General features: G+C 68.8%; 101 protein-coding genes, 1 tRNA gene and 1 pseudogene (2 of these 103 cut by a window edge). 60 read left to right on the top strand and 43 right to left on the bottom strand.

Translation table 11 applies throughout. The features are described from left to right. The 3 genes from ACZ6IE_RS10080 to ACZ6IE_RS10070 all read right to left on the bottom strand — a co-directional run. On the bottom strand, positions 1-1,013 hold the 5' portion of the coding sequence (locus tag ACZ6IE_RS10080; protein WP_464607834.1) for an O-antigen ligase family protein. Its footprint begins 358 nt before the window's first position; only the first 1,013 of its 1,371 coding nucleotides appear in the window; the start codon lies at positions 1,011-1,013; its stop codon lies beyond the left edge, outside the window. Positions 1,014-1,128: 115 nt separating this feature from the next. Further along, on the bottom strand, positions 1,129-2,313 hold the full coding sequence (locus ACZ6IE_RS10075; RefSeq protein WP_464608624.1) for an acyl-CoA dehydrogenase family protein: 1,185 nt from the start codon (positions 2,311-2,313) through the stop codon (positions 1,129-1,131). A 228-nt stretch (positions 2,314-2,541) separates the two neighbouring features. Continuing rightward, complete coding sequence (locus tag ACZ6IE_RS10070) at positions 2,542-3,534, bottom strand: GlxA family transcriptional regulator (RefSeq protein WP_464607833.1); 993 nt, start codon at positions 3,532-3,534, stop codon at positions 2,542-2,544. 91 nt (positions 3,535-3,625) lie between these two features. On the opposite strand from ACZ6IE_RS10070, the gene ACZ6IE_RS10065 reads away from it, so the two are divergent. From ACZ6IE_RS10065 to ACZ6IE_RS10045, 5 genes are all read left to right on the top strand, one after another. Continuing rightward, the gene (locus ACZ6IE_RS10065) at positions 3,626-3,973 is read left to right on the top strand and encodes a hypothetical protein (RefSeq protein ID WP_464607832.1); all 348 of its coding nucleotides are present in this window, start codon (positions 3,626-3,628) and stop codon (positions 3,971-3,973) included. Then, positions 3,970-4,941: a UDP-glucose 4-epimerase GalE gene (gene galE, locus ACZ6IE_RS10060; RefSeq protein WP_464607831.1), complete on the top strand. Its 972-nt coding sequence runs from the start codon at positions 3,970-3,972 to the stop codon at positions 4,939-4,941. Before ACZ6IE_RS10065 ends, galE begins: the two co-directional genes overlap by 4 nt. Positions 4,942-5,125: 184 nt before the next feature. After that, on the top strand, positions 5,126-5,440 hold the full coding sequence (locus tag ACZ6IE_RS10055) for a WhiB family transcriptional regulator (RefSeq protein ID WP_077055305.1): 315 nt from the start codon (positions 5,126-5,128) through the stop codon (positions 5,438-5,440). 86 nt (positions 5,441-5,526) lie between these two features. Beyond that, positions 5,527-8,598 (top strand): glycosyltransferase, encoded by a 3,072-nt coding sequence (locus ACZ6IE_RS10050; protein ID WP_464607830.1) that lies wholly within the window; start codon positions 5,527-5,529, stop codon positions 8,596-8,598. Beyond that, entirely contained in the window at positions 8,591-10,015 is a 1,425-nt protein-coding gene (locus ACZ6IE_RS10045) for a DUF5719 family protein (RefSeq protein ID WP_464607829.1), read from the top strand. The genes ACZ6IE_RS10050 and ACZ6IE_RS10045 overlap by 8 nt, the downstream gene beginning before the upstream one ends. 29 nt (positions 10,016-10,044) lie before the next feature. On the opposite strand, the gene ACZ6IE_RS10040 is transcribed toward ACZ6IE_RS10045, so the two are convergent. Then, positions 10,045-10,500, bottom strand: coding sequence for a metallopeptidase family protein (locus ACZ6IE_RS10040; RefSeq protein ID WP_464607828.1), 456 nt, complete (start codon positions 10,498-10,500; stop codon positions 10,045-10,047). Between the two features lie 60 nt (positions 10,501-10,560). Here ACZ6IE_RS10040 and ACZ6IE_RS10035 point away from each other — a divergent pair, with 60 nt between their 5' ends. After that, the gene (locus tag ACZ6IE_RS10035) at positions 10,561-10,767 is read left to right on the top strand and encodes a DUF3499 family protein (protein WP_077055309.1); all 207 of its coding nucleotides are present in this window, start codon (positions 10,561-10,563) and stop codon (positions 10,765-10,767) included. Positions 10,768-10,771: 4 nt separating this feature from the next. After that, entirely contained in the window at positions 10,772-12,259 is a 1,488-nt protein-coding gene (gene ahcY / locus ACZ6IE_RS10030; RefSeq protein ID WP_077055310.1) for an adenosylhomocysteinase, read from the top strand. Between the two features lie 160 nt (positions 12,260-12,419). On the opposite strand, the gene ACZ6IE_RS10025 is transcribed toward ahcY, so the two are convergent. Further along, the gene (locus ACZ6IE_RS10025) at positions 12,420-13,283 is read right to left on the bottom strand and encodes an RDD family protein (RefSeq protein WP_464607827.1); all 864 of its coding nucleotides are present in this window, start codon (positions 13,281-13,283) and stop codon (positions 12,420-12,422) included. Between the two features lie 17 nt (positions 13,284-13,300). Between ACZ6IE_RS10025 and ACZ6IE_RS10020 the strand changes: the two genes are divergently transcribed. Next, complete coding sequence (locus tag ACZ6IE_RS10020; RefSeq protein WP_464607826.1) at positions 13,301-14,296, top strand: stage II sporulation protein M; 996 nt, start codon at positions 13,301-13,303, stop codon at positions 14,294-14,296. Positions 14,297-14,384: 88 nt separating this feature from the next. Here ACZ6IE_RS10020 and ACZ6IE_RS10015 read toward each other — a convergent pair whose 3' ends face one another. The 5 genes from ACZ6IE_RS10015 to ACZ6IE_RS09995 are packed head-to-tail and all read right to left on the bottom strand — an operon-like array spanning position 14,385 to position 20,132. Then, positions 14,385-15,692, bottom strand: a complete 1,308-nt coding sequence (locus tag ACZ6IE_RS10015) for a DUF58 domain-containing protein (protein ID WP_464607825.1) — start codon at positions 15,690-15,692, stop codon at positions 14,385-14,387. Continuing rightward, on the bottom strand, positions 15,693-16,676 hold the full coding sequence (locus ACZ6IE_RS10010; protein ID WP_464607824.1) for an AAA family ATPase: 984 nt from the start codon (positions 16,674-16,676) through the stop codon (positions 15,693-15,695). It lies immediately after the preceding gene. Then, the gene (locus ACZ6IE_RS10005) at positions 16,673-17,920 is read right to left on the bottom strand and encodes a DUF4350 domain-containing protein (protein ID WP_464607823.1); all 1,248 of its coding nucleotides are present in this window, start codon (positions 17,918-17,920) and stop codon (positions 16,673-16,675) included. Before ACZ6IE_RS10005 ends, ACZ6IE_RS10010 begins: the two co-directional genes overlap by 4 nt. After that, positions 17,917-18,663 (bottom strand): DUF4129 domain-containing protein, encoded by a 747-nt coding sequence (locus ACZ6IE_RS10000; protein WP_464607822.1) that lies wholly within the window; start codon positions 18,661-18,663, stop codon positions 17,917-17,919. Before ACZ6IE_RS10000 ends, ACZ6IE_RS10005 begins: the two co-directional genes overlap by 4 nt. Beyond that, a complete protein-coding gene (locus ACZ6IE_RS09995) occupies positions 18,660-20,132 on the bottom strand; it encodes a hypothetical protein (protein WP_464607821.1) in 1,473 nt (490 codons plus the stop codon). Before ACZ6IE_RS09995 ends, ACZ6IE_RS10000 begins: the two co-directional genes overlap by 4 nt. 192 nt (positions 20,133-20,324) lie before the next feature. On the opposite strand from ACZ6IE_RS09995, the gene mtrA reads away from it, so the two are divergent. The 6 genes from mtrA (at position 20,325) to secA (ending at position 29,269) form a co-directional block, all read left to right on the top strand. After that, on the top strand, positions 20,325-21,005 hold the full coding sequence (mtrA, locus tag ACZ6IE_RS09990; protein ID WP_077055317.1) for an MtrAB system response regulator MtrA: 681 nt from the start codon (positions 20,325-20,327) through the stop codon (positions 21,003-21,005). A gap of 10 nt (positions 21,006-21,015) precedes the next feature. Then, the gene (gene mtrB, locus ACZ6IE_RS09985) at positions 21,016-22,857 is read left to right on the top strand and encodes an MtrAB system histidine kinase MtrB (protein WP_464607820.1); all 1,842 of its coding nucleotides are present in this window, start codon (positions 21,016-21,018) and stop codon (positions 22,855-22,857) included. Next, a complete protein-coding gene (locus tag ACZ6IE_RS09980) occupies positions 22,854-24,563 on the top strand; it encodes a GerMN domain-containing protein (RefSeq protein ID WP_464607819.1) in 1,710 nt (569 codons plus the stop codon). The genes mtrB and ACZ6IE_RS09980 overlap by 4 nt, the downstream gene beginning before the upstream one ends. Before the next feature lie 92 nt (positions 24,564-24,655). Further along, positions 24,656-25,519, top strand: coding sequence for a ComF family protein (locus ACZ6IE_RS09975; RefSeq protein WP_464607818.1), 864 nt, complete (start codon positions 24,656-24,658; stop codon positions 25,517-25,519). Then, positions 25,509-26,174 (top strand): ribosome hibernation-promoting factor, HPF/YfiA family, encoded by a 666-nt coding sequence (gene hpf, locus ACZ6IE_RS09970; protein ID WP_464607817.1) that lies wholly within the window; start codon positions 25,509-25,511, stop codon positions 26,172-26,174. Before ACZ6IE_RS09975 ends, hpf begins: the two co-directional genes overlap by 11 nt. A gap of 251 nt (positions 26,175-26,425) precedes the next feature. Then, positions 26,426-29,269: a preprotein translocase subunit SecA gene (gene secA, locus ACZ6IE_RS09965; protein WP_464607816.1), complete on the top strand. Its 2,844-nt coding sequence runs from the start codon at positions 26,426-26,428 to the stop codon at positions 29,267-29,269. A gap of 127 nt (positions 29,270-29,396) precedes the next feature. Here secA and ACZ6IE_RS09960 read toward each other — a convergent pair whose 3' ends face one another. Further along, positions 29,397-29,987, bottom strand: coding sequence for an Rv3235 family protein (locus ACZ6IE_RS09960; RefSeq protein ID WP_464607815.1), 591 nt, complete (start codon positions 29,985-29,987; stop codon positions 29,397-29,399). A gap of 220 nt (positions 29,988-30,207) precedes the next feature. Here ACZ6IE_RS09960 and ACZ6IE_RS09955 point away from each other — a divergent pair, with 220 nt between their 5' ends. Next, the gene (locus ACZ6IE_RS09955) at positions 30,208-31,701 is read left to right on the top strand and encodes a sensor histidine kinase (protein WP_464607814.1); all 1,494 of its coding nucleotides are present in this window, start codon (positions 30,208-30,210) and stop codon (positions 31,699-31,701) included. 123 nt (positions 31,702-31,824) lie between these two features. Here the strand turns inward: ACZ6IE_RS09955 and ACZ6IE_RS09950 are convergent, their stop codons facing one another. Beyond that, the gene (locus ACZ6IE_RS09950) at positions 31,825-32,073 is read right to left on the bottom strand and encodes a WhiB family transcriptional regulator (protein WP_077055322.1); all 249 of its coding nucleotides are present in this window, start codon (positions 32,071-32,073) and stop codon (positions 31,825-31,827) included. 361 nt (positions 32,074-32,434) lie between these two features. On the opposite strand from ACZ6IE_RS09950, the gene ACZ6IE_RS09945 reads away from it, so the two are divergent. Beyond that, positions 32,435-32,872: a hypothetical protein gene (locus tag ACZ6IE_RS09945; RefSeq protein ID WP_464607813.1), complete on the top strand. Its 438-nt coding sequence runs from the start codon at positions 32,435-32,437 to the stop codon at positions 32,870-32,872. A 148-nt stretch (positions 32,873-33,020) separates the two neighbouring features. Here ACZ6IE_RS09945 and bcp read toward each other — a convergent pair whose 3' ends face one another. The 3 genes from bcp to aroA all read right to left on the bottom strand — a co-directional run bounded on the left by bcp (position 33,021) and on the right by aroA (position 36,057). Beyond that, positions 33,021-33,500, bottom strand: coding sequence for a thioredoxin-dependent thiol peroxidase (bcp, locus tag ACZ6IE_RS09940; RefSeq protein WP_464607812.1), 480 nt, complete (start codon positions 33,498-33,500; stop codon positions 33,021-33,023). Between the two features lie 89 nt (positions 33,501-33,589). Next, positions 33,590-34,621: a ribosome small subunit-dependent GTPase A gene (gene rsgA, locus ACZ6IE_RS09935; RefSeq protein ID WP_464607811.1), complete on the bottom strand. Its 1,032-nt coding sequence runs from the start codon at positions 34,619-34,621 to the stop codon at positions 33,590-33,592. Next, positions 34,621-36,057, bottom strand: a complete 1,437-nt coding sequence (aroA, locus tag ACZ6IE_RS09930; protein WP_464607810.1) for a 3-phosphoshikimate 1-carboxyvinyltransferase — start codon at positions 36,055-36,057, stop codon at positions 34,621-34,623. Before aroA ends, rsgA begins: the two co-directional genes overlap by 1 nt. A gap of 118 nt (positions 36,058-36,175) precedes the next feature. Between aroA and ACZ6IE_RS09925 the strand changes: the two genes are divergently transcribed. Both ACZ6IE_RS09925 and ACZ6IE_RS09920 read left to right on the top strand, forming a co-directional pair. Next, positions 36,176-36,796: a sigma-70 family RNA polymerase sigma factor gene (locus ACZ6IE_RS09925; RefSeq protein ID WP_179100282.1), complete on the top strand. Its 621-nt coding sequence runs from the start codon at positions 36,176-36,178 to the stop codon at positions 36,794-36,796. Further along, positions 36,793-37,035, top strand: a complete 243-nt coding sequence (locus ACZ6IE_RS09920) for a zf-HC2 domain-containing protein (protein WP_077055326.1) — start codon at positions 36,793-36,795, stop codon at positions 37,033-37,035. The genes ACZ6IE_RS09925 and ACZ6IE_RS09920 overlap by 4 nt, the downstream gene beginning before the upstream one ends. A gap of 334 nt (positions 37,036-37,369) precedes the next feature. On the opposite strand, the gene ACZ6IE_RS09915 is transcribed toward ACZ6IE_RS09920, so the two are convergent. The 3 genes from ACZ6IE_RS09915 to ACZ6IE_RS09905 form a co-directional block, all read right to left on the bottom strand. Beyond that, the gene (locus ACZ6IE_RS09915) at positions 37,370-37,750 is read right to left on the bottom strand and encodes a hypothetical protein (protein ID WP_464607809.1); all 381 of its coding nucleotides are present in this window, start codon (positions 37,748-37,750) and stop codon (positions 37,370-37,372) included. 193 nt (positions 37,751-37,943) lie between these two features. After that, complete coding sequence (locus tag ACZ6IE_RS09910) at positions 37,944-39,656, bottom strand: cation:proton antiporter (protein ID WP_464607808.1); 1,713 nt, start codon at positions 39,654-39,656, stop codon at positions 37,944-37,946. Positions 39,657-39,745: 89 nt separating this feature from the next. Beyond that, the gene (locus tag ACZ6IE_RS09905) at positions 39,746-43,564 is read right to left on the bottom strand and encodes a multifunctional oxoglutarate decarboxylase/oxoglutarate dehydrogenase thiamine pyrophosphate-binding subunit/dihydrolipoyllysine-residue succinyltransferase subunit (protein ID WP_464607807.1); all 3,819 of its coding nucleotides are present in this window, start codon (positions 43,562-43,564) and stop codon (positions 39,746-39,748) included. Between the two features lie 135 nt (positions 43,565-43,699). Between ACZ6IE_RS09905 and guaB1 the strand changes: the two genes are divergently transcribed. From guaB1 to ACZ6IE_RS09890, 3 genes and pseudogenes are all read left to right on the top strand, one after another. Then, positions 43,700-45,139 carry a GMP reductase gene (guaB1, locus tag ACZ6IE_RS09900; protein WP_464607806.1) on the top strand — a complete coding sequence of 480 codons (1,440 nt, stop codon included), beginning with the start codon at positions 43,700-43,702 and terminating at the stop codon, positions 45,137-45,139. Between the two features lie 191 nt (positions 45,140-45,330). After that, positions 45,331-46,653, top strand: a pseudogene (locus ACZ6IE_RS09895) (hemolysin family protein); the annotation flags it as partial. Positions 46,654-46,958: 305 nt separating this feature from the next. Continuing rightward, a complete protein-coding gene (locus tag ACZ6IE_RS09890; RefSeq protein WP_464607805.1) occupies positions 46,959-48,023 on the top strand; it encodes a hemolysin family protein in 1,065 nt (354 codons plus the stop codon). Positions 48,024-48,211: 188 nt separating this feature from the next. On the opposite strand, the gene ACZ6IE_RS09885 is transcribed toward ACZ6IE_RS09890, so the two are convergent. Beyond that, entirely contained in the window at positions 48,212-49,291 is a 1,080-nt protein-coding gene (locus ACZ6IE_RS09885; RefSeq protein WP_464607804.1) for an NADH:flavin oxidoreductase/NADH oxidase, read from the bottom strand. Between the two features lie 143 nt (positions 49,292-49,434). On the opposite strand from ACZ6IE_RS09885, the gene ACZ6IE_RS09880 reads away from it, so the two are divergent. The 7 genes from ACZ6IE_RS09880 to ACZ6IE_RS09850 all read left to right on the top strand — a co-directional run bounded on the left by ACZ6IE_RS09880 (position 49,435) and on the right by ACZ6IE_RS09850 (position 56,597). After that, positions 49,435-50,307, top strand: a complete 873-nt coding sequence (locus tag ACZ6IE_RS09880) for an ADP-dependent NAD(P)H-hydrate dehydratase (RefSeq protein WP_464607803.1) — start codon at positions 49,435-49,437, stop codon at positions 50,305-50,307. A gap of 165 nt (positions 50,308-50,472) precedes the next feature. Next, positions 50,473-50,973: an FMN-binding protein gene (locus ACZ6IE_RS09875; protein ID WP_464607802.1), complete on the top strand. Its 501-nt coding sequence runs from the start codon at positions 50,473-50,475 to the stop codon at positions 50,971-50,973. A 14-nt stretch (positions 50,974-50,987) separates the two neighbouring features. Continuing rightward, positions 50,988-51,929 carry an FAD:protein FMN transferase gene (locus tag ACZ6IE_RS09870; RefSeq protein ID WP_464607801.1) on the top strand — a complete coding sequence of 314 codons (942 nt, stop codon included), beginning with the start codon at positions 50,988-50,990 and terminating at the stop codon, positions 51,927-51,929. After that, complete coding sequence (locus ACZ6IE_RS09865; RefSeq protein WP_464607800.1) at positions 51,926-53,461, top strand: FAD-dependent oxidoreductase; 1,536 nt, start codon at positions 51,926-51,928, stop codon at positions 53,459-53,461. The genes ACZ6IE_RS09870 and ACZ6IE_RS09865 overlap by 4 nt, the downstream gene beginning before the upstream one ends. Before the next feature lie 38 nt (positions 53,462-53,499). Next, complete coding sequence (locus tag ACZ6IE_RS09860; protein ID WP_464607799.1) at positions 53,500-54,858, top strand: glycosyltransferase 87 family protein; 1,359 nt, start codon at positions 53,500-53,502, stop codon at positions 54,856-54,858. A gap of 17 nt (positions 54,859-54,875) precedes the next feature. Further along, complete coding sequence (locus tag ACZ6IE_RS09855; protein ID WP_464607798.1) at positions 54,876-55,187, top strand: thiamine-binding protein; 312 nt, start codon at positions 54,876-54,878, stop codon at positions 55,185-55,187. A gap of 105 nt (positions 55,188-55,292) precedes the next feature. Further along, positions 55,293-56,597: an MFS transporter gene (locus tag ACZ6IE_RS09850; RefSeq protein ID WP_464607797.1), complete on the top strand. Its 1,305-nt coding sequence runs from the start codon at positions 55,293-55,295 to the stop codon at positions 56,595-56,597. A 27-nt stretch (positions 56,598-56,624) separates the two neighbouring features. Here ACZ6IE_RS09850 and ACZ6IE_RS09845 read toward each other — a convergent pair whose 3' ends face one another. The 5 genes from ACZ6IE_RS09845 to ACZ6IE_RS09825 all read right to left on the bottom strand — a co-directional run bounded on the left by ACZ6IE_RS09845 (position 56,625) and on the right by ACZ6IE_RS09825 (position 62,428). Beyond that, complete coding sequence (locus ACZ6IE_RS09845; RefSeq protein WP_464607796.1) at positions 56,625-57,272, bottom strand: response regulator; 648 nt, start codon at positions 57,270-57,272, stop codon at positions 56,625-56,627. A gap of 11 nt (positions 57,273-57,283) precedes the next feature. Then, positions 57,284-58,483 carry a hypothetical protein gene (locus tag ACZ6IE_RS09840; protein ID WP_464607795.1) on the bottom strand — a complete coding sequence of 400 codons (1,200 nt, stop codon included), beginning with the start codon at positions 58,481-58,483 and terminating at the stop codon, positions 57,284-57,286. After that, positions 58,480-59,748: a sensor histidine kinase gene (locus ACZ6IE_RS09835; RefSeq protein WP_464607794.1), complete on the bottom strand. Its 1,269-nt coding sequence runs from the start codon at positions 59,746-59,748 to the stop codon at positions 58,480-58,482. The genes ACZ6IE_RS09840 and ACZ6IE_RS09835 overlap by 4 nt, the downstream gene beginning before the upstream one ends. A gap of 47 nt (positions 59,749-59,795) precedes the next feature. After that, on the bottom strand, positions 59,796-60,998 hold the full coding sequence (metX, locus tag ACZ6IE_RS09830; protein WP_464607793.1) for a homoserine O-acetyltransferase MetX: 1,203 nt from the start codon (positions 60,996-60,998) through the stop codon (positions 59,796-59,798). A gap of 101 nt (positions 60,999-61,099) precedes the next feature. Continuing rightward, positions 61,100-62,428 (bottom strand): bifunctional o-acetylhomoserine/o-acetylserine sulfhydrylase, encoded by a 1,329-nt coding sequence (locus ACZ6IE_RS09825; RefSeq protein WP_464607792.1) that lies wholly within the window; start codon positions 62,426-62,428, stop codon positions 61,100-61,102. 242 nt (positions 62,429-62,670) lie between these two features. Here ACZ6IE_RS09825 and ACZ6IE_RS09820 point away from each other — a divergent pair, with 242 nt between their 5' ends. Next, positions 62,671-63,462 (top strand): SDR family oxidoreductase, encoded by a 792-nt coding sequence (locus tag ACZ6IE_RS09820; RefSeq protein WP_464607791.1) that lies wholly within the window; start codon positions 62,671-62,673, stop codon positions 63,460-63,462. Between the two features lie 9 nt (positions 63,463-63,471). Here ACZ6IE_RS09820 and ACZ6IE_RS09815 read toward each other — a convergent pair whose 3' ends face one another. After that, entirely contained in the window at positions 63,472-64,959 is a 1,488-nt protein-coding gene (locus ACZ6IE_RS09815; protein ID WP_464607790.1) for an MFS transporter, read from the bottom strand. Between the two features lie 46 nt (positions 64,960-65,005). On the opposite strand from ACZ6IE_RS09815, the gene ACZ6IE_RS09810 reads away from it, so the two are divergent. The 4 genes from ACZ6IE_RS09810 to ACZ6IE_RS09795 are packed head-to-tail and all read left to right on the top strand — an operon-like array spanning position 65,006 to position 67,551. Then, positions 65,006-65,530: a phosphoribosyltransferase gene (locus ACZ6IE_RS09810; protein WP_464607789.1), complete on the top strand. Its 525-nt coding sequence runs from the start codon at positions 65,006-65,008 to the stop codon at positions 65,528-65,530. Between the two features lie 9 nt (positions 65,531-65,539). Continuing rightward, a complete protein-coding gene (locus ACZ6IE_RS09805) occupies positions 65,540-66,262 on the top strand; it encodes a type 1 glutamine amidotransferase family protein (RefSeq protein ID WP_464607788.1) in 723 nt (240 codons plus the stop codon). A gap of 14 nt (positions 66,263-66,276) precedes the next feature. After that, on the top strand, positions 66,277-66,969 hold the full coding sequence (locus ACZ6IE_RS09800) for a uracil-DNA glycosylase (RefSeq protein ID WP_464607787.1): 693 nt from the start codon (positions 66,277-66,279) through the stop codon (positions 66,967-66,969). A 3-nt stretch (positions 66,970-66,972) separates the two neighbouring features. Then, entirely contained in the window at positions 66,973-67,551 is a 579-nt protein-coding gene (locus ACZ6IE_RS09795; protein WP_464607786.1) for an N-acetyltransferase family protein, read from the top strand. A 63-nt stretch (positions 67,552-67,614) separates the two neighbouring features. Here ACZ6IE_RS09795 and ACZ6IE_RS09790 read toward each other — a convergent pair whose 3' ends face one another. Next, positions 67,615-68,424 (bottom strand): SDR family NAD(P)-dependent oxidoreductase, encoded by an 810-nt coding sequence (locus ACZ6IE_RS09790; RefSeq protein ID WP_464607785.1) that lies wholly within the window; start codon positions 68,422-68,424, stop codon positions 67,615-67,617. A 52-nt stretch (positions 68,425-68,476) separates the two neighbouring features. Here ACZ6IE_RS09790 and ACZ6IE_RS09785 point away from each other — a divergent pair, with 52 nt between their 5' ends. Further along, the gene (locus ACZ6IE_RS09785) at positions 68,477-69,913 is read left to right on the top strand and encodes an amidase (protein WP_464607784.1); all 1,437 of its coding nucleotides are present in this window, start codon (positions 68,477-68,479) and stop codon (positions 69,911-69,913) included. Between the two features lie 41 nt (positions 69,914-69,954). Here the strand turns inward: ACZ6IE_RS09785 and ACZ6IE_RS09780 are convergent, their stop codons facing one another. From ACZ6IE_RS09780 to ACZ6IE_RS09755, 6 genes are all read right to left on the bottom strand, one after another. Further along, positions 69,955-70,749, bottom strand: a complete 795-nt coding sequence (locus ACZ6IE_RS09780) for an ATP-binding cassette domain-containing protein (RefSeq protein WP_464608623.1) — start codon at positions 70,747-70,749, stop codon at positions 69,955-69,957. 56 nt (positions 70,750-70,805) lie between these two features. Continuing rightward, the gene (locus ACZ6IE_RS09775; protein WP_464607783.1) at positions 70,806-71,678 is read right to left on the bottom strand and encodes an ABC transporter ATP-binding protein; all 873 of its coding nucleotides are present in this window, start codon (positions 71,676-71,678) and stop codon (positions 70,806-70,808) included. After that, on the bottom strand, positions 71,675-72,610 hold the full coding sequence (locus ACZ6IE_RS09770) for an ABC transporter permease (RefSeq protein ID WP_464607782.1): 936 nt from the start codon (positions 72,608-72,610) through the stop codon (positions 71,675-71,677). The genes ACZ6IE_RS09775 and ACZ6IE_RS09770 overlap by 4 nt, the downstream gene beginning before the upstream one ends. After that, a complete protein-coding gene (locus tag ACZ6IE_RS09765) occupies positions 72,607-73,557 on the bottom strand; it encodes an ABC transporter permease (protein ID WP_464607781.1) in 951 nt (316 codons plus the stop codon). The genes ACZ6IE_RS09770 and ACZ6IE_RS09765 overlap by 4 nt, the downstream gene beginning before the upstream one ends. Then, positions 73,554-75,059: an ABC transporter substrate-binding protein gene (locus ACZ6IE_RS09760; RefSeq protein WP_464607780.1), complete on the bottom strand. Its 1,506-nt coding sequence runs from the start codon at positions 75,057-75,059 to the stop codon at positions 73,554-73,556. Before ACZ6IE_RS09760 ends, ACZ6IE_RS09765 begins: the two co-directional genes overlap by 4 nt. Before the next feature lie 398 nt (positions 75,060-75,457). Beyond that, positions 75,458-76,342 (bottom strand): alpha/beta fold hydrolase, encoded by an 885-nt coding sequence (locus ACZ6IE_RS09755; RefSeq protein ID WP_464607779.1) that lies wholly within the window; start codon positions 76,340-76,342, stop codon positions 75,458-75,460. 97 nt (positions 76,343-76,439) lie between these two features. Between ACZ6IE_RS09755 and ACZ6IE_RS09750 the strand changes: the two genes are divergently transcribed. After that, positions 76,440-77,183, top strand: a complete 744-nt coding sequence (locus ACZ6IE_RS09750) for a tyrosine-protein phosphatase (protein ID WP_464607778.1) — start codon at positions 76,440-76,442, stop codon at positions 77,181-77,183. A gap of 56 nt (positions 77,184-77,239) precedes the next feature. Continuing rightward, positions 77,240-77,722 (top strand): SIP domain-containing protein, encoded by a 483-nt coding sequence (locus ACZ6IE_RS09745; RefSeq protein ID WP_464607777.1) that lies wholly within the window; start codon positions 77,240-77,242, stop codon positions 77,720-77,722. A gap of 148 nt (positions 77,723-77,870) precedes the next feature. Here ACZ6IE_RS09745 and ACZ6IE_RS09740 read toward each other — a convergent pair whose 3' ends face one another. Next, positions 77,871-78,917, bottom strand: a complete 1,047-nt coding sequence (locus tag ACZ6IE_RS09740; RefSeq protein ID WP_079728332.1) for an LLM class flavin-dependent oxidoreductase — start codon at positions 78,915-78,917, stop codon at positions 77,871-77,873. Between the two features lie 101 nt (positions 78,918-79,018). On the opposite strand from ACZ6IE_RS09740, the gene ACZ6IE_RS09735 reads away from it, so the two are divergent. The 5 genes from ACZ6IE_RS09735 (at position 79,019) to ACZ6IE_RS09715 (ending at position 84,473) form a co-directional block, all read left to right on the top strand. Then, a complete protein-coding gene (locus tag ACZ6IE_RS09735) occupies positions 79,019-80,077 on the top strand; it encodes a siderophore-interacting protein (protein WP_464607776.1) in 1,059 nt (352 codons plus the stop codon). A 104-nt stretch (positions 80,078-80,181) separates the two neighbouring features. Then, complete coding sequence (locus ACZ6IE_RS09730; RefSeq protein ID WP_464607775.1) at positions 80,182-81,219, top strand: iron-siderophore ABC transporter substrate-binding protein; 1,038 nt, start codon at positions 80,182-80,184, stop codon at positions 81,217-81,219. Positions 81,220-81,285: 66 nt separating this feature from the next. After that, positions 81,286-82,335, top strand: coding sequence for an iron-siderophore ABC transporter substrate-binding protein (locus tag ACZ6IE_RS09725; protein ID WP_464607774.1), 1,050 nt, complete (start codon positions 81,286-81,288; stop codon positions 82,333-82,335). A gap of 9 nt (positions 82,336-82,344) precedes the next feature. Then, on the top strand, positions 82,345-83,400 hold the full coding sequence (locus tag ACZ6IE_RS09720) for a FecCD family ABC transporter permease (RefSeq protein WP_464607773.1): 1,056 nt from the start codon (positions 82,345-82,347) through the stop codon (positions 83,398-83,400). Further along, on the top strand, positions 83,397-84,473 hold the full coding sequence (locus tag ACZ6IE_RS09715; protein ID WP_464607772.1) for a FecCD family ABC transporter permease: 1,077 nt from the start codon (positions 83,397-83,399) through the stop codon (positions 84,471-84,473). The genes ACZ6IE_RS09720 and ACZ6IE_RS09715 overlap by 4 nt, the downstream gene beginning before the upstream one ends. Before the next feature lie 15 nt (positions 84,474-84,488). Here ACZ6IE_RS09715 and ACZ6IE_RS09710 read toward each other — a convergent pair whose 3' ends face one another. The 5 genes from ACZ6IE_RS09710 to ACZ6IE_RS09690 are packed head-to-tail and all read right to left on the bottom strand — an operon-like array spanning position 84,489 to position 88,871. After that, positions 84,489-84,860 (bottom strand): Fe-S oxidoreductase, encoded by a 372-nt coding sequence (locus ACZ6IE_RS09710; RefSeq protein WP_077055359.1) that lies wholly within the window; start codon positions 84,858-84,860, stop codon positions 84,489-84,491. After that, complete coding sequence (locus tag ACZ6IE_RS09705; RefSeq protein WP_464607771.1) at positions 84,857-86,269, bottom strand: dihydrolipoyl dehydrogenase family protein; 1,413 nt, start codon at positions 86,267-86,269, stop codon at positions 84,857-84,859. Before ACZ6IE_RS09705 ends, ACZ6IE_RS09710 begins: the two co-directional genes overlap by 4 nt. A 2-nt stretch (positions 86,270-86,271) precedes the next feature. Then, a complete protein-coding gene (locus ACZ6IE_RS09700; RefSeq protein WP_464607770.1) occupies positions 86,272-87,186 on the bottom strand; it encodes a crotonase/enoyl-CoA hydratase family protein in 915 nt (304 codons plus the stop codon). Positions 87,187-87,217: 31 nt separating this feature from the next. Then, on the bottom strand, positions 87,218-88,075 hold the full coding sequence (locus ACZ6IE_RS09695) for an arginase family protein (protein WP_464607769.1): 858 nt from the start codon (positions 88,073-88,075) through the stop codon (positions 87,218-87,220). Between the two features lie 25 nt (positions 88,076-88,100). Then, the gene (locus ACZ6IE_RS09690; RefSeq protein WP_077055362.1) at positions 88,101-88,871 is read right to left on the bottom strand and encodes a PspA/IM30 family protein; all 771 of its coding nucleotides are present in this window, start codon (positions 88,869-88,871) and stop codon (positions 88,101-88,103) included. Positions 88,872-89,079: 208 nt separating this feature from the next. Here ACZ6IE_RS09690 and ACZ6IE_RS09685 point away from each other — a divergent pair, with 208 nt between their 5' ends. After that, on the top strand, positions 89,080-89,838 hold the full coding sequence (locus ACZ6IE_RS09685) for a gamma-glutamyl-gamma-aminobutyrate hydrolase family protein (RefSeq protein ID WP_464607768.1): 759 nt from the start codon (positions 89,080-89,082) through the stop codon (positions 89,836-89,838). An 87-nt stretch (positions 89,839-89,925) separates the two neighbouring features. Then, on the top strand, positions 89,926-90,768 hold the full coding sequence (locus tag ACZ6IE_RS09680; protein WP_464607767.1) for a DUF3097 domain-containing protein: 843 nt from the start codon (positions 89,926-89,928) through the stop codon (positions 90,766-90,768). 54 nt (positions 90,769-90,822) lie between these two features. Here ACZ6IE_RS09680 and ACZ6IE_RS09675 read toward each other — a convergent pair. Further along, positions 90,823-90,895, bottom strand: a tRNA-Arg gene (locus ACZ6IE_RS09675). A 94-nt stretch (positions 90,896-90,989) separates the two neighbouring features. Here ACZ6IE_RS09675 and ACZ6IE_RS09670 point away from each other — a divergent pair. Further along, positions 90,990-91,784, top strand: coding sequence for a transglutaminase-like domain-containing protein (locus ACZ6IE_RS09670; RefSeq protein WP_464607766.1), 795 nt, complete (start codon positions 90,990-90,992; stop codon positions 91,782-91,784). Positions 91,785-91,970: 186 nt separating this feature from the next. Here ACZ6IE_RS09670 and ACZ6IE_RS09665 read toward each other — a convergent pair whose 3' ends face one another. Further along, complete coding sequence (locus tag ACZ6IE_RS09665; RefSeq protein ID WP_464607765.1) at positions 91,971-92,609, bottom strand: hypothetical protein; 639 nt, start codon at positions 92,607-92,609, stop codon at positions 91,971-91,973. Between the two features lie 130 nt (positions 92,610-92,739). Here ACZ6IE_RS09665 and argS point away from each other — a divergent pair, with 130 nt between their 5' ends. The 8 genes from argS (at position 92,740) to prfA (ending at position 104,073) form a co-directional block, all read left to right on the top strand. Beyond that, positions 92,740-94,407, top strand: coding sequence for an arginine--tRNA ligase (gene argS / locus ACZ6IE_RS09660; RefSeq protein WP_464607764.1), 1,668 nt, complete (start codon positions 92,740-92,742; stop codon positions 94,405-94,407). A 41-nt stretch (positions 94,408-94,448) separates the two neighbouring features. Then, positions 94,449-95,240, top strand: a complete 792-nt coding sequence (locus ACZ6IE_RS09655; protein WP_464607763.1) for an LmeA family phospholipid-binding protein — start codon at positions 94,449-94,451, stop codon at positions 95,238-95,240. A gap of 255 nt (positions 95,241-95,495) precedes the next feature. Beyond that, positions 95,496-96,965 (top strand): diaminopimelate decarboxylase, encoded by a 1,470-nt coding sequence (gene lysA, locus ACZ6IE_RS09650; RefSeq protein ID WP_464607762.1) that lies wholly within the window; start codon positions 95,496-95,498, stop codon positions 96,963-96,965. Then, positions 96,962-98,284 (top strand): homoserine dehydrogenase, encoded by a 1,323-nt coding sequence (locus ACZ6IE_RS09645; RefSeq protein ID WP_464607761.1) that lies wholly within the window; start codon positions 96,962-96,964, stop codon positions 98,282-98,284. The genes lysA and ACZ6IE_RS09645 overlap by 4 nt, the downstream gene beginning before the upstream one ends. Further along, positions 98,284-99,369 carry a threonine synthase gene (gene thrC, locus ACZ6IE_RS09640; RefSeq protein WP_464607760.1) on the top strand — a complete coding sequence of 362 codons (1,086 nt, stop codon included), beginning with the start codon at positions 98,284-98,286 and terminating at the stop codon, positions 99,367-99,369. Before ACZ6IE_RS09645 ends, thrC begins: the two co-directional genes overlap by 1 nt. After that, the gene (thrB, locus tag ACZ6IE_RS09635) at positions 99,366-100,307 is read left to right on the top strand and encodes a homoserine kinase (RefSeq protein WP_464607759.1); all 942 of its coding nucleotides are present in this window, start codon (positions 99,366-99,368) and stop codon (positions 100,305-100,307) included. Before thrC ends, thrB begins: the two co-directional genes overlap by 4 nt. Before the next feature lie 293 nt (positions 100,308-100,600). Then, a complete protein-coding gene (gene rho / locus ACZ6IE_RS09630) occupies positions 100,601-102,892 on the top strand; it encodes a transcription termination factor Rho (protein WP_464607758.1) in 2,292 nt (763 codons plus the stop codon). A gap of 101 nt (positions 102,893-102,993) precedes the next feature. Further along, on the top strand, positions 102,994-104,073 hold the full coding sequence (prfA, locus tag ACZ6IE_RS09625) for a peptide chain release factor 1 (RefSeq protein WP_464607757.1): 1,080 nt from the start codon (positions 102,994-102,996) through the stop codon (positions 104,071-104,073). Between the two features lie 142 nt (positions 104,074-104,215). Here prfA and epsC read toward each other — a convergent pair whose 3' ends face one another. Together epsC and cysK are read right to left on the bottom strand one after the other, a co-directional pair. Next, positions 104,216-104,800 (bottom strand): serine O-acetyltransferase EpsC, encoded by a 585-nt coding sequence (epsC, locus tag ACZ6IE_RS09620; RefSeq protein WP_464607756.1) that lies wholly within the window; start codon positions 104,798-104,800, stop codon positions 104,216-104,218. Positions 104,801-104,812: 12 nt separating this feature from the next. Next, positions 104,813-105,751: a cysteine synthase A gene (cysK, locus tag ACZ6IE_RS09615; protein WP_464607755.1), complete on the bottom strand. Its 939-nt coding sequence runs from the start codon at positions 105,749-105,751 to the stop codon at positions 104,813-104,815. 205 nt (positions 105,752-105,956) lie between these two features. Between cysK and prmC the strand changes: the two genes are divergently transcribed. Continuing rightward, entirely contained in the window at positions 105,957-106,868 is a 912-nt protein-coding gene (gene prmC, locus ACZ6IE_RS09610) for a peptide chain release factor N(5)-glutamine methyltransferase (protein ID WP_464607754.1), read from the top strand. An 82-nt stretch (positions 106,869-106,950) separates the two neighbouring features. Here prmC and ACZ6IE_RS09605 read toward each other — a convergent pair whose 3' ends face one another. Continuing rightward, complete coding sequence (locus ACZ6IE_RS09605) at positions 106,951-107,586, bottom strand: HAD-IA family hydrolase (RefSeq protein WP_464607753.1); 636 nt, start codon at positions 107,584-107,586, stop codon at positions 106,951-106,953. Between the two features lie 75 nt (positions 107,587-107,661). Between ACZ6IE_RS09605 and ACZ6IE_RS09600 the strand changes: the two genes are divergently transcribed. From ACZ6IE_RS09600 to ACZ6IE_RS09570, 7 genes are all read left to right on the top strand, one after another. Then, positions 107,662-108,477, top strand: a complete 816-nt coding sequence (locus ACZ6IE_RS09600; protein ID WP_464607752.1) for an L-threonylcarbamoyladenylate synthase — start codon at positions 107,662-107,664, stop codon at positions 108,475-108,477. Further along, positions 108,474-109,793, top strand: coding sequence for an MraY family glycosyltransferase (locus ACZ6IE_RS09595; protein ID WP_464607751.1), 1,320 nt, complete (start codon positions 108,474-108,476; stop codon positions 109,791-109,793). Before ACZ6IE_RS09600 ends, ACZ6IE_RS09595 begins: the two co-directional genes overlap by 4 nt. After that, a complete protein-coding gene (locus ACZ6IE_RS09590) occupies positions 109,790-110,236 on the top strand; it encodes a hypothetical protein (RefSeq protein WP_464607750.1) in 447 nt (148 codons plus the stop codon). The genes ACZ6IE_RS09595 and ACZ6IE_RS09590 overlap by 4 nt, the downstream gene beginning before the upstream one ends. A 231-nt stretch (positions 110,237-110,467) precedes the next feature. Further along, positions 110,468-111,271 (top strand): F0F1 ATP synthase subunit A, encoded by an 804-nt coding sequence (gene atpB, locus ACZ6IE_RS09585; RefSeq protein ID WP_464607749.1) that lies wholly within the window; start codon positions 110,468-110,470, stop codon positions 111,269-111,271. Between the two features lie 47 nt (positions 111,272-111,318). Beyond that, positions 111,319-111,552, top strand: coding sequence for an ATP synthase F0 subunit C (atpE, locus tag ACZ6IE_RS09580; protein WP_035837596.1), 234 nt, complete (start codon positions 111,319-111,321; stop codon positions 111,550-111,552). Between the two features lie 30 nt (positions 111,553-111,582). Further along, complete coding sequence (locus tag ACZ6IE_RS09575) at positions 111,583-112,149, top strand: F0F1 ATP synthase subunit B (RefSeq protein WP_077055381.1); 567 nt, start codon at positions 111,583-111,585, stop codon at positions 112,147-112,149. 6 nt (positions 112,150-112,155) lie between these two features. Continuing rightward, positions 112,156-112,631, top strand: partial view of a F0F1 ATP synthase subunit delta gene (locus ACZ6IE_RS09570; protein WP_464607748.1) — the 5' portion only. 340 nt of this gene lie beyond the right edge of the window; the window shows 476 of its 816 coding nt (coding positions 1-476); it begins with the start codon at positions 112,156-112,158; its stop codon lies off the right edge, out of view.

Below are 112,631 nucleotides of genomic sequence, written 5' to 3'. Positions count from 1 at the left end.
TGCCGCACCACGAGCGAGTCGAACGGTTTGACCCACGGCACCCACGGGCTCGAGAAGCCGAGACCGAAGACCGGGGTCTGCGCCGCGAGCGACTGCACCGTGTCCCAGATCTCGAGCCGGCCGGTGAGGTCGGAACTCTTGCCGAGCAGACCGAGCAGGGGGCGCGAGAACACCGTGGCGCCGAGCACGAGGCCCGCGCCCACGACGACCACGCCGAGGCTGAGGGCGCGCCGGGCGGCGGCCGACGCTGCATGCCGGAAGCCGAGGGCCGCGGCCAGGGCCACGGCGGCGATGGCGGCCGCGACGATCATGGTGCTCGACCGCGTGAGCAGGAACTCGAGCACAGCGAGGCCCAGCCAGAACCAGCCGCGGAAACCCCGCGCGGTCTTGCCGGCCAGCTGCAGCGAGAAGACGATGATGCCGATGAGGGCGATGACGCCCAGCAGGTTGGCGTTGCCCACGATGCCCTGGATGCGATCGCCCGTGAAGAGTTCGTTGCGCGACCAATACGACAGCGCCGGATGCTTGCCCTCGGTGCCGATCAGGGTGACGGGCAGCAGCGGATGCCGCAACACCACGCTCACGAGCAACTCGAACAGGATCGACAGCCCGAGCACCCACTTGACCGCGGCGCCCAGCGCCCGCAAGACCTCTGGCCAGCTCAGCATGGTCGCGACGAACAGCCCGGCGAACGTGCACACGACGACGCCCAGCAGTGTGAAGGCGCTGGCGCCGGGATAGGCCGACCAGGCCAGTGACGCGAACGCCAGCAGCAGATAGGCGATGAGCGATTTGGGGAGGCGCGTCGAATCGATGCGCGGGCGTTCTTTCACGAACAGGACGACGAGCCACCCCGTGACGGCCACGGCGATGATGGAGAAGCCCCACATGGTGAAGGCGTTGCGCAGGGCGTCGCCGGCGAAAGCGACGAAGAGCGCGGACGCGGCGGCGGCCCGAACCTGGAGTCGCCAGGTGCTCTCCGACGCTGGCGGGAGAACGCGCGTGCGGGTCATGTGTTCTACGGTAGCGCGTCGAAGCCGTGAGGAGACGGGGGAGGGCATGGGAATCCGCCGCCCCTCCACCCGGGCGTCATGAACATCCGGTGATCACCGCGCGGCCGTCCGGTGATCAGACGAACGCGGCCTCACCCGTGATGGCCCGGCCGACGATGAGCGCGTTCATCTCGCGCGTGCCCTCATAGGAGTACAGCGCCTCGGCATCCGCGAAGAACCGGGCCACGTCGTAGTCGAGCACGATGCCGTTGCCCCCGAAGATCTCGCGCGCCCACGCGACCGTCTCGCGCATGCGGGCCGTGCAGTAGGCCTTGGCCAGAGCCGAATGTTCATCTCGCTGCGTGCCCGCATCGTGCATCTCGGAGACGCGCACGCACATGGCGAGCGACGCCGTGATGTTGCCGAGGCACTTCGAGAGCAGGTCTTGGATGAGCTGGTGCGCGGCGATGGGCTTGCCGAATTGGATGCGCTCCTTCGAGTAGCGCACGGCCGCCTCGTAGGCACCGATGGCTACGCCGACGCTCGACCAGGCCACCCCGGCGCGGGTCAGCCGCAACACGGCCGCCGTGTCGCGGAACGAGTTGGCGTTCTGCAGGCGCAGGCGCTCGGGCACGCGCACGTTCTCGAGCGTGATGTCGGCGTTCTGCACGGCGCGCAGGCTGATCTTGCCCGCGATCTTGGTGGCCGTGTAGCCGGGGGTGTCGGTCGGCACGATGAAGCCCAGCACCTTGCCCGTCTCGGAGTCTTTGGCCCAGATGATCGTGATGTCGCTGAAGGTGGCGTTGCCGATCCAGCGCTTCTGGCCGTTCAACAGCCAGTCGCCCGTGTCGGCGTCGCGCGTCGCGGTCGTGCGGAGGCCCTGCGCGCTGTCGCTGCCCGACAGCGGCTCCGTCAGGCCGAAGGCGCCGATGACCTCGCCCGATGCCAGTTTGGGCAGCCATTCGGCGCGCTGTTCCTCCGAGCCGCACACGCCGATCGAACCCATGGTCAGGCCGTCCTGCACACCCAGGAACGTGGCGACCGAGGCATCCACGCGCGAGAGCTCGAGGGCCAGCATGCCGCGGAACACGGCCGAGTTCGTGAACGGCGCGGTCTCGGGCCACGAGTAGCGGGCCGCATCGGTGGCGAAGAGCCCCGGCAGGATGTCGTGCGGGAATTCGGCCTTCTCCCACGCCTCGTTGACGACGGGTTTCACCTCGCGTTCGAGGTGCTCGCGCAGGCGGCCGAGCGCCTCCCGCTCATCGTCGGTGAGGGTGGACGCGAAATCGTAGAAATCGCTGGCGAGGGTGTCGAACGGCATGTCGTGCTCCAGTGCTCGAGAGGCGTGATCGGATGCCCGTCGAGGCGACAGCGCGTCGACGAGCGTCGGGCTCAGCCTAGGCACGCGAGAGCGCGGCGCCTCAATCGCTTGGGCGTTTGGACGAAACCGGGTGCGAGCCCGCCGGGGCGCTTTGTAGGGTGCCGCCAACAGGGGCGGGTCGGTTGACCGCGCGGGCCGTGCTCACCGCGCTCGGCCGCGCCCGTCCGGTCAGCCGGCCAGCTCCCGCATGCGCTCCTCGGCGCTCGGCAGGCTGCGCCCGAAGGTGCGCCGATAGTCGTTCGGCGTCGTGTGCAGTACCTTCACGAAGTGGTGGCGCATGACGGATGCCGAGCCGAAGCCCGACTCCTGCGCGACGCGCTCGAGCCCCTCGTCGCCGTGCTCGAGCAGCTGCTGGGCGCGCAGCAATCGCTGGCGGTTGAGCCACGCGGCCGGTGTCGCCCCGAGCTCGGCGCGGAACCGGCGCGCGAAGGTGCGCTCCGACATGTGGGCCTTCTGCGCGAGCAGCTCGACGGGCAACTCCTCGGCCAGATTCTCGAGCATCCAGTCGGTCACACCGGCCAACGAGTCGCTCGCCCGGGTCGGCACGGGGGAAGGGATGTACTGAGCCTGACCCCCGTCGCGGTGCGGCGGCACGACCATGCGACGCGCGATGACGTTGGCGGCGGCCTGGCCGTGTTCGCGGCGCACGAGGTGCAGGCAGGCGTCGATTCCGGCCGCGGTGCCGGCGCCCGTGATGACGCCGCGGTCCTCGATGTAGAGCACGTTGGGGTCGACATCCGTGAGTGGGAATTCGGCGGCCAGACGCGCGCTGTGCTGCCAGTGGGTGGTGCTGCGGCGGCCGTCGAGCAGCCCGGCCTCGGCCAGCACGAAAGCGCCCGTGCACACGCTCAGCACCCACGCGCCCCGCGCTTCGGCACGGCGCAGCAGGTCGAGGGATGCCTCATCGATCGAGTCGGTCACCGAGTGCATATTCGCAACCACGGCGATGAGGTCGGCATCCTCGGCGGCATCGAGCCCGTGCTCGACCGTGATGTCGAACCCGAGGCTCGTGCGAATGAGCCCCGGATGCGCGGTCACGATGGTGAAGTCGAAGGGGGGAGCGCCCTCGTCGGTGCGGTCGATGCCGAAGACCTCGCACACGACGCCGAACTCGAACGGGGCGACGCCGGGGGCCACGAGGAGGGCGACTTTTCTCAACATGGGCGGTCCGTTCGTCGAATGGCAGGAATGAGGCGAAGTGTGGCAACTCTGCCACTCGTGGCAGAAAAGCGCAAGGAGAAGCATTACTGCCATGACCTCTTTTCTCCTCCTCGGACTCGGTGTCCTTGCCATCACCGCCTCGGCGTACACGATCGTCGACCTCCTGCGCGACGGATACCGCCGCCGCGCCACCCTCGACGGGCCGAGCCCCGACCGTACGATCGACCGCACGCTGCAGCGGCCGTCGGAGCCGTCGTCGCAGCGCTCGCCGGAACGCGGCCCGGAAGCTGAGGCGGAGCATCGGCCGCACGCCGGTGTCGGCCGATCGCGGCTCGGCGCCCGCGATAAGGTAGCCAGGAAAACGTCGACGTCCTCCGCGGCGAAAGCGGCCGCGCGCCGCACCGCTCGGGCGTCGCATCACGCGATGGAGGGCGAATGACCTGGTTGGTCACCGGCGGTGCCGGATATATCGGAGCACATGTGGTTCGAGCATTCCAACGGGAGGGCATCGGGGTCGTTGTCCTCGACGACCTGTCGTCGGGCCATGAGCGCTTCGTGCCGGCCGATGTGCCGTTCGTGCGTGGCAGCATCCTCGACGGTGCCCTCGTGCTCGACACACTGAAGAAGCACGAGGTCACGGGCGTCGTGCACGTCGCGGGCTTCAAGTACGCGGGCGTCTCGGTGCAGCGCCCCCTGCACACCTATGAGCAGAACGTCACGGGCACGCAGGTCTTGCTCGCCGCCATGGACGAAGCGGATGTCTCGAGCATCGTCTTCTCGTCGAGCGCCGCCGTCTATGGCACGCCCGACACCGACCTCGTCACCGAGGACACCCCCAAGAACCCGCAGTCGCCCTATGGCGAGTCGAAGCTCATCGGCGAGTGGCTGCTGCGCGACCAGGGCGTCGCCCGCGGCCTCGCCCACACGAGCCTGCGCTACTTCAACGTCGTCGGCTCGGGCTACCCCGACGTCTACGACACGAGCCCCCACAACCTGTTCCCACTCGTGTTCGAGGCGCTCATCGAGGGCCGCACGCCGAAGATCAACGGCAACGACTACCCGACCGCCGATGGCACCTGCGAGCGTGACTACATCCATGTGGCCGATCTCGCGGCCTCGCACGTTGCCGCCGCGAAGCGCCTCGACGCCGGCCAGAGCATCGAACCCGTCTACAACCTGGGTTCGGGCGACGGCGCCTCGGTCGGTCAGATCATGTCGACGGTGGCCCAGGTGACGGGCATCGACTTCGAGCCCGAGATCACGCCGCGCCGCCCCGGCGACCCCGCCCGCATCGTGGCCTCCGGCGAGAAGGCTTCGCGCGACCTCGACTGGACCATGCGCCACACGCTGGCCGAGATGGTCGAATCGGCCTGGTCGGCGCGCAAGGCATCCGCCGCCGCCGAGTAACGAGTCGTGCTCGGATGTCTCGCGGGAGGCATCCGGGCCGCGACACGCCGAGAAACCCTCAACAACTCTCCATCCGAACTTGAGGGTTTACTATCCGCGACTTGACGGCAGGGTAATGACAACGGTGTAATTATGTCGAGGCACCGGTCGGTGCATAGGGGATTTTCACCAGAAAGGGGCAGCCATGGCACCCGAGTATCGCGCTGGCGTCCCCGACGACTGGTTCGTCGATCCCGTTCAGCTCGGCGTTCCCGGGGTGCGCAAGCCCGTCGAGGACGACGCCCTCGCCTGGCAGACGGACTCGCTCTGCGCCCAGACCGACCCCGAAGCCTTCTTCCCCGAAAAGGGCGGCTCCACACGCGATGCCAAGCGCATCTGCTCGAGCTGCGAAGTGCGCTCGCAGTGCCTCGAATACGCTCTCGAAAACGATGAGCGCTTCGGCATCTGGGGCGGCCTCTCGGAGCGCGAGCGCCGCAAACTCAAGAAGCGCGCGGGCTAATACCCCGACGTCGGCCCGTGGCCGAATGTGAGCCACGCCACCGCGCCTGACGGGCGCAGGAGGAACGCGAGCTTAGGGTTGAGCCGATGTCTCCCCGAGTAACAGCGATCATCGTCGTCCACGACGGAACAGGTCCCACCGCGTCCCCCCGTGCACACGACCCCGCTGACGACCAGCGGCACCTTCGGCGTACCCTCGATGCCCTCGCGGCGCAGACGCGCCGGCCCGACACCGTCATCGTCGTCGCGTGCGCCACCCCCGAGGCCGAACTCGAGCTCGTGCGCCGCGCCGTGCCCGACCGCATCGTCACGTCGAACGACCGTCTGTCGTTCGGCCAGGCGGTCGCCGCGGGTCTCCGCGTCGCCGAGCCGCCCGCCTCCGACGACGACTTCCTCTGGTTGCTCGCGCAAGACACGGCCCCGGAGCCCGACGCCCTGGCGCGCCTGGTCGGATCGCTCGAGGTGTCGCCCTCGGTCGCCGTCGCCGCCCCCAAGAACGTGGATTGGCCCGACGGCTCGACGCTCGTCTCCTTCGGCCAGTCGATGACCCCCTTCGGCACGACGGTCGAACTGGTCGAGAACGAACTCGACCAGGGTCAGCACGACACCGCGAGCGATGTGCTCGGTGCCGCGCCCGCCGGTCTCCTCGTCCGCCACCGCGTGTGGGACGAGGTCGGCGGCTTCGACCCCGGCCTCCCCACGACCGACGACGGCCTCGACTTCTCCACGCGCGTGCGCCTCGCCGGGCACCGCGTTGCGCTCGTGCCCGACGCCGTCATCCTCACGGCCGGCGACGGTGTCGCGGGCCCCAACCGCTCGAAGCGCGCGCACGCCCGCCGTCGCCGCGCCCGGGCCGCCCGCACCGCTCAGCTGCACCGGCGCCTCGTCTACGCGCCCGCCGCCGTCGTGTGGCTGCACTGGCTGAGCCTCGTTCCGCTCGCCGTGTTGCGCGCCATCTGGCGCCTCCTCTCGAAGACCCCCGAGTTCGTCGGCGGCGAGCTCGCGGCCGCGTTCGTCACGGCTTTCGGCGGCACGAAGGTGCTTGCGGGCCGCAAACGCCTGAAGAACGCCAAGACCGTCGGATGGTCGTCGGTGCAACCGCTCCGCTTGCCCTTCGCCGAGGTGCGCCGCCGTCGCCGCCTCAGCCGCGAGGCTGGCCAGGTCGTCTACACGGTCGAACGCAGCGAGCTGCGCTTCTTCTCCGGGGGAGCGGCGTGGGTCGTGCTCGCCTCCGCTCTCGCCGGTGTCATCGCCTTCTTCTCCTTGTTGCCCGCGACTGCCCTGCAGGGTGGCGGCCTCCTGCCGCTGTCCGAGCAGGTGCCGCAGCTGTGGCAGCACATCGGCTATGGCTGGCGCGACATCGGCCTCGGCTTCGTCGGTGCGGCCGACCCGTTCTCGGCCGTGCTAGCGGTGCTCGGATCGATCACGTTTTGGGAGCCCTCCTACGCGCTCGTGCTGCTCTGGCTGCTGGCCCTCCCGCTCGCCACGCTCGGCGCATGGTTCGCGGCGACGCGTCTGACCGAACGCAGCGGCTACCGCATCTTCGCCGCGATCGTCTGGACGCTCGCGCCCACCTTCCTCTCCTCGCTCGCCGACGGCCGGCCGGCCGCCGTACTCGTGCACCTGCTGTTGCCGTGGCTGTTCTATGTCGGAGCCGTCGTGGCGCGCTCGTGGGCCTCCGCCGGCACGGCCTCGCTGCTGCTCGCGGCCACCGTCGCCGCGGCTCCCTCGCTCGCGCCCGCCATGGCCGTCTTGTGGGTTCTCGCGCTCGTGCTGTCGCGCAAGGCCATTGTGCGCGTCGTGTGGACCATCATCCCGACCGCCGCCCTGTTCGCGCCGCTCGTGTGGCAGCAGGGCATCGTGGGCGGCAACTGGCTGCGTCTATTGGCCGACCCGGGCCTGCCCATCCTCGGCCCGCAGCCGACCGGATGGCAGCTCGCGCTCGGTTTCCCGGCCGGTGACGAGGGCGGATGGCTCGCGTTCGGCCAGTCGCTCGGACTCCCCGCCGAGGTGCTGCACATCCTCGTGCCCGTACTGCTCGCGCCTCTCGCGCTCCTCGCCCTGGCGGCGCTCTTCCTGCCCGGCAGCGTGCGCGCCGCCGTGCTCCTCTTCGTCGGTCTGCTCGGCCTGGCCACGGCGGTCGGCGCCTCGCACCTCATGCTCACGTTCGTCGGGTCGTTCAACACCTCGGTGTGGGCCGGTCCCGCGCTCAGCCTCTACTGGATCGGCCTCGTCGGAGCAGCCGTCGTCGGCCTCGACAGCCTGCGTCGCGCGGGTCGCGCGCCCGCCGTCGTCTCGGCGCTCATGCTCGCCGCCGTGGCCGTGCCCCTCGTCGCCGCCGGCGCCCTCGGCACATCGGTCGTGCAGCGCACCGACGGCCGCACTCTGCCCGCCTACGTGGCCGCCGCCGCGGCGCAGGAGCCGCGCGCCGGAACGCTCATCCTCACGCCGCAGCCCGACGGCGGGCTCGCCGCCCAGCTCGTGCGCGGTGCGGGCGAGACCCTCGACCGACAGTCCACCATCGTCAGCACCGACCCCGTGGTCGAGGACGACGACCTGCGCCTGGCCACCCTCGCGGGCAACCTGGTGTCGCAGTCGGGCTACGACCTGCAGGCCGGTCTCGAGGAGAACGGCATCCGCTTCATCCTGGTGGCACCGCCCGCCACCAACCGCGGCGAATCGGCGACCACCCGTTCCGAGGAGCTGCGCGTGCGCGCGATCTCGGCCCTCGACGGCAACGCCCAGCTGGCCCACGTCGGCGAGACTGGCCGCGGCATGCTGTGGCGCAACGACGGCGAGGCCTCGACGGGTCCGGCGCCCGAGACGACACCGCTCTGGTCGAACGTCGTGCTCATCGGCACGGGCGTCGTGTTCCTCATCGCCCTGCTGCTCTCCATCCCGACCGCCGCCTCGCGTCGCGCCACCGAGTCGACGCCCCGCACGGTCGGTCGCCGCGACCGCATCCGGCCCGAGCGCCGCCGCCGCACGGTGAAGAAACCGGCCGTGGATGCGACGGAGGTGGGCGTAACGGCCGCGGGAACGCAGCATCCGGAACCCATCGAGGTCGCCGCGGAAGATCTTCCGGACACCGACGAGAAGGCGACGCAACACTCCGACGAAGACCGAACCGCCGAGCGAGAGGAGCACACCCGTGGCTAACACACGTCGCGCGGCAGCCGTTGGCGGCCGCATCGTCTCGGGCGTCGTCGGCCTCGCTCTGGCCGGAACCGCCATCTTCGCCGCCGGCACGGTGCAGCTGCCGGACCTCGGCCGCGAGGCCCCGCGCACATCGATCACGCCCGAGGGAGCCAGCCAGCTGCGCGCCTGCGCCGGGCCTCTGCTGCAGCTCGCCTCGACCGACACGGCCCTCGCCGCCGTGCAGTCGATCGGGGCCGCCAACACCACGCTCTCGGGCCGCGACGCCGCTCAGGAGCCCCTGGCCTCGCCCGACAACACGTCCGGTGACGCGTCAGGTCTGCCGCTGCGGCTCACGGCGCCCACCGACGACAGCTCCGATGCCGCGGCTCTCCTCGCCGGCGCGCAGTCTCAGTTCGCCGACCAGGAGAACGTCTTCGGGGCCGCGGCCGCCGATTGCGCCGAACCGTCCGCCAACAGCTGGGTCGTCGCCGGCTCGACCGAGGTCGGGCGCACGAGCCTGCTCGTGCTCACGAACCCGACCGCCCAGGATGCCGTCGTCGACCTCGAGTTCTCGGGGGAGGACGGTCCCATCCAGGCGCCCGGCTCGCAGGGCATCATCGTGCAGACCGGCCAGCAGAAGGTCTTCTCGCTCGCAGCCTTCGCGCCCAACGTCGTCATGCCCGTCGTGCACGTGACGACGCGCGGTGGACAGGTGAGTGCCGTCATCCAGCAGTCGGTCGTCCGCGGCCTCACGCCGACGGGTGTCGACTGGGCGGGCGCAACGGTCGCCCCGCGCACCGAAGTGACCATTCCGGGCTTCGTGGTTCCGGGCGATATCCCCGCCTCGGCGAACGATGACGCCTACGACGATCAGGCTCCCGTCATCCGCGTCTTCGTGCCGGGAGAGGACGACGCCGACGTGGCGCTCAACTTCATCGGCGAGGGTGACGATCAGAACGCGCCGGCGCCGCTCAGCGTCACGGTGCCGCACCAGTCTGCGGGCGAGATCAACCTCGCGAGCCTCGACCCCGGCAACTACACCATCGTGCTCACGTCGACGCAGCCGCTCGTGGCCGCCGGGCGTTCGACCGCCGTCGCGGGCGACAAGAGCGACTTCTCGTGGTCGCCGGCATCGGATGCCCTGGGCGCAGCCGCCTCGTTCGCCGTTCCCGCCGGACAGAACCCCGTGCTGCACCTCTCGAACCCCGGTTCGACGGCGCTCGACGCGACGTTGGATGGCGGGGGCGAGAACCGCTCGCTGACCGTCATGCCCGGCACCGCCGTGACCGTGCCGCTGACGGAGAACTCGGGCTACACGCTGACGGGAGCCGTCGGAGCATTCGGGCGCGTCGTCTATTCGGGTGACCGCGGAATCGCGGGCTTCTCGATCGCGCCGACCAACCCGGCCGCCGACACCGTCACGGTGTACGTGCGCTGAATTCGAGCTCACCTCGAGCGGATGCCTCTTTAGAGGAAGCGGAACCGCTCGGGCCCGAGATCCCACGGGTCGCGGCCGAGCAACTCGGCCGTTGCGCGGAACACGCAGCTCTCGATCATCATGCGCTGGTGCAACTCGTCATCGCGGTGCAGGCGGCTGAGGCGTTGGATGGGCAGCCGGTAGAGCACGATGCGTCGGGCCGCCGGGAACGTGGCCCAGCGGGGGACTCCGCCGCCCTCGGGCGCCTCGGCGGGCATGGGCGCCACCTCGTAACGCACGTTCGAGAGTTCTTCGGGCCACGAGCCGCGCAGGAACTCGGCCGTCGACGCGACCGTCGAATCGAACAGGTCGAGGCGGTTCTGCAGCATGGGCAGGTGCGGCCCCGTGACGGCACTGCGGCCCGATCGCCCGTGCCGGTCGTGTCGCACCGCTCGCTGTGAGGCGTTGCGCTCGGGGTAGGAGCTTCCCCGGGTTCGTCTGGCCATGCATCCAGTGTAGGCCGCTGTCAGGCGCAGCCCGGCCGCCAACTTGTACGCTGTCTGACTGTGACCGAACGACTCTGCACCAAGGTGGGATGCCGCCGCCCGGCCGTCGCCACGCTCACCTACGACTATTCCGATTCCCTGGTCGTCGTCGGTCCGCTCGGCCTCACGCCAGACCCGCACAGCTACGACCTGTGTGCGCTGCACGCCGACCGCCTGAGTGTTCCCCAGGGGTGGTCCGTCATACGCCATGCGTCGATGCGAGAATAAGACAATGAGCATCGCAACCCCCGACGTGGCCACGAGCCCCGCATTCAAAGTCGCCGACATCTCGCTGGCCGAGTCCGGCCGCCACCAGATCCGCCTCGCCGAAAACGAGATGCCGGGCCTGATGTCCCTGCGCGAGGAGTTCGGCCCCTCGCAGCCCCTCGCCGGCGCCCGCATCGCCGGTTCGCTGCACATGACCGTGCAGACCGCCGTGCTGATCGAAACCCTCGTCGCGCTCGGCGCCCAGGTGCGCTGGGCCAGCTGCAACATCTTCTCGACGCAAGACGAGGCGGCCGCGGCCATCGCCGTCGGCCCGACGGGAACGCCCGCCGAACCCGCCGGCGTTCCGGTCTTCGCGTGGAAGGGCGAGACGCTCGACGAGTACTGGTGGTGCACCGACCGCATCTTCGACTGGAGCGCCGAGGCCTCCGCCCAGGGCGCCGACTTCACGGGCCCCAACCTCATCCTCGACGACGGTGGAGACGCCACGTTGCTCGTGCACAAGGGTCGCGAATTCGAGCTCGCGGGCGCCGTGCCCGAGACGACGGATGCCGACAGCCACGAGTACTCGGTCATCCTGGGTCTCCTGCGCCGCTCGCTCGCCACGTCGACCGACCGCTGGACCACGGTCGCGGCCGAGCTGCAGGGCGTCACCGAAGAGACCACCACGGGTGTGCACCGCCTCTACGAGCTCGCGCGGAACGGCGAGCTGCTCTTCCCCGCTATCAACGTCAACGACTCGGTGACGAAGTCGAAGTTCGACAACAAGTACGGCATCCGCCACTCGCTTCCCGACGGCCTCAACCGCGCCACCGACGTGCTCATCGGCGGCAAGGTCGCGTTCGTCGTGGGCTACGGCGACGTGGGCAAGGGGGCCGCCGAGGCGCTGCGCGGCCAGGGTGCGCGCGTCATCGTCTCTGAGGTCGACCCCATCTGCGCGCTGCAGGCGGCCATGGACGGCTACCAGGTCGCACGTCTCGAATCGGTCGTGTCCGAGGTCGACATCTTCGTGACCGGCACGGGCAACCTGGGTGTCATCCGCCCCGAGCACATGCTCGAGATGAAGCACCTCGCCATCGTCGCCAACGTCGGCCACTTCGACAACGAGATCGATATGACGGGCCTCGAGAAGATCGAGGGCGTCGAGAAGGTCGAGATCAAGCCGCAGGTGCACGAGTGGCGCCTGCCGACCGGCCGCAGCATCCTGGTGCTGTCAGAGGGTCGCCTGATGAACCTCGGCAACGCCACGGGCCACCCGTCGTTCGTCATGAGCAACTCGTTCACCAACCAGGTGCTCGCGCAGATCGAGCTGTGGGTGTCGAACGACAACTACCCGATCGGCGTCTATGTGCTGCCGAAGCACCTCGACGAGAAGGTCGCGCGTCTGCACCTCGACGCGCTGGGCGTCGAGCTCACCGAGCTGAGCCCCGAGCAGGCCGCCTACATCGGCGTGTCGGTCGAGGGCCCGTACAAGGTCGATCACTACCGCTACTAAGCCATTGTGAGGGGAGCGGGCGTCTGGCTGTGAGCCGGGCGCCCGTTCGTCGTTAACAGATGAAGGTTCTCGTCCATCGTTCGCACGAGGGTTCCGGCCGGGAGGCGCCCGCGCGTTGGCGAGGCGGTGCCAGTGCGCGGGGCTGGCTCAGCAGGCTGGCCTAGCGGTCGGGAAAGTCGTGCGGCAGCCCGCGGAGGGCGGGTTCGAGGCGCGCGAGCCGCTGCTTTTCGAGCTGCAGGGCGGCGAACTCGCGGTCACGGCGCAGCGCCGAGACGCCTGCGAGGAAGATCTCCGGGGCCACGGGAGGCACAGGGGAGACATAGGCCGAGGTCTCGGCCGCCAGCTCGTAGCCGCGGCGGGCGCGCGACTCGGGCGTGAGCTTATGGGCCTCGCGCAGGTATTGCGCCACGCGGCGGGCGAGGGGATCGGGCAGGCGGCCCACGTCGGCAAGCGGAGCCCAGCTCGCCAGTTGGGGCGGCAGGCCGAGGGCCGGGTCGGGGATGCGCGGCACACGTTCGTGCTGCGAGTAGGTGCCGGCGAGCAGATCGCCGAGGCGTTTCGAACGTTCCGAGAGCAGACCGGTGATCGCGGCGACACCGCCGAACGTGAGGTAGATCTCGAAGAACCCGACAAGGGCTCGGATGAGCGCGTGGCGGAACGAGGCGGCGCCCCCGTCATCCCGCACGATGCGTGCGCCGACGATGAGGCGCCCGAGCGAGCGCCCGTGTGTGACCGTCTCGACGACGCACGGCACGATGACCGTCGACGTGACGAGGATGACCGAGGACAGTGCGGCTACGGCGGCCTGGTCGAGCTCGACGGCCATGCCCGCCGCGCCGAGCAGCAGGAACCCGCCGAGCAGCAGCAGACCGCTCACGAGAACGTCGACGATATCGCCGACGGCCCGCAGCATGAAGCCGGTCGGCCGCACCTCGAGAGCGACGGCCTCGCCCGTGATGAGCTCGGAACCGGGATCGACGCGCGAGCGGGACCCGCCCCCGGGGGTGTAACTCGACGCCGACATGCATAGTATCTAAGCAGATGGATCTGGATGCCTACACCGCCGCCCACCGCCAGGAGTGGGACCGACTCGACGCCCTCGGCGCGAAGCGGTCCTTCAGCGGTGCCGAAGCCGACGAGCTGATCGAGCACTACCAGGCCGGGGCCACGCAGCTGTCGCAGATCGCCAGCGTCGCCGGCTCGAGCGTGCAAGGGGCCCGGTTGAGCGTCTCGCTGTCGCGGGCGCGCATGCGGTTCACCGCGGCATCCAGCAACGTGCTCAGCCAGCTGCCGCGTTTCTTCGTCGTGCAGTTGCCCGCCGCGCTCTACCAACTGCGCTGGCTCACGCTCATCGTCGCGCTCGTCACGGTGGTCGTCGCCGCCCTGTGGTCGTTCTGGGTGCTGAACGACCCGCAGGTGCTCGCCAACTTCGGCACCGACGCGCAGTTGCAGAAGATCGCGAACGACGAGTTCATCAACTACTACTCCGAGAACCCGGCCGCCTCGTTCGCGGGCCAGGTCTGGACGAACAACGCCTGGATCGCCGCGCAGTGCATCGCCTTCGGCGTGACGGGCATCTGGGTGCCCTACATCATCCTGCAGAACGCCCAGGGCCTCGGCACGACATCCGCCGTGCTGTTCAGCCAGGGCGAGGCCGACACGTTCTTCCTCTACATCGCGCCCCACGGGCTGCTCGAGCTCACGAGCGTCTTCGTGGCCGCGGCTGCCGGCTTGCGCATCTTCTGGGCCTGGGTGGCGCCGGGCGGCCTGCCGCGCGCCGTGTCGCTCGCGCGCCAGGCCCGTTCGATGTTCACGGTCGTGATCGGGCTCGTGCTGTCGCTGTTCGTCTCGGGCATCATCGAGGGGTTCGTCACGCCGCAGCCGTGGCCGTGGCCCGTGAAGATCGGCATCGGTGCGCTCGCTCTGGCGGCGTTCCTGGCCTACATGCTCATTCTTGGCCGCCGCGCGGTTCGGGCGGGCGAGACGGGTGACCTGTCGGCCTTCGAGGCGGGCGCCGAGCGCATCTACGCAGCCTGAAGAGCCGGGACGCACGACAGCTTCGCGCGCCGCTGTGCAGCCTCGAGCAGAAGAGCGCAACGGCTCGAGACGGCGCTGCAGCTGGGCGTTATAGCTGGCCCGTGGCTTTCAGCTGCAGGTACAGGTCGGACAGCGCGGGCGGCAGATCCTCGGGCGATCCCGTGACGACCTGGGCGCCCACCTGGGTGAGCGCGGTGCGCACGCGTTCGATGTCGAGCAACTGGCGTTCGGCTGCAGCGGCACGATAGACGTCTTCGAGCGTGGCGCGGGAGGCGGCGGCATCCAGCGCTTCGGGGTCGGTGACCGAGGCGACGATCACGCGGTGCCGGCGGGTCAGCTGAGGCAACATCGACAACAGCCCTCGGGATGCGGCGGGCGCATCGATCGTCGTCAGCAGCACGACGAGCGCCCGCTGGTTGGTGATCTGCCGGATCTCGCCGGGAACGGACGCCCAGTCGGTCTCGATCAGCTCGGGGTCGACGGGAGCCAGGGCATCGACCATGCGCGAGAGCAGGGCCGCGCCCGTCGCCCCCTGGATGCGCGCCCGCACCCGGCGGTCGAAGGCCAGCACGTCGACGCGGTCGCCCGCCTTCGAGGCCAGGGCCGCGAGCAGCAGGGAGGATTCGAAGGCCGTGTCGATGCGCGGTTCGTCGGCGATGCGCGCGGCCGAGGTGCGGCCTGAGTCGATGACGATCACGATGCGGCGGTCGCGTTCGGGCCGCCACGTGCGCACGACGACATCCTGCCGGCGGGCGGTCGCGCGCCAGTCGATCGAGCGCACATCGTCACCGCGCACGTACTCGCGCAGGGAGTCGAACTCGGTTCCGGCGCCGCGCACCATGACGCTCGTCGACCCGTCGAGTTCGCGCAGGCGGGCCAGCCGCGAGGGCAGGTGTTTGCGCGCGTTGAAGGGCGGCAGCACGCGCAGGGTGCCGGGGGCGCGCAGGGTCACCTGGCGCGCGGCCAGGCCGAGAGGACCGTAGCTGCGCAGCGTCACGGTTTCGACTCGTCGTTCGCCGCGGCGCGTGGGCGTCAGGCGGCTGAGGATCTGTCGCCGTTCGCCGGCCGGGATGCTGAGGCGCGGCCGGGTGCCGGGCGCACCCGCCGAGGGCTGCCATCCGTCCCGCACGCGTGCGCGCAGCGTGCGGCCGCCCGTGTTGGTCACGAGTAGCTCGGTGTCGACGGCTTCGCCCAGTCGCACGCGCTCGGGTAGGCGCCGCTCGAGCGCGGTCTTCCGCGGGGATGCCGCGGCGGCCAGGTCGATGCCCAGCAGCACGAGCACGAGCAGGAGCCACGCGCCGAGCAGCAGGCCCGGTTCGCCCGTGGCCTGTCCGAGAACGACGACGGGCACGAGCCCGAGCGCCGTCAGCCAGACGAGGCGGCCGGTGATAGCCATTTAGATCGGAACCTGAACCTGCTGCAGCACCTGGCGCAGGATGGTGTCGGTGCCGACGCCCTCGAGTTCGGCCTCGGGGCGCAACTGCAGACGGTGTCGCCACACGGGCAGCACCATGGCCTGCACGTGGTCGGGCGTGAGCGACGGGTAGCCCGTGAGCCAGGCCCAGGCCTTGGCGGCGGCCAGCAGGGCCGTGGTGCCGCGGGGGCTGACGCCGAGGCGCACCGAGGGGCTGCGCCGCGTGGCGCGCGCGAGGTCGACGACGTAGCCGAGCACATCGGTCGAGACACCCGTGGCCGCGGCGGCCGACTGGGCGGCCACCAGGTCGGCGGGCGACAGCACGGCGCGCAGGCCGGCACCGGCGAGGTCGCGCGGGTTGAAGCCCGCGGCGTGGCGGCGCAGCACCTCGATCTCGGTGTCGCGTTCGGGCAGGTCGAGCACGAGCTTCAGCAGGAAGCGGTCGAGCTGCGCCTCGGGCAACGTATAGGTGCCCTCGTATTCGATGGGGTTCTGGGTGGCGGCGACCAGGAACGGCGTCGGCACGGGTTTGGCGAGACCGTCGACCGACACCTGTCGCTCCTCCATGGCCTCGAGCAGCGCCGATTGCGTCTTCGGGGGCGTGCGGTTGATCTCGTCCGCGAGCAGGATGTTGGTGAACACCGGGCCCTCGCGAAACTCGAACTCGCCCGTCTTGGCGTCATAGACGAGCGAACCCGTCACATCGCCCGGCATGAGGTCGGGCGTGAACTGCACGCGCTTCGTGTCGAGCTGCAGCGCCGTCGACAGGGAGCGCACGAGTAGCGTCTTGGCCACGCCCGGAACACCCTCGAGCAGCACGTGCCCCCGGGCGAGGAGAGCGATGATGAGGCCCGTCACGGCGGCATCCTGGCCCACGACGGCCTTTCCGACCTCGAGGCGGACGCCCTGCAGGCGTTGGCGCAGGTCGTCGTCGGTGGGGCGGGACGGCGAGGTGGCGTCGGTCATGAGTTCCTCCCAAGAGGGTCGGTGGCGTGGCGGATGTCGCGTTCGAGGTCGTTCAGGCGGTCGGACAACGCGACGACGTCGCGGTCCGAGGTGGGTGGCGCGTCGATCAGGATGGCCCGGATCTCGGCCGGATGCCGTCCGAGCGTTGCGGCCGCCGTGTCGGCAACCTCGATGGCCGACGACGAACGGGGCAGTTTGAGGCGGGCGGCGATGCGACCGGTCGTGCCGATGCGGAGGGCGTCGATGGCGCGCCCACGCGCCGAGCTGCGCTGGTAGAGCCGGGCACGACCTTCGCGGGTCTCCCCGGCGGGCACGGTCACGGGCAGGTCTTCGACGACGAGGGGGCCGAAGCGGCGGCCGCGCCAGAACACGGCCACGAGGGCTGTGATCGCGAGAAGTGAGGTGGCTGGCACCAACCAGTCGGGGGTCAGGGCCTGCAGCGTGGGCGGGCCGTTCGCCTCGAGATCGGCGGGGGTCGGCAGATACCAGACCAGGTCGTCGGCCTCGCCCAGCAGGTTGAGCGCCAGGGCGGCATTTCCGCGCTGCACGATGTGCTCGTTGTCGAAGACGGCGCGGGGGCCCACGATGCTGATGCCGTCGCTCGTCACGACGAGGGGGTAGCTTTCGGCGCCGGCCGGACCGCTGCCGAAGCATCCGATGCTCGTCTCGTCGTCGATGCCGAACGAGAGGCCGGATGCGATGCTGCCGGCTCGCTCGGCCGCGGGCACTGTGCACGAGGCGTCGGGTGTGTCGGCCGCCTCGTCGTCCGCATCCGGGGAACCGGCCAGCCGCACGCTCGGCGCGACAGCCTGCAACATGCCGAAGTCGGGCGCGATCAGCACGGTGCGTCCGGCCTCTGCGACGATCTCGGCAAGCCGATCGTCGTCGAGGTAGCCCGAGCCGTCGAACAGGGCGAGCGTGGCCCCCGGGTTCTCGGAGAGGGCGGCGTCGGCCTCGGATGCGGTATCGGCCACGTGCACGGTCACGCCCTGGTTTTTCAGCACCTCGATCACGGCCTTGGCGCCGTCGGGCGCGGGGGAGTCGGACGCGAGCGGGATGCTGGTGCCCGTCGCGCCGCCCCGCAGGACGGCGGACAGCAGGACGACGCCGAGCGCCACGATGCCGAGCAGGATCCAGAAGGTGTTGCGGCGGAAGAACTGACGGACCGTGGGGGTTTGGGCCGGTGAATCGGCGCCGGAGCCCTGCGCCGCCACGGATGAGGAAGAGCTGGTCGGCATCGTCATCGCAGGCCCCCCGCCACGGGGGTTCCATCGACGGGCGCCGCGTCGAACCCGGCCGGCGCCTGGCCCGCCAGATCGTCATCGAGTCGGGCGATGTCCGCATAGCGCTCGGCCGTGCCCGGTTCGCCGAGGTAACGCACCTCGTCGAAGGAGCGCGCGGTGTGGGCCAGCCGGTCCGAGAACGCCGGGAAAGATGTCGCGGCCCGCGCGGCGACCTCGTGCGCCGTGGTGCCGGGCGTGACGGTGACGATGGTGCGCTCCGACAGGCTCCGGGCCAGCCCGCGGAATCGTTCGGCGATCGCGAGGCCCCAGTCGCCGGCCTGGGCGGCGCGTTCGGCGTCGGCTCGGATCTGCCTAGCATCCCGGGCATCCTCGGCAGTGAAAACGCCGGACTCGGCCGAACTGCGGCGGTTCAGGCGGGGCACACCCCAGATGAGCAGCGCCACCACGATGGCCACGACCACGATTGTGACGACGATGGCGGGCAACAAGCCGTCCGGGGTTCCGCCGCCGCCGGTGAAGAGGGACATGAGCCACTCCCAGATGCCCTGCGAGATGCGGTCGAAGAGGCTCGGCTGGGCCTCGGCATAGCCCGGCTTCGAGAGCTCCTCGAGCAGCAGGCGTTTGGCTTCGGGCGCGTCGGGGTCGACCGGAACCTCGAGCGCGACATCCCGAGCCCAGGTCGAAACCCGGGTCAGAGCTGCCGTCGCATCGCTGCCGGCCCCCACGACGATGCCCCCGATCACGCCCCGTTACCGCCCCAGGTGCCAAGGCCTGCGTTGCCACCGGGGCCGCCACTGGGGTAGCCCTGCTGTTGGCCCGCCTGCTGATGCTGGCGCGCGGTGCCCTCGAAGTCGTAGGGGTTCTCGGCATCGGATGCCTGGCCGCGCTCCCGTCGCTCGACGAACCGCATGAGCTGCAGGTCGAGTCCCTCTTTGCGCATGCGCAGGTCGATGTAGATGAGTGCGGTCGTGGCGCTCTGGGCCACCGCGGTCACCGACGACGTGATGATCGACAGCAGCGCCAGCACGATGTAGAGCACGACGATCGTGGTGATGTTGTTGTCGGTGATCGCGGAACCGGTCGGGTCGAGCGACCCCGCCACGACCGAGAAGATGACCGAGACGGGCGTGGTGACGACCTGGCTGACGGTGCCCACGATGAAGGCGACGAGCAGCTGGATGCCGAGCGTCTTCCAGAAGTAGCCGGTGGTCAGCGACCACGAGCGTCGGATGGCGGCGGCGAAGCCGAGGCGTTCGAGCACGATGCCGCTCGGCACCAGCGCCAGCTTCGTCGACAGCCAGAAGACGGCCGCGATGAGAACGAGGAAACCGAGGATGCCGACCGCGACGGAGGCCCCGACGAAACCGCCGCCGAGCGACACGAGCAGAACGATGAGGCCGATCAGCAGGCCGATCGCGAGCATCATGGCGAGCGAGGCGACGAGCGTCCAGGCGACCAGCGGCCAGAACCTCGGCCAGGTCGCCTTCCAGGCCTCGCCCAGATGCAGCTTCTCGCCGAGCGTGGCGCGGGCCACCTCGGTCACGATGACGCCCTGCAGGAACACGGCGCCCGCGATCGTGAGCAGCAGAGGGATCAGACTCGCGAGCACGACCTGCAGCAGCGCGCCCGCCGCGATGGTGTCACGGTCCTCATAGCTCGCCTGAGAAATGCGCGCGAAGGCGAAGTAGCTGACCAGGCCGACGACGAGCAGCGTGACGATGGTGGTGACACCCGTGATGAGCAGGGCGCTGCCGAAGGTCGTCTTCGGGTTGCGGCGCAGCGTCTGGAACGGCGCGCCGATGAGGGTGCCGAACGACAGGGGCCGCAGCGGGATCAGGCCGGGCTTGGGCGGGGGAGCCCAGCCCTGGTTCTGCTGACCGAACGGTTGCTGCCCGTAGGGATTGTTCGGGTCGAAGGGCGCCTGCTGGCCGAACGGCTGCTGGCCGTACGGCTGTCCGTAGGGCTGCTGCTGTCCGTATTGGGGCTGGCCGAACGGCTGCTGCTGCCCGTAAGGCCCGGGCTGCCCGTATTGGGGCTGCTGGCCGGCCGGCTGCTGCTGGCCATAAGGCGGCTGCTGCCCGTACGGCTGCGGAGCCTGCCCCTCCGGCAGACGCTCCCCATAGCGCGGGGGAGCATCGTCGCCCCGCCCCCCGGCGGAACCGTTGGCGTTCGCATCGGCGCCGGGTGAGCGCCATCCATCGTCGTTGGTCATCCAGCGAATCCTCACCGCTCACGGACAGGGTCTTTCCACCATGCTGTCATAGTGTCGGCCCGGTTTACCATCGATCGGACTGCGCCCCCTCAGCGTCCGCCGTTAGGATGACTCGACGACCACTCGCCTTATCGGGGCGAGTCACCCAACTGCGGCGCGTACACGCGTGCAGGCGAAACGAGAACGAGGCGAATGAGCGCACGAATCTTGGTGGTTGACGACGACACCGCGTTGGCCGAGATGATCGGCATCGTGTTGCGGACCGAGGGTTTCGACCCCGAGTTCTGTGCCGACGGCGACGAAGCCGTCGAGGCCTTCCACCGCACCAAACCCGATCTGGTGCTGCTCGACCTCATGCTGCCCGGAATCGACGGCATCGAGGTGTGCAACCGCATCCGCAGCGAGTCGGGCGTGCCCATCATCATGCTGACGGCCAAATCCGACACGGCGGATGTCGTGAAGGGTCTCGAATCCGGCGCGGACGACTACATCGTCAAACCGTTCAACCCCAAAGAGCTGGTCGCCCGCATCCGCACGCGTCTGCGCCCGGCACCGACCGAGACCAACGAGTCGATCACGGTGGGGGATGTCACGGTCGACGTCTCGGGCCACGAGGTGCGCCGCGGCGACCAGACCATCGGTCTGACCCCTCTCGAATTCGATCTGCTGCTCGCGCTCGCGTCGAAACCGCAGCAGGTGTTCACGCGCGAGATGCTGCTCGAACAGGTCTGGGGCTACCACTACAAGGCCGATACGCGCCTCGTCAACGTGCATGTGCAGCGCCTGCGCGCCAAGGTCGAGCTCGATCCGGACAACCCCAAGATCGTCATGACGGTGCGCGGTGTCGGCTATCGCGCCGGCTCCGTGGCCTGACCGAACCCTCATGTCTCAGACCGGACGGGCGCACACCGGACAGGCGCGAACCGGCCCAGCCGGGACCGGCCCAGGGCAGACCGGCCCAGCCCAGACGGGCACGGAGCGGGCGGCGACGTTCTTCCGCGCGTGGCGCACGTGGCCAACCTCGATCGTCGCGACCTGGCGCCGGTCGTTGCAGTTCCGCACCGTGGCGATCACGTTCGTGCTCGCCTTCCTGGCCGTCCTGATCACGAGCATGTACATGTCGTTCTCGATCGGCAACGACCTGTTCCAGTCGCGCCTGAACCAGGTGTTGGCCGAGTCGAACCGGGCCGTGGCGTCGGCCCAGCGCATCCTCGACTCGTCGAACGCCGAAGATAAAGCGGCCGTGCAAGACCTCATGATCTCGGCGCGCACCGAGATTGCCCAGGCATCCTCGTCGCAGCTCATCGCCGGCTATCGCGCGCCCGGCCAGGAGTCGACGCCGCTGGCGCCGCAGGACTTCGAGGCCGCGCGGCTCGGCGGCGACGTCATCAGCGAGGAGCTGCGCGAGAGCGTGCGGTCGAGCGCCACCGACCAGTGGTGGCAGTCGACCACGCTCACGGGTGACGACGGTTCGCAGAGCGCTGGCATCATCGTGGGTTCCGAGGTGACCGTGCCGGGGGCCGGTCGCTATGAGATCTACATCGGCTACGACCTGGCCGACTCCGAGCAGACCCTGTTGTTCGTGCAGCGCACGCTCGTCCTCGGCGGGCTCGCCCTCATGCTGCTCGTCGGCGCCGTGGCCTGGGTGGTCGTGCGACTCGTCGTGACACCCATCCGCGTCGCCGCCGACACGAGCGAGCGGCTGGCATCCGGCGATCTGGCCGTGCGCATCCCCGAACGCGGCGAAGACGAGCTCGCCACCCTCGCCCGGTCGTTCAACGGCATGGCCGACAGCCTGCAGGCGCAGATCAAGAAGCTCGCCGACCTGTCCATGGTGCAGCAGAGATTCGTCTCGGATGTCTCACACGAACTGCGCACGCCGCTCACCACCATCCGGCTCGCGGGTGACGTGCTGTTCGATCAGCGCGACGACTTCCCGCCCGCCACGGCCCGCACGGCCGAGTTGCTGCACACGCAGACGCAGCGCTTCGAGCTGCTCTTGAGCGATCTGCTCGAGATCAGCCGCTACGACGCCGGGTCGGTCGAGCTCGAAACGGAGTCGGTCAGCCTCGTGCACCTGGCCGAGGACTCCGTCGAGGAGATGCGCAGCCTGGCCGAGTCGAAGGGAAGCGATCTGCGCCTCGTCGCCCCCGGCGGCTATTCCGAGGTCGAGGTCGACCCGCGCCGCATCCGCCGCATCGTTCGCAACCTGGTGGGCAACGCCGTCGAACACGGCGAGGGTCGCCCCATCGTGGTGACGGTCGACAGCAACGAACGCGCCGTGGCCCTGTCGGTGCGCGACTACGGTCTCGGCATGACGCAAGCCGACGCGCTCCGCGTCTTCGACCGTTTCTGGCGCGCCGACCCCTCGCGCAAACGCACCATCGGCGGCACGGGTCTCGGCCTCGCCATCTCGCTCGAGGATGCGCAATCGCACGGCGGTGCGCTCGAACTGTGGTCGGAGGAGGGCCGCGGAACGTGCTTCCGCCTCACCCTGCCGCGTCGATTCGGGCACGCCTACTCGGTGTCGCCGCTGCCGCTGCCGCCTGAGGATGCCGAGGGCACGGCGCCCACGTTCGCCGACGCTCCGGATGCCGGGGTTTCGTCTGATGCGGCAGCCGGTTCCGCGGCCGCCTCCTTGTTCAACTCGGGCGCGGCGGCACGCACATCGCCCGGGCACGACCTGCCCTCGGAAGCCGACTACCGGCGGGAGAACACGCTATGACCGCCTCGCACTCGCCGCACTCGCCGCACTCGTCGCGCCCCACCATCCTCGCCCTCCTCGTCGCGGGTCTCCTCGTGCTCACGGGGTGCGCGGTCATCCCGCGGGAGGGCCCCGTCGAACAGGGCGAGAGCGTGCAAGAGGACACCGACCCCGGGTTCCTCTTCGTGCCGAAGGGCCCCGAACAGGATGCCGAGCAACAGGCCATTCTCGAGGGCTTCGTCGAGGCGGCATCCAGCCCGTTGAACAACTACGAGATCGCGCGCGAGTTCCTGGCCCCGGGCGCCAAGGTCGACTGGAACCCCGACGCCAGTGTCACGGTGGACGAGCAGTCGAAGCGCCTCTACTCGGCGGTCGACGAGCGCACGATCGCGCTGACCACGACGGCGACGGCGGATGTCAGCGCGGCCGGCGAATATCGCGAGGCATCCTCGTCGGAACCCGTCAGTCGCAGCTATCACTTCACCGAGGTCAACGGTCAGTGGCGCCTCAGCGAGGTGCCCGACGGCATCGTGCTCGAACGCAGCAAGTTCGACAGCGTCTTCAGCGCCCACGCGCTCAGCTTCTTCGACCCGAGCTGGACCTACCTCGTGCCCGATCTGCGCTGGTTCCCGTCGCGCGCATCCACCGGCACGCGCATCGTCACCGCGCTACTCGACGGCCCGAGCGAATGGCTGCAGCAGGCCGTCGTCACGGCGTTCCCCGAGGGCACGGCGCTCAGCAAGGATTCGGTGCCGCTGCGGGGCACGACGGCCGAGATCGACCTCAATCGCGAGGCCCTGCAGGCCGAGACCATCGCGTTGCAACGCATGCAGGCGCAGGTCACGGCCAGCCTCACGGGCGTCTCGTCGATCACGGCCGTGCAGATCTCGATCGCGGGCACGGTCGAGGAGATCCCGACGCTCACGGTGGCCACGCCGCGCGTCGACTCGCGGGCGCTCGTGTTCGACGGCAAGACGTTCGGTTTCCAGAACGCGTCGGCCATCCAGCGCATCGAAGGTTTGTCGACACAGATCGAGGGGGTGAACCCGAAGGCCGCCACGGTCAATGCGGCGCAGACGCAGGCCGCGGTGCTCACAGCCGGGGGAGTGGCATCCGTTCGCTCGGGCGCATCGTCACCGACCATGGTGGATGAACGAGCCAACCTCATCGCGCCGGCCCTCGACAATTTCGGCTACGTCTGGACCGTCCCGTCCGACCGACCGGGAGACGTGCACGCCATCGCCGCAGACGGCACGCAAACCCCCGTCGTGACGAGCTGGCCCGAAGCTTCGCAGATCGTGTCGCTGCAGGTGTCGCGGGACGGTACGCGTGTGCTGGCTCTTCTGCGGAGCGGCGGGCAGAACCGCCTGCTCGTGGCGGGCATCGAGCGCAACAACGCGAACCTGCCGCTCACGCTGGGAGAACCCGTCGAGCTGACGATCGGTTCGGGAACGGCCATCGGCGCCACCTGGGTCGACAGCGTCTCCGTCGCATCGGTGACGACGGGCGAGGGCGACGAGCGCACGGTCGTGCAGCAGGCGGTGCGCGGCCAGTCCGAGCAGCTTCCCTCGAGCGAAGGCGCCGTCGCGGTGGCGGGTGGAAACACGGCCAGGCAGCTGCGCACGCTCGACGCCGACGGCCGATTGTCGATCTTCCAGGGGTCGTCGTGGCAGCAGGTGGCCGACGGCATCCGCTTCGTGGCGACGCAGATGGGCTCGCCCGACTAGCGTTTCGTTCTCCCCAGCCGCGATCGGGCATTCTTCTCCACAGATCGCCCCGTGTCGGTCGGGCGGATGCTCCCACGCGGAATGCTCGGCACATGACCGATCTCATTTCCACCCCCGCCCCCGAGTGGCACTCACCGTTCGCGGCCGCCCTCGGGTGGGCCCTGCCGCTCAGCTGCGTGGGCTGCCAGAGACCCGACCATCCCCTCTGCGAGTCCTGCCTGCGCCGGGCCGCGTTGTCGGCGCCTCCGCCGCGAACGCTCGCCGACGGCACGATCGTGTTCGCGGGCAGCTCCTACGCCGACGAGGCCAGGCGTGCCATCGTCGCCTTCAAGACCGAGGGGTTCACGGTCATCGACAAGCGCCTCGCGGTTCTGCTGGGCGCCTCGGTGACGGCGGCCTGTCTCGACGTCACCGACGCCCTCCCCGCTGAAGCGAGTTGGCTCGCCGCGGTGCGCGAACGCGACGGACTCGCCACGCGACGACGGCCGGTGCTGTTCGTGCCCGTGCCCTCGTCGCGACGCGGCTACCGTGCCCGCGGTTATCGCCCCGTCGACCGTGTGCTCGGTCGCACCGGCCACCTCTCGACGCCCGCGCTCGCCTATGTGCGCCAACCCTCCGACCAGATCGGTCTCGACGCCGACGAACGAGCGGCCAACATGCGGGGGAGCATGCGCACGACACGCCGTGTGGGTGGTCGCACCGTGATCCTGATCGACGATGTCTGCACGACCGGAGCAACCCTCACAGAAGCCGCTGCGGTGCTGCGCGCGGCAGGCGCTCGCCGTGTGTGCGCGGCCGTGATCGCCGCCACGCCGCTTCGTTCGCTGTTGGCACAACCCGCCCAGACTGTCAGTGACTTCTCCGTGGAGGGGGACTACGGTGGGGCCAAAGGCGTGGAAGAACCGCCCGAACTATCCGGCGGCACGCCCTATCGAGGAGGTCGCTGTGGAAACTAACATCGTCGGACTAGGTCTCGGACTCACCGATCGATTTCGCGATTACGTCGAAGAGAAATCCGAGAAGGTCGAGCACCTCAACGAGAAGGCTCTCGCCTTCGAGGTAAAGGTCTCGCGTCACAACGACAAATCGGGTCACGCGGGTGACGACCGCGTCGAGCTCACGCTCATCGGCCCCGGCCCGCTCGTGCGTGCCGAAAGCTCGGGGTCCGACAAATACGTCGCCTTCGACCTGGCCATCGCCAAACTCATCGAACAGGTGCGCCGCGCGAAAGACCGCCGCAAGGTGCACCGCGGCAAGCACCGCACGTCGCTGCACGCCGCGGCCGCCGAGGGGTTCAGCGGCATCGACATCCAGCCGGCCGACGGCGAGATCATCGAGGCCGTCGCGACGGGCACCGTGCCCACACAGCAGGTCGTCGACGACGAGCAGCCCGAGGACTACAGCCCCGTCGTCATCCGCCAGAAGGTCTTCCCGGCCGAATGGATGACCGTCGACGACGCCGTCGATCGAATGGAACTCGTCGGCCACGACTTCTTCCTGTTCATCGACGCCAAGACCGACCGCCCGAGCGTCGTCTACCGACGCAAGGGCTGGGACTACGGCGTCATCGGCCTCGACGAAGAGGCGGGCGCCTCGCAGAAACGAGCCTGAGCACACGCCGTCACGCGCATAATCGCGCGGGCTTTCCCGAACGCCGCGTGCAGCCATCCGAGCTGCACGCGGCGTTCACTCATTTACAGCGTGTGCACACCGGTCGCCCCGCTAACATAGAGTGCGGTCCGGGCAGAATTGCCCGACGTCAGTCGTGCACACGGCACGACGCGCACACACGATCGGCGCCTTCGGGCATCGAACATCGCGCGGCGCATATGACGCGCACCGAGACAACTGGAGTTCAATTCGTGGCCTCAATTCTGGAGAAGGTTCTTCGAGTCGGCGAAGGACGCACGCTGAGGAAGCTAGAGAACCTCGCGAAAGCGGTCAACGCGCTCGAAGACGACTTCGCCGACCTCACCGACGAAGAACTGAAGAACGAAACCGCCGAGCTGCGCGGCCGACACGAGAAGGGCGAGTCGCTCGACGACCTGCTGCCCGAGGCGTTCGCCGCCGTTCGCGAAGCCTCCAAGCGCACCCTGGGCCTGCGTCACTTCGACGTGCAGCTCATGGGTGGTGCCGCGCTCCATCTCGGCAACATCGCCGAGATGAAGACCGGTGAGGGCAAGACGCTGGTCGCCACGCTCCCGGCCTACCTCAACGCCATCGCGGGCAAGGGCGTCCACGTCATCACGGTGAACGACTACCTCGCCACCTACCAGTCCGAGCTCATGGGGCGCGTGTTCCGCGCGCTCGGCATGACGACGGGCGTCATCCTCTCGGGCCAGACACCCGTCGAGCGCCGCGAGCAGTACGCAGCCGACATCACCTACGGCACCAACAACGAGTTCGGCTTCGACTACTTGCGCGACAACATGGCCTGGCAGTCGGCCGACCTCGTGCAGCGCGGTCACTTCTTCGCCGTGGTCGACGAGGTCGACTCCATCCTCATCGACGAGGCTCGCACGCCGCTCATCATCTCGGGTCCGTCGTCAGGCGAGGCCAACCGCTGGTTCACCGAGTTCGCGCGCATCGCCAAGACGCTCACGCCCGGCGAAGACTACGAGGTCGACGAGAAGAAGCGCACCGTCGGTGTGCTCGAGCCCGGCATCGAGAAGATCGAGGACTACCTCGGCATCGACAACCTCTACGAGTCGGCCAACACGCCGCTCATCTCGTTCCTCAACAACAGCATCAAGGCCGTCGCCCTGTTCAAGAAAGACAAGGACTACGTCGTGATGAACGGCGAGGTCATGATCGTCGACGAGCACACCGGCCGCATCCTGATGGGTCGCCGCTACAACGAGGGCATCCACCAGGCCATCGAGGCCAAGGAGGGCGTGGCCGTCAAGGCCGAGAACCAGACGCTCGCCACCGTCACGCTGCAGAACTACTTCCGCCTCTACGAGAAGCTGTCCGGCATGACCGGAACGGCCGAGACCGAGGCCGCAGAGTTCATGTCCACCTACAAGCTCGGTGTGGTGGCCATCCCCACCAACCGCAGCATGCAGCGCATCGACCAGTCAGACCTCGTCTACAAGAACGAAGAGACGAAGTTCCAGCAGGTCGTCGAAGACATCGCCGAGCGCCACGAAAAGGGTCAGCCCGTCCTCGTCGGCACGACGAGCGTCGAGAAGAGCGAATACCTGTCGCGTCTGCTCGCCAAGAAGGGCATCCGGCACGAGGTCCTCAACGCCAAGAACCACGCGCGTGAGGCCGCCATCGTAGCCCAGGCCGGTCGGCTCGGCTCGGTCACGGTCGCCACCAACATGGCCGGCCGTGGAACCGACATCATGCTGGGCGGCAACGCCGAATTCCTCGCCGTCCAGGAGATGAACCAGAAGGGCCTGAGCCCCGTCGAGACCCCCGACGAATACGAAGCCCAGTGGGACGACGTGTTCAAGGCCGTCAAGGCCGAGGTCGGCGAAGAGGCCGAGAAGGTCATCGCCGCCGGAGGCCTCTACGTCCTCGGCACCGAGCGCCACGAGTCGCGACGCATCGACAACCAGCTGCGCGGTCGTTCCGGCCGTCAGGGCGACCCGGGCGAGAGCCGCTTCTACCTGTCGCTCACCGACGACCTCATGCGCCTGTTCAACTCGGGCGCCGCAGAAGCCCTCATGGGCCGCAACGGTGTGCCCGACGACATCGCCATCGAGTCGAAGGTCGTCAGCCGTGCCATCCGCAGCGCCCAGTCGCAGGTCGAATCGCGCAACGCCGAGATCCGCAAGAACGTGCTCAAGTACGACGACGTCCTCAACCGCCAGCGCGAGGCCATCTACTCCGACCGCCGCCACATCCTCGAGGGTGACGATCTGCACGAACGTACGCAGAAGTTCCTCGAGAGCGTCATCGACGAGGTGCTCGACGTGCATGTGGCCGACGGCAACGGCGACGACTGGGACTTCGACGCCCTGTGGGTCGAACTGAAGACGCTCTACCCGATCGGCCTCACGGTCGACGAGGTCGTGGCCGAGGCCGGCCGCAAGGGCAAACTCGACCGCGACTTCCTGCGGCGCGAGATCCTGTCCGACGCGAAGCTCGCCTACAAGCGCCGCGAAGAGCAGCTCGGCTCCGAGGCCATGCGCGAGCTCGAGCGACGCGTCGTGCTGCAGGTCATCGACCGCCGCTGGCGCGACCACCTCTACGAGATGGACTACCTGAAGGACGGCATCGGACTGCGCGCCATGGCGCAGCGCGATCCGCTGGTCGAGTACCAGCGCGAGGGCTACGCCATGTTCCAGCAGATGATGGGTCAGATCCGCGAAGAATCCGTCGGCTACCTCTTCAACCTCGAGGTCGAAGTCAACCGCCCGTCCGCCGACGACATCGCGGCCACCGTCTCGGCCAAGGGACTCGAGCGACCCGCCGGCGAAGAGGAGAAGCTCAGCTTCACCGCCGCCAACGACGCGGGTGAGGTCGAGGTGCGCAACCAGAAGGGTCAGATCGAGAAGGCGGCCACCAACCGCGCGCAGCGTCAGGCCGAGAGCCAGAAGGCCGCAGCAGCTGCCGACGGGGACGAGCCTGCCGAGGCTCCGAGCCGCCCGCAAGACGCCCCTAAGGGTGGAGCACGGGGCGCTTTCGGGCAGTCCTCCGGCTCAGCACCCGCGGCTGCCAACCGCGCCGAACGTCGCGGCCAGGCCAAGAAGAAGTAAACGCTCGCCATCCGCGCCCCGTCCTCCGACGCGCGCACGGCAGGCGGGCTCAGCGAAGGGCGCCACTCCTCACGGGGTGGCGCCCTTCGCGCTGCCCGGGGCGCCGGCGGGCGGACGCGCCGGGCCGTTACAACACGTGGATGGCACTCGCGCGCCACCGGCCCTCCTCCCACTCGATACGGATGGCGACCGCGCGCGTGCGGTCGCGCATCGTGACCGTCACCACGCCGTCGACGATGGTCTCCCCGGTGCGGAAGGCGCTGACCCGCGTCCCCAGGATCACGGGTCGTTTGCCGACGGCTCCGCGCACGCGGCGAGCTCTGCTGGCGATGGTGACGCGGATGCTGAGGTGCTCGTAGACCTCGCGCGTCACCCAGCGGCCCAACTGCTCCAGATCGCGGGCGCCCGCGATCGCCTCGATGGCCGACAGGGCCAGGTTCTCGAGCACGGGCTCGGGTGTACGGATGTCACGTGCCGCCGCGTCCGACGCGGGCCGCCCGGCGGGTCCCGGAGCGGGGGCCCGACCGGCAGCCCGACCGGCGGACTGCTCGGTGACCGTCGAGCTCGAACGTCGCGGAACGCCGGTGGATCGAGCGCTCGTCGGAGCCCGGTCCGCCGGGCCCGGCACCGGCGCGGGCACGGTGCGGGGGTCGTCGTATTCGGGTGTGTTGACTGTCGTGGGGGAGTCGGACGGCGTGTTCGGAAAAGGCGGTGTCATTCGGCTCCTTGATCTCTCGGCACGCGGCGAGAGGACCACTGCCCTCCCGGCGCGCGCCGAGTGACCGTCAGAAGATCTGACGGTCGGTTCGGATACGGTGCCGCCGGGTGGGGGAGGAGCGACGAAGGGCAACTCAATCAGGTGCGCCACCGGTCGGTCTAGAGCATTGCTGCTCTGTGGAAAACCCAGTCCGGTCGCCGCGCCCCCATAGACTGGTCGGGTGTCAACGCTCAGTGATTTGGTTCATGCCCAGGGTCTCTCCACCGATGCCGAGGTCGACTGGTTGCACATGCTCGTGGGCGATGCGCAGCTGCTCGCCGACCTCGCCTTCGCCGACATCGTGCTGTGGATTCCGACCCCCGACGAGGGGTTCATCGCCGTGGCGCACTACCGGCCATCGAGCGCGGCCACGCTGTTCTACCGCGACTTCGTCGGCCAGGCGATCAAACCCCAGTGGCGTAAGCAGGTCACCGACGCCTTCGAGTCCGGCAAGATCATCGACTCGTCGGCACCCGACTGGTACGAAGAAACCCCGACGCGCGTGCGTGCGGTGCCCGTCATCCGCCGTCTGACCTCCTCGGGCTCCGAGAACGCGCCGACGCCCATCGCGGTGCTCACGCGCCACACAAACCTCGGTGAGGCGCGCACGCCGAGCCGCCAAGAGCTCACATTCAACGACTGCGCCAACGACCTGTTCCAGATGATCGCGACGGGTGACTTCCCCGACCTGTCGGCGCCGACGGGGCCCCGACGTGGCGCCCCGCGCGCCTCGGACGGCCTCATCCGCCTCGACGTCGAGGGCATCACCACCTTCGCCAGCCCCAACGCCCTCTCGGCCTTCAACCGCATGGGTTTCGCCGAAGAGCTCGAGGGCGAATCGCTCGCCGAGGTCACCACGCAGATCCTGCCCTCGAAGCAGGACATCGACGAGTCGCTGCCGCTCGTCGTCACGGGCCGGGCTCCGTGGCGCACCGACATCGAGGCCCGCGGCGTGACCGTGTCGTTGCGCGCCATCCCCCTGCGCCACAACGGTGAGCGGGTGGGTGCCATCGTGCTCTGCCGCGACGTCTCTGAGCTGCGGCACCAGGAGCGCGAGCTCATCACCAAAGACGCGACGATCCGCGAGATCCACCACCGCGTCAAGAACAACCTGCAGACGGTCGCGTCGCTGCTCCGCATCCAGGCCCGCCGCACCCACTCCGACGGCGCGCGCGAAGCCCTGACACAGGCCATGCGTCGCGTCGCGGCGATCGCGGTCGTGCACGACACGCTGTCCGAAGGCCTCAACCAGCAGGTCGACTTCGACGATGTCTTCGATCGCGTGCTCATGCTCATCGCCGAGGTGGCGTCGTCGCACAACACCACGGTGCACCCCAAGAAGACCGGAAAGTTCGGCGTTCTGCCGAGCGAATACGCCACGCCGCTCGCCCTGGCGCTCACCGAACTGGTGACCAACGCCGTCGAGCACGGCCTGGCGGGCCGCGAGGGCGAGGTCGAGATCGTCGCCGAGCGCACAGATGAGGGTCTGTCGGTGCTCGTGCGTGACAACGGCTACGGCCTCCCCGAGGGCAAGGTCGGCTCGGGGCTCGGCACGCAGATCGTTCGCACGCTCATCCAGGGCGAGCTCGGCGGCACGATCGACTGGCACACCGTCACGGGCAGCGGCACCGAGGTCACCATCGAGATGCCGTTCCGCTACATCGAGACCTCTTAGCCCCCCGCGCACAGAAACGTCCCGGTGCGAATCTGGTGAGGATTCGCACCGGGACGTCGGTGCTGTGTGCGGAATGCGGCGGTGCTAGGTGGCCGCGTATGAGTCTGTGGTGAGGTGCTCCGACTAGGAGGCGCGTCGCGCGCGGGCCGCGCGGCGCTTGAGGGCGCGTCGTTCGTCTTCGCTGAGGCCGCCCCAGACGCCCGAGTCCTGTCCGGTCTCGAGCGCGTACTGCAGGCACACTTCGGTGACCGAGCAGCGTGCGCAGACGGCCTTGGCCTTGTCGATCTGGTCGACAGCCGGACCCGTGTTCCCGACGGGGAAGAAGAGTTCGGGGTCCGCCGTGAGGCAAGCAGCCTTATCGCGCCAATCCATGGGGGTGCTCCTTTTGTGATTCTCGGGGATGTCGACCGATCGGTCGAGAGTTCGTCGAGGCCGAGTTGCAGAGTGGTTTCCGTCTGGATGTCTTGTGCCGCGTTCGCATCCCCGAAGTCGTGTTTTCATAAGCACGCCACAAAACGCGTCGATCTGACGCGAATTGTCGTGTGAAATGAACCCAGTAGACTTCGGTATCATCGCCCGCTCGCAGCGGTTCGATAAGAGGATGCTCTTCGTGCACCGATCACCGATCGGAATGTGCTCACCACCCTGTGAGCGTCAACTCAGCCTCAAATATGGTCGCATACTGGATGTGGCAAATCAATAGTTTTGTATGGGATTCGTGGTGACTTCGCACATGTCTGATTCTGAGAGTTCAACTCCCGTTCACGGGCGACACGCCGGTGGGCCGCTGTTTACGGCACTCATCATCCTGTTGTTCATCGAAGCCGCGGGCATGATCGCGGTCACCGCCTGGCTGGTGGTGGACCTCTTCACGCTCACGCCCGACTCCTACACGAGCGCCATTGCGATACTCGTTCTCGCGATTCTGGCGTCGATCTGGATCAGCGCCGTCGCGGTGTCGTCCATCCGCCGGGCGCCGTGGATCCGTGCCGGAGCCGTCATCTGGCAGATTTTGCAGTTGTCGGTCGCGGTGGGCGCGCTGCAGGGCACGTTCGCGCGCGCCGACATCGGCTTGGCGCTGCTGATCCCGTCGCTGCTCGGCCTCGTCCTGCTGTTCATGCCGCCCGTCGTGGCCGCCGTGAAGCGCCGCGACGAGTACCCCGCCGAATAGCCGTCAGTGCCGCCGATTCGCTTCAATGCCGGGCAGTAGCGCCCTGGCCGGGCAGTAGCTCTCAGACCGGGACGAACTCGCCCGCCGGGCAGCAACCGGCTGGCAGGCCGGACGGCGGCCATCAACCGGCGGACGCCTTCAGGCCGGCTCAGGCGTCGACGCCGAGCTTCTTGCGCAGCGACGCAACGTGTCCCGCGGCCTTGACGTTGTAGAGCGCCAGCTCGATGAGCCCGTCTGTGCCGATGACGAAGGTGGAGCGCAACACGCCCGTCACGACCTTGCCGTAGAGGTTCTTCTCGCCATAGGCACCGTAGGCCTGATGTACGGCGAGGTCGGCGTCGCTCAGCAGCGGGAACGTGAGCTCGTCGCGCGCGGCGAACTCGGCCAGCTTGGCGGGGGAGTCTTTCGAGACCCCGAGGACCGTGTAACCCGCACCGGCGAGCGACGCGATGTTGTCGCGAAAATCACACGCCTGGGTGGTGCAGCCCGGCGTCATCGCGGCGGGGTAGAAGTAGAGGATGACCTTCTGGCCGGCGTAGTCGGCGTTGCTGACCATCTCGCCGTCTTGGTTCTGCAGCGAGAAGACGGGGGCCGGGTCGCCGGCGGACAAACGGATGCTTTCGGTCATGCATCCATTCTAGGTTCGCGGTCTGACAACGCCCGCCGCGCGGGGTGCACGTTCGCTGCGCAGATCGGCGGCCCACAGAGCACGCCCGCTCAGGCGAAGGTCGTGAGCAGGCGCTGCAACGAGTCGAGCCGCGCCGGCCCGTTGTCGCCCAGCTCGCCCGATTCTGCCGCCTCGATGATGGCGCAATCGGGCGCGTCGGGCAGGTGCGTGCAGCCGCGCGGGCAGCGCTCGGCCACGACGGCGAGATCGCTGAAAGCCTTGAGGATGTTGTCGGTGTTGATGTGCCCGAGACCGAACGACCGCACGCCGGGCGTATCGATGACCCATCCGGCCCCCTCGGGGCGCTGGAAGCGATAGGAGATCGTGGACGAGGACGTGTGCCGCCCGCGACCCGTCACGAGGTTCACGTGGCCCGTGGCGCGCTCGGCCGTGGGCACGAGCGCATTGACGAGCGTCGACTTGCCGACACCCGAGTGCCCGACGAAAACCGTGCTGTGGCCGACGAGGGCCGCGCCGATCTCGTCGACGGGCATCGCCCCCTGGCGTGAGGTGTAGACGGGAAAATCGAGACCCGTGAAGTTCTTGAGAAACTCGCTCGGGTCGGCGAGGTCGGTCTTGGTGATGCACAGAATGGGCTCGATGCCGGCATCGTAGGCGGCGATGAGGTAGCGGTCGACGAGTCGGGCCCGCGGTTCGGGGTTGGCGGCCGCCACGACGAGCAGCATCTGGTCGGCGTTCGCCACGATCACGCGCTCGACCTCGTCGGTGTCGTCGGCGCTGCGGCGCAGCAATGTCGAGCGTTCGCGCACGCGCACGACGCGCCCGAGCGTGCCCTCGTCACCGGTGAGGTCGCCCACGACATCCACCTGATCGCCCGTGACGGGTTTCATGCGCAATTCGCGGGCGCGGGATGCCGAGATGCGGTGTTCGTTCTCGCCGTCCTCGTCGACGAGCAGCGAGTAACGCCCGCGGTCGACGCCGAGCACGCGCGCGATCTGGGCGTCATCGTGAGCGGGTCGAGTCTTGGTCCGCGGCCGGTTGCCCTTGGGGTTCGGACGCACCTTGATGCGCGATTCGTCGTAGTCGGGTTCGTCGTCGTCGCCCGTGTCCCACCAGGTCATCAGGCGTCCGCGCCAGTCTCGGGGGAGGAGAGCGTCGAGGTGACGGGCGAGGTCAGCGGGGTCGCAACCGGCGCGGCCGGCACCGCGGGACCCTGCAGCATCTGCCCCCAGAGCTCGGTGAACTGCGGCAGCGTCTTGGCGGTCGTCGCCACGTTCTCGATCACGACGCCCGGCACGGCCAATCCGATGATGGCGCCGGCCGTCGCCATGCGGTGATCGTGGTAGCTGTGCCACAGGCCACCCTGCAGCGGCTTCGGCTCGATGGAGAGACCGTCCTCGAGTTCGGTCACGTTCCCGCCCAGCGCGTTGATCTCGGCGGCCAGCGCGGCGAGCCGGTCGGTCTCGTGGTGGCGGATGTGGCCGATGCCCGTGATGGTCGACGGCGAATCGGCCAGCGCGGCAAGGGCCACGAGGGGAGGCGCGAGTTCGCCACCCGTCGTGAGGTCGAGCGTGACGCCCGAGATGGTTCCGGACGCCTCCACCGTCAGCCTGTCGCCGTCACGCGTCACGGTCGCGCCGAAGTGGGGCAGCAGCTCGATCAGGTCGGCACCGACCTGCGTCGTCGTCTCGGGCCATCCCGTGATCGTCACGCGGCCACCGGCCACGAGCACGGCGGCCAGGAACGGCGCGGCGTTCGAGAGGTCGGGTTCGATGTCGATCGTGCGGCCGGCGATGGGCTGCGGCGCGACCTGCCAGTGGCCCACCTCGGGTTGCTCGACGAGCACGCCGCGGGCCGCCAGGGCGTCGATGGTCATCTCGATGTGGGGGATGCTGGGCAACCGTTCGCCCGAATGCGTCAGGTCGAGCCCCTCGTCGAACCGTGCGGCCGCGAGCAACAGCCCCGACACGAACTGGCTCGAGCTGGAGGCGTCGATGGTGACGGCGCCGCCGCGCACCGAACCCGTGCCGTGCACGGTGAAGGGCAGCGAGCCGCGACCGTCGTCGTTGATGTCCACGCCGAGCGCCCGCAGCGACGCGATCATGGTGCGCATGGGGCGACCGCGTGCCGACGAGTCGGCGTCGAACGACGTGGGCCCGAGCGCGAGTCCTGCGACGGGCGGCACGAAGCGCATGACCGTGCCGGCCAGGCCGCAGTCGATCGTCGTGCTGCCGAACAGCTCGCCGGGCGTGACACGCCAGTCTGCACCGAAGGGGCCGGCCCCCGGCACCTCGTCGATCGTGGCACCCAGGGCACGCAGAGCGTCGACCATGTTGCGGCTGTCCATCGAGTGCAGCGGCGCGCGCAGCAGTGACTCGCCGCCGGCCAGGGCCGCGAGCACGAGCTCCCGGTTGGTCAGCGACTTCGAGCCGGGCAGGCTGAGCGTGGCGTCGAGCGGCGCGTCGGCCACCGGAGCCGGCCAGCTGCCGTCATCCGGGACCTTGTCGCTCTCGCCGAAGATGTTGAACTCGGGCGCGGAATATTTCGATTCGAGCATCGTTTACCTAGGGTAGCGGCGAATCTGCCGCGTGATGTCGAACGGAAGGCGAGAGCGGATGTCGATCGCAGTGCTCGAGCGGGAAGCCGATCAGGTCGCAGCCCTAGACTGGGACTCGATGACTACCGTCGATGACGAGGCTACGCCGAACGAGCCCACCGAATCAGAAGTTCGCGCGCTGTTCGAGGAGCAGGCACTGCCGTTCCTCGATCAGCTCTACGGTGCTGCGATGCGCATGACGAAGAACCCGCCCGACGCGCAAGATCTGGTGCAGGAGACGTTCGCCAAGGCATACGGTGCGTTCGGTCAGTTCCAGCAGGGCACCAACCTCAAGGCGTGGCTGTACCGCATTCTCACGAACACGTACATCAACGTGTATCGCAAGAAGCAGCGCGAGCCCTATCAGGGCACCATCGACGACCTCGAGGACTGGCAGCTGGGTGGCGCCGAATCGACCACCGCGTCATCCTCGCGTTCGGCTGAGGCCGAGGCCATCGACCACATGCCCGACAGCGCTGTGAAAGACGCGCTGCAGTCGATCCCCGAAGACTTCCGTCTGGCGGTGTACCTCGCCGATGTCGAGGGCTTCGCCTACCAGGAGATCGCCGACATCATGAAAACCCCCATCGGGACGGTCATGAGCCGCTTGCACCGTGGCAGGCGCTTGCTCCGAGACCTTCTCGCCGACTATGCGCGCGACCGTGGTGTGGCCGCGCCCCCCGCAAGGAGAGCACGATGAGCGACTGCGGTTGCGACAAGGCAAAGAAAGACCTCGAGGAGTACCTGCGGAACGAAGTCTGCAGCACCGAGGCCTCTGATATTCGCGCGCACCTCGAAACGTGCGTCGACTGCCAGAACGAGGCTTTGGTGGCGCGCACGCTCACCGAGGCCGTGCAGCGCGCCTGCACCGAGGTGGCCCCCGAAGAGCTGAAGAATCAGGTCCTCGCGCGCCTCCGCGAGGTGCAGGGCACCCACTAGCGTCCCGCCCGGGCGAGGGCCTCCAGCACTGTCTCGCGCGCTCGAGGCCTCGCGCATCCGGACTAGTGTGCGTGTTTTCGGCGACGCCGGCGAACACGAGAGACGTGCACGGCAGCTAAGCCAGCAATACCGACGACTGTGCCGAGGGCGACCGGTGTCAGGCCGAGCCAGACATCACGCCAGGAGAACGACCCGGATCCCCATTCTTTGACGACGGCTACACTGAAGGCGGCGGCCAACAGGACCAAGCCGGTTACGACATGTGACGTGACCACGGACCTCACATCCTGGGGGTCTGGTTTCTTCGCCCACTTGACGAGCAACGCCTTCACGGTCAGTGTCGCTTCTTGCATGCGCGATCCCAATTGATTCCGGACGTCGCCACGTGAATCCCGATGCCGCAAGCGGCGCCGCCGATGCCACCGGTCGCAACGCCCGCTGCGCCACAGACCACGGCGGTCCCGACGCCCTGAACGAGGAAGCTTCCCCACCATGCCTGGGGGCACGCGGCGCGTGTCTGGATGGCGCTGACCTGCGATGACGTCGCGGTCAGGACATTCCCATCGAACGACAACGTCGACGGCCGTGGGGCGCCGTGGCCGACAGCCGTTACCGGCGCCGCAATGGTGAACAGAGTAGACCCGTTGCCGTCGGTGACGTGCATGGAAGTGAGCGTTCCGGCGAACGTCGCGCGATGAACGTGTGCAAAAGCCATTCTGTCTCCTTCGACGATGAAGGCGGACGCCTTCGGTACGCCCAGGATAGTGAAATGTCGGTACGCGTTGAATGGTGGTCAAAAGATTTGAGTAGGAGAGCCACGAATTTGAGTAGGGGGGCCGCGGCCTGAGTATCCGAAGTGGGCGCGGCGCGCGCAAAAGACCGCGCCCAGGTGCGCCCTGAGTATCTACTCAGTCGTGGGTGGCCTGGTCGAAGCGGGATTCTTCGATGTCGAGGAGTTGTTGCGCGCGGGCCAGCGTGCGTGAGCTGTAGCTGCCGGCCGAGCGGGCATCCAGGAGCGCAGCGCGTTCGGCGTCGAGCACGATGCGGCGCAGCTCGCGGTACTGCTCGTGCGGGCCGACGTTTTCCGAGGCATCCATGACCTCGGATGCCGCAGCCGACCGCGACTCGCTGTCGCCACGCACGCGGTCGACGACCTCGGGGTCGTAGTCGCCACCATCCGCCCGTTTCAGGTCGGGGTTCTTGAGCGCTTCGACGCCCACCGACGACATGTCCTGGATGAGTGAGGCGTACTCCTGCCGGTCGGCCTGTTCGTCGGTGCCGCGCACGCCCAGGAGACGGATGACGGCTGGCAGGGTTCCGCCCTGCAGCAGCAGCGTGATGACGGCGATGAAGAACGCGAGCAGGATGAGTTGCGGGCGGTAGGGCGTGTCGGCGGGCAGCGACTGCGCCGCCGCCAGGGTGACCACGCCGCGCATGCCGGACCAGGCGAGAACCGCCCCGCCCCGCCATCCGAGACCCTCTGACTGCAGGAAGTCGAGGTCGGCCGCGCGTCTCGTGAAGAGGAGAGCGGCACGGTTGCGTCGGTGCGGTTCGATGGCGTCGTCGGGCATGGCGTCGAAGCGCCGGCGGGCGGCCTCGAAGCGGCCGGACTCGCGGGCGGCACGGCGGCCCTCGCGGCGCAGGAGCGCGATGAGCGGCACCACGAAGAGGAACCGCAAAACGATGAGCACGACGGTGACGAGCAGCGCCAACACGAGGGTGCGCTCGACCGAGAGCACGTTGTCGTCGACCGAGGCGATGAGCGTCGACAGCTCGGCGCCCATGAGCAGGAACACGCCGTTTTCGAGCACGAATTGCAGTGTGCGCCAGTTGAGGCGCTCGCTGATGCGGTCCTGAGCCGAGAAGTAGCGCGCGCTCTGGTGGCCCGTGACGAGGCCCGCCACGACGACCGCGAGCACGCCAGAGGCGTTGAGCTCCTCGGCGGGAAGGTAGGCGATGAACGGCACGGCGAACGAAATGGCCGTGGTGAGCACGCTGTCCTTGAGCTTCGAGCGCACGAACACGGTGACGAGGCCGATCACGAGACCCACGACGAGAGCGACGGCGACGGCGTAGAAGAAGTCGCCGACGACACCCCAGAGCGAGACGGCTCCGGCGGTGGCGGCGATGGCGGAGCGCAGCAGCACCAGGGCGGAGGCATCGTTGACGAGACCCTCGCCCTCGAGCACCGTGACGAGGCGGGGCGGCAAACCGAGCTTCTTGCCGATCGAGGTGGCGGCCACGGCATCCGTGGGGCTGATGACGGCGCCGAGCGCGATGGCGGCCGCGAGGTTGAGGTCGGGCAGCAACCAGAACAGCAGCAGGCCGACGCCCAGCGCCGTCACGACGACGAGCAGCACCGACAGGCCGGTGATGGCCTTGAGGTTGCGGCGAAAGTCGACGAGCGGCACGTTGACGGCCGCCGAGTAGAGGAGCGGAGGCAGCACGCCGGCGAGGATCCATTCGGGCGGGATGTCGATCGACGGCACCCCCGGGATGAAGCTGTAGACGACCCCCACGACGACGAGCACGAGGGGCGCGGCGACGCCGAGGCGCGACGAGAAGGCCGAGACGGCGACGATCGTGACGAGGGCGACGACGGCGGTCAGGGCGAGGTCCATGCAGTCAGCCTAAACCGCGGCACGTACGACACATCCCCGACCCCGCGTGACGTGTGTCGGGCGGGACCGGGGATGCGAGGGACGATCGGTTACTGCTGGCGGAGCGCGTCTTTCAGCAGGGTCGACTGCTCGATGCCGTGGCGCTTCGCCGAACCCGTGGCGGGCGAGGCGGATGCCGGGCGGGAGACGACTCCGAGCGAGCGGTTGCCCAGCTGCTGCGAGAGCTCGAACTCCATGAACGGCCACGCACCCTGGTTGGCGGGTTCGTCTTGCACCCACACGACCTCGGCGTTCGGGTAGCCGTCGACGATGTGCTTGATCTCGGCGGCGGGCAGCGGGTAGAGCTGCTCGACGCGCACGAGGGCGATCGACGCGTCTGGCGCCTTCTCGAGCTCGTTGGCGAGGTCGTAGTGGATCTTGCCCGAGTGCAGCAGCACACGGGTGACGGCGTTCTTGTCGGTGATGCGCTGGTCGTCGATCACGGGCTGGAAGACACCCGAGGTGAAGGCCTCGACGTCGCTCGTGGCACCGCGCAGTCGCAGCATCGACTTCGGGGTGAAGACGACGAGCGGGCGGCGGGGGCGAGCGTACGCCTGGCGGCGGAGCAGGTGGAAGTACGACGCGGGCGTCGACGGGCGGGCCACGGTCATGTTGTTCTCAGCGCACAGCTGCAGGTAACGCTCGATGCGGGCGGACGAGTGGTCGGGGCCCTGGCCCTCGTAACCGTGGGGGAGCAGCAGCACGAGGCCGGAACGCTGATCCCACTTCTGCTCGGCGCTCGACACGAACTCGTCGATGATCGTCTGGGCGCCGTTGCCGAAGTCGCCGAACTGGGCTTCCCACAGCACAAGCGCGTCGGGGCGCTCGACCGAGTAGCCGTATTCGAAGCCCATGACGGCGTATTCCGACAGCAGCGAGTCGTAGATCCAGAAACGGGCCTGGTCGTCGGACAGGTTCGCGAGGGGCAGCCATTCTTGGCCGTTGAGGCGGTCGTGCAGCACGGCGTGGCGCTGGACGAACGTGCCGCGACGGGAGTCCTGGCCGCTCATGCGCACCGGGGTGCCCTCGAGTAGCAGCGAACCGAGGGCGAGCAGCTCACCGAAGGCCCAGTCGACCTTGCCGTTCCGGCTCATCTCGAAACGCTTCTGCAGCAGCTGCTTGAGCTTCGGATGGACCGTGAAGCCTTCGGGTGCGTTGTTGAACGCGTCGCCGATGTGCTCGATGACGCTCTGCTTCACGCCGGTCTCGTCGGGCTCGCCTGAGTAGCCGTCGTCGTCCTGTTCCTGCACGATGACGGGAATCGAGGATGTCTGGGCCGCGTGCGTCTCCTGGAAGGCCCGCTCGAGGCGGTCCTGGAAGTCGCGGTGCGAGGCGTCGTACTCCTCTTGCGTGATGTCGCCGCGGCCGATGAGCGATTCGGTGTAGAGCTTGCGTACCGAACGCTTGGCCTCGATGAGGTTGTACATGAGGGGCTGCGTCATCGAGGGGTCGTCGCCCTCGTTGTGGCCGCGTCGGCGATAGCAGACGAGGTCGATGACGACGTCTTTGTGGAACGCCTGACGGAATTCGAAGGCCAGCTCGGCCACGCGCACGACGGCTTCGGGGTCGTCGCCGTTGACATGCCAGATCGGCGCCTGGATGGCCTTGGCCACATCGGTCGAGTACACCGAGGTGCGGCCTTCTCCGGGAGGAGTCGTGAAGCCGACCTGGTTGTTGACGACGATGTGGATGGTGCCGCCTGTGCGGTACCCGCGCAGCTGGGACAGCTGCATGGTCTCGAGCACGACACCCTGGCCGGCCATGGCCGCGTCGCCGTGCACGAGGATCGGCAGCGTCGAGAACGTGCCGATGGGCTTGCGGTCCTGCTTGGCGCGGACGATGCCCTCAAGCACGCCGTCGACCGCTTCGAGGTGCGACGGGTTGGCGGCGAGGTAGACGGGCAGCTCGGAGCCGTCCGCTGCCCGGAAGGTGCCCTCGTTGCCGAGGTGGTACTTCACATCGCCCGAGCCGTGGCTGTCGCGCGAGGACTGCGTGCCCTCGAACTCGCGGAAGATCTGGCCGTAGGTCTTGCCGGCGATGTTGCTCAGCACGTTGAGGCGGCCGCGGTGGGCCATGCCGATCGCGGCTCCGTCGAGTCCGGCCGAGGCGGCACCCTGCAGGATGGTGTCGAGCAGGGCGATGGTGGACTCGGAGCCCTCGAGGCTGAAGCGCTTCTGGCCCACGTACTTGGTCTGCAGGAACGTCTCGAACGCCTCGGCCTCGTTGAGCTTGCCGAGGATGCGCATCTGCTCGTCGTGCATGGGCTTGGCGTAGGGGCGCTCGACCTTGGACTGGATCCACTTGCGCTGGGCCGGGTCTTGGATGTGCATGTACTCGAGGCCGATGGTGCGGCAGTACGAGTCGCGCAGGACGCCGAGGATGTCTCGCAGCTTGGCCTGACGCTTGTCACCGAACTCACCCGTGACGAACTCGCGGTCGAGATCCCAGAAGGTGAGGCCGTGGTTGGCGATGTCGAGGTCGGGGTGCGAACGCTGCACGTATTCGAGCGGGTCGATGTCGGCCATGAGGTGGCCGCGTACGCGGAATGCGTTGATGAGCTCCTGCACGCGGGCCGTCTTCGACACCGTGTCGCTCAGGTCGACCGAGATGTCGGAGGCCCAGTCGATGGGCGCGTAGGGGATGCGCAGGGCCGCGAAGATGTCGTTGTAGAAATCGCGCTGCCCGATGAGCAGTTCGTGGACCTTCTTCAGGTACTCGCCCGAACCGGCACCCTGGATGACGCGGTGGTCGTAGGTGGAGGTCAGCGTGATGGTCTTGCCGATGCCGAGCTCGACGAGCGTGTGCTCGGACGCGCCCTGGAACTCGGCGGGGTATTCGAGGGCGCCGGCGCCGATGATGCAGCCCTGGCCCTTCATGAGGCGGGGCACCGAGTGCACGGTGCCGATTCCGCCCGGGTTGGTGAGCGAGATGGTGACGCCCTGGAAGTCGGCTGCCGCGAGCTTGCCGCCGCGGGCACGCTTGACGAGGTCCTCATAGGCCACGAGGTATTCGCCGAAGGTGAGCGTGTCGGCCTTCTTGATGCCGGGCACCATGAGCGAGCGTGTGCCGTCGGGCTTCGGCAGGTCGATGGCGATGCCGAGGTTGATGTGCGCGGGCGCGATGACGCTGGGCTTGCCGTCGATCTCGCCGTAGGCCACGTTCTGGCTCGGGAACTCCTTCAGCGCCTGGATGAGTGCCCAGCCAATGAGGTGGGTGAAGCTCACCTTTCCGCCGCGGGCACGCTTCAGGTGGTTGTTGATCACGATGCGGTTGTCGATCATGAGCTTGGCCGGGATGGTGCGCACACTCGTGGCCGTGGGCACCGTGAGCGAGGCATCCATGTTGGTGGCGAGCGTCTTGGACATGCCGCGCAGGGGAGTGACGGTGTCTTGCGGCTCGTCGGCGGGCGCGTCGGAGGAGACGGTCTTCTGGGGGGCCGTGACCGGCGCATCGGCCGGGATGGGGGTGGGCTTGGCGGGGGCCGACGTGGTGCGGGCCACGGGCTGGGCCTTCGACTCCTCGGTGGACTGCGTGGCGGTCGCGGCCGAGGTCTGGGGGGCGGCCTGCGGCGGCGTGCCGAGCGCGGGGGCCGAGGTGGTGGGCGCGGCCGGCGTTCCGGGCTTCTGGGCCTGGTCGGCGGCGGGGGCGGATGCGGGGGCCGCCGGTGCCGCCGACGACGTGGTTTCCGGGGCCGAAGCTCCCTGCCCCTTCACGGCGTGGTAGCGCTCGAGGGTGGGCCACCACGACTCGTCGACGGAATTCTTATCGACGACGTACTGTTCGTACAGTTCTTCGACGAGCCATTCGTTGGCTCCAAATTCGGCCGACGAACCCTCGTCGGTTCCTACGCCGGTCACCTGGCTCGACACTAAGGATCGCCCACTCTCTCCGTTGATATCTGATCGACGAGGCGCAGTCCTACGACGCTCGTCGCGTCCAATCATCAAGCCTAAACCCTTCGTCCGACCGTCGCATTGTCAGGAGGTGGCGTTAGCGTTACAGGTATGGAGTTCTACGGCCAAGCGCCCGCCTTCGATCTGACCTATTCCGATGTCTTCCTGGTGCCCTCGCGGTCCGGCATCACGAGCAGAATGGATGTCTCGCTCGCCACCGACGACGGCACGGGTGCCCAGATCCCCATCGTGTCGGCCAACATGAACTCGGTCACGGGCCCGCGGCTGGCGGCATCCCTCGCCCGGCGGGGCGGACTCGGCGTGCTGCCGCAGGACCTGCCATTGCAAGACCTCGACCACGCCATCCGGTGGGTCAAAGACCAGCCGACCGCGTTCGACACACCCGTGCGCATGACGGCGGATGCGACCGTGGCCGACGCCCTGCTCGCGCTGCCGCCCGTCTCGGGGCACGGCGTGGTGGTGGAAGACGACCACGGGCGGTTCCTCGGCGCCATCCCCTCGACCCGCCTGGGCTCGGCGCTCGCCGATGCCACCCTCGGCAACCTGTTGCACGGCTCGGTGGCGTCGATCGACGCCGACGACGTGCCGACGGCGCGCGCTGCCTTCGACATCATGGTCGCGGCCGATCTCGACTTCGCGCCCGTGCTGCGACACGGCATCGTCATCGGCACGCTCAGCCGCACCTCGGCGCTGCGTTCCACGCTCTACACCCCCGCGCTCGACAGCGACGGACGACTCGTCGTGGCCTCGGCGCTCGGCATCAACGGAGACGTGGCGGCCAAGGCATCCGCCCTGGCCCGCGCCGGCGTCGACGTGCTCGTGCTCGACACGGCCCACGGGCACCAGGAGGGCATGATCGAAGCGCTCGCAACCGTGTCGAAGCTCGACCTGGGCATTCCGCTCGTTGCCGGCAACGTCGTGTCAGAAGCCGGTGTGCGCGACCTCGTGGGCGCGGGCGCCAACATCATCAAGGTGGGCGTCGGCCCCGGCGCCATGTGCACGACGCGCATGATGACGGCCGTCGGGCGCCCGCAGTTCTCGGCCGTGCTCGAGACCGCCGAGACGGCGACCGAGCTGGGCGCACACGTGTGGGCCGACGGCGGCGTGCGCTACCCGCGCGATGTGGCCCTCGCACTGGCGGCCGGAGCATCCAGTGTCATGGTGGGCTCGTGGTTCGCCGGCACGATCGAGGCGCCGGGCAATCTGCGCACCGACGACGACGGTCGGCTTTATAAAGAGAGCTGGGGCATGGCGTCGACCAAGGCCGTCGTCGAGCGCTTCGGCCGCCTCGACCCCTACGAGCTCGCGCGCAAGATGCTCTTCGCCGAGGGCATCTCGTCATCCAAGATCTACCTCGACCCGCTGCGCCCCTCGCTCGAAGACCTGCTCGACATGATCACGTCGGGCCTCCGCTCGTCCTTCACCTACGCGGGGGCGACGTCGCTGGCCGAGTTCCGTGAGCGCGCCCGCGTGGGCCTGCAATCGGCATCGGGTTACGAAGAAGGCAAGGCCCTGCCCGTCTCCTGGTAAGACACCCTTCCCGGTGGGCGGGCTGCCTGGTGAGACCCAGGGTTCGCCGGTATAGTTGGGCGAATAATGGATGACCCTCCTTCATCGTCTGTGTCCCTGACTTCTTCATCTAGGCCCTTCCGCGGCACCCCACAGGGGCTACTCCCCGGCGCTGCCGTTCTGAGCACCCGATTCGGGGTGGTGTTCGCGTGATGTACGAGTGGATCATGCTCGGCGTCGGCATCGTGCTCACGATCGGCACCGGTCTGTTCGTGGCCAGCGAGTTCGCGCTCGTCAACCTCGACCGTTCCGACCTCGAAGCCCGGCGCGAGCGCGGTGAGACCAAGCTCAGCATGACGATCGCCGCGCTGCGCATCACGTCGACACACCTCTCGAGCGCGCAGCTGGGCATCACGCTCACGACGCTGCTCACGGGTTACACCATGGAGCCGGCGCTGTCGTCGCTCCTGGCCGGCCCGCTCGGTGCCGTCGGTCTGCCCGAAGACCTCGTGCCCGTCGTCGCCACCCCCATCGCGCTCGTGATCGCCACGCTCGCGTCGATGGTGATCGGCGAGCTCGTGCCCAAGAACTTCGCGCTGGCCCTGCCCATCCAGACCGCCAAACTCGTCATCCCGTTCCAGACGCTCTTCACGACCGTGTTCAAACCGGCCATCGTCGTGTTGAACGGCAGCGCCAACGGGTTGCTGCGCTCGGTCGGCATCGAGCCGAAGGAAGAGCTGTCCGGCGCTCGCACGGCCGAAGAGCTCTCGAGCCTCGTGCGGCGCTCCGCCAGCGCGGGGGTGCTCGAGCAAGACACCGCCACGCTGCTCAACCGCACGCTGCAATTCGCCAACCACGACGCATCCGATGTGATGACGCCCCGGCCACGCGTGGCCTGGGTGCAGCGCACCGATTCTGCCCAGGCCGTCGTCGATCTCGCCCGATCGACGGGCTACTCGCGGTTCCCCGTGGTCGACGAGGGCATCGACGACATCGTCGGCGTCGTGCACGTGAAGCAGGCCGTCGCCGTTCCGCGTGCCCGACGTTCCGAGGTGCCAGCATCCGCCCTGATGACCGAGGCGATCCGGGTGCCAGAGACCATGCGCCTCGACACGCTCCTCTCCGAGCTGCGCGGACGCGGCTATCAGATGGCCGTCGTGCTCGACGAATACGGCGGAACGGCCGGTGTCGCCACGCTCGAAGACCTGGTCGAAGAGATCGTCGGCGAAGTGGTCGACGAACACGACCGCACGCGCGCCGGCATCGTGCGCGCCCGCGGGTCGATCGCGTTCCCCGGCAGCCTGAGGCCCGACGAATTGCTCGAGAGCACGGGCATCCACGTGCCAGAGGACGGGCCGTACGAGACCGTCGCCGGTTTCGTGATGAGCGAGCTCGGTCGCCTGCCCGAACAGGGCGACGAGGTCGAGACCGCCGACGGCACGCTGAAGGTGGAACGCCTCGACGGGCGCCGCATCGACCGTTTGCGCTTCACCGAACGCCCCGTCGACGAGAGCGACGAGGCCGACGGGCGCGAGGGTTCGTCGGCCCGCGCCGCCCGATCTGCCGAGCGCGAAGCCACTCGCGCGGCAGACCGCGCCGAACGCGCGTCCGATCGAGCAGACCGCGCCGCCGACCGAGCCGGCCGCGACGCCACGCGCGACGCGACACGGGAAGCCGCCCGCGCCGCACAGTCCGAGAAGCGCGACCAGACCGCGACCTCGGCGAAGTCCGCCCGCACGCGCGCGGCCGACGCCGTGCTCGAGGGCCGCGGCGAACCCGCCGAATCGGTTGAAACCGTTGACCGCACTGAACGCCCCGCCACGAAGAAGGGAGACCGATCATGAGCGATTGGGCAGGAATAGCCTGGCTCGTCGTGCTGCTGCTCGGCAACGCCTTCTTCGTCGGCGCCGAGTTCGCCGTCATCTCGGCCCGCCGCTCGCAGATCGAACCGCTCGCCGAACAGGGCAAGCGCAGCGCCATCACGGCGCTCTGGGCCATGGAACACGCCACGCTCATGCTGGCCACGAGCCAGCTCGGCATCACGGTGTGTTCGCTGCTCATCCTGAACGTCTCCGAACCCGCCATCCACCACCTGCTCGAGGTGCCGCTGGCGCTCACGGGTCTGCCAGAAGAGTTCATCTCGACCATCGCGTTCGTCATCGCGCTGATCGTGGTGTCCTACCTGCACGTGGTCTTCGGCGAGATGGTGCCCAAGAACCTGTCGTTCTCGATTCCCGACCGCGCCGTGCTGCTGCTGGCCCCGCCGCTGGTGTTCGTGTCGCGCGTGTTCAAACCCATCATCTGGTCGCTCAACGCCGTCGCCAACCTCGTGCTGCGGTTGTTCCGCGTCGAGCCGAAAGACGAGGCGGCCTCGACATTCACGCTGGATGAGGTCGCCACCATCGTCGGCCAGTCGACGCGAGAGGGCGTGCTCGAAGACTCGACCGGCGCGCTCGTCGCTGCTTTCGAGTTCACCGAGAAGAAGGCCCGCGACGTGGCCGTGCCGCTCGACCAACTCGTGACGCTGGGCGAGAACGCGACGACCGAAGACCTCGAGCGCGCGGTGGCCCGCCACGGGTTCTCGCGATACGTGGTCGTCGACGACGAGCAGGCGCCCGTGGGATATCTCCACCTGAAAGACGTCCTGAAGCTCGAAGCCGACGAGGAGCCGGGGGAGGAGACCCTGCCGATCCCGTCGAAGCGCGTGCGCCAGCTGGTGTCCATCTTCGACGACACCGATCTCGAAGACGCGCTCACGTCGATGCGCCGCAGCGGTTCGCACCTCGCGCGCACGTTCGACACCGAGGGCACGACCACGGGCGTGCTGTTCCTCGAGGACATCATCGAGGAGCTCGTCGGCGAGGTCGAAGACGCGACGCAGCGCGGGCAGCGTCAGCGCGGCTGACGGGCTGACAGCGTGACGGCACGATGGGCTGACGGCGTGACGGCGTGACGGCGTGACGGCGTGACGGCGTGACGGCCTGACGGCCCGACGGCCTGAGGACCCCGCATTCGGCTGGACATCACGAAAGGCGGCCACCCCCGAGGGGATGGCCGCCTTTCGTGTGCCAGCGCCAGAGCGCCCGAGGCGAGCTAGCCGCGCGGCGCGCGCTCGTACTGGCCGGGCAGGTAGTCGAGCGTGTCACCCAGCTCGAAAGCCGCACGGGCCGCGAAATGCGGGTCGCGCAGGAATTCGCGCCCGGCCATGACGGCGTCGGCGTCACCGGTCGCGACGATCTTGTCGGCCTGGGCCGGCTCGGTGATGAGACCGACGGCCGAGACCGGAACGCCGGCCTGCTGCTTCACGTGCGCGGCGAAAGGCACCTGGTAGCCCGGTCCGACCGTGATGTTGGCCGCGGGCACGTTGCCGCCCGACGAGATGTCGAAGAGATCGGCACCGGCGTCTCGGGCCCAACCGGCGACGGTGGCGGTGTCATCCTCGTTCCAGCCGCCCTCGGTCCAGTCGCTGGCCGAGAAGCGCACGAAGAGGGCCAGATCGCCGGCGACCTCGCGGATGGCTTCGATCACGCGCAGCAGCAGGCGGGCCCGGTTCTCGAGCGAGCCACCGTATTCGTCGGTGCGGTCGTTCGACAGGGGAGACAGGAACTGGTGCAGCAGGTAGCCGTGGGCGGCGTGGATCTCGAGCACGTCGAACCCGGCCAGTCGCGCACGCACGGCGGCGCTGCGGAAGTCCTCGACGACCTTCTCGATGCCGTCGGCGTCGAGCGCCTCGGGGGTGGCGTAGTCGCCGAAGGGAACGGCCGACGGGCCGACGGTCTGCCAGCCGCCGTCGGAGAGGGGCACCGAACCGTGGCCCGTGTGCGGTCCCCACGGCGCGAAGGTGGAGGCCTTGCGCCCCGCGTGCGCGAGCTGAATGCCGGCGGCCGCACCCTGGGAGTGGAGGAAGTCGACGATGCGCACCCAGGCATCCTTCTGTTCGTCGCTCCAGATGCCGGTGTCCTCGGGCGAGATGCGGCCCTCGGGGCTGACGGCCGTGGCTTCGGTGACGACGAGACCGGCGCCGCCCGATGCGTACTGGCCGAGGTGGACGAGGTGCCAGTCGACCGGGATGCCGTCGCGTTCCATGACCGAGTACTGGCACATGGGCGCCACCCAGAGGCGGTTGCGCAGGGTGAGCGTGCGGACGGTGAGGGGGCTGAAGAGGTGAGACATCCTGCTCCTTGTAGGGCTGAGCGAGCTGAGCGACGGGGATGGCCGCCGATCGACGGCGGTGGGGGCGATGCGGTGCGAACACGCGCGCGCCACAGGAGACAAGCCGCCTGCGCCGCCAGATATTCCGGCCGTAGGGTGGAGACATGAGCGAGTGGACGGCTTTCACGGATGACGACGCGGCACGGTGGATCGCCGTGCCCGCACCGGGCGACGACAAGTACTCGCGCGGGGTGCTGGGCGCGATCACGGGTTCGACGTCCTACCCGGGCGCCGCCGTGCTGAGCGTGCAGGCGGCGCACCGCACGGGCGTGGGGATGGTGCGCTACCTGGGGCCGCGGCATCCGAGCGAGTTGGTGCTGGCCCGGCGGCCCGAGGTCGTCACGGCCGACGGACGCGTGCAGGCCTGGGTGATCGGCTCGGGCATCGACGAGCGGGCGCTGAAGCCGAAGCGTCGGGCCCGCATCATCCGTGCTCTCGAATCGGGGGACCCCGCCGTGATCGATGCGGGCGTGCTCGGCCTCTTCGCCGACCATCGCGTGCACGCGGGCCCGGGCAGTGAACGCACGAAGACGATCCTCACGCCGCATTTCTCCGAACTCGTGGTGCTGCTCGGGCGCGCGGGCATCGACACCGATGTGGATGCCGTGAAGAACGCCCCGGGCGACTGGGCCGTGCGTGCCGCCGAGGTTTCGGGCTCGGTGGTGCTGCTGAAGGGCAACACGACGTACATCGCGGACCCGGACGGAACACGCCTCACGGTCTCGGGGGCGCCCTCCTGGCTCGCGACCGCCGGCTCGGGTGACGTGCTCGGCGGGGTGCTGGGCGCGCTCGTGGCCACGCACCGCGACGAGATCGACGCAGACGCGGCAGCGCTGGCCCCTCTGGCCGCCACGGGTGCCCTGCTGCACGCGCGGGCCGCCGAGCTGGCGTCGAGCGGGGGACCGATCGCGGCGCTCGACGTGGCCGACGCGGTCGGATCGGCGATAAAAAGTTGCTTGAATCCGGCCTCACACTAACGTTCAGGTAACCCATCGGCGTCGCCCGGATTCACGGGAACTTCTTCGGATGCCGCGTCATTCCGGGCTTCGGGCGCATAGCCTGTTCATAGAATGTTCCCAGTAGTAGCCGCGGTTCGCTTCCTACGGTTGGACCACATCTACCGCCACAGGGAGCAGATCACCATGAAGACCAGTACTCGACAGAACACCGCCGTAGCACTCGCCGGAATCGCCGTGATCGGGGGCCTCGCGGGGTGCTCCTCCGCCGGGGCCGACGCCGAGGGCACGGGCGGTGCGTCCGGCAGCGGCAGCACCAGCGCGAGCACGCCGGCCGCTGGCTCCACCTCCGAGTCGTCGTCGGGCGCCGCCGGTTCGGGTGCCGACGCCAGCGCGCTGAAAGACGGCACCTACACGGAAGACGGCTCCTACAACTCCCCGGGTGGAGAAGAGTCGATCACCGTGAAGCTGACCCTCGCGGGCGGCGTCATCGAAGACCTCGACGTCACGTCGAACGCCACCAACCCGAACTCTAAGAAGTATCAGGGTGAATTCGTCGACGGTATCAACGACGTCGTCGTGGGCAAATCGATCGACGACCTCAACGTGTCGAAGGTGGCCGGGTCGTCGCTCACGAGCGGCGGCTTCAACGACGCCATCGACAAGATCATCGCCGACGCCTCCTAGTGTCGGTCGAGGCCGTGGCACCGACATCCGCCCAGCGGGAGCCCGAGGCGTGGGTCTTCGACGCCATCGGCACGCGGTGGCAGATCGACACCGACCGTGAGGTGCCGTCGGCCCTGCGTCAGGCGATCGCCGCGCGCATCGATCAGTTCGACCGCGACTACTCGCGTTTTCGCGAGGACTCGCTCGTGACGCGGCTGGCGCGTTCGGCGGGCGCCTACCGGGTTCCCGCCGACGCGCAGCCGCTCATCGAGGTCTACGAGCGGCTCCACCGGGTCACCGCGGGGGCCGTGACGCCGTTCGTCGGGGACACGCTCGTGGCGTTGGGCTACGACGCGCAGTATTCGCTCGTGCCCGCGGCCGCCGCGGCCGCCGCCGTTGCCGCGGTTGCCCCGGCCGGGCAGGATGTCTCGGCGACCGTGCCGGGTCTGGCGGATGTCGTCGACGACGCATCCGAGTTGCGGGCCGGTTCCGTGGTGCACACCACGCGCCCCGTGACGGTCGACGTGGGTGCGGCCGGCAAGGGTTACCTCGTCGACCTCGTCGCGGCGCTGCTCGACGACGCCGGCTTCGACACGTTCACGGTGGATGCCTCTGGCGATCTGTTCCGACGGGGTACGCCCATCCGCGTGGCCCTCGAGCATCCGTACGACCCCTCGAAAGCGATCGGAGTCGTCGAACTCGGCGACGCCGCCCTGTGCGCTTCGGCCACCAACCGGCGGGCCTGGGGCAATGGGCTGCACCACGTGATCGACGGCCGAACGGGGCTCCCGACGCCGCAGGTCGCCGCCACCTGGGCCCTCGCCGCCGACGCCCGCACGGCCGACGGCGTGGCCACAGCACTCTTCTTCACCGACCCCACGTTGCTCCGCCAGGAGTTCGGCGCCGACGGGGTCCGCATCTTCTCGTCGGGTCGCCTCGAACGCACCCCCACTTTTCAGGGAGAGATCTTCGTATGAAACGACTGCTCGATGTGCGCTTGGGCCGCGTGGGCATGTACACCCTCGTGGTGGGCGTGCTGTTCGCCCTCCTCGCGGTCACGCTCATCTTCTCGGTGCTCTCGCCCGACCTCATATCGTTCGACCCGCTGGTGTTGCTCGGCAGCGCCGCGGCCGCCGTGCTCACGTGTCTCGTGGCCGGGCGCGTGTTCGGTCTGCTGTTCCGGGTGCGCCCGCAGGACGGCTCGGCCATCATCACGGGCCTCCTCCTCTTCTTCATCCTGCAGCCGTCGCTCGAGCCGGCGGGTCTCGGCGGCATCGTGCTGGCCGGCGCGGTCGCCACGGCGAGCAAATACGCGCTGGCGGTGCGGGGGCGTCACATCTTCAACCCCGCCGCGTTCGGTGCGTTCTTCGTCACGGTCACGGCCATCGACCCGTCGATCTGGTGGGTGGCCACCACACCGCTACTGCCGTTCGTGGCCGTCGGGGCGTTCCTCATCCTCTATCGCACGCGTCGGCTCGGCATCGGCGGATGGTTCATCCTCGTGTCCCTCGTCATCGTCACGGTCCGCCTGCTCCTCTTCGGCCAGGATGTCGGGGGTGCCGTCGGCACGGCCCTGGCGTCCTACCCGATCATCTTCATCGCCGGGTTCATGCTGTCCGAGCCGCTCACCCTGCCGCCGCGGCGCTGGCAGCAGTTCGTGGTGGCGACCATCGCGGCCGTGCTGTTCGCCATCCCGTTCAACCTGTTCGAAGTGCTGTACTCGTCGCCCGAGCTGGCGCTCCTCGTGGCCAACCTCGTGGCTTTCGCCTTCGGCCAGCGCCGCCGCATCCGCCTGAGTCTGGTAGGCCAGCGGCGCCCGACGCCCGGAACCGTCGAGCTCACGTTCCAGCCGAGTGCGCCCGTGCGTTACGTCGCCGGCCAATACCTCGAGGTGACCGTGCCGCACGGGCCCGCCGACAAGCGGGGCAACCGCCGCGTCTTCAGCCTGGTGTCGGCGCCCTCGGCCGCGCATCCGACCGATACGCCGGCACCCGTCGCGATCGCGTTCAGCCTGCCCGAGCCGGCGTCGTCGCTGAAACGCGCGCTCGTCGGCCTCGAGCCCGGCCAGCGCATCTCGGCCACGGGCGTGTGGGGCGACTTCCTGTTGCCCGCGGACCCGGCAACGCCCCTGCTGCTCGTCGCCGCGGGCATCGGTGTCACGCCGTTCGTCTCGCAACTGACCGATGCGCAGCGCCGCGGCGAGAACCGCGACGTCGTGCTCGTCTACGCGGTGTCGGATGTCGAAGCCCTCGCCTATCTGCCCGAACTCGAAGCGTCGGGGGCCCGCGTGTTCATCTCGGCTCCCGAGGCGCCCGACACGCTGCCGGCCGGATGGAAGTACATCGGCGCGGGGCGCATCGACGGCGACCGGTTGCGCGAGCACGTGCCCGACCTGACCGAGCGCACGACGCTGATCTCGGGCCCTCCCGGGCTTGTCGACGCGCTCAAGCCCGCCCTGCGACAGGCCGGTGTGCGCCGGGTTCACAGCGACTACTTCTCGGGGTATTGATCGGCGGCGGGGCGCGGCCGAACAATAGGATGAGGGCGATGTCTTCCGAACCGTCTTCGTCCGCCGCCGCGCCCCGCTCCGTGTCTGGATTCAGCTCCGGCGATGCCGCTGCCACGTCCGGATCCCGCGCTGCCGCTGCCGCGGCCTCCTTCCCGGCCGGCGGTCTGCTCTGGTCGGCCCCCGTCCTCTGGGCGGCCTTCGTCGTCGTCCACGTCGTGGTCTCGCTCGGCGTCGTCTACGCCCCCAACACACCGCTCAACGACGTCACGGGCGTCTACCTCGGCTGGATGCAGCAGGCGCTCGCCGGGGGACCGGTCGTCGGCATCGACGCCGTCTGGGTCTACCCGATCGCGGCGCTCGTGCCCATGGCGATCCCGCTCATCGGCGGCACGAGCGTGGTGGGCTACGGCTTCGCCTGGCTCGTCCTCGTGGCCGCTCTGGATGCCGTGGCGTTCGCGTTCCTCCTCGGCAGCGCCCAGCGTGGCACCCGCACGCGCGCCCGGTTCCTGGCCGCCTGGTGGTGGCTCGCATTCCTCCTGCTGTTCGGCGTCATCGGCGTGGCCCGGCTCGATGCGCTCACGGCATCCCTGTCGCTCATCGCCATGCTGATCGCCGTGAACCGCCCCGTCGTCGCGTCGGTGCTGCTCGCCGTGGCCACGTGGATCAAGATCTGGCCGGCCGCGATCCTGGCGGCGGCCTTCATCGTGCTGCGCAGCCGGTGGCGGGTGGCCGCTGCGGCCGCCGGCACCTCGGTCGTCATCGTCGCGGCGGCGCTCGTCGCGGGCTCGGGCCTCACGGTTTTCAGTTTCATCACCGAGCAGACGGGGCGCGGCATCCAGATCGAATCGCCCATCGCGGTGCCTTACCTGTGGGCCACCTCGTTCGGGGCGCCCGGTTTCACGACCTACTTCGACCGAGAAATCCTCACCTTCCAGCTGACCGGAACGGGCGCGGGCGTCGTTTCGACCCTCATGACGCCGCTGCTCGTGATCGCCCTCGCCGTCGTGGCCTGGTTCGGATGGCGCGCCACGCGGGCCGGCGCCGCGGCCGTGCGCCTCTTCCCCCAAGTGGCCCTGGCCCTCGTGCTGGTCTTCATCGTCTTCAACAAGGTGGGGTCGCCGCAGTACCTCTCCTGGCTCGTCGCGCCCGTCGCCGCGCTCATCGTCGTGGGCGGCCGACGCACGCCGCTGCTGGCCGGTCTCGCCCTCGTGGTCGCGGCCATGACGCAGATCATCTACCCCTACTACTACGACGCGCTCGTGCAGACCCAGGCCTGGATGGTGCTGCTCATCACCCTGCGGAACGCCGGCCTCGCCGTCATGCTCGTCATCGTCGCGCTCGAGATCTGGCGCGCGGGCTCCGAGGCCCGGGCCGCGGTCCCGCACGCATCCGCCTAACCATCCGAGGAGAAATCATGTTGGTCGCTTTCAGCGTCGCCCCATCCGGCGGCTCGAACGAGGATGCCTCGGTGCACGACGCCGTAGCCGCCGCCGTCAAGATCGTGCGCGAATCGGGTCTGCCGAACCACACCGACTCGATGTTCACGACGCTCGAGGGGGAGTGGGACGAGGTCTTCGACGTCATCCGCCGCGCCACCGAGGCCGTCGGCGCCTTCGGGCCGCGCGTTTCGCTAGTGTTGAAGGCCGACATCCGCCCCGGCCACACGGGCGAGCTCACGGGCAAGGTCGACCGCCTCGAGGGTGCCCTCGACCGCATCGCGGAGTAGCACACGCGGCGACCCGGCTCTGCGCGCACCCGGCGCCCGGCTGCGGGGATCGCCAGATAATCGAATCGATTCGATTCCCGGCGACAACGCGCCTAGACTGAGCGCATGCCTGCCGCCACCGACGGGTCGACACCGCTGTCGTCGACCCGCATTCGTCTTGCCCTGATCGCCCTCGCCATCGGGTCGTTCGGCATCGGCACGACCGAGTTCGTCGCCATGGGCCTGCTGCCCGACATCGCGCGCGACCTGCTGCCCGCGCTGTTCGCCGATTCGGCCGAGCACGCCAACGCGCAGGCGGGATGGCTCATCAGCGCCTATGCCCTCGGCGTCGTCGTGGGCGCGCCCACCATCGCGGCTTTCGTCGCCCGCTACCCCCGGCGCTACGTGCTCGTCATCCTGGGCGCGGCTTTCACGGTCGCAACGGTCGCGACCTCCCTCGCGCCCACGTTCGAGACGGTACTCATCTCGCGTTTCGTCGCCGGCATCCCGCACGGCGCCTACTTCGGCATCGCCTCGCTCGTCGCGGCCAGGCTCATGGGTCCCGGCCGGCGCGCCCGCGGCGTGGCCCTCGTCATGTCGGGCCTCACGATCGCCAACATGATCGGCGTGCCGCTCGCGACGTTCGTGGGCCAGTCGTTCGGCTGGCGCTCGGCCTACTTCCTCGTCGCCATCGTCTTCGCCCTCGCCACCGCGGCCGTGTGGTTCGCGGTTCCGCAGCAGCCGGGCGACGCCGGCCAGACCATGCGCAAGGAGCTCAAGGCGTTCACGCGCGCCCAGGTGTGGTTCGCCCTCCTCATCGGCTCGATCGGGTTCGGCGGTTTCTTCGCCGTCTACAGCTACATCGCGCCCATCGTCACCGATGTCACGGGCGAGAGCGCTGGCCTCGTGCCCTGGGTGCTCTTCGCCATCGGCCTCGGCATGACCATCGGCAACTTCGTGGGCGGCCACATCGCCGACAAGAGCGTCAAACTCTCACTCTTCACGTTCTTCCCGCTCATGCTCGTGGTGCTCGTCGGGCTCGCCCTCACGGCCGCCTGGTTGCCGGCCCTGTTCTTCTTCGTGTTCGCGACCGGTTTCGCGGCGCAGGGCATCGGCCCGACCATCCAGACCCGCTTGATGGATGTCGCGGGCGACAGCCAATCCATCGCCGCCGCCCTGAACCACTCCGCCCTGAACATCGGCAACGCCCTCGGAGCCTTCCTCGGCGGCGTCACCATCGCGGCCGGAGCCGGCTACCTCTCACCCGTCTGGGTGGGCGCCGTTCTGACCGTCGCGGGCATCGCCCTCGCCGTGCTGAGCTACGCCACCGAGAGTCGCAGCGCCGCACACCGCAGCGCCGCGTCACAGGGCTCGCAGCCGCTCGATCAGAACGCAGAACGGGCGGATGCCGCAGCGTCCACCCGTTCATAAGCTCGCCCCCGATGGGCCGCAGCGCCGCTAGTCGACGATGATGCCGTCGAGGATGGCCCGTTTGCGCAACGCCACCTTGGTGCCGACGTCGTGGCCCGACAGGCGGTATTTCTCGCGGATGCGCTTGAGGTAGCTCTTGGCCGTCTCTTCGGAGATGCTGAGCTCGAACGCGACCGTCTTGACGGGCTCACCCGCGGCGTAGAGGGCCATGACGCGTCGCTCCTGCGCGCTGAGCTTCGGGGCGCCCGATGGGGTGGCGTTGAGCGCCAGGTCGAGTTCGGCCGAGATGTAGGACTCGCCCCGGTTGGCGGCGCGGATCGCCTCGGCGATCATGGACGCATCTTCGCTCTTGACGAGGTAGCCGACGGCGCCGGCGGCCAGCGCCTCGCGCACGACGGCGGGGTCGGAGTAGGTGCTCATGAGCACGGTCTTCACGCCGGCCGCCTTGAGCGTCGACAGCTTGAGCGATACGGGGATGTTGTCTTTGAGGTCGAGGTCGAGCAGGACGACGTCGACGGGGAACTCTTTCGAGGTCAGGAGTTCGGGCCAGGTGGGCACGGCGACGACCATGTCGATGTCGTCGGCGGCGCTGCGCACCCATTCGGTGAGGGCTCCGAGGAGCATCCTGTGATCGTCGACGATAGCCAGTCGGATGTTGCTCAGGGTGTTCGGCATCGGTTCTCCTGTCAGTGACGGCTCGGTGTTCGAGCGGCAGGGCTCTCGACCGTGCACTCAATTTCTACCGTAATTCCGAGCGGTCGTGCGGTATCGACATAGCTTCCCACACGCGCGAACCCCAGCCAGGTGCCGGGCTCGACGGCCGCACGACGCACACCCTCGACCACGATGACGAGCGGGAAGCGCTGCGTGGGGGTGTCGACGGGCGGCAGCGGCATGGCCGGAAAGCGCAATTCGACCGACGGAACCTGCCGCGGGTTGGCGCTGATGAGCAGCCACAGCGCGCTCAGTAGGCCGTCGCGCTGGCGCTGGTCGAGCGTGGCGGCGAGCCCCTGCGGGTCGACGACCTCGATCGAGTCGCCCAGGAACTCGGATTCGGCGATGGCGTGCACGAGCCAGCTCGTGCTGCGGTTCTGCACGAGGTGCTGCCGCAGCTCGGTGGCCAGCTCCTGGGCCCGGGAGGCCCGCGCCGGCGTCAGGGGCAGCGGCTCGCGACCGGACGAAACATCGGCGAACAGCTCCTCGACCTCGCGGTCGAGCGCGGCGAGTTCTTCGGTCTCGAGCATGCTGACACCGAAGGCGGGTGCCGCGACGGTCGATTGGATGAGCACGCGGTCGAGGGCCATGCGCACCATGCGCCGGTAGGAGGCGACCACGGCGCAGCCGACGAACGCGGGGCCGACCGTGAGGATGAGCGTGAGCAGCTGCGGTGCGATGGTGGCGGGGGAGGGACGCTGCTCCGAGAAGAAGACGGCTATGAGCGCGAGGCCGAGCAGACCGGTGACCACGGCGACCTCCCGCGCCGGGCGCAGCGTGACGGCGGCCAAGAGTGCACCGCCAACGGCAACGGCCGCCGAGGGGTAGAGCCGGGCCCCGCTGAGGCCCCAGATGGCCGTGAGGTCGAGCGCCACGGTGGCGCCGAGCGCCGCGAGCAGCAGGATGAAGACGGGCAGGTCGAGCAGATAGCCGCGGCGTCGCACGATGAGCGCGATGACCGTCACCGATACCGCGAAGACGGCCCACGCGGCCACGTTGAGGGGCAGGCGCGGGTAGTCGCCGATGTGGGTGAGGAACCGCCAGAGGCCGTTCGCCACGATGAACGCGCCGGCCACGGCGAGGCCGCTGCCGAGTTGCGAGGTTCCGAGATTCGATCGCACGCGTTCGGTGCGGCGGCCGGCCCGGGGGTTGGTGTCGAGGGGAACGCTCATCGTTTGGTCACCTCCAGCACGACGGTGGTGCCGGCCCCGCGCGCCGAGAAGACGCGCACGGTGCCGCCGATGTCGTCGAGGCGGGCGATGACGGATTCGCGAAACCCGAGTCGGCCGCCGGGAATCTCGTCGGGGTCGAAACCCACCCCGGCGTCGGTGACGACGGCGCGGGCCGCGGTCTCGTCGTCGCTCAGCGTGACGTGGGCCCGGTTCACCTGGGCGTGCCGACGCACGTTCTCGAGGCATTCCGAGAGCGCGAGCACGAAGGCCTCGAGGTGTTCGGGTGGCAGGTCGATCTCGGCGGCGCCGTGCCAGTCGATCTCGAGGCCGCGGCCATCGAGTCGCGAGCGCAGCCCGGCGAGAGACGCGCCGACGGGCACCTCGGCCGTCGTGGTGAGCGAATAATCGCCGGATGCCTCGGGCTGCGGTGTCTCGCCGAGCCGCAGTCGCCGCAGCAGTTCTCCGTCGGACTGCGCTTGCCGGCGCAGGGCCTCGCCGTTCACGCCCACGCCCGAGTGGGCGAGCATCGTGAGGGTGGCGAGTGCGGTGTCGTGCAGCAGCCGGGCGTCGCGCAATCGGCGCGCCTCGGTCTCGCTCGCCCGGCGCTCGATGTTGTAGGCGCGGCCGATGCGGCCGATGCGACGCATGACGCGCGGGAAACTGGCGCCCAGCCATCCACCGAACGTGGCGGCGACGCCCCACCCCGTGATGATGAGCGCGACACCGCCCGACAGGTTGGCCGGCGTGCCCGCGAGGAGCGCCAGGTAGAGCGCGATCGTCAACGCGAAGGCCAGCGCCCCCAGCAGGATCTCGCGCCAGCTGACGACGAGCACGGCCGCGATGCCGCCGATGCCGAGCGCCGCGATGAGGCCCATGGCCGACGAGCTGCCCACGTTCCAGGCGCCGTTCATGAGCACGCCGATGACGAGCAGTGAGACGAAGCCGAGCGAGACGACGGCGACGATGAGGATGTCTCGGGGCCGCCACGCGGCCAGGGCGTGCGCGGCCGCGAGGAGGACGAGGGGGATCGATGCGAGGGGTGCCTGTCCCGGGGCGAGGACGCCCGGGATCCACAGGATGACGAGGCTCACGACCGTGCCGATGAGCCCGAATGCGGCGGCACTGAGGGCCAACAGGCGGCCCATCTGATAGGAGAAGCGGTCCTGTTCCCGCCGGGAGAGCCGGGCCTCGGCCGCGCCGAAGGACGTCCGGGGGAGGGTGCCCGCCGGGCCCCTGCCGGTGGCGACTCGGGGCGCGCGTGGCATACGAGGAATCCTATCCGGCGCGGGTGACGCGGCGGGTGCGGGGTGCGTCAGGCGGCGAGCAACCGCGCCAGGTGCCGCGCCACGGCCTCGTGTTCGATGAGGAACCCGTCGTGGCCGAACGAGGACGACAGCACGGTCGCGTCGTCGTCGATGGACGAACGGATGCCGCGGGCGATGCGGCTCTGCCCCTCGACCGGGAACAACCGGTCGGAGTCGATGCCGATGACCACGGTGCGGGCCGTGACGCGTTCGAGCGCAGCATCCACCCCGCCGCGCCCGCGGCCCACGTCGTGCGAATTCATGGCCTCGACGAGCACGAGATAGCTGTTGGCGTCGAAGCGCCTCGTGAACTTGTTGCCGTGAAAGTCGAGGTAGGACTCGACGGCCCAACGCCCGTTGTCTCCGAGCGGCGAGATCTCGGACTGCCACGACCGCCCGAACCGCTCGTTGAGCTCTTCGGGGCTGCGGTAGTTGAGCAGCGCCATGCGGCGGGCCAGCGCGAGCCCCCGGTGCGGCCCCTGCCCGACGGCGGCGTCGTAGTAGTCGCCGCCCGCCCACTGCGGGTCGATGCGGATGGCCTCGAGCTGCAACGAGTTCAACGCCACCTGGTCGGATGTCGTCACGGGGGGCGCCGACAACAGCCCGAGCCGCGCGACCCGCTCGGGGTGTGCGACGGCCCACTCGAGCGCGTGCATGCCGCCCATCGAGCCGCCGATGACGGCGTAGAAGCGATCGATGCCGAGCGCGTCGGCGAAGAGCGTCTGCGCGGCGACCTGGTCGCGAATGGTCGTGAAGGGGAACCGGGCACCCCACTCGGTGCCGTCGGGGGAGAACGATGACGGGCCGGTCGAGCCCTGGCATCCGCCCAGCATGTTGGGGGCGACCACGAAGTAGCGGTCGGTATCGATGGCGAGGCCCGGCCCGACGATGCCGTTCCACCAGCCGCCCGTCTTGTGCCCGGGGCCGCCCTGGCCGACGACGTGGCTGTCGCCCGTGAGCGCGTGCAAGATGAGGATGGCGTTGTCGCGCTCGGGTGTGAGCGTGCCCCAGCTCTCGTAGGCCAGGCGCACATGCGGCAGATGCCCGCCCGATTCGAAGTCGAGGGGACCGAGCTCTGAGAAGCGGCGGTCGCCCGGCCGGTCGCCGTCGCGCCACGCGCCCGAGGCCGGCGGCTTGCCCAGCACGGTGCGCGCCTCGGCCTCGGTGACGAAGCGCGACGGAACGGTGTCCGCGGAAGTCTGCCAGTCCATGTGTTCAATTCTGTCGGTACGACGCCGCCCCGGTGTCCATGTTACGGACGCCGGGGCGGCGGGGGAGGTGGCGCTATGCCTGCGAGCGAACCTCTCGGTTGCTACACGCGCGCGGCGTCGGCCACGCGCTTGGCGGCGGCGAGCGCCTGCGTGAGGTCGGCCTTCAGGTCGTCGATGTTCTCGAGTCCGACCGACAGGCGCACGAGGCCGGGGGTGACACCCGTCGTGAGCTGCTGTTCGGGCGTGAGCTGCGAGTGGGTGGTCGACGCGGGGTGGATCACGAGCGAGCGCACGTCACCGATGTTGGCGAGGTGCGAGAAGAGGGTGAGGCTGTTGACGAGTTCGCGCCCGGCATCCACCCCGCCCTTCAGCTCGAAGCTGAGCACGGCACCGACACCCTTGGGGGCGTACCGGTTGGCCGCCGCATACCAGGGGCTCGAGGGCAGGCCCGAGTAGTTGACGCTCGCGATGTCGGGGTGCTGGTCGAGCCACTCGGCGATCTCTTGCGCGTTCTGCACGTGACGCTCGATGCGCAGCGACAGCGTCTCGATGCCCTGGATGAGCAGCCACGCGCTGTTGGGCGAGATGGCGGCGCCGAGGTCGCGCAGCAGCTGCACGCGCGCCTTGATGATGTAGGCCAGGGAGTCGCCGACGGCGGTCGTGTAGCTGGCGCCGTGATAGGACGGGTCGGGCTCGGTGAGGCCGGGGAACTTCTCGACGTTCTTCGACCACTCGAACGTGCCGCCGTCGATGATGATGCCGCCGATGGTCGTGCCGTGTCCGCCGAGGAACTTGGTCGCCGAGTGCACCACGATGTCGGCACCGTGCTCGAAGGGGCGGATGAGGTAGGGCGTGGCGATGGTGCTGTCGACGATGAGCGGCAGTCCGGCGTCGTGCGCGACATCCGCGACGAGACGGATGTCGAGCACGTTGATCTTGGGGTTGCCGATGGTCTCGGCGAACAGCAGCTTGGTGTTGGGGCGGATGGCGCGCGCCCACTCCTCGGAGTCGTCCTGGTTCTCGACGAACGTCGTCTCGATGCCGAGCTTCTGCAGCGTGTACTTGAACAGGTTGTAGGTGCCGCCGTAGATCGACGACGACGACACGATGTGGTCGCCCGCCTGCGCGATGTTGAGCACGGCGATGGTGGTGGCCGACTGGCCGCTGGCCACGAGCAGGGCGCCCGTGCCACCCTCGAGGGCCGCGAGACGCTGCTCGACGACATCCTGAGTGGGGTTCTGGATGCGCGTGTAGATGTTGCCGAATTCGGACAGCGCGAACAGGTTCTGCGCGTGCTCGGCGTTGTCGAACACGTAGCTCGTGGTCTGGTAGATCGGGGCGGCCCTGGCCTTCGTGACCGGGTCGGGCTGCGCACCCGTGTGGATCTGCTTGGTCTCGAATTTCCAGTCGGGGTTGTTCAGGTCGGTCATGAGATCTCCCGGGTCGTGGTGCGGATGATGCGAGCGGATGTTCGTGCGGATGTCTGGGGTCCTGCGGCGATGCGGTGCAGTGCCGACGCGACGGTGCGTGGCCGACGACGTGTGCGGTGCCTCGCTTCGAGACTAGGAGTGCGGCCGGGCGCGGGCAAATGGCCCGCAACGTGGCGCAATGTGGCGAAACGTGGCGGGCGGCCACGCGGCGCACCGGCGTGCCGCGGCGATACGCTGGGGGAATGACGACGACCAGACGTGCAGTGGTGACGGGTGCGAGTTCAGGCATTGGGGCGGCGACCGTGCGGTTGTTCCGCGAGCGCGGCTGGGAGGTCGTCGGGGTGGCCCGCCGGGCCGATCGGCTCGAGGCGCTCTCCGCCGAGACGGGCTGCGACTGGGTGGTGGCCGATCTCACCGAGCAGGCGGATGTCGATGCCCTCGCCGCGCGCGTGGCCGAGATCGGCGACATCCACGTTCTCGTCAACAATGCGGGCGGGGCTTTCGGGCTCGATTCGGTCGAGGAGGGCGACGTCGACGACTGGGCGCGCATGTACAACATCAATGTGCTCGGCACCAAGCGGGTCATCTCGGCGCTGCTGCCGGCCCTGCGCCGCGGAATCCCCGAGGGTGGCTCGGCATCCATCGTGGGTGTGACATCGATCGCGGGTCATGTGGCCTATGCGGGCGGCGGCGGCTACAACGCGGCCAAGTTCGCCGAGCGCGCGCTGTTCGAGGTGCTGCGGCTCGAGCTGAACGGCGAGCCCCTCCGCGTCATCGAGGTGGCACCCGGCATGGTGCACACCGAAGAGTTCTCGCTCGTGCGTTTCGGCGGAGACCAGGCCAAGGCCGACGCCGTTTACTCCGAGGTGCCCGACCCGCTGTACGCCGACGACATCGCCGAGACCATCGTGCACGCCGTCGAGCTGCCGCCGTTCGTCAACCTCGACCTCATCACGGTGAAGCCCGTGGCCCAGGCAGCGCCCTACAAGGTGTCCAAGGGTGCGCTGCGGGTGCGCAACACCGACGAGGGCTGACCGGGGCGTTCAGGCGACGGGCGACGTGGCGGATGCCGCATCCGCCACGACCTCGTCGCTGAACGCCAGCTTCGGCACGAAGAAGAGCAGCACGGCGGCCACCAATGCGCCGCCGCCGCACACCGACCACACGACGAGGTAGCCGCCGAGGCTCGACGCCGTCGATGTGACCGCGCCCGCCGCGCCCGCGAACAGCACGATGCCGAACGTGGCCGACGCGAACGACCCGCCGATGGTCTTGGTCGTATTCGTCAGGGCCGACGCCACCCCGGTCTGCCCGCGCGGTGCCGCCGCCGCGGCCGCAGCGGGCATCGCACCGACGAGCGCCCCCGAGCCGAGACCCGCGATGGCCATATTGGTGAACACCTGCCACGTCTCGAGGTGGAACGGCAGGAACAACAGGTATCCGCCCGCCACCAGGAACGTGGCGACGATGAGCGCGATGCGCGGGCTCGTGCGTTTCGACACGAGCGGGAACAGCAGCGCGCCGACGATCATCGACAACAGATAGGCGCCGATCAGGATGGATCGCTGCGACGCGCTCAGCCCGAGCCCGTAGCCGTTGACGGGGTCGGTGCCCGCATAGGTGCTGAGCGGTGCCTGCGCCCCCAGCAGGCTGATGCCCACGAGGCCCGCCGTCAGCTGCACGGGCCACATGGTCGGCTGCCGCAGCACGCGCAGGTCGATGGCCGGATCCTTCTGCCGCAACTCCCACCGGCCGAACGGCACGATCGCCGCCACGCCGACCAGGATGATGGCCCACACCCACCACGTCTCGGGCCCGTTCAGCCGCAGGAACGTGAGCCCCGAGGTCACGAGCAGCAGCGACAGCGAGAGCAGCACGAAGCCCACGACGTCGAGCGTGCGCCCGGGCAGGGGTTCCGATTCGGGCACCTTGAACAGGATCACGAAGAACACGGCCGTGACGGCCACGGCCGGCACCATGAGCGCGAGCGTGACGTTCTCGCTGAGCGCCGCGAAGATGCTGCCCGCGCCGAGCGCGCCGAGGATGGCCCCCGCCTCGAGCGCCACGACGAGCAGTCCGGCGGCGCGGCGCGTGTCGGATGCCGCCTGGCCGCTCGTCCGCCCGCGCTCGAAGATGAGGGCGATCTCGAGCGGCAGCCACACCACGTAGAACCCCTGCAGCGCCCAGGCCGCGAGGAACGACCAGAAGTCGTTGGCGAAGCACAGCCACCACGTCGCTCCCGCCGTGAGCACGGTCGCGATGAGCAGCATCCGTTTGTGGCCCATCATGTCGCCGAGTTTGGCGAGCACGGGCACGACGAGCGCCGACAACAGCAGCTGAGCGGCCTCGAACCAGTTGAAGTCGGCGTCGACGATGCCGAGGTGCGCCACCAGGTCGCTGATGAGCGGCACGTAGTAGCCCTGCAGGATGCCGCTCGTCAGCTCGACGAAGAAGAACCATCCGATGAGGGATGCGCTGACCCCCACCATCGACCGTGGCAGGCGTGAGGGGCGGGCGGGCGGCGTCGTCATTGTCGGATGCTACAACCGGCGGTCAAAACGCCGCTAGCTTAAGAAGATGACGAACGATGTGACTCCTCCGGCCGCCGAGAACACCCCCGAGCGCGAAGTCCTCACGTGGGACGACTTCGGAGACGCCACGCGCACGCTCGCGCACGACGTCCTCTCCTCGGGTTTCACGCCCGACATCGTCGTCGCCATCGCGCGCGGCGGACTGCTTCTCGGCGGATCGATCGCCTACGCCCTCGGCGTGAAGAGCTGCGGCGCCCTCAACGTCGAGTTCTACACGGGCGTCGACGAGCGTCTGCCCGAACCCGTCGTCATCCCGCCCATGCTCGACGGCGGTTCGCTGCGCGACAAGAACATCCTGCTCGTCGACGACGTCTCGGATTCGGGCCGCACGCTCGCCCTCGTGCGCGAGCTCGTGGGAGCCTCGGGCGCCCGCGTCAAAACCGTCACCCTCTACACGAAGCCCGGCACCGTGCTCGTGCCCGACTACTACTGGAAGAGCACGTCGCAGTGGATCACGTTCCCCTGGTCGGCGCTCCCTCCCGTCGAGGTGGGCGACCCCCGGGCTCGCTAAGCTGACGGGATGAGTATTCACCTCGTGGGCGGGCCGATGCCGGCCGACACAGAACCGGCCATCTACGGGGCGTTCATCGCCGAAGCCGCAGAACGGGCCGTGCACGGCGAGCGCCTCATCCCGCGCATCGCCGTCGTCATCGTGCACGACGGCAACGGCACCGACGACGCGGCCGCGTGGCGTCGCACGCTCGAGCGTTCGGGCGCCTGCGAACCCGTCGTCGCTCTCGTGCGCGAGGGCGGAACGCTCGACCAGACGGCCCTCGTCGACATCGACGGGCTCATCGTCGCGGGCGGCCTCACGCCCGCCTACGCCGTCGCCCTCGAACCCGTCACGGGTGAGATCCGCCGCCAGGTGGCGGACGGGCTGCCCTACCTCGGCTACTCGGCCGGTGCCGCGCTCGCCGCCGACCGCGCCCTCATCGGCGGCTGGCAGATCGGCGGGGTGCCCGTGTGCCCCGAAGAAGCCTCAGAAGAACTCGACGATGTCACCATCCAGCAGGGCATCGGGCTCATCGACGTCACCGTCGACGTGCACGCCGCGCAGTGGGGCACGGTGGCGCGCGCCATCGCTGCCACCGAGGCGGGGCTCGTCGAGGGCGTGCTGGCGATCGACGAGGCCACGGCGCTCGTCGTGGGCGAAGGCCCCCTGCGCGTCGTCGGCCCCGGCAGCGTCTGGCAGATCTCCGGCAGCGAGAACGGCGTGCGCGTCGTCACGCTCGCCGAGGGCTGATCCACCGCTCCCGCATGAGACATTCGCTCGCCGAACTGGCCGCCGACGGGTCGATGGATGCCGCGTGGGCGACAGCGCTCGAACCCGTCGAGGACGACATCCACCGCCTGGGCGACTTCCTGCGGCAGGAGACGGCCGAGGGGCGCGGATACCTGCCGGCGGGCGAGAACGTGCTGCGGGCCTTTCGGGCGCCGCTTCGCGACGTGCGGGTGCTGATCGTGGGGCAAGACCCCTACCCGACGCCCGGGCATCCCATCGGTCTGTCGTTCGCGGTAGAGAAACATGTGCGACCCGTGCCACGCAGCCTGCAGAACATCTATCGCGAGCTGGCGGATGATCTGGGTGTCACGCCGCCCGAACACGGCGACCTGAGCGCGTGGACCGACAACGGCGTGATGCTGCTGAACCGCGTGCTGACGGTGCGACCGGGGGAGGCGGCATCCCACCGCGGGAAGGGTTGGGAGGCCGTGACCGACCATGCCATCCGCACGCTCGTGGCGCGCGACCAGCCGCTCGTCGCGATTCTGTGGGGCAAGGATGCTCAGGGGCTCAAGCCTTTACTCGGCGACACCCCCGTGATCGAGAGCGCGCACCCGAGCCCCCTGTCGGCCAGGCGAGGATTCTTCGGGTCGAAACCGTTCTCGCGCGTCAACGAGGTGTTGGCCGGGCGCGGCGCGAAACCGGTCGACTGGACGCTTTACACTTGAGCCGTGCTCGAAGAGGAATACCAGCCCCGACGCCGGCTCCCGCCCCACCTGCGGAAGAAGCCCAGCGAAGAACCGCCGTTCGACTATGAGATCCGCGACGCGCGGCTCGAAGACATGCCCGACGTGCGCGAGATCTACAACCACTACGTCGCCAACAGCGTCGTCACGTTCGACGAAGACGCCATGACGCTGAAGGAGTGGAAGACCAAATTCGAGCGCCTGAATAAGGCCGGTATGCCGTTCATCGTGGCCGTCTCGCCGAGCGAACAGATCCTCGGCTATGCACTCGTAGCGCCGTGGAAAGAGAAGCGCGCCTACCGCTACACGGTCGAGAACTCGATCTACCTGCGCGCGGCGTCCACGGGTAAGGGGCTCGGGCGCGTGCTGCTCGCCGAGCTCATCGAACGGTCGAAGGCGGCGGGGCTCAAAGAGATGTTGGCCGTGATCGCCGACAAGGGCGCCGAGTCATCCATCGCCCTGCACGAGAAGTTCGGGTTCGTCGAGATCGGGCGCATGGGGCGCGTGGGCTTCAAGTTCGAGCGCTGGCTCGGCACCGTGCTCATGCAGAAGTCGCTCAAGTAGCCGCCTGACGCCTGACGCCAGGATGCCGAGCGCCCGGGTGCAGGAGCCCCCGGGTGCGCGTGCTCAGCGACCCGAGACGCGCCCGGCGACGTCGAGCACGAGCCCGCGGGGGAGGACGCCCGCACCCACAGCCTGGACCTTGTTGCGCAGCCCCGACACGACACTCGCGGGCGTGCGCGCACGATCGAGCGCCCGGAAGGTCGTCTGGATGACCTGATCGACCGTCTCGCGCGGCCCGAACGACTGATCGTCGTTGCCCGCCACGGCGAAGAACTCGGTCTCGGTCGGGCCGGGGGAGAGCGCCAGAACCTTCACGCCCGTCTCCTTGAGCTCGAACGCGAGCGCCTCGGTGAACGACAACACGAAAGCCTTCGTGGCCGCATAGATCGCGAAATCGGGCACGGGGGCGTGGCCGGCGACGCTCGACACCGTGAGAAGCACGCCCGTGCCGGGTTTCGTGGCCGCGTGCGCCGTGAGATGCGGCAGCAGCGCGTGCGTGAGCTTGACGAGCGCCGTGATGTTCAGGTCGATCTGGCCGGTGGCATCCTTCGACGACGAGCGCAAGAAGGGCCCCGCCACGCCATACCCCGCATTGTTCACGAGACTGGCGATGCGGATGCCGCGCTCCTCAAGCCCCGCCACCACCTCGTCCACGCCGCCCGGGGCCGCGAGGTCGGCCGCGATCACGGTGGATGTCGTGCCGTACCGTTCGCCGAGCTCATCGGCCAGCGCCTGCAGCTTGTCCCGGCGGCGCGCCACGAGCACGAGGTCGGCGCCGCGGCGGGCGAACTCGGCGGCGAAACCGCGCCCCAGACCGCTCGAAGCGCCCGTGATCAGAACAGTGGTACCCATGGGGTCGAAGACGTAAGCCATGGGGCGAGAGTAGCGCGCCAGGCCGGACGCGCGCGGCGAGTAGGCTCGGAACGTGTACGAGATTCACGATCTGGGAGCCGTCGAACTCTGGGTGTCGCTGCAGCGCGGCGAGCTCGGCCCCGTCGAGGTCACCCGCCACTTCCTCGAGCGCATCGAGGCCATCGAGCCTCAGGTGGGCGCCTTCCTGCAGGTCGACGCCGACGCCGCCCTCGAGCGGGCCCGCTTCGTCGAGAAGGAGGTGCCGCAGACGTCGCCGCTCTGGGGCATCCCGCTGGCCGACAAAGACCTCGTGCAGCGCGCCGGCACGGTCACCACCTTCGGCTCGAAGGCCTTCGAGGGCGTGGTGTCGCAGGCCTCCGACGAGATCGTGCGCGTGCTCGACGACGCCGGTTCGATCAGCCTGGGCAAGACGAACACACCCGAGTTCGGCCTGTTCGGCTACACCGAGAACGCGCTCGCCGAGCCGACGCGCAACCCCTACGACCTCGAGACCAACGCGGGCGGATCGTCGGGCGGCGCGGCTGCGGCCGTGGCCGCGCGCATGCTGCCGTTCGCCCCCGCGAGCGACGGTGGCGGCTCCATCCGCATCCCCGCCGCCGCGACAGGGCTCGTCGGCATCAAACCGTCGCGCGGCCTCGTGCCGTCGGGCTCGGGCATCGATTCGCTGGCCGGTCTGGCCGTCAAGGGCCCCATCGCCCGCAGCGTGCGCGACGCCGCCATGCTGCTCGACGCCATGATCGGCCGCGAGAACGGGCGCATCCCGCATCCCTTCGCCCTGCGCGCGCCCGACGACGACGACGGCGATCTGCTCGGTGTCGCGATCCGGGGGAAGGGCCGCTTCAACATCGGGCTGCTCACGAACACGCCGTGGGATGACGCCTACGACATCGTCGTCGCGCCAGAGGCCCGTGCCGCCGTCGCTCAGGCCGTCGAGTTGCTGGCCACGTTCGGACACGGCATCGAGGAGGTCACGCTCGACCACGGCAACGTCTACCCGGATGCCTTCCGCACCGTGTGGCGCGTCTCGGCCGCCACGCTGCCCGTCGACGGCGACCGCATCGACCTGCTCGAGCCCATCACGCAGGAGTTGCTGCGCGCTGGCCGGCAGATCGGGGCCCGCGAGCTGTCGCACGTGCTGTCGGTGCTCGGCCGCTTCGAGCGCAGCGTCATCCGCCAGTTCGACCGCTTCGACGCCGTGCTGAGTCCCAGCCTCGCGCTCACGCCGCGGCCGAACGGATGGCACGACCAGACAGACCCGGCCCGCAACTTCGAGCAGCAGGTGCTCTACGCCCCGCACACCTCATTCGTGAATGCTTCGGGCCTGCCCGCCATCACACTGCCCGTCGCGGTGACGGATGACGGCCAACCCATGGGCGTGCAGCTCATCGGTCGCCCCGGTGGCGAGGCCGCGCTCATCTCGATCGGCACGCAGCTCGAGCGCAAGCTCCGCTGGCAGAACCGGATGCCGGCGCTCGCCGCGTCGCGCTGAGCTAGGTCAGGCGTCAGGCGCCAGGCGTCAGGCGGCAGGCGTCAGGCGTCCAGCGTCGGCACGGCGCTCAGCAGGCGGCGCGTATAGGGATGCTCGGGCCGCCCGAGCACGCGCGCGGTCGGCCCCTGCTCCACGATCTCGCCCTCGGTCATGACGGCCACGCGGTTGCTGAGGTGCTGGATCACGCCGATGTCGTGCGACACGATGACGAGCGTGAGCCCGAGCGAGGCGCGCAGTTCGGCGAGCAGGTCGAGGATGCGGGCCCGCACGGTGACGTCGAGCGCCGACAGCGGTTCGTCGCCGACGAGCAGGCGCGGCCCGTGCACGATGGCGCGGGCGAGGGCGATGCGCTGACGCTGCCCGCCCGAGAACTCGTGCGGGTACCTCGAGGCCGCTTCGGCGTCGAGCCCGACGGCCTCGAGCACCTCGACCACGCGCCGGCGATGACCGCCCTCGCTGTGGATGCCGAGGCCCGTGAGCGGTTCGGCGACGATGCGCCCGACCGTCATGCGCGGGTCGAGCGATGCATAGGGGTCTTGGAAGATGATGCCGGTCTCGCGGCGCAACCAGCGCAGTTTCGCCGCCGGACCGGGTTCGACGACGCGGCCGTCGAAGGTCACGGTTCCGCTGCTGGGGGCATCGAGTGCGAGGAGCAGGCGCACGAGCGTCGACTTGCCCGAGCCGGACTCCCCGATGACGGCGAGCGTGTCGCCCTCGTAGACGTCGAGGTCGACGGGTTTCAGGGCATCGGTCACGCGCCCCGGCTGGAAGAGGTTCTCCCGCGGCGACACGAACCGACGCGACAGTCCGCGCGCGCTCAGCAGCGGGGTGCGGATCGGCGTGTCCGTCTCGCGATCGAGGGCGTCGGGGCCGGTCGCAGCGTCGTCGCGGCTCACAGCGCTCCCTCGTCTTTCGCTCGGTCGTCGTGGTTGTTGTTGTTGTTGTGGTTGTTGTTGTTGTTGTTGTCGTCGTCGTGATCCGTTGCGGCCCCCGCCGTCCACGTCGTCGCCCGCGCCGCCTCGAGCAGCGCACGCGTCACCGGGGATGCCGGGTCGTGCAGCAGCGTCTCGATCGAGGCCTCCTCGACCACCCGCCCGTCGGCCAGGACGGCGGCGCGGTCGACCGTGCGCTGCAGCACCGCCAGGTCGTGCGTGATGAACAGCAACGACATGCCGCGCTCCCGCTGGATGCGCGCGAAGAGGTCGAGGATCTCGGCCTGGATGGTCACGTCGAGCGCCGTGGTCGGCTCGTCGGCGATGAGCACCTCGGGGTCGGCGGCCAGGGCGATGGCGATGGCGACGCGCTGTCGCTGTCCGCCCGAGAGCTGGTGCGGGTAGCGGTCGACGATGCGGTCGGGTTCCGGCAGGCGCACGAGGGTGGCGAGCTCGATGGCGCGCCGCCGGGCGTCGCGCTTCGAGGCATCCGTGTGTCGTCGGATGGGTGTCATGATCTGGCGGCCGACCGTGCGGATGGGGTTGAGGGCCGTGCGCGGTTCCTGGAAGACGATGCCGAGGCGGCGGCCGCGGATGCGCGCGAGCTCGCGTTCGGAGAGGCCGACGATCTCGGTGTCACCCAGGCGGATGCTGCCCGACACGCGTGCCCCCTCGGGCAAGAGCCCCAGCAGCGCGAGCGCCGTGAGCGACTTGCCCGAACCGGATTCGCCGATCAGACCGAAGCGTTCGCCGTCGCCGACGCGGAACGACACGTCGTCGACCACGACGCGGCCACCCACCTCGATGGTGAGGTTCGAGACGGTCAGGCTCATCGGGCTCCTCCCTGGCGCACGCGCGGGTCGGTGGCGTCGCGCAGCCCGTCGCCCAGCAGGTTGAAGCCCAGCACGGTGAGCGTGATGACGAGCCCCGGCCACAGCACGGCGAGCGGGTGCACGCCGATGTAGGGCTGCAGTTCGGCGAGCAGGCGGCCCCAGCTGGGTGTCGATGCGGGCGCGCCGTAGCCGAGGTAGGAGAGCCCGGCCTCGGCGAGCACGGCCAGCGCCATCGACCACGACAGCTGCACGATGAAGACGGGCGCGATATTGGGCAACAGGTGCCGAGTGAGCACGCGTCCACGACCGAGACCGGATGCCGTCGCCGCCAGCACGTATTCGCTGCGGGCGATGCGCCGGATCTCGCCGCGCGAGACCCGGGCGATATTCACGCCGAAGCTCACGCCGACGGCCACGATGACGACGCCGAGCGATCCGCCGAAGACGCTCGCGAGCATGAGGGCCACGAGGATGGTCGGAAAAGCGATGAGGATGTCGATGAGCACGGCGATGCCTTCGCGCACCCAGCGCGCCGTCAGCGATCCGAGAGCCGCCAGCGCCACACCGACGACGGCCGCGATGAGCGCCGAGCCCGCGGCCACCTGCACGGTCGTGCGGCTGCCCGCGAGGAGCACGCTGAAGATGTCGCGCCCTACGTTGTCGGTGCCCATGAGGTGCGTGAGCGAGGGCCCGAACCACTGGTCGTACGGGTTCGCGGCTCCCGGATCGTAGGGCGTGTAGACGAGCGAGACGCCCGCGGCCACGACGAGCACGACGATGGCGACGACGCCGTAGAGCCCCGACGGTGTCGCGAGCAGGGCCCGCCACCAGGTGCGCCGACGGGGTGACGTGCCGGCGGCCGCGGCTCGCCGCGCGAGCTGTCGCACGCGGCGCGGATCGGGCGTGGGGGCTCCGGTCTGGATGGTGGTCATGCGGTCTCCCGCTGTCGGGGGTCGAGCAGCCGGTGCACGATGTCGACGAGCGTGCCGATGACGAGCACGATGGCCGTCAGCGCGAGCAGTTCGCCCTGCACCTTGGTGAGGTCGCGATTGCCCACGTCGGCCACGAGCATGCGCCCGATGCCCGGCAGGCTGAAGAGCTGTTCGATGATGATGGCGCCCACGATGAGGCCCGCGACCTGCAGGCCGAGCACCGAGACCACCGAGAGCGCCACGTTGGGCATGCCCTGCGTGATGAGGGCCCTGGTGCGCGTCATCCCCGTCGCCGCGGCCGTGCGCACGTAGTCCTCGCCGCTCGCCTCGACGGCGGCCGAACGGATGAAACGCAGCAGGACGGCCCCCTCGATGATGCCGATCGTGAGGGACGGCAGCACGAGGGATTGGATGGCGCGCCCGGGCTCCTGCCATCCATCGAGGGGGAAGCCCTGCGGGGGCAGCCAGCCGAGCCACACCGCGAAGATCGCGATGAGGACGAGCCCGGCCCAGACGGCGGGCACGGCGGCGAGACCCTGCGACACGAAGCTCACGACCGTGCCCGAGACCCGGCGGCGGCGGACGGCCGCGAGGATGCCGAGGGGAACGCTGAACAGCAGTGCGACGACGAGCGAGAAAACGGCGAGCGGCACGGTGACCTGCGCCTTCTCGGCCAGCTCGTCGGCAACCGACGACGACGTGATGAGCGATGAACCCAGGTCGCCCCGCAGAAGCCCGCCGAGCCAGTCGCCGTATTGCACCAGGATGGGGCGGTCGAGCCCGAGAGACAGCCGGATCGCGGCCACCTGCTCGGGCGTCGACTGCGTTCCCGCGATCACCTGAGCGACATCACCCGGCAGAATGCGCAGGGTGAAGAAGATCAGGGCGCTGGCCACCAGGAGCCCGACGACGAGGAGCAGCAGCCTCGTCAGGACGAAGCGGATCACTCCTGGACGGCTAGTTCGCCGAGGTCGAGTCGCGTCGAGGTCGAGTCGGTCGGGAACCCGGTGACACCCGTGCGCACGGCCGTGAGGGTCACGGCGTTGTAGAGCCAGTCGGCGCCGGCCTGCTCGCTGACGATGCGGGCCGCCTCCTTCAGCTTGGCGGCCGCGGTCTCGGCGTCGGCCGCGGCGACCGACTCCTGGTAGAGGCGCTGCACGTCGGCGTTGTCGAAGCCGAAGTAGTAGTCGGGGTCGGCCCAGTTGCCGAAGTCGCGCGATTCGGCGTGGTCGACGTAGCTCAGCTGGAAGTCCTTGTTGGTGTAGACGTCGTTCAACCACGTTGCGAACTCGACGCTCTTCACGTTCAGGGTGATGCCGACCTTCTCGAGCTCGGAGACGAGCAGCGTGGCAACGCTCGTGCCGTAGAACGACGGGATGGTGAGGTCGAGCGTGAGGTTCGACTGGCCGGCGGCGGCGAGCAGTTCCTTGGCCTTGGCGGGGTCGTAGGGTGCAACATCCGTCAGGTCTTCGTAGCCCGGGTCGAGCTCGGGGATGGGCCCGCCCTGTTCGACGGCCGCACCGCCGACGGCCTTGACGACGGCGGCGTGGTCGATGGCCATGCGGATGGCTTGGCGCACGCGCACGTCGTTCAGCGGGGCGACCTTGTTGTTGAAGGCCAGCGTGTATTTGTCGGTGGTCTTGCCGCGCGCGATCTCGATGTCGGCGTTGCCGTCGAACTGTGTGGCGAGGTTGGCGTCGACGGCCGTCTGCACGTCGAGGTCGCCGGCCAGCATGGCGTTGATGCCCGCGTTGGCGTCGGTGATGTAGCGGAACACGACGCTTTTCACCCGGGCCTTCTCGCCCCAGTAGTCGTCGTTGCGCTCGAGCGTCAGGCTGTCGCCCTGCTTCCAGCTCTTCAGCGTGTAGGGGCCCGTGCCGACGGCGGTCGTGGACAGGTCGTTGGTGGCGGCCTGGTCGAGCACCAGGCCCGCGCGGCCCGCGAGGTTCCACAGCAGGTTCGAGTCGGGGGCCGAGAGTGCGAGCGTCACGGTGTCGTCGTCGGTGGCCGTGACCGACGTCACGTTGGCCAGGTCGGTGTGCCCCTGCATCCCCTCGTCGTCCTTGACCTCGGAGATCGACCAGACGACGTCCTCGGCCGTGACCTCGTCGCCGTTCTGGAACGTGACGCCCTCGTTGAGGTCGAACGTGTAGGTGAGGCCGTCTTGAGAGACCTCGTGGGACTTCGCGATGGTGTCGACGATCTCGCCCGAGGCGGTGCGCGAGACGAGACCCTCGTAGACGTTGTCGATGAGCACCTGGTCGAGCGCGATGCCGTCTGTGGTGCGGATGTCGAGGTCGGTCGGTTCGAGCACCAGGCCCACGTTCACCGTGGCGTCGGCGTCGGGGCTGCCGGACTCGGACGAGCCTCCGCCCGGTGTGCAGGCGGTGAGGACGAGGGCTGCGGCGGCGACGGTGCCGGCTGCGGCGAGGATTCGGGGGGAACGCATGTCGATCCTTTCGGGATGCTTCTGCAGTGCAAGTGTCGGTCATCCCGCCCGCCGGCCGGGGCCCTCAGGGGGGCGGCGGCAGAGAGGCGGGGATGAAAGGTGCTGTCCTGGTCGACGGGGCCCGACCGGTGGTGCGGGTGCGTGACTTTCGGACTCGAGGTCGCTGGCGGCTGCGGCGGATGCTGCAGGGGCCTGATGCTGTCGATGCTGCGGATGGGCGCGCTGCCCCGGAGAGCGGCGGCGTTGCCGGTTTCAGCGCGCTGCGGGGAGGGAGAACCTTGCCCGGGCACGTGATCGCCGGCGCGAAATGCGCGGCGTCAAGAGAGCGTACCGGATGCCGGGACCTGACCCGGAATCGGCGCGGACTCGTCGACGAAATCGCGGATCGCTTCGGCGAGTCACACGGGAGCGAACTCCTGCACGTTGTGCCCCGCCTCGATCCGTACCGAACGTGAACCGGGAACGCGGTCGAGGAATTCCCGCTCGGTCGCGTCGTCGAGGAAACCGTGCGAGGCGCGCACGAGCAGCACGGGGATGTCGAGCCGCTCGAACGACGCCCAGACGCTCGCCAGCTCGAACGTGAGGGGCACTCGGTCGCCCAGGTTGGCGAGGTGGTGTTTGAAGATGACCGTGCCGTCGGGCTGCTCGCGCGTGTTCAGCCACACGCCGCGTTCGAGGGCCCGGCGGTCGGTGCCGATGCCGAACGCGATGGCGCGGTCGACGATCTCGTCGCGCGAGCGGAACGGCTCGGGCGCCTGCAAGAAGTCGCGCACCGACTGCGCGCCCTGCTCGTGCAGCCCCGGCGTGATGTCGACGATGACGAGCGCGTCGGCGGATGCCTGATCCTCGGCCGCGATGACCGCCGCGGTCAGGCCGCCGAGCGATTGGCCGACGAACACCTGGGGCCCCGGGCCATCCACGACCTGTTCGATGAGCGGGCGCAGCGACCGGGCGTTGGTGGCGGGGGAGTAGTCGGCGTCGTCCCGCCAGGCCGAATCGCCGTGACCCGGCAGATCGACGGCCAAGGCGTTGCGGCCGAGCGCCTGAACGGTGGCATCCCACGTGTGGGCGTTGAGGCCCGCGCCGTGCAGGAACGTGAACTCGGGGCCGCCGTCGCCCCACTGCAGATACGAGATGGCGCGGCCATCCGGGTCGACCACGCTGTCGCGCCGCCCGGGCAACGGCACATGGTCGGGGGTGTTCAGGATGCCGCGGTGCTCGAGTTCGCCGGCGAGGAACCGGAATTCGTCCGGGCCGTCGACGTCGCTGTGATCGAGAGTCATGCCTCTAGTCTCTGACATCGGGGGCGGGCGCACGAGTCAGGCGGCCAGATCGTGACTTCTCGTGACATCTCCAGACGCGTCGGGACAAGATAGGGATATGAGCACCCCGCGCCACTACCCCCTGCCCGGCACGTACAACTTCCGCGAGGTGGGTGGCTATCACGCGGGGTCGTCGACGACGAAGTGGGGCAAGCTCTACCGGTCGGATGCCCTGAACCGCCTGACCGACGAGGCGCGCGACGATCTGCGGCAGCGCGACATCCGCACCGTCATCGACCTGCGCGACGACGAGGAGCGGCGCCACAACCCCAGCCTGCTCGAGGGGCTGCCCGTGCGCGTCGTCGAGTCGCCGATCTTCAGCGGGTCGGCGTCGTCGTTCCTGGCCTCTGACATCACGCTGGCCCGACTCTATGAGACGGTCGTGACCGAGAATGCGGATGCCATCGTGCGCGCCATCCGCGTGATCGCGTCGTCGGGCGAGGGTGAGGGTGCCGTGCTCGTGCATTGCACGGCCGGCAAGGATCGCACGGGGCTCGTCGTCGCCTTCGCGTTGCTCGCGGTGGGTGTCGACCGGCAGGAGGTCGTCGCCGATTACGCGATGACGCAGCAGAACCTGCCCGACTCGCTCATGGCGCCGATCATCGCGCGGCTGAAGGCGCTGCACGTGCCCGATTCGACCACGATCGACGAACTCGTGTGGGGCTCGCCCGCTCATGTGCTCGAAGAGACGATCGACCTCGTGGTGCGTCAGCACGGCAGCGTGCGCGCGTTCTTGACCGACAACGGGTTGACCGAAGGTGAGCTGGATGACCTCGCTCACGTCCTGCTCGAGCGCGCCTGAACGAACGCCCCGAGAAGTTCTCAAGATAGGTAAGGCATGCCTATACTGAGAGCGTTATGACGAACGATTCCGTCCTCCCCGAGCACGCCGACAGCGGCTCTTTCGCCCACCTCGGTCACGGGGCCCACGGCGGACGTCACCGCACGCGCGTGCAGTACTTGCTCGCGGGTGACGAGACGGTTCTGGCCGAGGTTCAGGCGCTCGCCGCAACGCTTCCGCTGTGTGCAACGGGCCGCATCTTCGTCGAGGTCGCCTCAGAGGCGGATGTCTTCGAGCTGTCGGCGCCGCCGCGCATGACCGTCACCTGGTTGGCGCGTTCGACGCGCCGCGGGTCGGTCGGTTCTGGCCGTGCCTGTGCCCGAGGTGAGGCCGTTTCCCGTGCCGCGCGCGCCTGGGCGAGCGAGATGCTGTGCGACGATCCCGAATCGGCGCACATCTGGCTGGGCGGGGACGAACGCGGGGTGGCCGAGACGTATCGGCACCTGACCGTGGGGCTCGACATCCTGCCCGATCACATTCACGGCGCAGCGCGCGCCTAAGGGTCCACCCTTCGGTCGAATTCGCGCGGGCAGCGGACGACTCTGCGCTCACCGTAGCGGTCAGATCGCTCGCGATCACCCGCTCACCGTGACGTGCCGTCGGCGGCAGCCGATCGCTCAGCCGCCCCCGGCGTCAGTGTCGGCGCGTCTAGCCGCGCGGGCTCGCGCCCAGCTCCTTGTCGACCTGCGGCAGGACCTCGGTCGCGAAGAGCTCGATCGAGCGCATCATGAGCGGCTGAGGCACGCCCGACCAGTCCATCTGCAGGGCGTGGCGGTCGTAGTCGAGGTGCTGGTGCAGCGCGATCATGCGGTCGGCGACCTCGTTGGGGCTGCCGGCGAAGATGGCGCCGCGGGGGGCGGCCTGCGCGTCGAACGAGGCGCGGTCGGGGGTGGCGAATCCGCGCTCGGCCGAGATGCGCGCCATGCTGTCGATCCAGTAGGGGAAGAATGTGTCGCGCGCCTCCTGGCTGGTCGGCGCGATGAAGCCGGGGCCCGAGATGGCGACCTTCAGGGCGTTGGCGTCGTGGCCGGCCTCGGTCGCGGCGCGGCGGTAGAGGTCCACGAGCGGCGCGAAGCGTTCGGGGTAGCCGCCGATGACGGCGTAGTTGATGGGCAGTCCGAGAACTCCGGCGCGGATGCTGGACTCCGGGTTTCCGCCCGTCGCCACCCAGATGTCGAGATCGTGTCCGTCGGGTCGGGGAAGGATCTGAGCATCCGTCAGTCCGGCGCGGAACTTGCCGCGCCATGTGACGCGTTCCTGTGCGCTGATGCGCAGCAGAAGGTCGAGCTTCTCTTCATAGAGGGCGTCGTAGTCCTCGAGGTTCTGGCCGAAGAGAGGGAACGATTCGATGAACGATCCTCGGCCTGCGGTGAGCTCGGCGCGGCCGTTCGACAGTAGGTCGATGGTGCTGAACTGCTGGTAGACGCGCACGGGGTCTTCCGTCGAAAGCACGGTCACGGCGCTGCCCAGGCGGATCTTCGAGGTCACGGTCGCGGCGGCCGCGAGCACGGTCGCGGGGGAGGAGATGGCGTAATCGGGGCGGTGGTGCTCGCCGATGCCGAACCAGTGCAGGCCGAGTTCGTCGGCGAGCTTGATGCGCTCGATCGTGTTCGCAAGCTGTTGACGGGGTGAGATCTGCTCGCCCGTGACGGGGTCGCGGTGGATGTCACCAAAACTGTAGACGCCTAATTCCATACTTATGAATACAACCAGAGGTTAGAGAAAATTCCGGCATTCTCTCGGGGATTCGCTGGACCACGTTGCGGGCTTTAGGTAAGGCAAGCCATACTTAGGTAGTGCTTACTACGACGGATGCCCCGACCGCCGCCCCTGCCTCCGAGCCCGTGCTGCCCTACCGCTGCTTCACCGTACGCGTGAAACGCGTCGACCGCCTCACGCCGCACTTCATCCGCGTGACTTTCCACTCCGACGACCTGCAATACTTCGGCACCGACTGCCTCGATCAGCGCATCAAGGTCGTGCTGCCCCTCGCCGAGACGGGCCTCGACACGTTCCCGCAGGGCGGGGATTGGTGGGATGCCTGGCGCGCTTTGTCCAACGAGCAGCGCAACCCGTTCCGCACCTACACCGTTCGTGCCGTGCGTCCCGCCGAACGCGAGGTCGACGTGCTGTTCGTCTCGCACGGCGACTCCGGTCCCGCCTCCTCGTGGGTCGCGAACGCCACGGCCGGCGACGAGGCCATCCTGGTCGGCCCCAACGCCCTCAGTCCCGACAGCGCGTCGGGCATCGCCTGGAACCCCGGCGCCAGCCGCCGCCTGCTGCTCGCGGGCGACGAGACGGCGGCTCCCGCCATCCTCGCCATTCTCGAGTCGTTGCCTCACGATGCAACGGGCAGCGTGTTCATCGAGGTTCCCGACGCGGCCGACGTGCTGCCCGTGGTGGCGCCCGAGGGTGTCGATGTGACGTGGTTGCCGCGGGCCGACGCTGAATCCGCCGCCGCTTCTGCCGCTTCCGCTTCCGCTGCTGCCCCGGCCGTCTACGGTGCCCGTCTCGTCGAGGCCGTCGGCGCGTGGGTCGACAAGTTCTGCCTCGACTGCGAACCCGTGGCCGACGCATCCGCTCTGGCTCGCGCCGTGGCCGACGACGAGGGCGAGACCGACAACGGCGTGCTGTGGGACGTGCCGGCCGACAGCGCATCCGACGCGGTATCCGGCCCCGCCGCGGGCGACCAGAATGCCGCCCAGGCCCCGCGCCGCGACGACCTCTACGCCTGGCTCGCGGGCGAGGCCGGCGCCATCAAGACCCTGCGCCGCCACATCGTCACCACCAACGGCATCGACCGCCGCCAGGTGGCCTTCATGGGCTACTGGCGCATCGGCAAGAGCGAGATCTAGCCCCGGCCGCCGCCCCCGACCACAGTTTCCCTCCGCGCCGCCACCTCGGGGCGCCCCCTCGTCGTGCCCCGGCACCGTTCCACCCGCCCTCTCGAAAGGACCCCGTGACCACCTCACGCCGCCTCCGCCGCCTACCCGCCCTGGCCCTCGCCACCCTCACCGCCACCGCGCTCCTCGCGGGCTGCTCGTCCTCGGCCGAACCCGCGTCGACCGCTGGTGCCTCCGCCGACGGAGCCTTCCCCGTGACGATCGACTCAGCGCTGGGCGAGGCCGTCATCGACGCGAAGCCGAAGCGCATCGTGACGATCGGTCAGGGTTCGGCCGATACGGCCGTCGCGCTCGGCACCACCCCCGTGGCCGTCGAAGAGCAGGTCTGGGGCGGCGACGCCGACGGGCAGCAGGCGTGGGTGCGCGAGGCCATCGAGAAGCGCGGCGACGAGTTGCCCGCGACCTTCACGGTGACGCCCGAGATCGACATGGACGCCGTCGCCGAGGCCGAGCCCGACCTCATCCTGGCGCCGCAGTCGGGAATCACGCAGGACCAGTTCGATGTGCTCTCGCAGCTGGCGCCCACGGTCGCCTACCCGGGCGAGGCGTGGTCGACCGCCTGGGACGACCAGATCGAGATCATCGGCGAGGCACTCGGCCAGAAGAAGGATGCCGAGGGCCTCGTCGACGACATCCGTTCGACCCTCGGAAAGGTCGGCGAGGAGCACCCCGAGTTCGCCGACCTGACGTTCGCCTACCTCTACACGGGCGAGCCGGGCACGCTCGGCGTCTTCCAGCCGAACGAGCCGCGCGCCGCCATCCTCGAACTCATGGGCCTCAAGAGCGACCCGATCGTCGCGCAGCAGGAGGTCACGGCCGGCACCGCATCGAGCGTCCTCGGCCTCGAGAACGCCGACCTGTTCGACGACACCGACCTCATCTTCAGCTGGTTCTCGGATGCCGAGGAGCAGGCCACGATCGAGGCGCAGCCGCTCTATGCGCAGATCCCCGCCGTCGAGCGCGGCTCGGATGTCGTCACCTACGACAAGCAGTTCGTCAACGCCGCGAGCATCATCACGCCCCTGTCGGTGCCGTGGGTGCTCGACGAGTACGTCGACCTGATCGCCGACGCCGCCACGCGCGTTCCCCGCTAAACCTCGCTCATCCCCGCCGCTCGCCGCGCGAGCACCCCGCACCATCCACCTTCAGGAGCTCCTCTCATGTCCACCACCTCGTCCCGCCGTCTCGGGCTGCGCGCCCTCTCGGCCACCCTCGCCGCGGGCCTCGGTCTCGCCGGCCTCGTCGGATGCTCGACCTCGGCGTCGACCGATACGGGTTCGTCGTCGTCATCCGATGCCGCTTTCCCGGTCACCATCGAGTCGGCGCTCGGCGAGGCCGTCATCGAGAAGAAGCCCGAGCGCGTCGTCACGATCGGCTGGGGGTCTGCCGACACGGTCTACTCGCTCGGCACCACCCCCGTGGCCATCGAGGCGGACCGCTGGGCTGGCGACAAGGATGGCCTGCTGCCCTGGTTCCGCGAGGCCGTCGAGAAGAACGGCGACACGCTGCCGGCGACGTTCGACGTCTACCCCGAGATCGATGTCGACAGCATCGTCGAGGCCGACCCCGACCTCATCCTGGCGCCCCAGTCGGGTTTGACGGCCGACCAGTACGACGTGCTGTCGCAGCTCGCGCCCACTGTCGCCTACCCCGACCAGGCGTGGCAGACCCCCTACGACACTCAGATCGAGATCATCGGCAAGGCGCTCGGCAAACCCGACGAGGCGAAGGATCTGGTCGACGAGATCGATACGACGCTCGCCGACGCCGCGGCATCCCACCCCGAATACGCCGATCACACGTTCGCTTACGTCTATGCGGGCGGCGAGCCGGGAACCCTGTCGTTCTACCAGAAGGGTTCGGCACGCGTCGACATGCTGTCGGCCCTCGGCCTGAAGATGGACGAGACGGTCGCCGAGCAGCCCATCACGCAGGGAACATTCACCTCCGTCGTGGGCCTCGAAAACGCCGACATGCTGAAGAACGTCGACCTGTTGATCACCTGGTTCAACGACGAGGACGAGGAGAAGGCCACCGAGCAGCAGCCGCTCTACGCGCAGATCCCGGCCGTGCAGCGCGGCTCCTACATGGTTTCGCTCGACCGGCAGCTGGGCATGGCCGTCTCGGCTCTGACGCCGCTGACGGTGCCGTGGGCGCTCGACAAGTACCTGCCGCAGATCGATGAGGCACTCGCGAAGGTCGGCGAGTAGCCTCACCGCATGACCGCCGTCTCTCCACCCCGCGCGAAGGCGCCGCACGTCGATGTTCCCGTCGCCGTGCGGCGTCGTCGCGCCTGGGCTCGGTCGGTGGGGCTCGTGATCGCGGTGGTGGTGCTGGGTCTCCTGGTGCTCGTCAGCCTCTCGGTCGGCTCGAAAGAGATCCCGCTGGGGGATGTCTGGGCGGCACTTTTCGGCAACCCGCCCGACGACTACACGGCCACCGTGGTCGAGTCGCGCATCCCGCGCACACTCCTGGCCGTCGTGGTCGGAGCCGCCCTGGCGGTGGCGGGAGCGGTCATGCAGGGCGTCACGCGCAACCCGCTGGGCGACCCGGGCCTGCTCGGCGTGAACTCGGGGGCGGCCGCCACGGTCGTGACCTCGATCGCGTTCTTCGGCGTCTCGGCCGCGGGCAATGTGTGGCTGGCCCTGCCCGGCGCGGTGGCCGCCGTCGTCATCGTGTATGCGATCGGCCACGGCAGGGGGCACGGTTCACCGGCCCGCCTGGTCCTGGCCGGCGCCGTCGTCACGGCCGTGTTCTCGGCCTACGTGCAGGCGATCTCGCTGAGTTTTCCCGACGCCTTCGCCGCCTACCGGTTCTGGGTGATCGGCTCGGTCGCGGGCCGCGGCTTCGACACGTTCTGGAACATCCTGCCGTTCATCGTCGTGGGTCTGGTGCTCTGTCTGAGCCTCGTGGGGCCGCTCAACGCCCTGGCGCTCGGCGAGGATTCGGCGGTCGCCCTCGGAGCGCGCCCGGGTGTCACGCGGCTGGTCGGGGGAGCGGGCACGACGCTGCTCGCGGCGGCCTCGACGGCGGGTGTCGGCCCGATCGGTTTCGTGGGCCTGGCGGTGCCGCATATCGTGCGCGCGCTCATCGGCGGCGATCACCGTTGGCTGCTGCCGTTCTGCGTGGTGCTGGGGCCGGCGCTCGTGCTCACGGCCGATGTCGTGGGGCGTGTCATCGCGCGGCCCGACGAGCTCATGGTGGGCGTCATCACGGCGTTCATCGGCGCACCCGTGTTGTTCATCGTCGTGCGGCGTCTGGGGGCCCGCGCGTGACGCGCGTCGATGTTGCGGCCATTGCGGCCGGCGGCGCGTCTCGGCAGCCGGCTCGCACGTTCCGACTGGGGTCGTGGCTCTCGTTCCGTTACCGGCTGCGCCCGCTCGTCGTGTCGCTGCTGCTCGTCGTCGTCACCGTCGTCCTCGGCGTCGCGACGCTCACGCTCGGCCGCCTCGGCATCGCGCTTCCCGACCTGCCAGCGGCTCTGCTCGGCGACGTGTCGGGCACAGAGAAGTTCATCCTCGGTGTCATCCGCGGCCCCCGTCTGGTGGTCGCCGTCGGTGCCGGTTTCGCTTTCGGGGTGGCGGGCAGCATCTTCCAGCGCGTCACGCGCAATCCGCTGGGCAGTCCGGATGTCATCGGTCTGACGGCCGGCGCATCGGCGGGCGCCGTCTCGGTCAGCCTGTTGTGGCCGAACGTCATCCCCGTGCCCGTCGGAGCATTGATCGGTGCCGTCGCCGCCATGATCGTCGTCTACGCGTCGACGGGTCGTGGTTTCGCCGCCCCGCAGCGTCTCATCGTGGCGGGTATCGGCGTCTCGGCGCTGTCGCTCGCCTTCGTGCAGTTCGTGCTGAGCCGCGCTCAGCAGGAACAGGCCACCGTGGTCTCGGGATGGCTGAACGGAAGCCTCGAGGCCAAGGACTGGTCCGATGCCGCCGTCGTCTGGGTCTCGGTGATCGTGTTCACGGGTCTAGCCCTCGCCCTCGCGCCGCGCACCCTGTTGGTCGAGCTGGGCGACGACATCGCGGATGGTGTGGGCGCCAGGTCGTCGGCCACGCGCGTGTTCATCGTGCTCCTCGCCATCGCGCTGTCGGCGGCAGCCGTGAGCGTGTGCGGCCCCATCGCCTTCATCGCCCTGACGGCGCCGCACATCGCCCGGGCCCTCACGCGCGACGCGGGTGCGGGCCTTCTGGCCGCGGGACTCACGGGTTCCGCCTTACTGGTGGCCGCCGACCTCCTCGTGCAGCAGGCGCCGCTGCCGCAGCAGCTTCCGGTGGGCATCGTCACGGCGGGGATGGGCGGCCTGTTCCTCGGTTTCCTGCTCATCCGCCAGTGGCGCCGCACGGGCTGACGCCCTTCACCCGCGCTACCCGCGCTTCTTCGGCAGGTAGCCGCCCTTCTCCAGACCGGCCTCGATCTCGAACCGGTTCTTCAACGGATTGCGCCCGCTCGCCGCGTAGTACAGCGGAAACAACATGCCGTATGTCTTCCACTGCTGCTTGTGCACGGCCTCGTGTTCGAGCACATCGTCCGACACGTTGTGGTCGGTCAGGTAGCACGCCCCGACGCAGCTCCCGCCGCGCCCGAACGTCCACTTCGGCATGCCCGTGAACACGAAGAGGCCGTTCCTCCGCTGCACGCGGCCGGTGCTCCAGATGGTGCCCCAGACCAGTCCGACGAGGGTGGCGTAGAGGTAGCCGAGCCAGGAGAGGGGCGAGCTCAGGAGCGTTCCTTTCACGCCTCGGCCCGGTAGGTCTCGAGCAGCCGCAGCCAGATCTCGCTGATGGTGGGGTAGGAGGGCACGGCGTGCCACAGTCGCGACAGCGGCACCTCGCCGACCACCGCGATGGTGGCCGAGTGGATGAGCTCGGACACGTCGGGCCCGGCGAAGGTCACGCCGACGATGACCTGGCGGCTTTCGTCGACGATCATGCGGGCCTGTCCTTCGTACCCGTCGGCGTGCAGGGCGCTTCCCGCGACGTTGCCGAGCGCATAGTCGACCACGCGGATGTCGAGCCCCTGGTCGGCGGCCTGCTTGGCGGTCAGGCCGACCGACGCCACCTCCGGCTCGGTGAAAACGACCTGCGGAACGGCCTGGTGGTCGGCCGTCGCCACGTAGTCGCTCCACGGAACGGGGTTGGATGCCTCATCCCCCTGCGCACGCGCCGCGATGACCATGCCAGCGGCCCGCGCCTGGTACTTGCCCTGGTGGGTGAGCAGGGCGCGGTGGTTCACGTCGCCGGCGGCGTAGAGCCAGCCACCCTCGACGTCGGTGACGCGCATGGTGTCGTCGACGCTCAGCCAGTCCCCATCGCTCAGGCCGACGGTCGCGAGCCCGAGGTCGCCCGTGCGGGGCGTGCGACCCGTTGCCACGATGATCTCGTCGGCGACGACGTGCTCGCCGTCGTCGAGGGTCACGGTGACCTCACCGCTGTCGGCGCGAGACACGGAGGCGGGCGAGCCGTGCACGACGGTGGCTCCGCGCGAACGCAATTCGGCGGCCACGAGGTCTCCCGCGAAGGGTTCGTAGGTGCCGAGCAGCCCGGAGCGCGCGATGACCGTGACGGCCGAGCCGAGCGCCTGGTAGGCCGTGGCCATCTCGGCCGCGACGACGCCCCCGCCGATGATGACGGTGCGGGCGGGGATCTGTTCGACGGCCGTTGCTTCGCGGCTCGTCCACGGCGCCACGTCGGCGAGGCCGTCGATGTGGGGGAGCAGCGCGGCGGATCCGGTGCACACGGCGACGGCGTGGGTGGCGTGCAGCGTGCGCGTGCCGTTCTCGGTGGTCACCTCGACGACCTTCTCGCCCGCGAGTCGTCCGTGCCCGCGCACGAGGTCGATGCCCGCACCCGTCAGCCACTCGACCTGGCCCGAGTCGTTCCATTCGCTCGTGAACGAGTCGCGGCGTTTCAGCACGGCGGCCACGTCGAGCGTGCCGGTCACACCCACCTTCTCGGCGGCGTGCAGGGCCTGTCCCGTGCGCAGCAGAGCCTTGGATGGCATGCAGGCCCAGTAGGAGCATTCGCCGCCGACCAGTTCGCTTTCGACGATGGCCACGCTGAGCCCGGCTTTGTGCGCGTAGTCGGCCACGTTCTCGCCGACGGGTCCGGCGCCGATCACGATCAGGTCGTAGGTGTGTGAGGTCATGGCTATCTTCCTTCGAATTGCGGGGTCGTTCGGGTGAGGAAAGCTTCCATCCCGATGCGGGCGTCTTCCGACGCGCTCAACCGGGCCAGGAGCGCGGGCAGCTGCGCTTCGGCGGCGGCGTCGGGCCCGCGGTGGGCGAGCTTGGCGTTCTGCAGGGCGGCCTGCACGGCGAGTGGGGCTTGGGCGGCGATGCGTTCGGCCAGGGCTATGGCGTGCTCGAGCTGCTGCCCGTGCGGCACGATGTCCTGCACGAGGCCCAGCCGGCGCGCCTCGTGGGCGTCGAATTCGTCGCCCGTGAGCACCCAGCGCATGGCGTTCGACCAGCCGGCGGTCTTCGCGAACCGCGTGGTGGCGCCGCCGAAGGGCAGGATGCCGCGGCTCACCTCGAGCTGCGCGAACCGCGTCCCTTCGGCCGCCACGACGATCTCGGACGCGAGGGCCAGCTCGATGCCGAGCGTGAAGCAGATGCCCTGCACGGCCAGCACGACGGGTTTGGACAGCTGCGTGCCGTCGACCTGCCACGGATGCCGACCGTCGGGCGGCACGATCTCGAGCGTCCCAGCCTGCACGCGCGGACCGATGTCGGCGAGGTCGAGCCCCGCCGTGAAGTGCTCACCGACGGCGTACACGACGCCCACCCGCAGCTCGGGCTCGCGGTCGAGCAGGCCATACGCCGAGGACAGCTCGCTGAGCATACGCGCGTCGGCGGCGTTGCGTTTCTCGGGGCGGTTCAGGCCGATGAGCAGCAGGTGGCCGCGCCGCTCGACCAGCACGCGCGCGTCGGTGGTGGCGGCCGCGGTCTCGGTGGCGGCGGCCGCGGTATCCGCAGTGCCGTTGGCCGTTGCGTCGGCGGCGTTGGCGGCGTCGGCAGCGTTGGCGGCGTCGGAGTCGGGCACAGGCGTCGTTGCAGGTGTCATATCGCTCACGTTACCCGCCTCCCGTCCGCGGTCAGCGGGCGATCGCTCCGATGAGGCGCAGGATGGTGCCCAGGTCGTCGTCGGCCGCTTCTGCGCTGGCGGGCGCAAACCCGGTGAGGCTGGCACCGGCGAGCGTGAACCGCTCCTTCAGGGCGACGATCGCCTCGACGAGCGTGGCCGATTCGACCCCGAAGGGTTCTGGCCCGGTGATGCCGGCGATCCGCGCGGGGTCGAGCACATCGAGGTCGACGTGCACATAGACGAAACGGGCCCCGGATGCTTCGACGGCGGCCACGAGGTCGTCCGCTGTCGTGCGCTCCACCGTCAGGGCGGTCATGCCCGAACCCTCGATGAAAGCGGCCTCGGCGTCGTCGAACGCCCGGGCACCGGCGAGCACGACGCGCTCATCGGCCACGGGATGCTCGGCGGTCAGCGGCCAGGCCCCGTCGCCCATGACGGCGCGCAGCACCATGCCCCCGAAAGCGCCGGATGTCGAGGTATCGGGTGTGTGCAGATCGCCGTGCGCATCGAACCACACGACGGCCAGGTCGGACCCGTGCGCGCGAGACGCGTGGTCGATGGCGCCGAGCGCGACACCGCAGTCGCCGCCGACGACGAGCACGGGTTCGGCGTTTTCAGCCTCCTCATCGCCCTCGCGGGCGACTCGGTCATACCGTTCGAGCGTGGCGACGACGGCTTCCCGCACCATCTGTATCGACGACGCTCGGTGAATGCCCGTGTCCATCGCCGACCCGGCTTCGAGCGGAACCTGGACGACCTCGGTGCGCGAGGCGGGCAGGTCTCCCCGAATCGCCTCGGCACCGTCGATCAACTGCATGGCCCGAGCGGAGGGCGAACCCTGCCACTCGGGCACCACGAGGTAGCGCATGGGGTCTCGCTCCGCAGCCCTGAGCTTAGGAACCGGCGCCCGGCGTGTAGGGCGGGTTCGGAGCCTCGACGGCGGCGCGGCTGGGGCTGCCCGACTTGAGCGCGGCCAGACGGGCCTCGACTTCGGTCAGCTCGCCGAGGTCGTCGAGCGATTCGAACTGGGCGTCGAGGCTGGATGCCGACAGCTCGGCCTGGCCCTTCACCTTGGCCTCTTCGCGGCGGATCTTCTCTTCGAAGCGGCTGACCTCGCTGGTCGGGTCCATGATATCGATGCTCTTGACGGCGTCGTGCACGCGGGCCTGCGCCTCGGCCGATTTGGCGCGGGCGACGAGTTCGTTGCGCTTGGACTTGAGCTGCTCGAGCTTCTGCTTCATGCCGTTCAGCCCGTTCTTCAGCTGATCGACGACCTGCGTCTGCGAGGCGATTTGCGGCTCGGCGGCCTTGGCCTCGTTCTCGGAGCCGATCTGGCGCTGCAGCGCGACCTTGGCCAGGTTGTCGAACTTGTCGGCGTCGGCGGCGTGCCCGCTGCTGCGGTATTCGTCGGCCTTGCGGCTCGCGGCGATGGCCTTGTTGCCCCAGTCGGCCGCGGCCTGCACGTCTTCGCGGTGGTCTTCTTCGAGCAGGCGCAGGTTGCCGATGGTCTCGGCGATGGCGCTTTCGGCGTCGGCGATGGAGGCGGTGTAGTCACGCACCATCTGGTCGAGCATCTTCTGCGGGTCTTCCGCTCCGTCGAGCAGGGCGTTGATGTTCGCCTTCGCCAACTGCGTGATCCGGCCGAAAATGGACTGTTTCGCCATGGTGCTCCCTCTCGTCAAGCGGTGTGATTCCCACTCTAGGGCTGGCCACCGACGCCGGCATCAGCTTTTGCAGAGAGAACGCACAGAATAGGATGTCGCGCCCGCACGCCCTTCTGTGTCACCGTGTTACACACCCGTTGCCCCTGTCGGTGGTGCGGGGCAGGATAGAAACACCACCACCACTCGCACCTCAGAAAGGGGGCCACCCATGCACGATCTCCACACCGATCTGCGTCTCGCTGTCATCGAGGTCGCGAGCATGCGTGAGCACGCCCCCGATTACGACGAATTCGTGGCCCAGCTCATCGGGCGCACCGTGTCGGAGGCCGAGAGCGCCGGCTGGCAGGTGTCGCGTCACGCGGCCGCCGATCTCGGGGCCGAGGCGCTGCTCGAGGTCACCGACAAAGCCGACGCCATCGTGATCCTCGGGGGAGAAGACATCCACCCGCGCCACTACGGCGAAGAGGTCGGCTACCCGGGCGAGGGCGTGCACTACGACGACGCCGATCTCGCGCAAATCGCCGTGGCCCGCCGTGCCGCCGAGCGTGCAACGCCTCTTCTCGGCATCTGCCGCGGTCACCAGGTCATCAACGTGGCTCTGGGTGGCACGCTCATCCCCGATCTGGGCGACGAGAGCGGCCACCGCAACATCGACGTCCCCATCGAAGACGTGCTCACGCCGCACGAGATCCAGCTCGAGCGTTCCTCCACTCTGGCGCTCCGCCTCGGCGGCGCCGCCGTCACCGTGCAGAGCGCCCACCACCAGGCCGTGGGTCGCCTGGGCGAAGGCCTCATCGCGGTCGGCTGGTCGCACGACGGCCACGTCGAGGCCATCGAGCACCAGGTCCTGCCGATCACGGGCGTGCAGTTCCACCCCGAGGCGCCGTCGTCGCCCGCCGGTCAGCTCGCGGGTCTCCTCGAGGGTCTCGCGCGCGAGGCCGAGCGCGCCCAGCTCCTCGCCGCCTGACCTCCTCGCCGCCTGACCCGGCTTCTCGCTGAGCGTTCCACGCGTGGCATCCGCTCGCTCCCGCCGCGGTCGCCTAGCGTTGAACCCATGCACGACGACCGCTACTCCACCGATGTCCTCGCCGGCGACTGGAAGGGCCGCAACAAGCCCGTCATCCCCACGCAGCCGGCCACGCTCGACCTGGTCGTCGAAGACATCCGCACCGGATGGGCGGGCGCCATCACGCGCGTCGAGGGCAAGATGGTCGAGCTCGAGGACTGGAAGGGTCGCCGCCGCACGTTCCCCTTGGGCTCAGGCTTCCTGCTCGAGGGGCAACCGATCACGTTGGTCGCGGCACCTCGGGCTTCCGCCGGGCGAGCGCGCACGGCATCCGGATCGTTCGCGGTCGAGCAGGAGCGCGCCCGGGTAGCCCGCAGCAGCCGCATCTTCGTCGAGGGCAAGCACGACGCCGAGCTCGTCGAGCGCGTGTGGGGCGACGACCTCCGCATTGAGGGCGTCGTTGTCGAGTTCCTCTCGGGTGTGGACGACCTCGACCAGATCGTGCGCGATTTCACGCCCACCCGTGACCGGCGCGTCGGTGTGCTCGTCGACCACCTGGTGCCGGGCTCCAAGGAGAGCCGCATCGCCGAGACGGTGGCGCGCGGGCCTTTCGGTGCGCACGTGCTGGTGGTGGGACATCCCTATGTCGACGTTTGGCAGGCCGTGAAGCCGGAACGCCTAGGGCTCGCCGAGTGGCCGACCATCCCGCGTTCGATGGAGTGGAAGAAGGGCATCTGCAAGGCGCTCGGATGGCCGCACGAGACGCAGGCCGACACGGCCAGGGCCTGGCAGCGCATCCTCGGCCAGGTGCGCACGTTCGCCGACCTCGAACCGCAACTGCTCGGCCGCGTCGAGCAACTCATCGACTTCGTCACCGAACCAACCGCCTAAAGCGGCAATCACCGGCAGGTATCGCATCGCCGGAACGGCGAGCCATAAACACGGTGCCTCTGACAGGATTTGAACCTGCGACTTCTTCCTCCGGAGGGAAGCGCTCTATCCACTGAGCTACAGAGGCGGACTACTCGTAGAATCTACCAGACATCCCGCGCCCGGCATCGCCCCGCTCAGGGGGTGATCGGGCCCCGGAAACGCATGCGAAGATATCTCACATGCAGCGCACCGTATCGGCCGACCTCCGCTTCGACCTGGGTGCCACGAGCGATGTGATCCTCTCGCTCGCCGTGGCCGCCGCCACTCCGCTGTTCACCGAAACGCTCACGTGCACGCGTGATGGCGAACCGGTTCCGGTGACCGAGCTCATCGACCGGCACGGCGCCCGGCTCCACCGCGTTCGAGCGGATGCCGGCAGCTATGTCGTGCGCTACGACGCCGTCGTCGCGGCCGATCGCCTGCCCGAGCCCGTCGACCCCGTCGATGTCATCCGTTATCTGCGCCCGTCCCGCTACGCCGAGTCGGACCGCATCGCCTCGTTCGCCGCGCAGACCTTCGGGGGAGCGCAGGGTTTCGAGCTGCTCGACCGCGTCGTCGACTGGGTCTCGAACACGCTGTCCTACGTGCCCGGTTCGAGCGTCGGCACCGACAGCGCCATGTCGACCTTCGCTTCCTCACAGGGTGTCTGCCGGGACTACGCGCATCTGACGATCGCCCTGCTGCGCGCTCGCGACCTGCCGGCCCGCATGGCCTCGGTCTATGCCCCGGGCCTGTCGCCCATGGACTTCCACGCCGTCGTCGAGGCCTACGTCGACGGCGCCTGGTACGTCGTCGATGCCACACGCCTGGCACCGCGGCAGTCGCTCGTCCGCATCGCCACGGGCCGGGATGCCTCGGATGTCGCGTTCCTCACCAACCATTGGACGGGCCTCACCCTGAATGACGTGTCGGTCATGGCCACGTCCGAGGAGCTCCCGCGTGACGACGGCTGGTCGCGCGTCCAGCTCGGCTGACCCGCTGACCCGCTGACCCGTCGACCCGTCGACCGGCTGGCTCGCTGTCGCGTCGACCGGCTGGCTCGCTGTCGCGTCGACCGGCTGGCTCGCTGTCGAGTCGCCGACCGATCCGCACTCGCTTTTTTGGCGCGGGGTTAACGCACGAATGCCCCGGCCGAAACCGGGGCATTCGTCATCCAGTGTCTAGGACGCCGGCAGGTGGGGGATGGCCGCCATGAGCAGCTGCTGTGCGTCGCCCGGCTCGAGGAACTCGTCCGAGGACAGCGTCAGCCAGTAGGAGCCGGTGAAGACCTGCGCCTGGCCCTTCGCGCCGACCATGTTGAAGTAGCCCTCGACACTCGCGGCGTCGCCGTAGGTGGGAACCGAGCCGCCGGCCTGGAACGCGATGTTCTTGAGCGACGTCAGCTGGTCGTCGGTGAGCTTCGCCAGCCCGAGGTCGATAGTCGACTCGCTCGTGTTGTTCTTCCACTGGCAGGTCAGGCCGTTCATGCCGGCGATCTGTCCGGCCTTCGAGTCGACGGCCGGTTTCGCGGCGGGCAGTGCCGTGTAGTTGGGGTTGTAGTCGTAGACGTCCTGCAGCGTGAGCAGTTGGTCGCACGTCACGCCGACGGGGGCCGAGATGACGGCGTCGGAGGTGGGGGCGGCGGTCGCGGCGGGGGTCTCGGTGGCGGTCGGGGTGGCGCTCGCCGTCTCGACGGGGGTGGGTGTGCCGGTCGACCCAGACGACGCGCCACACGCGGTGAGCGCGGTGAGGGCGACGATTGCGGCGACGGACAGTGTGGCGGCGCGCGATGCGCGGGCTACCCGGGGCGACAAGGCCATGACTTTTCCTCCTGTTGAGCGGTCTCGTGAACCATACCAAGCACAGATCACGCGCTCCGTTATATAGCCCCGTTTCGACGTTCGATTCCCGGCAGATGGTTACATTCGGTGCACGGTAGAGTTGATCGCTGTGACTCCCGCAGACCTCTCCCGCAGCCTCTTCGACCTCCTCGTCCCGCTCGTCGAGGGGCGACGCCCCGGTGCCGGCGCCGAGCTCTCGCCCACCGATGTGGTGCTCGAGCGTCCGAAGAACCGCGAGCACGGCGACTGGTCCTCCAACATCGCCATGCGTTTGGCCAAGAAGCTCGGCACCAACCCGCGCGAGCTGGCCACCGAGATCGCCGAGCGCCTCGCCTCGGTCGACGGCGTGCAGGGCGTGGATGTCGCGGGCCCGGGTTTCATCAACGTGCGCCTCGATGCGGCCGCTGCCGGCCAGATCGCGCACACCATCGTCGAGCGTGCCCACAACTACGGCCGCAACGAGTCGCTCGCCGGTCACGTCATCAACCTGGAGTTCGTCTCGGGCAACCCGACGGGTCCGCTTCACCTCGCGCACACGCGTTGGGCGGCCGTCGGCGATTCTCTCGGACGGGTGCTGCGTGCATCCGGAGCCGAGGTGGGCACCGAGTACTACATCAACGACGCGGGCAACCAGATGGACAAGTTCGGCCTGTCGGTGCAGGCGGCCGCTTTCGGCGAGCCCACGCCCGACAAGGGCTACCCGGGCGAGTACATCGGCGAGCTCGCGGCGCGCGTTGTGGCCGCCGACCCGTCCATCCTCGAGCGCCCGCGCGACGAGACACTGGCCGAGTTCCGTGAGCGCGCCTATCAGCTGCAGATGGCCGAGATCAAAGATTCGCTCGAGCGCTTCAACGTGCACTTCGACGTCTTCTTCACCGAGCAGACGCTGCACGAGAAAGATCCGGCGACGGGTCGCAGCGCCATCGACGACGCGGCTGAGCGCCTCAAGGCCCAGGGCCACGTGTTCGAAGATGACGACGCCGTCTGGGTGCGCACGACCGACTTCGGCGACGACAAAGACCGCGTCATGATCCGCGGCAACGGCATCTACACCTACTTCGCCGCAGACGCCGCCTACTACCTCTCCAAGAAGGATCGCGGCTACACCGAGAAGATCTACCTGCTGGGCGCCGACCACCACGGCTACGTGCACCGTCTGCGCGCCCTGTCGGGTGCCGCGGGCGACGATCCCGATGTCAACATCCAGGTCCTCATCGGCCAGATGGTCACGGTCAACGGCGCCAAGCTGTCGAAGCGCGCCGGCAACATCGTCGAGCTCGACGACCTGCTCGAGTGGGTGGGAGCCGACTCTCTGCGCTACGAGCTGGCCCGTTACCCGAGCGACACGCCGCTCGACCTCGACGGCGAGCAGTTGCGCAAGCGCAGCAATGAGAACCCCGTGTTCTATGTGCAGTACGCACATGCGCGCACGCGCAGCGTCGCCCGCAATGCGGCCGAGGCGGGCGTCGACCGCAGCGTGTTCCGCCCCGAGCTCCTCGAGCACGAGACCGAGTCGGCGCTCCTCGGTGCGCTGCAGGAGTTCCCGCGCATCGTGGCCCAGGCGGCCGAGCTGCGCGAGCCGCACCGTGTCGCGCGCTACCTCGAAGAGATCGCGGGGCTGTACCACCGCTGGTACGACAATTGCCGCGTCATCCCGCTCGGCGAGCAGCCCGTGGAAGACGTGCACCGTACTCGCCTGTGGCTGAACGATGCAACGGGAACGGTGCTGCGCAACGGGCTCGATCTGCTCGGTGTGACGGCGCCCGACCGCATGTAGCGCGGCGGCTGACAGGGGCAACGATGGGGGAGCAGCAACCTATGAGCGACGGTTTCGATTTCGCGTTCGAAGAATCGGATGTGCCGCGGCGTGCCCGTTTCGGCTGGGTGCTGTGGCTGTTCCTCATCCCCGCCATCGTCGGCGTGGGCTGGCTGGCCCTCTGGATGCTGGACAGCGCTCTCAGCGACGTCGCCGAGGGTGTCGTGAAGAAGCAGATCGAGGACAACCTGCCCGAGGGTGTCATAGCCGACGTGGACGTCGAGATCAGCGGCCCGCCGTTCATCTACCAGTACGTCACGGGCGTGTTCGAGACCGTGACGGTGACGGCCCGCGATGCCACCATCAACGACATCCCGATCTCGGCCCGGGCCGTCTTGAGCGATGTGCCTAAGGACACGACCGAGCCCGTTGGGCATGTCGACGCCTCCTTCTCCATCTCGCAGCAGGCGCTCGACGTGTTGGCCGAGGCTCCGGATGCCGATCAGGCCCTCACTTTGGGCGACGGCGTCGTCACGTACGACTCCACGCAGACCGTCCTCGGTTTCCCGATTCCCTACACTCTGACGGCCACGCCAACGGTCGCGGGGAACGCCGTCGAGTTGGTGCCCGAAAAGGCTTCGGTCGACGTAGGGTCGCTCAACATCGACGTGCAGCCCATCATCGACCTGCTCCTGCAGCAGCAGCCCCTCTCCATCTGCGTGGCGTCGCGCCTGCCCGAGGCCGTCACGCTCACGGGCCTCACGGTCACGCCAGACAAGGCGACGGTCACGGCTTCGGCCGATGACGTCGTGCTCTCGGGCAGCTCGCTCCGCACACCGGGTTCCTGCGGTTAGGCCGTTCCGCACATGGCGGCCCTCCGGCCGCGTCGCACGGGAAGCCGGCGTCCTGTCTGAGGTCGTGCGGTTGCCGCGCGGCGCCGCTATATGCCCTGTCGAGGATGAGCCCTCGGTAGGTTTGTTCTCCACAGCGCGCCCAGCGCCGAATCGTCCACAGCCCCTCCGCGGGTTCGTGGCCCAGAGACGTTCTCGGTACACTTTGGGAGTCGTCCTCTGCCGGGCGACTGCTCCCTCCGCACGATTGGTTCCCCGGTGGCATCACACCCCCTCGCACCCGACTGGCTGGCCCTGCCCGCCGACGCCAACGACTTAGGCGACGGCCTCTTCTCGGCCAACACCGTGCGCGACCAATACGGCCAGATCCAGGTGGCCGGCGTCACAGCGGGCGAGCTCGTCGAGACCTTCGGCACTCCTCTCTATGTTGTCGACGAGGCCGATGCGCGGGCCCGCGCCGCGCGCACCCTCGACGCGTTCCGTTCGGCCGTTGCCGCGCGCGCCGCCTCTGGTGCCCGCGCCGAGTCGGCTGCCGACGCGCCCGCCGGCTCCACTGATACCCCCCGCGTGCCCGATGTGACGATCTATTACGCCGCGAAGGCTTTCCTGTCGGCCGAGGTCGCGCGCTGGATGATCGACGAAGGACTCAACATCGATGTGTGCTCGGGCGGTGAGCTCGCCGTCGCCCTCGCCGCCGGCGCGCCGGCAGCGCGCCTGGGGTTCCATGGCAACAACAAGTCTCTCGCCGAGATCGAACGTGCCGTTGCGGCGGGCATCGGCACCATCGTGCTCGACAGCCTCGAAGAGATCGAGCGTGTCGCCGAGGCGGCCGCTCGTCACGGCCGCCGCCAGGGCGTCCGCCTGCGGGTCAACAGCGGCGTTCACGCGCACACGCACGAATTCCTCGCCACCTCGCACGAAGACCAGAAGTTCGGGCTGCCGCTCACCGAGACCGCGGCCGCCGTCGGCCAGATCCGCAGCCACGAGTCGCTCGACTTCCGCGGGCTGCACTGCCACATCGGTTCGCAGATCTTCGACGCGTCGGGTTTCGGCGAGTCGGCCGCTCGCCTCCTCGTCGCGCACCGCGAACTTCTCGAGGGCGGGCCGGTTCCCGAGCTCAACCTCGGCGGCGGCTTCGGCATCGCCTACACGACGGCCGATGACCCGCAGCCCGTCGAGCAGATCGCCGATGGCATCGCCGAGGCCGTCTTCCGGGCCGCCGCCGACCTGGGCGTCGAGGTGCCGAATCTCGCATTCGAGCCGGGACGCAGCATCATCGGCCCCGCCGGCATGACGCTGTATACCGTCGGCACGCGCAAAGACGTTCATGTCGCGGGTGATGACGGTTCGTCGTCGGTGCGCCGCTACCTGAGCGTGGACGGCGGAATGAGCGACAACGCACGCCCCTCCCTCTACGGCGCCGATTACTCGGTGCGCCTCGCCAACCGGGTCTCCGACGCGCCACCCGCGCTCGTGCGCCTCGCCGGAAAGCACTGCGAATCCGGTGACATCGTCGTCAACGCCGACTACCTGCCGGGCGATGCCGCCTCGGGTGACATCGTCGCCGTGCCCGCGACGGGCGCCTATTGCTGGTCGCTCGCGAGCAACTACAACTACCTCGGTCGCCCCGCCGTCGTCGCCGTCGTCGACGGCGCCGCCCGCGTGATCGTTCGTGGCGAGACCGAGGCCGAACTACTGGCGCGCGACGCCGGATTGGACGCACGATGATCGAATACCGCACGCTCCGGGTGGCCCTCCTGGGTGCCGGCTCCGTTGGTTCGCAGGTGGCTCGTCTGCTGCTCGAGAACCGCGAAGAACTGGCGGCCCGATCGGGAGCCGACCTGCAGCTCGTCGGCATCGCCGTGCGCAACCTCGAGGCCAAACGCGACGTCGAGCTCCCTGCCGAGCTCTACACGACCGACGCCGAGACGCTCATCGTGGGCGCCGACATCGTCATCGAGCTCATGGGCGGCATCGAGCCCGCCAAGACCTACATCCTTCAGGCGCTCAACGCCGGTGCCGACGTCATCACGGGCAACAAGGCACTCCTCGCCGAGCACGGAGCCGAGATCTTCGGTGCCGCCGAGCAGGTCGGGGCCGAGGTCTACTACGAGGCAGCCGTCGCCGCCGCCATCCCGATCATCCGTCCGCTCCGCGACAGCCTCGCGGGCGACAACATCAAGCGCATCCTGGCGATCGTCAACGGCAGCACGAACTACATCCTCGACCGCATGGATCGTTTCGGCGACAGCATGGCCGACGCCCAGAAGACCGCGTTCGAGCTGGGTTTCCTCGAGGCCGACCCGACGCTCGACGTCGAGGGTTACGACGCCGCGCAGAAAGCCACCCTGTTGGCCAGCCTCGCGTTCCACTCGAGTGTGCCCGCCAGCGGCGTGCACCGCGAGGGAATCAGCCAGATCACGCCCGAGCAGATCCAGGCGGCCAAAGACGCCGGCTATGTGATCAAGCTCCTGGCCATCGCCGAGCGCATCACCGACGAAGACGGCACCGAGGGTGTCTCGGCCCGGGTCTACCCGGCGCTCGTCGACCGCAATCATCCGCTCGCCTCGGTGCACGGCGGCAACAACGCCGTCTTCGTCGAAGCCGAGGCAGCCGGCCCCCTCATGTTCTATGGCGCGGGAGCCGGTGGCGTGCAGACGGCCTCGGCCATCCTCGGCGACCTCGTCTCGGCGGCCCGTCGCCATGTCGCCGGCGGCCCGGGCCTCGGCGAGTCGACGCATGCCGACCTCCCACTCCTGCCGATCGGCAGTGTCACCACCAAATATCAGATCAGCCTTCTCGTCACCGACCGTCCGGGCGTCCTCGCCCGGATCGCTGGCATCCTCAGCGACGGTGGCGTCTCGGTCGAAACGGTCCAGCAGACCGTCCAACCCGGAGAAGAAGACGACGCCACCGGCACCGCCACCCTGGTGATCGGAACCCACGCGGCCCGCGAGGCCGCGCTGCAGGCAACAGTCGAGGCGTTGACGGCCAGCGAAGACACGCAGGCCGTCGTCAGTGTTCTACGAGTTGAAGGAGCCGAATAATGGCGAAGCAGTGGCGCGGAGTTCTGCACGAGTATGCAGACCGTCTCGACATCAGTGACAAGACCCCCATCATCAGCCTCGGTGAGGGTGGCACGCCGCTCATCGCCGCCCGAGCCCTCTCCGAGCGAACGGGTGCGCGCGTCTACGTGAAGTTCGAGGGCATGAACCCCACGGGCTCCTTCAAAGACCGCGGCATGACCATGGCCGTCTCGAAGGCCGTCGAGCACGGCGCCAAGGCCATCATCTGTGCCTCCACCGGCAACACGTCGGCCTCGGCCGCCGCCTACGCCGCGCATGCCGGCATCACGGCCGCCGTCTTGGTGCCAGAGGGCAAGATCGCCATGGGCAAGCTCAGCCAGGCCGTCGCGCACAACGGCCAGCTCATCCAGATCCAGGGCAACTTCGACGACTGCCTCGACATCGCGCGCGACCTCGCCGAGAACTACCCGGTCCACCTCGTCAACTCGGTCAACAACGACCGCATCGAGGGCCAGAAGACGGCAGCCTTCGAGGTCGTCGAAGTGCTCGAAGACGCGCCCGACTTCCACTTCATCCCCGTCGGCAATGCGGGCAACTACACCGCTTACACCCGCGGCTACACCGAAGAACTCGAGCGCGGCGCCACCACCAAGTTGCCCCGCATGTTCGGTTTCCAGGCATCCGGCAGTGCGCCCATCGTGCGTGGTGAACTCGTGCGCCACCCCGAGACCATCGCCAGCGCCATCCGCATCGGCAACCCCGCCTCGTGGGAGCTCGCCCTCACGGCGCGCGAGAAGACCGACGGCTACTTCGGTGCCATCGACGACGACAAGATCCTGCTCGCGCAGAAGATCCTGGCCTCCGAGGTCGGCGTCTTCGTCGAGCCCGCGTCCGCCATCAGCGTCGCCGGCCTGCTCGAGCGGGCCGAGGCCGGTCAGGTTCCCGCGGGCAGCACGGTCGTCCTCACCGTCACCGGCCACGGGTTGAAAGACCCTCAGTGGGCGTTGCGCACCGAGGACGGCGGCCAGGTCACCCCCACCATCGTTCCCGTCGACACGGCCGAGGTCGCGAGCGTGCTCGGCCTCGTCGCCGAACGCCAGGCGTGACCACGACCCCGCGCCGGGTGGCGGTGAAGGTTCCGGCCACCACCGCCAACCTCGGCCCCGGCTTCGACACGCTCGGTCTCGCGCTCAGCGTGTACGACGAACTCGATGTGCGGGTGCGCGACGAGCCCGGCGCCCACGTCACCGTGCACGGTGTCGGCGCGGGCGAAGTGCCCACCGACGAGAGCAACCTCGTCGTCTCGTCGATGGCCTACACGTTCGAGGCCATGGGGCGGCGCATGCCCGGCGTGCACGTCACGGCGCACAACACCATCCCGCACGGGCGGGGACTCGGTTCGTCCGGTGCCGCCGTCGTTTCGGGCATCATGGCCGCGAAGGGCCTGCTGCAGGGCGACGTCGAGATCGACGCCGACACGCTGCTGCGCATTGCGACCGACCTCGAGGGGCACCCCGACAACGTCGCGCCGGCCCTGTTCGGCGGGCTCACGATCGCGTGGCTCACGACATCCGGGCCCCAGCAGAAGCGGCTCATCGTGCACCGTGGCGTGGCCCCGCTCGTCTTCGTGCCGCAGTTCACGATGTCCACCAAGCTCGCGCGCAGCCTGCAACCCGCGTCGGTGCCCCACGAAGACGCCATCTTCAACGTGTCCCGCTCGGCGCTGCTCATCGCGGCGCTCACGCAGAGCCCCGAGCTCATGCTCGCTGCCACCGAAGACAAGTTGCACCAGAACTACCGCGCCGCCGCCATGCCCGAAACGGCCAAGCTCGTCACGCTGCTGCGCAACGCCGGTTATGCGGCGGTCGTCTCGGGTGCCGGGCCCTCCATCCTCGTGCTGGCGGATGGCCCCGGCCAGCGTCTTGCGGCCGCCGAACTCGTCGCCACCCAGGCCGACACGCCGTGGCAGGCCATGATGCTCGCCGTCGACTTCAAGGGTGCGACCGTGACGCCGGTCGACGACGACGAGAGTCCCGCGCACTAGATCAGATGCCGCATCCGCCACGCCAGCGCAACCCCCGCTGTGCGTGGCGGGAGGCCCGAAGTTTGAGTGCTACAGTGGTAGCGATCCCGGGGGAAATGCCGATCAGGTAAATCTGTCCGCCGGGTGAATCCGCACATTCAATGCTGTTGCCTCCGCAACGTGTGCTCTCTACCGTGTTCACTCGAACGTTCTCTCTCCGGTAGGCACGTGCAGGAGAAGCCCCCAGACGCGTAGGCAACCGGCGCTCCCGACGAGCCGTATGCGCCCGGGCGGGGGGAAGGAAAATACTTTTCGTGACTGACGTCAACATCCACACACCCGTGGAATCCGGCGCTCCGCTGACCTCGCTCAAAGTGGCAGACCTCCAGGTCCTCGCCGCGCAGCTAGGAATCCCGGGCGCATCCAAACTCCGTAAGGGAGCCCTCGTCGAGGCGATCCAGGCGGCGCAGGGCGGCGCACAGCCGACCATCGCGGCCGAAGGTTCTGTCGTCGCACCCGCGACCGACGCGGTCCAGGTTCCCGAATCGGCGGCCGCTCTCACGGCCGACAGCGTGGCAACACAGTTGCCCGCCACCGATCAGGCACCCGAAACCGCCGCCGCACCTGCTCGCAAGCGCGCACCCCGCCGTGCCACCACCCAGACCGCTCTCGAGGGTGCACAGGCGCCCGCGACGAGCCCCGTCTCAGCGGTCGGCCACGTGAACGCCGACCAGCCCGCACAGATCCCCGCGACGCCGACCGACGAATCGGTCGCCGCTGCGGCAGAGACCGGCTCCGACGCACAGAACGACTCGGACGCGCAGAACGCCTCGAACGCGCAGAACGCCTCCGACGAGCCCCGCCGTGGCAACCGTCGCCAGCGCGGCAACCGCGCCGAGCGTGCCACCGAGCAGGAAACGCTCCCCGACCTCGGCATCGAACTGCCCAACGAGCCGCGCAAGAACGGTCGCAAGCAGAACGACAACGCCGACCAGGGCGACGAGCCCACCGGCCGCGGGCGCAACCGCAACACCCGCCAGGGCCGCGCGGCCCAGGGCGCCGACGCGCAGTCGTCCGACCAGGCCGATGAAAAGCAGCAGAACGACGACGCCTCCGACCGCCAGGGTGGCGACACCGAAGGTGACAACGGCCAGGGTGAGCGCCAGGGCCGCGGCCGGGGCCGCAACCGTGCGCGCAACGGCGAGGGCGACAACGCCCAGAACGCCGGCAACGCGAACGGCCGCGACAACAACGCTCGTGCCGACCGTTCCGACAACCGCAACGACGCTCGCGCCGATGACAAGAACAACGGCAACCCCCGTCAGCAGGGCCCGGCAGCGGGTCAGGACGACGAGGCCGGCCGCGGCCGTGGGCGCTACCGCGACCGCAAGCGTGGTCGCAACGGCGAAGACGTCGAGCCCGAGATCGCCGAGGACGACGTCCTCATCCCCGTGGCCGGCATCCTCGACGTGCTCGACAACTACGCTTTCGTGCGCACCACCGGCTACCTCGCCGGCCCGAGCGACGTCTACGTCTCGCTCGGCCAGGTCAAGAAGTACGGCCTGCGCAAGGGCGACGCCGTGGTCGGAGCCATCCGCCAGCCGCGCGACAACGAGAACAACGCCCGCCAGAAGTACAACGCGATCGTCAAGGTCGACTCCGTCAACGGCCTCAGCGTCGAAGACGCCGTCGAGCGTGTCGAATTCGGCAACCTGACGCCCCTCTACCCGCAGGAGCGTCTGCGCCTCGAGACCGAGCCCAACAAGCTCACGCAGCGCATCATCGACCTGGTCGCCCCGATCGGCAAGGGCCAGCGTGGCCTCATCGTCGCGCCCCCCAAGGCCGGCAAGACCATCGTGCTGCAGCAGATCGCCAACGCCATCGCGACGAACAACCCCGAGGTGCACCTCATGGTCGTCCTCGTGGACGAGCGTCCCGAAGAAGTCACCGACATGCAGCGCACGGTCAAGGGCGAGGTCATCGCCTCGACGTTCGACCGTCCGGCCGAAGACCACACCACGGTCGCCGAGCTGGCCATCGAGCGCGCCAAGCGTCTCGTCGAGCTGGGCCACGACGTCGTCGTGCTGCTCGACTCGATCACGCGCCTCGGCCGTGCCTACAACCTGGCCGCGCCCACCTCTGGTCGTGTCCTCTCGGGCGGTGTCGACGCCGCGGCGCTCTACCCGCCGAAGCGTTTCTTCGGAGCCGCCCGCAACATCGAGAACGGTGGATCTCTCACCATCCTCGCCACGGCTCTCGTCGAGACCGGGTCCAAGATGGACGAGGTCATCTTCGAAGAGTTCAAGGGCACAGGCAACTCCGAGCTGCGCCTCAGCCGTCAGCTCGCCGACAAGCGCATCTTCCCGGCCGTCGACGTCAACGCGTCGTCCACCCGCCGCGAAGAGATGCTGCTCGGTGCCGACGAGGTCAAGGTCACGTGGAAGCTGCGTCGCGCCCTCGCGGGACTCGACCAGCAGCAGGCCCTCGAGGTCGTCCTCGGCAAGCTGAAAGAGACCTCGTCCAACGTCGAGTTCCTCGTGCAGATGCAGAAGACCATGCCGCAGCCGACGGGCCACAGCCACAGCCACGAGCGCGACCACCGCTAGCCTTCTCACCGAACCCGCCTGACCCGTGGCATCCGCTCTGGATGCTTTCGGTCAGGCGGGTTCTCTGATGGGGCAGGATGGTTCAACGGGAGGAAAGCGACATGTTCGAATCGGTACAGGTGCTGCTCGACGAGCACAAAGACCTGCAAGACCAATTGGCCGACCCGGCGGTTCACGCCGACCCGGCACGCTCGAAGAAGATCAACCGGCGATATGCCGAGTTGTCGCGCATCCAGGCGGCGTACAACACCTGGCACGAGGCGCAGGAAGACCTCGCGGCCGCTCGCGAGCTGGCCAAAGAGGACGAGGCCTTCGCCGAAGAGGTGCCCTCGCTCGAAGAGCACCTCGCCACCTCGCAGGAGAAGCTGCGACGCCTGCTGATCCCGCGCGACCCGGACGACGGGCGCGACGTGATCATGGAGATCAAGGGTGGCGAGGGTGGGGCCGAGAGTGCCCTGTTCGCCGCCGACCTGCTGCGCATGTATATGCACTACGCCGAATCGAAGGGCTGGAAGACTGAGCTCCTCGAGCGCACCGAATCCGACCTCGGCGGCTACAAAGACGTGCAGGTGGCCATCAAGTCCAACGCCACCGACCCGTCTCAGGGGGTATGGGCGCACCTCAAATACGAGGGCGGCGTGCACCGCGTGCAGCGCGTTCCGGCCACCGAGTCGCAGGGACGCATCCACACCTCGACGACGGGTGTCCTCGTCTTCCCCGAGGTCGACGCACCCGAAGAGGTCGAGATCAGCCAGAACGACCTCAAGATCGACGTGTACCGCTCGTCGGGCCCCGGGGGACAGTCCGTGAACACGACCGACTCTGCTGTGCGCATCACGCACCTTCCCACGGGCATCACGGTGGCCATGCAGAACGAGAAGAGCCAGCTGCAGAACCGCGAGGCCGGCATGCGCGTGCTGCGCGCCCGCATCCTCGCGCGTCAGCAGGAGGAGCAGGCGGCCCTCGACAGTGCCGCCCGCAAGACGCAGATCCGCACGATGGACCGCTCCGAGCGCATCCGCACGTACAACTTCCCCGAGAACCGCATCGCGGATCACCGCACGGGATACAAGGCGTACAACCTCGACTCGGTCATGAACGGCGCCCTCGAGCCCGTCATCGAATCGGCGATCCTCGCCGACGAAGAGGCCCGGCTCGCCGACATCGGCGACCAGAGCTAAGCACGCCCAACCCGCAGCCCAGCCAGAAGGCCGACCCGATCATCCGGGTCGGCCTTCTGGCTTCTGCGTTCAATTGTGTCGATTGTGAAGAGAGCTCCTGATCCGCCAGCGGTGATCGCCCGGGTCAGCGCACCGCGGGCAGTCAGTCGGCGGCGGGGGCTGCTTCGGCGTCGTCGCCCAACTGGGCGCGCTCGATGGGGGATGCCTGATCGCGCGGCCGGGCCGTCGCCGGTATGCCGGTGATGATCGAATGCGGGGGAGCGTCGCGCGTCACGACGGCGTTCGCCCCCACGACCGAATGCGCGCCGACGACGATATCGCCCAGAACCTTCGCTCCGGCCCCGATCATCACCCCGTCGCCGATCGTCGGGTGCCGTTTCTGTCGTCCGAGACTTTTTCCGCCGAGCGTCACGCCGTGATAGATCATCACATCGTCACCCACTATGGCGGTCTCGCCGATAACGACGCCCATACCGTGGTCGATGAAGAATCGTCGGCCGATCTGAGCGCCCGGGTGAATCTCGATGCCCGTCAAAAAGCGAGCAAACGCAGAACCCGCGCGGGCGGGCAACCGGATGCCGCGCCGCCACAGCCGCGCGTTGACCCGGTGCGCCCAGATGGCGTGCAAGCCGGGGTAGGTCAGGAAGATCTCCACCCGGCCGCGCGCGGCAGGATCGTGCACGCGCGCGGCAGTCAGGTCTTCCCTGATGCGGGTGAAAACACTCATAGAGTGTCGAGCCTAGTCGCTGAGGCCGGCCCAGAGAGGCGTCGAGATGTAGCGCTCACCGGTGTCGCACACGATTGCGACGATCTTCTTGCCGGCGTTCTCGGGGCGCTTCGCGAGTTCGCGCGCAGCCCAGATGATGGCACCGGAGGAGATGCCCGCGAGGATGCCCTCTTCGGCGGCCAGACGCTTGGCCACGTCGATCGAGTCCTCGAACGAGACGTCGATGACCTCGTCGTACACGGTCGTGTCGAGGATCTCGGGGATGAAGTTCGCGCCGATGCCCTGAATCTTGTGCGGCCCGGGTTTGCCGCCGTTCAGGATGGGGGAGTCGAGCGGTTCGACGGCCACGATCTGCACCTCGGGCTTCAGTTCCTTCAGCACCTGGCCGACGCCCGTGATGGTTCCGCCCGTTCCGACGCCCGCGATGAAGATGTCGACGTCGCCGTCGGTGTCGCGCCAGATCTCCTGCGCCGTGGTCTTGCGGTGGATCTCGGCGTTGGCCTCGTTGGCGAACTGCTTGGCCCAGATGGCGCCGGGCGTCTCGTCGACGATCTCCTTCGCCTTCTCGACGGCGCCCTTCATGCCGAGCGCCGGTTCGGTGAGCACGAGTTCGGCGCCGAAAGCGCGCAGTAGCACGCGGCGCTCCTGGCTCATCGAGGACGGCATCGTGAGGATGACTTTGTAACCGCGGGCCGCTCCGATGAGGGCCAGCGCGATTCCGGTGTTGCCGCTCGTGCCCTCGACGATCGTTCCACCGGGCTTCAGGGCTCCGGATGCTTCGGCGGCGTCGACGATCGCGACGCCGAGGCGGTCTTTCACGCTCGACCCGGGGTTGTAGTACTCGAGTTTGGCGAGCACGGTCGCCCCCGCGCCGTCCGTCACCCGGTTGAGCTGCACCAGCGGCGTGTTGCCGAACGCCTCGGTGATGTTCGAATAGATCTTGCCTGCCACGATCTGCCTCCCTGTGCGTTGTGCCGCACGACATCCTTCTGGTGCACGCCGCTCGGCGCACCCTCAAGCCTATTCGCGTGAATGGGGTTTGCGACGAAGATGACGGGACGTTCGTCATCTTCTCGGCTTGGCGCCCGACATGAGTGTTCGCCGCCTCTGCGCTAGGCTTCCCGGCGGAACGGTCGCCGTCAACGGCCATCAGCGTATGTCTCACACACCTTCTTCCCCCCGCCCGTCGCCCCGCGCGTCATCCGAACCCGCCGCCCTGCTGTCGCAGCTGCGCGACCTCGCCGTCGAGCGACTCGCGCGTGCCGGCGTGCCGACGCCGGATGTCGATGCCGAACTCCTGCTCGGCCATGTCTCGGGTCTCGGGCGCGGCGAGTTGCAGGCGGCCTTCATCACGGGGCGCCGCGCAGACGCCGCCGCCTCGACCACCCTCGAGGCGCTGGTCGAGCGCCGTGCCGCACGCGAACCCCTGCAGCACATCCTCGGCGTTGCCTGGTTCCGTTCGCTCGAATTGCGGGTCGGCCCGGGTGTCTTCGTGCCGCGTCCCGAAACCGAGGGCGTCGTGCAGATCGCGATCGATGCGCTCCGCCAGGTGCCGACGCCCGAACCCGTCGCGGTCGACCTCGGCACGGGCTCGGGAGCCATCGCACTGGCCATGGCCACCGAGGTGCCGAACGCGCGCGTGCACGCCGTCGAGGCATCCGTCGACGCGTTCATCTGGGCTCGAGAGAATTTCGCCGCGATCGGTGCCGACAATGCGCGTCTCGTCTTCGACGACATGGGTCGCGCGCTGTCCGAGCTCGACGGAACGGTCGATGTCGTCATCTCGAACCCGCCCTACGTTCCGGATGACGCGATCCCACGTGACCCCGAGGTGCGCCTGTTCGATCCGGCCATGGCGCTCTACGGTGGTCCCGACGGGCTCGACCTCGTCCGTTCGCTCGAACGCACGGCGCGCCGGCTGCTGCGCGAGGGGGGCCTGCTCGTCATCGAGCACGGCGAACTCCAGGGCGCCGACATCCGGGCAATCCTCACCGAACGCGGATGGCGCGCCGCCGCCACCCACGTCGACCTGACGCTGCGCGACCGCACCACCACAGCCGTTCGTTAGAGCGAACCGCCGCTCGAGTGGCGCGCCCGCTCGTTTGCGAACGCGTCACGATGTCGCGGCCAACAATCGCGCTACGGCCGCGCTACGGCCGCGCCGCGAACTCCTCGACAGCGGCCATCAAACCGTCGGTGTCATACCCGTCCGGCGTCTTCGTCAGATGGAAGGCCGTGATCCCCACGGCGCGCGCGGCCTCGACGTTGGCGTGCGAATCATCCGCGAAGAACGCATCGGATGCCTCGACCCCCAGTCGGCCGAGCGCGCGCGTGTAGATGCGGCGCTCGGGTTTAGCGGCACCCAGCACAGCCGAGACGAGGTCGTTGTCGCCCCCGATGATCTCGGCGGCTTCGGGGGCCAGCACCGACAATTCCTCGCGGAAGATGATCGGGTTGTTGCTCAGCAATGCGGCTGTGCCGAGCTCGGAGGCGCGTTTCAGGGCCGCGATCGACCCGGGAATGATCGTCATGGCCGATTTGCGCGACTCGCACCATTGCTCGCGCGTGAGCGGCACCCCGGTGACCTCGGCGAACGCCTCGAGGTATTCGTCGCCCGTGGAGAACTCGCCCGCATTGGCCGCCCGCTCGAATCCGCCCACCCACCAGGTCGAGGCCAGGTGGTATTGCGTCGACCCAGTCAGGCGCGCCAGGTTGGGCAGCCGTTTGAGAAAATCGTAGTCGTAGAGGGTCTTGTCGCAGTCGAAGAAGAACACGGATGGCTTCACCCATCCAGTATCTCTCCCCGTTCTCACACGCGGCGACCCGTTCGCTCTCGGCAGGTGACGATAGAATCGAGCACAATGTCCCGCATCCATGACTGCTCTGACGACACCGAGCTGCTGATCGGCATGCGAATGGCCCGAGCCGCGATCGCCCGCGGTGAGCTCGTCGTCATTCCCACCGACACCGTCTACGGTGTGGCCGCCGACGCTTTTTCCCCCCGCGCCGTGCAGCGATTGCTCGACGCCAAGGGCCGCACGCGTCAGTCGCCGCCACCCGTTCTCGTGCCCGGCATCCACACCCTCGAGGCCCTCGCGGCCGAGGTTCCCGATGCCGTCCGCGACCTCGTCGAGGCGTTCTGGCCGGGCGGTCTCACCATCGTGCTGCCGGCCCAGCCGTCTCTCGCGTGGGATCTCGGCGACACCGACGGCACGGTCGCCGTGCGCATGCCGAGTCACCACATCGCGCTCGAGCTGCTCCAGGAAACGGGCCCGCTCGCGGTCTCCTCGGCCAACCTCACGGGTCTTCCGGCGGCTACGACGGCGGCTGAAGCCGAACGGATGCTGGGCGACAGCGTCTCCTCCTACCTCGACGCTGGTCCCTCGGGCGACACCGCCTCGACCATCGTCGACGCCACGCGCTTGCAGAGCCCGGGCGGACGCGTCACCGTCCTCCGCGAGGGTGCCATCAGTCGCGCGCAGCTCGCCGAGGTCTTGGGCGACCTGCTCGAACCACTCGACGCGGCGCCTTCCGCCGACGATGAGCCGGTTGCGCTCGCCCCCGTGTCGGATGCACGACCGGTCCTCTCGGCACCTGCCGCGGACGCCGAGACGACAGCAAACCCGGAAGCCCCGACGCACGGCGCCCCGCCGCCCGAGACAGCCCGCGACGCATGATCCAGTATCTGATCATCGCCGCGATCACGGCGGTCATCACGTTCGTCGTCTCGTTGGCGGTGTACCGCGGGGCCCTGAAGTACAAGCTCTACCCGACGATCCGCGAACGCGACGTGCACACGCGTCCCACCCCGCGCCTCGGCGGTGTCGCCATGTTCGTGGGCGTCATCGCGGCCTTCGTCATCGCCTCGCAGAACCCGTTCTTCGCCTCGACGTTCGGCAGCCCGGGGCCCATCCTCGCCATCGGGGGAGCGGCCCTCCTCACGGTGCTCATCGGCGTCGCCGACGACATCTGGGACCTCGACTGGATGATCAAACTCGCGGGCCAGTTCCTCGCCGCGGGCCTCATCGCCTGGTTGGGCGTGCAGATCTACTCTCTTCCGATCGGCGGCCTCACGGTCGGTTCGTCGTGGATGTCTTTCACCATGACGGTCTTCGCCATCGTGCTGGTCATGAACGCCATCAACTTCATCGACGGGCTCGACGGCCTCGTCGCGGGCGTCGCGCTCATCGCCAACGGAACTTTCCTCATCTACGGCTACCTCCTGGTGCGCGAGACGGGCCAGACGAGCTTCTTCAACCTCTCGCTCCTCATCTCGGCCGTGCTGGTCGGGGCCTGCGCCGGATTCCTGCCACTCAACTGGCATCCGGCCCGCATGTTCATGGGCGACGCGGGCGCGCTCCTCGTCGGCCTCCTCATGGCCACGAGCGCCGTCGCCATCACGGGCACGGTCGACCCGACATCCCTCGGCCGCAGCCAGCTGCTCGGCATCTACATCCCGATCATCCTGCCCTTCGCCATCCTCGTGGTGCCGCTGCTCGACTTCGGGCTCGCGGTCTTCCGCCGCCTCCGGGCCGGCAAGTCGCCCTTCAGCGCCGACCGCAAGCACCTGCACCACCGCCTGCTCGACATGGGCCACACACACTTCCAGGCCGTGCTGATCTTCTACGCGTGGACATCCGTCATCGCCATCTCGTGCCTGCTGTTCTTCGTCTTCCAGCCCTACTGGGTGGCCCTCGTGTTCCTCATCGCGGGTGTCATCATCTGCGCCGTGGTCACGCTCGCGCCCCTCGGTCGCCGCAAAACGCTCGAGTTCTCGGCCCAGACCGTCGGCGCCGACGATCCTGCGTTCGAGCGCGTCCGCGAATTCGACCCGCTGGATGCCGCGAGTGAAGACCGGCCGCACGACGCGCCCATCTCGCACGAACTCGTCGCCGAGGTCGTCGCGGTCGCAGAAGCCCAACGCACTGAACCAGAAGCATCCCCGGTCCGACGCTCGGACGATGACGCCCCCGCCCCGAAGGACACCCCATGAGCTCCAATAAAGTATTCGTCGACGCCCTCAAGTACGGCGCCCTCCTCGCCATCGGCATCGCCCTGGTCGGGGGAGTGATCGGCTTCTTCCTCGACGGCAGTCGCGGCGTCGTCTCGGCCCTGATCGGCACGGCGCTCTCGGCCGTCATGCTTGCGATCACGGCGGGCAGCATCCTCTTCGCCAACCGTTTCTACGGCTCCGACCTGTTCGTCGGCGCCTTCTTCGGCATCGTTCTCGGTGGATGGCTGCTCAAATTCGTCGTCTTCCTGGTGCTGGTCTTCCTCCTCGCCGATCAGCCCTGGGTCAACCGTGTGATCATGCTCGTGTGTGTCATCGTCGGCGTCATCGGCTCCCTCGTGGTGGACATGGTGGTCGTCGCTCGTTCACGCGTGGGGTATGTCAGCGACGCACAGTTGCCCGGAGACCAGAAAAACGCGCAATAACGGGCAAACCGATTCGTCAGCACGCCCAAATGTTGATAGGCTCTCTGGAGATTCCCCAAGCATATTTACACGCATTTCGCGTGAGTTGTTTGGCGTCTTCCGAATGTTCGTCGCTCGGAGAGCAGTTCGCTCTCCGCCCCGAAACAGGAGATAGCGCTGTTAGGTAACGCTGTGCTGTTAAGTAACTCGGTGCTGAGTAGCTCCGTTCACTTCAGCGAAAAAATCAACTCTGTGATCAACGCCCCGATCTTCGCGGCTGCTGGCGACGACAACACGTTCCACGGTCCGTCGATCAACGAGTTCTTCCCCGAGATCGTCGCTTTCGAAGGCACCCCCTTCGCGATCAACCGCATCATGCTGATCCGGTTCCTCGCGGTCGCTGCCATCCTGGTCCTCTTCTGGCTCGGCACGCGCCGCATGAAGATCGTCCCGGGTCGCGGTCAGTCGATCATCGAGATGGGCCTCGACTTCGTTCGAGTCAACATCGCCGAAGATCTTCTGGGCAAGAAAGACGGCAAGCGGTTCCTGCCGATCATCACCACGATCTTCTTCATGGTCTTGTTCATGAACATCACGGGTGTCATCCCGTTCCTGAACATCGCGGGAACGTCGGTCATCGGTGTTCCGCTGGTTCTGGCGCTCGTCGCCTACATCGCGTTCATCTACGCCGGTGTCAAGAAGCACCCGGGCGCATTCTTCAAGAACGCACTCTTCCCGCCCGGTGTGCCGTGGCCGCTCTACATCATCGTGACTCCCATCGAACTGGTCTCCACGTTCGTGTTGCGGCCCATCACGCTGACGCTCCGACTCCTCATGAACATGGTCGTCGGGCACCTGCTCCTCGTCCTCTTCTTCGGAGCGACCTGGTTCTTCTTCTTCAACGCCGACGGCTTGTTCAAGGCTTTCGGTGTGGGCACGCTCGCATTCGGTTTCGTCTTCACGCTCTTCGAGCTGTTGGTCGCCGCACTGCAGGCCTACGTTTTCGCACTACTTACGACTGTTTACATCCAGCTCGCGCTGGCTGACGAACACTAAACGACGTCAGCATCCGCTGACATCGCCATCACGGAAGGAAACAACACGTGGACGCAACAACCGTTCTCGCCGAGATCAACGGAAACATCGCGACGGTCGGTTACGGTCTCGCTGCAATCGGCCCGGCCATCGGCGTGGGTATCGTGGTCGGCAAGACCATCGAGGGTGTCGCCCGTCAGCCTGAGCTGGCCGGTCGTCTCCAGGTTCTGATGTACATCGGTATCGCCTTCACCGAGGCGCTGGCCTTCATCGGCATCGCGACCTACTTCATCTTCGTCTAAGCCCTTCGTCATTCGTAGCAAGGAGGCGTGATGATTCACGCACTAGTGCGGGCTGCCGCAGAGGGTGAAACCTCGCACAACCCGCTTTTGCCCGAGACGTATGACATCGTCTGGTCGTTGGTTTGCTTCATCGTCATCCTCGTCGCGTTCTGGAAGGTCTTCCTTCCCAAGATGCAGAAGATGCTCGATGAGCGTTCCGCCGCCATCGAGGGCAACATCGCCAAGGCCGACGAGGCTCAGCGTGACGCCGAGGCTGCTCTCGAGCAGTACACGGCCCAGCTCGCCGACGCCCGTCAGGAAGCCGCCGCCATTCGTGACCAGGCTCGTGTCGACGGTCAGCGCATCCTCGCTGAACTGAAGGAACAGGCTGCGACCGACGCCGCGCGCATCACGCAGAGCGCCCAGGCCCAGATCGAAGCCGAACGTCAGGCAGCGGTCGTCAGCCTGCGCAACGAGGTCGGCTCGCTCGCGATCGACCTCGCGTCCGGCGTGATCGGCGAAAGCCTGTCCGACGACGCCCGTGCCACCGCGGTCGTCGACCGATTCCTGGCCGACCTCGAAGCATCCGAGGCCTCGAACCAGGCAGAGAAGGCGTAACGCATCATGGGTAGCGCGACAAGAGAAGCACTGTCCGAATCGCTGCGCGAGTTGGACTCGACGGGAGCCGTTGGCGACAACGGTTCCGGTCGTGACCTGACGACCGTCAGCGAGCTGTTCGCCGTCGGCCGCGTCGTCGCTCGCACGGCGCACCTGCGCTCGGCGCTGTCCGACAAGGCCGCACCCGCCGAGGTCAAGCGTCAGCTCGTGCAGACGGTCTTCGGATCGTCGGTGTCCGAGCGCACGCTGCGCCTCGTCAGTGCCGCCGCCGCTGGCCGCTGGTCCGACGAGGACGGCTTCGTCGCCGGCCTCGAGGAGCTCGGCATCCGTGCCGCGGTGCAGTCGGTCGGTTCGGACGTGTCGATCGAACAGGAGCTGTTCGAATTCGGTCGCTATGTCGCGGGTGACGCAGAGCTCGAGCTCGCGCTCGGCTCGAAGCTCGGCGATGTGCAGGCTAAGGTCGCGCTCGTCGAATCCCTGCT

The organism is Okibacterium sp. AC114, assembly GCF_979253355.1.
This window is presented reverse-complemented; position numbering and strand designations above follow the sequence as displayed.

What these genes read in the sequence shown, in the direction of transcription:
- ACZ6IE_RS10075 (WP_464608624.1), bottom strand. Translation starts at nt 2,313, where the DNA reads ATGCCGTTCGACACCCTCGCCAGCGATTTCTACGATTTCGCGTCCACC.
- ACZ6IE_RS10070 (WP_464607833.1), bottom strand. Translation starts at nt 3,534, where the DNA reads ATGTTGAGAAAAGTCGCCCTCCTCGTGGCCCCCGGCGTCGCCCCGTTC.
- ACZ6IE_RS10065 (WP_464607832.1), top strand. Translation starts at nt 3,626, where the DNA reads ATGACCTCTTTTCTCCTCCTCGGACTCGGTGTCCTTGCCATCACCGCC.
- galE (WP_464607831.1), top strand. Translation starts at nt 3,970, where the DNA reads ATGACCTGGTTGGTCACCGGCGGTGCCGGATATATCGGAGCACATGTG.
- ACZ6IE_RS10055 (WP_077055305.1), top strand. Translation starts at nt 5,126, where the DNA reads ATGGCACCCGAGTATCGCGCTGGCGTCCCCGACGACTGGTTCGTCGAT.
- ACZ6IE_RS10050 (WP_464607830.1), top strand. Translation starts at nt 5,527, where the DNA reads ATGTCTCCCCGAGTAACAGCGATCATCGTCGTCCACGACGGAACAGGT.
- ACZ6IE_RS10040 (WP_464607828.1), bottom strand. Translation starts at nt 10,500, where the DNA reads ATGGCCAGACGAACCCGGGGAAGCTCCTACCCCGAGCGCAACGCCTCA.
- ahcY (WP_077055310.1), top strand. Translation starts at nt 10,772, where the DNA reads ATGAGCATCGCAACCCCCGACGTGGCCACGAGCCCCGCATTCAAAGTC.
- ACZ6IE_RS10025 (WP_464607827.1), bottom strand. Translation starts at nt 13,283, where the DNA reads ATGTCGGCGTCGAGTTACACCCCCGGGGGCGGGTCCCGCTCGCGCGTC.
- ACZ6IE_RS10020 (WP_464607826.1), top strand. Translation starts at nt 13,301, where the DNA reads ATGGATCTGGATGCCTACACCGCCGCCCACCGCCAGGAGTGGGACCGA.
- ACZ6IE_RS10015 (WP_464607825.1), bottom strand. Translation starts at nt 15,692, where the DNA reads ATGGCTATCACCGGCCGCCTCGTCTGGCTGACGGCGCTCGGGCTCGTG.
- ACZ6IE_RS10010 (WP_464607824.1), bottom strand. Translation starts at nt 16,676, where the DNA reads ATGACCGACGCCACCTCGCCGTCCCGCCCCACCGACGACGACCTGCGC.
- ACZ6IE_RS10005 (WP_464607823.1), bottom strand. Translation starts at nt 17,920, where the DNA reads ATGACGATGCCGACCAGCTCTTCCTCATCCGTGGCGGCGCAGGGCTCC.
- ACZ6IE_RS09995 (WP_464607821.1), bottom strand. Translation starts at nt 20,132, where the DNA reads ATGACCAACGACGATGGATGGCGCTCACCCGGCGCCGATGCGAACGCC.
- mtrA (WP_077055317.1), top strand. Translation starts at nt 20,325, where the DNA reads ATGAGCGCACGAATCTTGGTGGTTGACGACGACACCGCGTTGGCCGAG.
- mtrB (WP_464607820.1), top strand. Translation starts at nt 21,016, where the DNA reads ATGTCTCAGACCGGACGGGCGCACACCGGACAGGCGCGAACCGGCCCA.
- ACZ6IE_RS09980 (WP_464607819.1), top strand. Translation starts at nt 22,854, where the DNA reads ATGACCGCCTCGCACTCGCCGCACTCGCCGCACTCGTCGCGCCCCACC.
- ACZ6IE_RS09975 (WP_464607818.1), top strand. Translation starts at nt 24,656, where the DNA reads ATGACCGATCTCATTTCCACCCCCGCCCCCGAGTGGCACTCACCGTTC.
- ACZ6IE_RS09960 (WP_464607815.1), bottom strand. Translation starts at nt 29,987, where the DNA reads ATGACACCGCCTTTTCCGAACACGCCGTCCGACTCCCCCACGACAGTC.
- ACZ6IE_RS09950 (WP_077055322.1), bottom strand. Translation starts at nt 32,073, where the DNA reads ATGGATTGGCGCGATAAGGCTGCTTGCCTCACGGCGGACCCCGAACTC.
- ACZ6IE_RS09945 (WP_464607813.1), top strand. Translation starts at nt 32,435, where the DNA reads ATGTCTGATTCTGAGAGTTCAACTCCCGTTCACGGGCGACACGCCGGT.
- bcp (WP_464607812.1), bottom strand. Translation starts at nt 33,500, where the DNA reads ATGACCGAAAGCATCCGTTTGTCCGCCGGCGACCCGGCCCCCGTCTTC.
- rsgA (WP_464607811.1), bottom strand. Translation starts at nt 34,621, where the DNA reads ATGACCTGGTGGGACACGGGCGACGACGACGAACCCGACTACGACGAA.
- aroA (WP_464607810.1), bottom strand. Translation starts at nt 36,057, where the DNA reads ATGCTCGAATCGAAATATTCCGCGCCCGAGTTCAACATCTTCGGCGAG.
- ACZ6IE_RS09925 (WP_179100282.1), top strand. Translation starts at nt 36,176, where the DNA reads ATGACTACCGTCGATGACGAGGCTACGCCGAACGAGCCCACCGAATCA.
- ACZ6IE_RS09920 (WP_077055326.1), top strand. Translation starts at nt 36,793, where the DNA reads ATGAGCGACTGCGGTTGCGACAAGGCAAAGAAAGACCTCGAGGAGTAC.
- ACZ6IE_RS09915 (WP_464607809.1), bottom strand. Translation starts at nt 37,750, where the DNA reads ATGGCTTTTGCACACGTTCATCGCGCGACGTTCGCCGGAACGCTCACT.
- ACZ6IE_RS09910 (WP_464607808.1), bottom strand. Translation starts at nt 39,656, where the DNA reads ATGGACCTCGCCCTGACCGCCGTCGTCGCCCTCGTCACGATCGTCGCC.
- guaB1 (WP_464607806.1), top strand. Translation starts at nt 43,700, where the DNA reads ATGGAGTTCTACGGCCAAGCGCCCGCCTTCGATCTGACCTATTCCGAT.
- ACZ6IE_RS09890 (WP_464607805.1), top strand. Translation starts at nt 46,959, where the DNA reads ATGAGCGATTGGGCAGGAATAGCCTGGCTCGTCGTGCTGCTGCTCGGC.
- ACZ6IE_RS09885 (WP_464607804.1), bottom strand. Translation starts at nt 49,291, where the DNA reads ATGTCTCACCTCTTCAGCCCCCTCACCGTCCGCACGCTCACCCTGCGC.
- ACZ6IE_RS09880 (WP_464607803.1), top strand. Translation starts at nt 49,435, where the DNA reads ATGAGCGAGTGGACGGCTTTCACGGATGACGACGCGGCACGGTGGATC.
- ACZ6IE_RS09875 (WP_464607802.1), top strand. Translation starts at nt 50,473, where the DNA reads ATGAAGACCAGTACTCGACAGAACACCGCCGTAGCACTCGCCGGAATC.
- ACZ6IE_RS09865 (WP_464607800.1), top strand. Translation starts at nt 51,926, where the DNA reads ATGAAACGACTGCTCGATGTGCGCTTGGGCCGCGTGGGCATGTACACC.
- ACZ6IE_RS09860 (WP_464607799.1), top strand. Translation starts at nt 53,500, where the DNA reads ATGTCTTCCGAACCGTCTTCGTCCGCCGCCGCGCCCCGCTCCGTGTCT.
- ACZ6IE_RS09855 (WP_464607798.1), top strand. Translation starts at nt 54,876, where the DNA reads ATGTTGGTCGCTTTCAGCGTCGCCCCATCCGGCGGCTCGAACGAGGAT.
- ACZ6IE_RS09850 (WP_464607797.1), top strand. Translation starts at nt 55,293, where the DNA reads ATGCCTGCCGCCACCGACGGGTCGACACCGCTGTCGTCGACCCGCATT.
- ACZ6IE_RS09845 (WP_464607796.1), bottom strand. Translation starts at nt 57,272, where the DNA reads ATGCCGAACACCCTGAGCAACATCCGACTGGCTATCGTCGACGATCAC.
- ACZ6IE_RS09840 (WP_464607795.1), bottom strand. Translation starts at nt 58,483, where the DNA reads ATGAGCGTTCCCCTCGACACCAACCCCCGGGCCGGCCGCCGCACCGAA.
- ACZ6IE_RS09835 (WP_464607794.1), bottom strand. Translation starts at nt 59,748, where the DNA reads ATGCCACGCGCGCCCCGAGTCGCCACCGGCAGGGGCCCGGCGGGCACC.
- metX (WP_464607793.1), bottom strand. Translation starts at nt 60,998, where the DNA reads ATGGACTGGCAGACTTCCGCGGACACCGTTCCGTCGCGCTTCGTCACC.
- ACZ6IE_RS09825 (WP_464607792.1), bottom strand. Translation starts at nt 62,428, where the DNA reads ATGACCGACCTGAACAACCCCGACTGGAAATTCGAGACCAAGCAGATC.
- ACZ6IE_RS09820 (WP_464607791.1), top strand. Translation starts at nt 62,671, where the DNA reads ATGACGACGACCAGACGTGCAGTGGTGACGGGTGCGAGTTCAGGCATT.
- ACZ6IE_RS09815 (WP_464607790.1), bottom strand. Translation starts at nt 64,959, where the DNA reads ATGACGACGCCGCCCGCCCGCCCCTCACGCCTGCCACGGTCGATGGTG.
- ACZ6IE_RS09810 (WP_464607789.1), top strand. Translation starts at nt 65,006, where the DNA reads ATGACGAACGATGTGACTCCTCCGGCCGCCGAGAACACCCCCGAGCGC.
- ACZ6IE_RS09805 (WP_464607788.1), top strand. Translation starts at nt 65,540, where the DNA reads ATGAGTATTCACCTCGTGGGCGGGCCGATGCCGGCCGACACAGAACCG.
- ACZ6IE_RS09800 (WP_464607787.1), top strand. Translation starts at nt 66,277, where the DNA reads ATGAGACATTCGCTCGCCGAACTGGCCGCCGACGGGTCGATGGATGCC.
- ACZ6IE_RS09790 (WP_464607785.1), bottom strand. Translation starts at nt 68,424, where the DNA reads ATGGCTTACGTCTTCGACCCCATGGGTACCACTGTTCTGATCACGGGC.
- ACZ6IE_RS09775 (WP_464607783.1), bottom strand. Translation starts at nt 71,678, where the DNA reads ATGAGCCTGACCGTCTCGAACCTCACCATCGAGGTGGGTGGCCGCGTC.
- ACZ6IE_RS09770 (WP_464607782.1), bottom strand. Translation starts at nt 72,610, where the DNA reads ATGACCACCATCCAGACCGGAGCCCCCACGCCCGATCCGCGCCGCGTG.
- ACZ6IE_RS09760 (WP_464607780.1), bottom strand. Translation starts at nt 75,059, where the DNA reads ATGCGTTCCCCCCGAATCCTCGCCGCAGCCGGCACCGTCGCCGCCGCA.
- ACZ6IE_RS09755 (WP_464607779.1), bottom strand. Translation starts at nt 76,342, where the DNA reads ATGACTCTCGATCACAGCGACGTCGACGGCCCGGACGAATTCCGGTTC.
- ACZ6IE_RS09750 (WP_464607778.1), top strand. Translation starts at nt 76,440, where the DNA reads ATGAGCACCCCGCGCCACTACCCCCTGCCCGGCACGTACAACTTCCGC.
- ACZ6IE_RS09745 (WP_464607777.1), top strand. Translation starts at nt 77,240, where the DNA reads ATGACGAACGATTCCGTCCTCCCCGAGCACGCCGACAGCGGCTCTTTC.
- ACZ6IE_RS09740 (WP_079728332.1), bottom strand. Translation starts at nt 78,917, where the DNA reads ATGGAATTAGGCGTCTACAGTTTTGGTGACATCCACCGCGACCCCGTC.
- ACZ6IE_RS09725 (WP_464607774.1), top strand. Translation starts at nt 81,286, where the DNA reads ATGTCCACCACCTCGTCCCGCCGTCTCGGGCTGCGCGCCCTCTCGGCC.
- ACZ6IE_RS09720 (WP_464607773.1), top strand. Translation starts at nt 82,345, where the DNA reads ATGACCGCCGTCTCTCCACCCCGCGCGAAGGCGCCGCACGTCGATGTT.
- ACZ6IE_RS09705 (WP_464607771.1), bottom strand. Translation starts at nt 86,269, where the DNA reads ATGACCTCACACACCTACGACCTGATCGTGATCGGCGCCGGACCCGTC.
- ACZ6IE_RS09700 (WP_464607770.1), bottom strand. Translation starts at nt 87,186, where the DNA reads ATGACACCTGCAACGACGCCTGTGCCCGACTCCGACGCCGCCAACGCT.
- ACZ6IE_RS09695 (WP_464607769.1), bottom strand. Translation starts at nt 88,075, where the DNA reads ATGCGCTACCTCGTGGTGCCCGAGTGGCAGGGTTCGCCCTCCGCTCGG.
- ACZ6IE_RS09690 (WP_077055362.1), bottom strand. Translation starts at nt 88,871, where the DNA reads ATGGCGAAACAGTCCATTTTCGGCCGGATCACGCAGTTGGCGAAGGCG.
- ACZ6IE_RS09685 (WP_464607768.1), top strand. Translation starts at nt 89,080, where the DNA reads ATGCACGATCTCCACACCGATCTGCGTCTCGCTGTCATCGAGGTCGCG.
- ACZ6IE_RS09680 (WP_464607767.1), top strand. Translation starts at nt 89,926, where the DNA reads ATGCACGACGACCGCTACTCCACCGATGTCCTCGCCGGCGACTGGAAG.
- ACZ6IE_RS09670 (WP_464607766.1), top strand. Translation starts at nt 90,990, where the DNA reads ATGCAGCGCACCGTATCGGCCGACCTCCGCTTCGACCTGGGTGCCACG.
- ACZ6IE_RS09665 (WP_464607765.1), bottom strand. Translation starts at nt 92,609, where the DNA reads ATGGCCTTGTCGCCCCGGGTAGCCCGCGCATCGCGCGCCGCCACACTG.
- ACZ6IE_RS09655 (WP_464607763.1), top strand. Translation starts at nt 94,449, where the DNA reads ATGAGCGACGGTTTCGATTTCGCGTTCGAAGAATCGGATGTGCCGCGG.
- ACZ6IE_RS09645 (WP_464607761.1), top strand. Translation starts at nt 96,962, where the DNA reads ATGATCGAATACCGCACGCTCCGGGTGGCCCTCCTGGGTGCCGGCTCC.
- thrC (WP_464607760.1), top strand. Translation starts at nt 98,284, where the DNA reads ATGGCGAAGCAGTGGCGCGGAGTTCTGCACGAGTATGCAGACCGTCTC.
- prfA (WP_464607757.1), top strand. Translation starts at nt 102,994, where the DNA reads ATGTTCGAATCGGTACAGGTGCTGCTCGACGAGCACAAAGACCTGCAA.
- epsC (WP_464607756.1), bottom strand. Translation starts at nt 104,800, where the DNA reads ATGAGTGTTTTCACCCGCATCAGGGAAGACCTGACTGCCGCGCGCGTG.
- prmC (WP_464607754.1), top strand. Translation starts at nt 105,957, where the DNA reads ATGTCTCACACACCTTCTTCCCCCCGCCCGTCGCCCCGCGCGTCATCC.
- ACZ6IE_RS09600 (WP_464607752.1), top strand. Translation starts at nt 107,662, where the DNA reads ATGTCCCGCATCCATGACTGCTCTGACGACACCGAGCTGCTGATCGGC.
- ACZ6IE_RS09595 (WP_464607751.1), top strand. Translation starts at nt 108,474, where the DNA reads ATGATCCAGTATCTGATCATCGCCGCGATCACGGCGGTCATCACGTTC.
- ACZ6IE_RS09590 (WP_464607750.1), top strand. Translation starts at nt 109,790, where the DNA reads ATGAGCTCCAATAAAGTATTCGTCGACGCCCTCAAGTACGGCGCCCTC.
- ACZ6IE_RS09575 (WP_077055381.1), top strand. Translation starts at nt 111,583, where the DNA reads ATGATTCACGCACTAGTGCGGGCTGCCGCAGAGGGTGAAACCTCGCAC.